The sequence below is a fragment of the Halobacteria archaeon AArc-dxtr1 genome, from assembly GCA_025517425.1.
Classification (GTDB): domain Archaea; phylum Halobacteriota; class Halobacteria; order Halobacteriales; family Natrialbaceae; genus Halostagnicola.
The window spans coordinates 1-113,159 of the sequence record JAOPJY010000004.1 but is presented as its reverse complement, the minus strand read 5'-3'; the positions used below and the strand labels follow the sequence as shown (position 1 = coordinate 113,159).

Genomic DNA, 113,159 nt, shown 5'->3' with positions numbered 1-113,159 from the left:
CGACGGCCGTTCCCTGCATCCGCCGCAGCGTCCCCGGGCTGCGAGGATTCGGGAGCGTCCGTCTCTTCGGCTCGTAGATCTTCGTCAGTCTGTGTCGATGTGTGCTTGCTACACATTCTATGGGTACTGTATTTTCATGACCAAAAAAGCCTTTCGGCAAGTGGCATTAAAATGTCGTTAACATGAGGAACAATCAGTAGGAAATGGTTAACACGACTTTGAGGGGGTATAACACAATATTTAGTCCAGGTAGGACATTGATATCAGAGCGCGAATCGCGCCCAGACGGCGGTCAGGGATCGTACTCAATCATGTAGATCGCTCCCTCGTCGCCGGTCCAGCCGCCGTAGTCGGCCAAGAAGAGTCGGCCATTGGGACCGACCTCCGTGTCCGATGGCGTTTCGAACTCGTTGTCCGGCATGAAGGTGTCGATGTCGATGCTACCGTCCTCGTTGAACGTCAGGTAGTAGATCCGCTCATCCGAGTGGTCGTACATACCGAGTAGGAACTGCTTACCCTCGAAGTACGGGTCGAGTGCACCCTCACCGTAGTCATCCGAGTACCGGTATGCGATACCTGCGTTCGCCGAACCGGACGTCGGCAGCTCTGGCCAGGTTGGTTCGCCCGGACGAGGGAGATCGACCCACGGAAGCTCCTCTTCCGCGAGCACCGGGTACTCATTCCAGGAGGAGTAGGCCTGCCAAACGAGTGCCGGCGTGGCGTCAGGTAACTTCTCCAGGCCAGTGTTGTTCCGCGAGTCGTTGCGAAGGTTGTCGGGCCAGTAGGGTTGACCTGGCTCTTCCTCCTCGTAGTCCCACCGGCGGTACGGGTAGTATCCTTTGAAGAGTGGCCATCCAGCGTTCTGGGGCTCACAGAGGAGGTGATAGGTTGCCATTCCGTCAGGACCCCGCTCGTCAGTCCAGTTTCCGGCAGGGGCGTAGTCGCCAACGAAGACGGCACCGGTGTGATCGTCGACTTCGATCCGGTAGGGGTTGCGGTACCCCATCGAGTAAATCTCGGGGCGGACCTTCCCCTCGGAGATCTCCTGTTGGTACTCGCCGAACGGGAACAGGTTGTCCGGCGGGACGGTGTAGCCGCCGTCCTCCTGGGGAATGATCCGAAGGATGCTCCCGCGGAGATCCGCCGTATTTGCGGCCGTACGTCGTGCGTCGAACGCCGGGTGAGCCATTTCACGATCGTCGGCCGGAGACCACAGCGACCAGCCAGAGGTGACGTCGTCACCGGTCGAGATGTAGAGATGACCGACGTTGTCGAACTCGAGGTCGCCGCCACGGTGACAGCAGTAGTCGAACTGCTCGGGGATGCGGATGATCTCGGTCTCGGAATCCGGATCGATCGTATCGTCGTCTGTGACCTCGAACCGTGAGACGAGCTGGTAACCGAACGAAACGTCGCCGTCGTGGTCGATCTCGTCGGTTACCTCGTAGAACTCTTCGTACGGGCTGGGGCCGATATCCTCCATGTCGTCCCAGGCCGGGTGATAGCTCACGTAGACGTAGCCGTTCTCCTCGAAGTCGGGGTCGAAGGTGATCCCCTGACCGCCCGTCTCGCGTGCGTCGTTCTCGGCCAGTGTCTCCTCGTGTGGATTGCCGACGGTGACGTCCAGTTCAAGTGCGACCTCGTGGTCGCCGGAGTCCGGATCGACCCACCCGATTTGACAGGTGTCCGAACCGTGGGTCACGAAGTGCGCACCGCGGTTGACGTACCAGACCTTCCCGTCCGGAGCGACGTCGATCGCCTGTACGTCGTCGAGCTCGAGGATTTCGGTGACCTCGTAGTTGTCCCAGTCCGTTGCGGCGTCGGGATCGGCCTCCGCGTCGATGTCACGGTGCCACTCGTCTGCGAGCTCGTCATCGTCGTCGTCGACGATGTCGTCGACGATGTCCGCACAGCCGGCCAACGCAGTAGCACCGGCTGCAGCTCCAGCACCCTGGAGTAGTCGACGGGAGGTATCGTCGTGGTCCTGTGTTTCCTCGGTTGATCCGTCGTCGGGCCGTTCAGTGTTAGCACACATACGTCGGGTACTGTGTATGTTCACCCTCCAGTAAAAAGAGTTTTGCATACATAACAATTGTTCCCACAGTTGCGGGAAGAAGCAGTCAACCAGTAAGAGCGGGGAACAGAGGCGAATCCAACGGCATTTATCACCCCGCATCCGTATCCACCGACATGAGTGTAGACGCAGTCGTGCTCGACATCGACGGCGTCCTCGTCGACGTCGAGGGCTCCTACCGGCGAGCGATCCGCGAGGCCGTCGAGCGCGTCTACGGGCGGACGATCCGAGACGGAGACAGCCAGGCGTTCAAGAACGCGGGTGGGTTCAACAACGACTGGGAACTCACGTACGCGGCGGCCCTCTACGTGCTGGCAACCGAAGCGGGATACGAGAACTCGATCGATGAGTTTACCGACGCCATCGCGGCCGACGGCGGCGGCCTCGAGTCCGCAGAGCGCGTCATCCGGGAGGCACTCGGTGCCAGAGCGACCCAGCGCGTCCGCGAGAAGTGGGACCGCCGGCGGCTTCGAGACGTCTTCCAGCAACTGTACCTCGGGGCGGAGCTATACCGAAGCTTGGAGGGTGGCGAACCCGACATCGAAACGGAGGGGTTCATCCACGACGAGCCGGTTCTGCTCGACGAAGAGACCCGAGTCCGGCTCCTCAAGGACTACGACGTCGGCATCGTCACCGGGCGGCCGCGAGCGGAAGCCGAAATCGCACTGCGACGCGTCGGCCTCGAGATACCGGCCGACCGACGCTTCACGATGGACGACTGGGAGGAGGGTAAACCCCACCCAGCGGCGCTGCGAACGCTCGCCTCGCGATTCGACGCGGAGTCGGTCGTCTTCGTCGGCGATACGCTCGACGACGTACAGACCGCGGTGAACGCAGAGGACGCCGATCCCGGACGCGACTACCACGGTATCGGCGTCCTGACTGGCGGCCTCACCGGCGAGGCGGGCCGAGAGCGGTTCGACGAGGCCGGTGCAACCGCCGTCCTCGAGTCGGTAAACGAGCTACCGGCGTGGCTGGAAGATGTGGAGTCGCTGTAGCGGGGCGGGCAAGACGAAGCGGACGGGTTCGGTCGGCTGAGGGGGCTGTTTTTTCAGTCCGGCCGTGGTAGCCGGTCGGCCATGGCCGACGAGATGTTCGCAGGTGACGACCTTCCCGGGCGACCGACCTCGCCGTGGCTCGCGACGACGGGCGACGCGGGGTTCGACCCGCTCGCGTCCGACCAGTCCGTCGACGTCGCGGTCGTCGGCGGGGGCATCGCAGGCGTATCGACGGCGATCAGCCTACGCGAACGCGGCCACACGGTCACCGTTCTCGAGCGCGACCGGATCGCAGCCGGCGTTACGGGAAAATCGACCGCGAAGCTGACGAGCCAGCACGGCGCCATCTACGACCACCTGCGCCGTGAGTTCGGCCGAAAGCAGGCGAGGTGCTACGCCACGACCCAGGAGAAGTCGATCGACGAGGTCGAGCGCCGGATCGACGAGTTGGGAATCGACTGCGGGTTCGAGCGCCAGCCGTCGTACCTCTACGGAAACGAGCCCGACGACATCGAGCGCGAGGCCGAGGCCGCCCGCGCCGCGGGGATCGAGGCGGCGTCGGTCACCTCCGTACCGCCGTTCGAGCGCGCCCAGGCCGCCGTTCGGTTCGACGATCAGGCGTGGTTTCACCCCCGCAAGTACCTGCTCGGACTGGCCGAGAAGCTCCGGGCAGACGACGGGGCACGCGTCTACGAGGGGACGCGTGTCACCGACGTCGAGCCCGGCGAGCCCTGTCGCGTCCGGACAGAGAAGGGGGTGGTGACGGCGCGCCGGGTCGTTCTCGCGACGGGATTTCCGATCCTCGATCGGGCGGGCTACTTCGCCCGGATGCACCCGAAACGGTCCTACGTCCTCGGGATCCGGCTCGACGGGAATCCACCCGAGGGGATGTACTACCGCACCGGCGAAAACTACCGGTCAGTGCGGACCCACCGGGACGACGACGGGGAACTCCTGCTCGTCGGCGGCGAGAACCACAAGACCGGGCAAGGCGGTTCGACTGCCGAGCGGTACCGCCGGCTCGAGCGGTGGGCTCGGGAGCGGTTTCCAGTCGACGAGATCGCCTACCGCTGGTCGACCCAGGACTACAAGCCGGTCGACAAGGTGCCCTTCATCGGTCGCGCCGGCGCAGGTGCCCGAAACGTCCTGGTCGCCACCGGCTTCCGTGGGTGGGGGATGACGAACGGGGTCGCCGCGGGGCGGCTGCTCGCGGCCCAGATTGACGGCGAGGAGCCGTCCGCACTCACGCTGTTCGACCCGCTCCGGTTTACGCCAAAGTCCTCCCTCAGCAAGACCGTCACCGAGAACGCCGACGCCGCGAGCCAGTTCGCGACCGACTGGCTGCGCACGCTCGTCTCGCCGGATCTCGCCGCGCTCGAGCCCGGCGAAGGGACAATCGTTCGGAAGGGCGGCACGCCGATCGCCTGCGTGCGCGACGAGGCGGGCGACGTCCACGCCGTCTCGGCCGTCTGTACCCACATGTACTGTCTCGTCGAGTGGAACGACGGGGAGGCCAGTTGGGACTGCCCCTGTCACGGCTCGCGCTTCGACGTCGACGGTGCGGTGCTCGAGGGACCGTCGAACGAGGATCTGCCGAGCCGGGATCCGAACTCGGTCATCGACCGACACGGCGGACGAGACTGACCCCCGACCGAATCGTTATATGGTTGTCGGAGCAACACGTTTCCAATGGCGGACACGGCACGCTCGAGCGTCGGCGGCGCTCTCAGCGTGCTCGCCAGCTCGGTCGGGACCGTCGTCGGGCTCGCGTGGCTGGGCGTCGCCATCGGCCTCGTTGTCAGCCGAGTAGTAGGGCTGTCTGGCACCGAGAATCCCACATTGGTACGGGTGAGCGCGATCGCGATACTCGCCGTCGCGCTCGCCGGAACCACGTGGCTCGTGGAGGGTGGCTACGAGCGAATCGGAGCCGATCCGAACGCCGGCGGTCAGTTCGCGTGGCTGGCGATCTTTTTTGTCCCGCTTGCGTTCGCACCGACGCGGGTCGCCCTCGGCTCGGTGACCGGGACGGCCGGCGTCCTCGACGCGCTGTTCGTGCTGGCCACGGGGGTGGCCGCCGGCTGGCTCGCCTTTTACGGCGGCCTCGAGCGACTCGGAATCGTGCCACAGGATTTCCTTCGAGTGATCGCCTACGCCATCGCGTTCGGCCTGGTTGTGGCGGCGGCGGCCGTCGTTCTCGACCTCGCGCTGCTGGACGACGACCGCGCCATTGGAGTGGCCGCACTCGGCGTGCAGATCGCGGCGTGCTGGTTCGGGTTCACGAAAACGGTTCCCTGAGGGTCGCGGCGTGGAGAGGATTACGCGGACCCCGAGTTAGCGTCTACTCCCGGATACTCCGCGACGACGCCGTCGACGCCCGCAGCTGCGAGTTGGTCGAACTGTGTCCACGTCTCGACGGTCCAGACGTTGACCGCGCGCCCCTCCTCGTGGGCGACGGTAAGGAGGTCGACGTCGGGCTCGCCAGCTGGGAGTCCCGCGTAGGTGGTGTCTGTGAGTCCCGTCCCGGCGATCGCGTTTCGCGGTGGGTGGATCGCCTCGCAGTCGTGCCGGCGGGCGATCTCCAGGCCAGTTTCGAGATCGTCCCAGATCAACGGGGCGGCGTCGTACCCCGGGGCGCGCTCGCGCAGCGCCGCGAGGGCACCCTCGGCGAACGACGAGAACAACAGGTCACCGCCAAACCCGTCACAGTCTGCGACGACGCGGTCGACGAAGGGCTGCCAGCGCTCGCGCGCCGTGTTCGAGTCGACCGTCTCGGCGGCGTCCCCCGGCGCCTTGAGCTCAACGTTGAGCGTGACGGTATCGGGAACTGCCGCGAGCAACTGAGAGAGCGTGGGAACCGGCTCACGACCGAGTACGGTAGCCCCGGTGACCGTCTCGAGGGACGTCTCGGTGACGAGGCCGGTCGCGTCGGTGAGGGGTCGGCCGTCGCGCGCCCCGTCGAGGCGATCGTCGTGGAACACGACGGGTGTACCGTCGGCCGCCGGTCGAACGTCGATCTCGATCGCATCGGCGCCGGCCTCGGTGGCAGCGAGTGCCGCCCCGACGGTGTTTTCCGGTGCAACGCCGGCGAAGCCCCGGTGGGCGATAATGGCGGGAGCCATAGCGGTAGTCGGGAGAGCGCGCTAATGGACGTTCGGGTCCTCGGTGACAGCGTCCCCGTGGGCCGACCACGAGTGCAGCGAGTCGGCGAGTGCGTGGGCAGCGTTCATGGGTCGAGGCCGCATCCGGAGGCGCGTGACCGAGGCCACGTTCACCGAGATCGAGTCCGACCTGGGTCGGGCGAGCGAACTCGAGCGGGAGTCAGCGATCGCGCTTCTGGAGAAGGCCCGCCGGCGCCTCGAATCGTGCGAAGACGACCCCGACGTCGACGAGGAACGCCGGCGCGAACTGGAGCGACGGGTCAAACAGCATCTGCGAACGGTCCGAAATCGAGACGCCTACGGCGACGAGGAGGAGCTGGGTGCTGCGCTGAACCCGGACGAAGACGACGCCCCGTAGGGTCCACAATCCCGTCTCACAACCGGTCGGGAACCGCCGAAATCTCCCGTTTCGAGGCGTAACGGTGGGTCGGATTTTGCGTTCTGGGGTCCGTCTTACGCACGAGATGCGGAAACCGGATTTCACACGGCGACGGGTGCTTGCAGGTGCAGCAGTGGGAAGCGCGCTGGTACCGATGCTCCGATCACAGACCGGGATCGACCGCGCCAGGGCCGAAACGGAGCAGTCGGGCCTGACGGCGACGATCGAGGAGCTCGACTCGCCCGTGAACGCGGGCGAGTACCTCCGAGTCGAGACGGCGGTCGAAAACGCTGGCTCCGAACCGATCGAGACGGACGTCGACCTCGTCGTCGGGCACGATCCCGAGCGACTGAGTCGAATCACCGCGACGATCGGCGCCGGCGAGACGCGGTCGTTTCGCCAGGGGTTTTACACGTATCCCGTTCCCCGAGACGAGGAGTTTCCCGTTCGAGTCGACGTCGAGGGCGACGCCGACGAGCGGACCGCCGCTGTCACCGCCGCCTCGGACCTGGAGACGAAGATTCCAGACGGAGACCTCACAATCAGCCCAGAGACCACCGTCCAGTTCGAGGTCGAGGCGCTCGATCCCGACGAGCGCCAGCAGACGCTCTGGTGGGTCGACGGCGAGCAGGTCGGCACCTCGATGAACCCGCTTCCTGCCATCTACTACGCAGAGCGGGGCGCCCACTACTGGCAGGAGACGTTCGAATCGCCGGGAACGGTCGACGTCGCCGCGGCGGTCATCCCCGACGATGGGGACGGCACGTACGCGGCCCGCTGGGAGGTAGACGTCGGCGACGAGGGCGCGAGGTCGCCGTCGATCGACGAGTTCCGCCCGGACGAGGAAGTGGTGGGAGTCGCCGACGACGACGAGATCACATTCGAACTCGACGTCAGCGACGATAACGGCGGACTCGACCGCGTCGTCTGGTGGCTGAGTCAGGCCGACGCCATCCTGGACGTCAGCGACGTATCAGGGGAGCAGGATACGGCGACGCTCTCGGTCGACGGGGGCGGACTCTGCCACACCTGTCGCGTCGATCCGTGGGTCCTCTGTGCGGACGGCCGCGCTGCGAGACTCGAGGAGACGTGGGAGATCGACCGCCACTGGGACGAGGGCGACGGTGACGGCGGCGAGCTGACGGTCGACATTCGCGGGACGAACGCACCGGTCGACGCCGGCGAGTACCTAGAGGTTATCGTCGACCTCGAGAACACCGGCGAGCAGCGACGCGACGACGAGCTCGAACTGGTCGTCGGGCACGATCCGGCGGTGCTCGACACGCAGGACGTAACCGTCGCGGCCGGCGAAACGGGGGCGGCGACGCTTGGGTTCGAGACGTATCCGACGAACCACGACGAGCAGTTTCCCGTCCGCGTCGTCGGCGCCGACGGTTCCGACGAAGTCACCGTCCAGGTGTTCGCCTAAGTCGGGACGCGTTCAGCTGAGTCCCGACGTGGTCGCCTGCGTCGGCGCCGAAGAGATCACGGGCGTGTGACAATCGAGTCAGCCGGCGAAATTTGGAAGAGGCGATACAGTTACCCACAGCGATCCCAGACCCCGGCGAGACCGGCCACCGTCCACCCCATTTATTTCGGTACCGTCCCGAGCCCCGGGTATGAGAATCGCACTAGTCGGCGGAACTGGAGACATCGGCGAGGGGCTCACACTGCGCTTTGGACGCGATACGGATCACGAGATTCTGATCGGTTCGCGCGACCCCGAAAAGGCCCGCGAGGCCGTCGAAACGTACGAGGCGGAGCTGGCCTCCCGGGACATTGAGGCGTCGATCAAAGGCTTCGACAACGAGATGGTTGCCGACCGCGCGGACGTCGTCGTCCTCGCCGTGCCGCCGTACTACGTCGGTGACACTGTCGAGGCCATCGCCGAGAAGCTAGACGAGGACCAGATTCTCGTCACTCCGGCAGTCGGAATGAAAGGCGACGAACACGGGATGCACTACCACCCACCGTCAGCGGGCAGCGTCACCGAACTCGTCGCCAGCCGGGCGCCGGACGAAGTACCCGTAGTTGGCGCCTTCCACAACCTCGCAGCGGGGGCGCTCGCCGACCTGGATCACGAACTCGACCTCGATACGCTCGTCGTCGGCGAGGGAGACCCGAAAGATCGGGTGATCGCACTGGCCGAAGAGATCGACGGGCTCCGAGCGCTCGACGCCGGGCCGCTCGCGAACGCAGCCGAGGTCGAGAGCGTCACCCCCCTAGTGATCAACATCGCCAAACACAACGAGGAGCTACACGACGTCGGCGTCAAGTGGATCTGAGAAACGCCGACAACAGTCAACAGGGGCGAGCTGAGTGCTGATCGAACATCGGTGAAACGCGGAAAAGGACACGCAGTCTACGCGCCGGCAGATTCCAGGGCGTCCTCTAGATCCTCGCGCTGGGTGACGCCGACGAACCGCTCGACGACGCCGTCGTCGTTCTCGACGATCAGCGTGGGAAGGGAGCGCACCTGGTACTCGTTTGCGACATCTTGGGCCTCGTCGACGTTGATCTTCTCGACCTCGAAGCGGCCGTCCCAGTCGTCCTCGAGTTCCTCGAGGATCGGATCCTGGGTTTTACAGGGGCCACACCAGTCCGCGTAGAAGTCCTTGAGCGTGACAGTCATACCGTTCACTCGATGTTCCGGCCCGGCGCGCATAAGGGTTTCCCACTGCCGCCGTTCGGCGTGATTTCGCATGACTGCGGCCCGATCATTTATCACTCTCTCGGCCGAAGCTGCCGGTGTGAACTCTGTCGGAATCGTCGGCGCCGGGGCAGCCGGCTCCGCCATCGCATTCGCACTCGCAACCGAGGCGCCGGACACCTCCGTAACCGTCATAGAAAAATCCGGCGGCGTCTGTGGACGAGCGGCGACGCGGCGGCGCGGAGCGGTGACCTACGACTACGGCGCGAACTATCTGAAAGACGCCGACGAGCGGGTCGTCGAACTGGTGACCGAGACGGGAGATGCGGCGGGACTCGAAGATATCGAGGAGCCGGTGTACACCTTCGACGAAACGGGCACGGTCTCGCCGGGAGACGACCGCGACGACCACAAGTGGAGCTACCAGCAGGGACTAACCCAGATCGCAAAACGGCTGTTCGCACGGACGGATGCGGCGGTCCATCGCCGGACGCGCGCCGAAACGCTCGTTCGCGAGGGGACAGAGTGGTCGGTGATCGATACGGACGGGGAACGCTGGGGACCGTTCGACGCGCTCGTACTGACCCCACCGGCGCCCCAGACGGCCGACCTCGTTTCGGATGCGGAGTGGGACTCGCCGAGCCGCGAGACGCTCGCGGCGGCCGTCGGCGCAGTCGAGTACCAACCGATCTGGACCGCAGTTCTTGGGTACCCGTTCACCCTCGACGTGCCCTACTACGCGCTGGTGAACACCGACAAGAACCACGAGGTGGGCTGGCTCTCCCGGGAGGAGTGCAAGCCCGGCCACGTCCCTGACGGCGAGTCGGTGTTGATCGTTCAGGCGAGCCCGGAGTGGTCTGCCGACCGCTACGACGATCCGCCAGCGGAGAACGTGGCGCAGTTGGCGTCCCACGCTGTGGAACTCGTCGGCGACGACCGGCTTCGAGAGCCAGCGTGGACCGACCACCAGGGCTGGCGGTATGCACTCCCGGACGGGGCCGCGGATTCGGCTGCGCTCGAGGCCGGCACTGATGCGGGACTGTACCTTGCGGGCGACTGGGTGGCCGGCGACGGTCGGATCCACGCGGCGCTCGCGAACGGCCTCGACGTCGGGAAGCGAGTGGCACGGTCGCTAGACGGAGAGCGTCGGTCGACGACCGAGTAGTCGGCGGTTGGTCGAAAGACTTAGTGCCCGGGCGCTGTATGTCCGACCATGGACAAAGGACAGAACACCGGCGGGCTGATGTCCAGTGCCGGACTCGTCCGGTACTTCGACTCGGAAGACTCGAACGCGATTCTCATCAACCCGAAGACCGTCATCGCGACGGGCGTGATGCTCGGCGTGCTCGTACAGCTGCTCACGTTCGTCTCGTAACTCGGCTCGCTTTTCGACGTGTTACCACCCGGATAGCGGTGGGCTTTCGCCCGAATGTGGACGGTCCTGACGCGGCCTTTTTGTCGTCGCCTCCCTAACCCCGCGTATGTCACTGGTAGCAGGCGTCGTCGCCGTTCAGGGCGACGTCTCAGAGCACGCAGCCGCCATCCGGCGAGCTGGCGAGGCCCGCGGCGAGACGGTCGAGGTTCACGAGATCCGCGAGGCGGGGATCGTCCCCGACTGCGACCTGCTGGCGATGCCCGGCGGGGAGTCGACGACCATCTCGCGGCTGATCCACGGCGAGGAAATCGCCCCGGAGATTCGTGACCACGTCGCAGCCGGTAAACCCCTGCTCGCGACCTGTGCGGGCCTGATCGTCGCCTCTCGGGACGCCGCCGACGACCGGATCGACGAACTCGGACTGATCGACGCGAGCGTCGAGCGAAACGCCTTCGGCCGCCAGCGCGACAGCTTCGAGGCCCCGCTCGACGTCACGGGGCTTGCGGAGCCGTTTCCGGCCGTCTTCATTCGGGCGCCGGCCATCGATGAGGTCGGCGACGCCGAGGTGCTCGCGACGTGGGACGACAGACCGGTGGCCGTTCGCGACGGCCCCGTCGTCGCCACCGCGTTCCACCCCGAGCTGACGACCGACGATCGGCTCCACGAGCTGGCCTTCTTCGGCCGGGAGAGAGTCGGCGCAGAACCCGCCGAGTGAGGCAAACGCCCCGAGCTATCGGATCGTCCAGACGCAGCCGGATCCGGGCCAGCGATGCAAGAGGTCGCCGTGTACACACTTTTGACGTTCCCGTCCCTTGGAAGGGTATGGACGCTTCTATCGACGCGGTTCGAGTCGCCGGAACTCCACAGGGCCCGGTTCCGGTACTCGTTCTGGACGTCGAAGGCGAGGACGATATCGTGCCCATCTTCGTCGGGTTCCCCGAGGCGACGAGCATCGCCCGTGGACTCGAAGCTGAGGACATCGGCCGACCGCTGACCCACGACCTGCTGTTGGACGTCATGGAGGAACTCGGCGGTCGGCTCGACCGGGTCGTCGTCAACGGGATCGAGTCGGCAGAGGAGGGCCAGGGCGGAACGTACATCGCCGACCTCCACGTCCAGACGCCCCGCGGCGAGCAGGTGATCGACGCCCGACCGAGTGACTCGCTCGCGCTCGCCGCCCGGACCAACGCGCCGATCAAGGTCACGTCGGCGGTCTTCGAGAGCGGCCGAGACGACAGGGAGAAGTTCGCCCAACTCGAAGACATCCGTGACGTTCCCGGTGAGATCTAAATGGAGGAGACCCTAGACGAGCTGTTCGCCGTGATCGAGGATCGCAAGGAAACGCTGCCCGAAGACTCCTACACCGCCTCCCTGTTTACCCACGAGAAAGGCGAGAACGCGGTCTTAGAGAAGTTAGGCGAGGAGACGACGGAGCTCGTGCTCGCGGCCAAAGACGACGACCGCGAGGAGATCGCCTACGAGGCCGCCGACATCGTCTACCACCTGCTCGTGTTGCTCTCGATGAAGGACATGGACGTCTCCGAGCTCGAAGCCGAACTCGAGGCGCGGCGGTAATCACGCGTCGCGAGTATCGGGCCGGGAAAGACGATGCGACTTGCACTCGCCCGTCCCGGGTTGATGTCGACCGCCAGTGTCGAATGCCGCGATGGCGCTACAAGAGATCGACCACGCCGACGACCACATACAGGAGTGTCTCGACAACTGCCTCGAAGCCGCCCAAGTCTGTGAGTGGTGCGCTGACGCCTGCGTAGGCGAGGGCGAGGAGATGGCCCGCTGTGTCCGACTCTGTCGGGACGTCGCCGACATCACGACGCTACACGCGCGCTGGATGGCGCGAAACTCCGGGTACCACCGGGAGCTGGCCGAGCTCTGTGCCGAGCTCTGTGAGGAGTGTGCCGAGGAGTGTGCAAAGCACGACCACGACCACTGCCAGGCTTGCGCGGAGATTCTGCCGACGTGTGCCGAGAGCTGCCGCGAGATGGCGTCTGGCTAACGGGGAACGACGATGGCTGTCCCCCGACACGGCCGAGCACGTATCAGAGAGTTCCCCCAAGGCGGTGAACGAACGAATCCGACGGGAGACCGCCGACCGGCTGCAGTACTACGCCGACCACCCGAGGAGATCGACGCCGAGCGCGACGCGCTCCGCGCGCTTCGAGACGCGGCATAGCCGAGCTGGGAGCGCCACCTCAGGGGTTGAGCAGGCCGCCAACGGCCCCCGCGATCGCGCTTTCGATCGCCATGATCAGTGCGAGGAGCACGGCGAACGCGAAGATACCGATGCCCGCGGCACTCGAGATCACCGCGCCGACGGGGCCGAGTGCGAGACCCGCGAGGCCGCCGCCGGCTATGTAGCCGGCGACGAAGCCGCCGACGAGTCCGGCGACGAGTTGGCCGATTCCGGGCACGACCAGCCCGACGATACCGAGGACGGTCGCGGTGAGAAACCCGACGAAGACGGCGCGCCAGTTCGTCATACGGGCGGGAGGCGATTCGGGAAAATAAGCCCTCGCCGCGCAACGAACGACCTTTTAAGACCGCACGACGTAGGTCGAGGCATGATTTTCGAAGACCTTCCGACGACGCCCACGTCGGAAGAGCTGATCGACAAGGCGTTTTCGCGGGCATCGCGAGCCGGCAGATCTAAGGGCGGACTCGACGCCCAGCAGTCGATGCTCCAGACGGCGGCGAACATCATCTCGGACAACTTAGAGAACGTCGTCACGGCGTGGCCCGACTTCGCCTACGAGGACGACGTTCACCCGTTCTACTACGAGCTCGCGGACGCAATTCTGGCGGGGAACCAGCAGCGCTCGGGGAGCTCCGAAGACGGGGACTCCACGGGCGTCGACGCGCTCCGACAGAGTCTCTCGGAGGTGATGTGGGCCAGCCGCAAAGCTCGCGAGATCCACAACGAGTACCAGCCCCGACTGCGCAAGACAGACGTCGACACCGCCCGAAAACACCGCAAGCAGGCCTTCGCCCGGCTGGCAGATATCGTCGAGCAGGTCGACGACGAGCTGCGGGAGATCAACGACGCGCGAAACGCGCTCCGGGACCTCCCTGAGATCAACCCCGAAGAGCCGACGATCGTCGTCGCGGGCTACCCGAACGTCGGCAAGTCCTCGTTCGTCAACGACGTGACCCGCGCTCGCGGCGAGACCGCGTCCTACCCGTTCACCACGAAGGGGATCGGAGTCGGCCACTTCGAACGAGATCACGTTCGCCACCAGATCGTCGACACGCCGGGGCTGTTAGACCGGAAGCCGGACGACCGAAACGAGATCGAAGCCCAGGCGGTGAGTGCCCTCGAGCACCTCGGAGACTGCCTGCTCGTCCTGGTCGACCCGACCGGCGAGTGTGGCTACCCGATCGAGGACCAGCTCGAACTCCGAGACGCGATCGCGGGGCAGTTCGAGGATGCCCCGGTGTACACGGTCGCCAACAAGGTAGACCGCGCTGACCGCTGGACCAAAGACGTCGCGGCCGACTACGAGATGAGCGTCGAGACGGGCGAGAACGTCGAGACGGTGCTCGAAGCGGCCGTCGAGGCGATCGGACACGAGCCGGAGCTCCCCTTCGAGGGGTGAGCGAATGAGGGGTCCGGGACTGTTCGCGATGTTGCAGTACGCAGCCGGGCTCTCGATGGCCGGCCCGATATTCTATCTCGGGATCGCGTACGTCAGCACCGGAGACGTCCTGTTGGGCGTGTTCTTTTTTGCACTCGGCGCGGTCGTCACCTACGCGCCGACGTACGTTTTAGCGCGCATCGGCGGTCCGCGGACCTGGATTCGACGACGGCTCCGGCGCGGAGGATCCGAGGACGAGACCGCGGCGGAGTCGACGATCGCAGTCGGCGAATCGGATGGTTCCACGGAGCAGTCGGACGACGTCACGGAAGAGCCCACTGAGGCGCACGGATCGGATACCGTAAAACGGCTCCGACGAATCAAAAAGCGGATTCGTAGGCGATAGCGCTCCGCTTACCGCACGGCGCGTTCGACGTACCGGACTTCGACCGTGATGTCCTCGTCAGTCTGGGAGACGACCCGTTCGTGAATCTCGTCGACCAGCTCCGGGGCGTCAACGCCGGGGGGACCACCGATCGTGACTACGACCCGCTCGGGGCTACGGAACGGATAGCTGTCGTCGAGTTCGACCGAGAGATCGAGCAACTGGAACTCGGCGTACTCCTCCTCTTCGAGGACCAGTTCGACCTCGTCGCGGGCGTTTTCCTCGAAGGTCCCGGCCGTGTACGAGGCAAACGTGATTCCGCCGAGAAAGACGGCGAAGACGAGAACGATGAGGACGAGCCCGACGACGCGCCGTCGAACTCGCTTTTCTGCAGTGCCAATCCGGAAGAAGTCGTCCGGTCGGTAGCCGGTGTACCACAGCGTGAGCAGTCCGGCGAGGTTCACCGAGAGGACGTTGACCAGCACGAGGACGGTCGCGCCGATAGCCGCGCTCGGCTGTCCCCACGCGATGGCGACGCCTGCGGCTGCCGCGGGCGGGATAAGCGCCGCCGCGATCATCACGCCGACGAGCGCGACCGCGATCCCGGTCGAGATCGCGACGATTCCGGCGACGCCGGCGCCGAGCGCGACCGCAAGCGAGAGCAGATCGGGCGTCAGTCGCTCTGCAATCTCGTCGACGGCCGCGATGTCGAGCCCGGGCGGAACGATGTTTCCCATCCTGACCGCGAACGCGAATATCGCGGCGGCTGCAATCGCGAGGATGACGCCGAGTAGCTGGTACTTCACGCTCTTCGTGAACAGCTCCTCGTCGTCTAGCACGGTCCCGACGCTCGCCCCCAGTGCCGGACCGATCAGAGGGGCGATCACCATCGATCCCACCACCACGGCCGGCGAGTCGAGTAAGAGTCCGGCGGTCGCGACGATCGCACTCACGATCGTCATCGTCGCGTAGATGCCAAAGGAAGGCGTCAACGACTCGGCTTCCGCACGCAGTTCCTGTCTCGAGATGCGATCGGACTCGACGTCGCCGCTCTCGTACTCCGCTTGAAGCTCTTCAAAACGACTCGAGATGACCGTCTCGGCGTCGACGACCACCGTGTACGCGTCCTCGTCGATCCCCTGATCCTGCAGGGCATCGAGGACAGGTTCGACGGCAGCCGACGGGAGGGGGAAGTAGACCACCGCGTTGTAGGTTCGGTCGCTGGTCTCGTCGCTCACGACGTAATCGATCCCCCGCTCGTCTAAGGTCTCGAGGATCGCCTGACGCGATCCGGTCGGAACCGTCAGCTGTACCAGCCGCACACCGGCGAGAGACGGTTCGGGGAAATAATAATTCCGGTGGGAGGCCCAACTCGGCGACGCGCCTCGGCGTTTCGGTCGAAACCGGCGAACTCCGACACGGACACGCCGCGGCCCTTATTACCGTCGCCGCACCAACGATACCGGTATGTTCGACACTCGCCCGGATCGCGACGCGGAGGTCGCCCTCGTCGGTCGCTCGAACGTGGGCAAGTCGACGCTCATGCGCGAACTGACGGGGCACACGTTCGAGACCGGCGGCAAGCCGGGCGTCACCCGGCAGCCAAACCACTACGACTGGGCACCGGAAGATTTCGTACTCACCGATCTCCCCGGCTTCGGCTTTATGAGTGGCGTCGAGTCCGATCGCCAGGATGATATCAAGACCGCCATCGTACGTTATCTCGAGGATCACGCCGACGAACTCCTCGTGGCCATCCTCGTCGTCGACGGAAAGAGCGTCATCGACATCATCGACCGTCACTCGGGGCCCGAGTCGATTCCCTACGACGTCGAGATGTTTCACTTCCTGCGCGAACTGGACGTCCCGACCGTCGTCGCGGTCAACAAGATGGACAAGGTCGACGACCGCGACGAGCGGTTGGACGAACTCTGTGACCGCCTCGGACTGCTCCCGCCGTGGAAACAGTGGCAAGAGACCATCGCACCAATCAGCGCGAAGCGGGGACAGCTCGACCCCCTGTACGATGCCGTCCGGTCACACCTCCACGAGCAGCAGCGAGACGATCTGTTCAAATTCTTTTAAGCAAGCAGGCCGGTCGCATCGGTGTATAAAAACCTTTCCCGAGAATTCGGAGATTGCAACGGACGGTCGACGCTGGCCCGAAAAAAAGGATCTATTTCTCCGCAGAGACTGGCCCGAGGAGACAGGCAACAGCGTGAGAAGCACTGTGGTTCGAAACAGACGAACGGCGCCGCTGTCAGGGCATTTCCACTGAGCGGATAGTCCCACCTGCCGGCAAATCGGGATTACCCACACCCGATTGCGTTCAAGTCGGAATTGTGGGAGGGAACGGTGCTGGCGGCTTATTCAGCGCAGTGACGGTATTTAGAGCACCCGGCAGAGCCGATCGGGAGCTGGTCGCTGAACGTCGACCAACGAACGCGCCGGGGCGGAAAGCGAGCACAATCGAACGAGTGGCGAGAACATACGAACCATGTCAGAACGAGATATTTCCGAGATTCGACGGCGAACGATGCTTCAGGGAGCCGCAGCCGGTACTGCTGTGGCTGCCCTGGGCGTACCGACAGCAGTGGCACAGGACGACGACGAGAACGACGTCGACGATGACGACGAGGACGTCGACGACAACGGCGCGATATTCGGTGAGGGGCCAACGGTGGCCCTCGAAACGATCGCCGACGGGCTCGATCAGCCCACCGACCTCCAGGTCCCGGAGGGCGACGACCGGCTGTTCATCGTCGATCAGACCGGCCAGATCCATATCCACGACGAGAACGACGTCGACGATGACGACGAGGAGGACGAGGACGTCGACGACAACGACGTCGAGGACGACGAGAACGACAACGACGTCGAGGACGATGAGAACGGCGCCGATGAGAACGATAACGACGCCGACGAGAACGATGAAAACGACGTTGACGACAATGACAACAACATCTTCCTCGACACCCCAGAGGATATGGTCGACCTCGACGACGACTTCGATGAGCGAGGGCTACTGGGGCTCGCGTTCCACCCCGAATTCGAGGAGAACGGACAGATCTTCGTGCGGTATAGTGCCGAAGGCGATGAGCCGGAGTACGGCGCCCCCGGCACCGAGGTTCCCGAAGAGGTCGATCACTTAGACCGGCTGTCTCGATTCGAGACGACCGACGACGACAATACGGAGGTCGACCCCGACTCCGAGGAGATTATCCTCGAGATCGCACAGCCACAGTTCAACCACAACGCCGGCCCGATCCGGTTCGGTCCCGACGACTACCTCTACGTCACCACCGGCGACGGTGGCGGCGCAGGCGACGCCGACGAGGGGCACGTCGAGGACTGGTACGACGAGATCGAGGGTGGAAACGGCCAGGACACCGAGCACAACCTCCTCGGCGGCATCCTGCGGATCGACGTCGACGACGACGGCGACGACGAGCGCAACTACGGCATCCCCGACGATAATCCGCTGGTCGACTACGAAGACGAGGGCCAGCTACCCGAGTACTGGGCCTGGGGACTGCGAAACCCGTGGCGGATGTCCTTCGAGGACGGCGAGTTGCTAACCGGCGACGTGGGACAGGCGCTGTTCGAGATCGTCAACCACGTCGAGGCCGGCGGCAACTACGCGTGGAATCCCTGGGAAGGGACTCACTGCTTCGATCCGGACACCCCCGAGGAGCCGCCCGAAGACTGCCCCGACTCGGTCGACGACGACGTCACCGAGCCCCGCGGTGGCGAGCCCCTGCTCGGTCCAGTCCTCGAGTACCCACAGGAGGCAGACATGGGCCGGTACGCAGACGAGTACGACGAAGCCGGAACGATCGGCGACGATCGCGACCGTATCGGAACCGCGATCATCGGCGGCTACATGTACGAGGGAAGCGAGGTCGAGGACCTCGAGGACACGTACATCTTCGGCGACTGGAGCTGGGACGGCGGCGAAGGCGGTCGGCTGTTCATCGCCCATCCAGACGAGGAGTGGATGGATCACGAAAATGATGATGAAGACGAAAACGACGCCGATGAAAACGACAACGACGTAGAGAACAACGACGACAACGACGTCGATAACGCCGACAACGACGAGAACGATGTCGACGACGAGGATGAGAACGACGACGAGAACGGCGTCGGCGACGAAGACTTAGAACGGTACCACCCGCCGGACGAGGTCGACCTCTGGGAGATGGAAGAGCTCACGGTCGAGAGCGACGACGAGGAGCTGGCCGACGACGGCATGATGCAGCAGTTTGTCAACGCCTTCGGCCGCGACGACGACGGCGAGGTGTACGTGCTAACGAGCGATTCCTCCACCATCGAGGGCGAGGGGTACGTCAGTCGGATCGTGCCGGCCGACGAGCACGATGACGATGACGAGGAGGACGTCGACGACAACGACGTCGACGATGATGACGAAGAGAACGGCGCCGACGACGATAACGGCGCTGACGACAACAACGACGAATAAGCGGTCGGTCCTCCCATTTTTGCGGACGAGAGAGGTGTGAGACGGGTACGTCCGAAGTCACCAGCGACCGCACCGACAGACCCTACACGACCCGGTTGACGAGATCGTCACCGGCTTCGAGACGCGTCAGGTTCTCGCGGGCGAGATCGGCCACGTCGCCGGCGTAGTCACGCGTAAACCCCGCACAGTGGGGCGTGACGATCACCTCGTCCATCTCGGCGAGGAGATCGACGAGTTCGGCTGGTGGAAACAGCTCGCTGACCGAATCGTGGACGCCGAGTCGATCGATATCGAGTCGCATGCTCGGCGCTAGGGAGCAGGTGCACCTGAACGTTCAGATCGAAATCGGGCGGCTCGGGAAAAGTCCCTCGTCACACGGGGCTCGGTGGGGGTAACAGTTCGTCACGGCCGCCCCGGTGGCGGGTACGACGGCCGGGACTTTCCGTCTGTCGCTTTCTGGGGTCGTCAGTCGATGCGCTCGGTCCACGACTCGAGAGAGCGCAGCTCGTCGGCGACGGCCGCCACGCCGTCTACGTCAAGCGCGCCGCGCTCGGTCAGGTACTCCGTCACGCAGTCTGTCGGGGTGACGTCGAACGTCGGGTTCAGGACGTCGACGGTCGCGTTCCCGTCGTAAACCGCGTTCTGTGGGCCGGATTCGAGCGAGAGTTCCTCACGAGGAGTGATCTTGTCGGTAGCCGCGACAACCGAGACCGAAACTCCCTCCCGAGCAGCAGCGATCGCGAGGGCCCGCGTGCCGGCTTTGTTCACCACCGCGCCGTCAGAGCGGATCGCGTCAGCACCGACCACCACGCGGTCGACGGATTCGGTCGCGAGGACGTGCGCTACGGCCGCGTCGGTGTGGAGAGTCACCGGCGGCCCATCGCCGGCGAGTTCCTCGGCGACCGCGACACCCTCGTCGGCCGGCCGGGACTCCGCGACGAAGACTCGTGCCGGTTCGCCCTCCCGGATCGCGGCCAGCACCGTCCCCGACCGCGAGAGGGTTGCCACGCGCCCGTCGATCCGCTCGGCCGCCGTTGCGGCCGCGTCGTCGTCGGCGGTGAGGGCGCGGTCGATTCCCACGAGCGCCGCCTGATGGACCGCCCGAGCGCCGCGGGCGGTCGGGTCGTCGGTCGAAGTGTCTTCGCCCGGCTCCTCGTCCCCCAGCGCGTCGGCCATCGCGCGGTTCACCCGGTTTCGCATGACTGCCATCGCCGGGCGCGCCTCGAGCAGCTGGCGGGCGAGCGCGGCGAGTTCCTCGCGCTCGTCGGCTGGGCTCGCCCCGGAGTCGGCGCGCTCGGCCAGCAGGAGGCCGGCGCGGTCCCGAATCACCTGAAGCGCCGCGATCGAGAGGGCGGCGGCCCCGCGCTCGTCATCGGCCGCGATCGTCCGGACCGTCGGCGCGATGCGCTCGTAGGCCGTCCAGAGGCCGGGCACCGTCTCCCGGTCGTCGGCCGGATCGAGGATCGCCGTCGGCGAACCCCACTCGGCTGCGTCGTGTTCCTCGCTCAGCGCGACCTCGCGGGTGGCGCAGTCGAACAGGTACGGGTGGACGACCCACTCGCGACCCAGCTCGTCGTCGGTCACCCGAATTGGACGCCCCGATCGGACGAGATTGGCCGCCTCCCCGAGGCCAGTTTCCTCCTCGATTTCGGCCAGCACCTGCTCGTCGGGGTCGCCCTCGGCGAAGCCCGAAACGCCGCCCCACCGTCCCCGATACGTTCCGACTGCATCGCTGCGCCGCGCCAGCAACACTTCGCCACGATTTCGCAGGAAGGCCGTGACGACGTGGGTCTCCTCCAGCGCGTGCGCATCACCGTCGTCGCTCATGGGCGATCGGACGGCCGCCCGGCGTGAATCGTTTTCGGGAGCGGCGGCGTCGCCCGTCCCGACGGGAGAGATGAGCCAGGTACCGCCGTGGCTTCGTGGCGAGTGACGAACGTTAAGACGCACGCGGCCAGAGCACACGTATCAATGGCACGCGAGGAGGCTGCAGACGGGTCCGTCCGTCCACCGGGAACCGAACAGACTCGAAGCGCCGATGTCCGCGTCGGCGTCGACGTCGGCGGGACGTTCACTGACGTTGCGCTCTCGGTCGGCGACCGGCTCGTGACCGCGAAAGTGCCGACAACCGACGACCAGCACGTCGGCGTCCGCGAGGGAATCGCCGAGGCCTGCGACCGGGCGGGAATCGAGCCCGCCGACGTCGACGACTTCGCCCACGCGACGACCGTCTCGGTCAACGCACTGTTAGAGCGCGACGGCGCGCGGACGGCGCTCGTCACGACTGCGGGCTTTCGGGACGTCCTCGAGATCGGCCGGCAGAACCGCCCCTCGCTGTACGATCTCGACGCCGAGAAACCCGCGCCGCTGGTCCCCCGGAGCCGCCGGATCGGCGTCTCGGAACGGGCGACACCCGAGGGAATCGAGGAGCCAATTGATCCCGAGGAGATCCGCGCCATCGCAGCCGACCTCCGGAAACGGGACGTCGAGGCCGTCGCGGTCTGCTTCCTCCACGCCTACGCCGAGCCCGAGAACGAGCGCGTCGCGACTGAGATTCTCCGCCAGGAGCTGTCGGTTCCCGTCTCGGTCTCCCACGAGGTGCTCGCGGAGTTCCGCGAGTTCGAGCGGACGGCGACGACCGCCGCCGACGCCTACGTCCGGCCGGCGATCGACGGCTACGTCGGCCGGCTGGTCGAGGCGGCCGCCGAGGTGGGGCTACCGGCGCCGCGAATCATGCGAGCAAACGGCGGCACCGCCGATGCCGAGACCGTCCGGACCACTCCCGTCACGACGACGCTGTCGGGGCCCGCAGCGGGCGTCGTCGGGGCCGGGGCGATCGCCGGGGGCGACACTGCCGGCGGCGAGAGCCGGGACGATACCGCGGGCCAGATCACGTTCGACATGGGCGGCACCTCGAGCGACGTGAGCCTCGTCCGAGAGGGCGGGGCCGAGCGGACGACCGAGGCCGAGATCGACGGAATACCGATCCGGACGCCGATGGTCGACGTGACGACGGTTGGGGCAGGCGGGGGCTCGATCGCCCGGGTCGACGCCGGCGGCGCGCTGCGGGTCGGCCCGCGATCGGCGGGCGCAGAGCCCGGTCCGGCCTGCTACGGCCGGGGCGGGACGGAGCCGACGGTCACCGACGCGGCGGTCGTCCTGGGCTACATCGGTCCGGAGACCGAGCTGGGAGGCTCGATGCGCCTCGACGTCGGGGCGGCCCGTGACGCCCTCGCCGAACTCGCCGACGAAGCCGGGCTCGAGGGGGCGCGCGCGGCGGCCCAGGGAGTCTACCGCGTGGCGAACGCGACGATGACGCGGGCGATTCGCTCCGTCACGGTCGAGCGCGGTCACGACCCCCGCAATCTGGCGCTGGTCGCCTTCGGCGGCGCGGGGCCGATGCACGCGGCGGCGCTCGCCGACGCGCTCTCGGTCGACCGAATCGTCCTCCCACGACCCGGCGGGGTCCTTTCGGCGTTCGGGCTGCTCGCGGCCGACGAGCGCCACGACGCCGCCCGAACGGTGGGCGTCGCCCTCGAGACGGACGGTTCGGATCGGATCGAAGGGATCTACGACGGCCTCGTCGCAGACGTCCTCGCGGACGCGTCGGACCCGGATCGCGCCCGAATCGAGCGCGCGGCCGACTGCCGGTACGCCGGCCAGAGCTTCGAGCTGACCGTTTCCGCGGACGAGGCGTTCGACCCCGCGACGGTTGCAGAGCGATTCCACGCCGCCCACGAGCGCGCCTACGGCTATCGGATGGACGAGGCCGTCGAGGTCGTCACCCTCCGGGCGACGGCGACGATTCCGGGCTCGACGCCGCCGATCGGCCACGATGGTGGCGAGGCAGCCCGCCTCGGAACGCGTGAGGCGACGTTCCCGGACGCCGGGACGGTCGAGACGGCAGTCTACGACCGCGACCGCCTCGGGCTGGGGGCGACGGTTTCCGGGCCGGCGATCCTTGAGCAGGCCGAGAGCACGGCGGTGCTGCCGCCGGGCTGGACCGGCGAGATACTCGCCGACGGCACGGTCGTCGCGAGTTCGGAGGTGGAGCAATGACTCGAGATGGTGGGAGGGGAGCAGGCGAGAATGCGAGAGACGACGACGAGATCGACCCCGTCACCCTCGAGGTGTTGCGCAATCAGCTAGAGGGAATCGCCGAGGAGATGGGGCAGACGCTGATCCGCGGGGCGTACTCGCCGAACATCAAGGAGCGCCGGGACTGCTCGACCGCGCTGTTCGACGCCGCGGGGCGACTGATCGCCCAGGCAGAGCACATCCCCGTCCACCTCGGGGCGATGCCGGCAGCGGTGGCCGCCGTCCGCGAGCGCGACCCCGAGCCAGGTGACGTCTTCGTACTCAACGATCCATTCGCCGGCGGAACCCACCTGCCGGACGTGACGATGGTCTCGCCGCTCACGGCGCGGGAAGGGACTGACGGCGATAGTGGAGGCGGTGAAGGTACCACGACAGCCGAAATCGTCGGCTACGCCGTCTCGCGGGCCCACCACGCCGACGTCGGCGGGGCGACGCCGGGCAGCATGCCGGCCGGGGCGCGGGAGATCCACGAGGAAGGGTTGCGGCTGCCGCCCGTCCGGCTGGTCGCGGGCGGCGAGCCCCGCGAGGACGTCCGGTCGCTCCTGCTGGCGAACGTTCGCAATCCGAGGGAGCGCCGGGCGGACCTGCGCGCCCAGCGGGCGGCCAACGAGCGCGCCGACGAACGGCTCGCGGAGCTGTTCGCAGAGCACGGCTCCGAGACCGTCCGCGCCGGCTTCGACGCCGTGATCGACTACTCCCGCGAGCGCGTCGCGGCCGAAATCGCGGCGCTTCCGGACGGCACCTACGAGGCGACGGACGTCCTCGAGGGCGACGGCGTCACCGACGACGAGATCGAGATCACGGTCGCGGTGACGATCGACGGCACCGAGATCGCAGTCGACTTCGCGGGCACCGCCGCCCAGGTTCCGGGCAACGTCAACGCCCCGCTGGCGGTGGCAGAGAGCGCAGTCCACTTCGTCATACGCTGTCTGACCGACCCCGAAATTCCGCCGAACCAGGGCTGTTACGATCCCGTCACGGTCTCGGCGCCCGCGGGATCGCTGCTGAACCCGGAGCCGCCTGCCGCAGTCGTCGGCGGCAACGTCGAAACCAGCCAGCGCGTCGCCGACGTCGTCTTCGCCGCCCTGGCCGCGGCCGCACCCGATCGCGTCCCGGCCCAGAGTCAGGGCACGATGAACAACCTGACCATCGGCGCCCGGGACGGCTCCTTTACGTACTACGAAACGATCGCCGGCGGCTTCGGCGCCCGCCCCGACCGCGACGGGATGGACGGCGTCCAGATCGGCATGACGAACACGTTGAACACCCCAATCGAGGCCCTCGAGACGGAGTACCCGCTGCGGGTCGAGTGCTACGCCTTCCGACCGGGAAGCGGCGGTGAGGGGCGGTACCGTGGCGGACTCGGGCTGGAGCGGGCAGTCACCCTCGAAGCGGACGCGACGGTCTCGCTGCTGACCGAGCGCCGGCAGCGGGCGCCGAGGGGCGTGGCTGGCGGCAGAGACGGCGCACCGGGGCAGAACCTGATCGACGGCGAGGTCGTCCCGGCGAAGACAACCGTCGACGCGCTGGTGGGGACGACGGTGACGGTCCGGACGCCCGGCGGGGGCGGTCACGGCGATCCGGGAGAGCGGGACCGAAAGGCGAACGAGGCCGACCGAGACGCGGGAAAGTACTCCGACCGCGACGCGGAGTGAGCCGGCGGTAGGCCGACCGAATCGCGACTCCATTCTCCGGTGACGGTGCGCTTTTTAGGGCACTCGCCTACCCTCCGGTATGGAACTGACACCAGTGGCGGACCTGCCCGAGATCCGCCCCGGTGACGATCTCGCCGCGCTGATCGCGGATCGGGCCGCCCTCGAGTCGGGCGACGTGCTCACCGTCGCGAGCACCGTCGTCTCGAAAGCCGAGGGGCGGACGGCGGATCTGGCAGACTATCCAGTTAGCGCTCGCGCCCGCGAGCTCGCGACCCGAATCGGCGAAATTGCCGGCGAGGAGAAGGACCCGCGGTTCGCCCAGGCCGTGTTGGCCGAGAGCAGCGAGCTGCTGATCGAGGCGCCGTTCATGCTGACGGAGACTCACTTCGGCCACATCTGTGTCAACGCCGGAATCGACCGCTCGAACGTCCCCGATCACGATCTGTTGTTGCTCCCCCGAAAACCGACGGAGAGCGCCCAGCGAATCCGTGCGGGACTCACAGAGCGCGGAATAGAGGACGTCGCCGTGATCGTGACAGATACCTGTGGCAGACCGTTTCGCCACGGGCAACGCGGCGTCGCGCTGGGCTGGGCGGGAATACCGGCGAGCCGCGACTGGCGGGGCGAAGTCGACCGCGACGGGCGAGCGCTCGGCGTCACCGTCGAGTCCGTCGTCGACGAGCTGGCGTCGGCCGCGAATCTCGTCGCTGGCGAGGGTGCCGACGGCATCCCCGCGGTCGTCGTCCGCGACTGGGCGTTCGGCGATCTCGACGGCAGCGACGAGCTCTTTCGCGAGGTCGACGACGACCTCATACGACAAGCGCTTCGTGGCTGGGAGTGGAAGGTGAGTGCATGAGCGACGATGATGGCGCGAGAGCCGGCGAGGAGATCCGAAGCGGAATCGAACTCACACCCGAACACCCTGTCGAGCGCGTGGCCGAACTGGCCGTGCTGGCCGAAAACGAAGGTTTCGACGCCGCGTTCGCGAGCAGCCACTACTTCAACCGCGATCCGTTCGTGGCGTGTACGCAGATGGCCGCTGCCACAGAGGAGATTCAGGTCGGGCCAGGCGTCGTCAACCCCTACGAGACCCACCCGGTGAAACTCGCCGCCCAGACGGCGACGGTCGACGAGGTCTCCGGTGGGCGAGGAATGCTCGGCGTCGGCGCCGGCGACCGGTCGGCGCTGGCGGCACTCGGAATCGAGCGCGAGCGTCCCCTGCGGCGGGTACTCGAGACGATGACCGTCTCGCGGGAGCTGTGGGACGGTGAGGCCGTCGATCACGACGGCACCTTCCAGGCGACGGACGCCTCGCTGAACTTCGAGCCCAGCGAGATTCCAGTCTACGTCGGCGCACAGGGGCCACACATGCTACGGATGAGCGCGAAGTACGCCGACGGTGTGCTGATCAACGCATCCCATCCCGCAGATCTGGAGTGGTCCGCAGCGCGCGTCGCAGAGGGACTCGACGAACGCCCCGACGACCGCGGATCGTTCACGGCACTCGCGTTCGCGAGCGTCAGCGTCGCCGCCGAGGAGGACGCGGCCCGAGAGGCCGCCCGTCCGCCGGTGGCGTTCATCGCAGGTGGGGCGGCCGAGCCGGTGTTAGCCCGCCACGACATCGACCGCGAGGCCGCAGCCGACGTCAGCGAGGCCCTAGAGCGTGGCGACCTGGGAACGGCGTTCGAGCGCGTCACGCCGGCGATGATCGACGCGTTCTGTATCGCCGGCACGACCGAGACGGTCGCCGATCAGTTCGCGGCCGCACTCGAACACGTCGACGGAATCGTCGTCGGCTCGCCACTCGGGCCGGATCTCGACGACGCAATCTCTCGCGCGAGCGAGGCGCTCGAGTTGGCACAGGAGTAGCGCGCGAACAACTGTGGAGGGCGCTCAGTCCGAGGTGACGAGGCTGGCGGCGGCGCCAAGCGAGAGGAGACCGAAGACGCCCAGGCTGAACGCGATCAGAATCGAGCCGACGGCGACCAACAGCAAGGAGAGCCCGTCGCCCATCGCGACGTCGGTGAGGTACTCGTTCATCTCGACGATGTTGTCGACAATGATGTTGAATGGCACGGCGGTCATACACGCAGATTGTGATCGCCGGTACTTGGCCGTGCCGATTCGACGGATCGTCAGCCGGTGGCCAGGAGCGGAGACGGACACGATCTGTGGTCGGTGCGGTTAAGCGCGGCCCGGACGTACGTCGGCGCGTGACCGACGACGCGACCCTCTCCGACTTCGCCTCGTCGCGCGACGACGAGGGGGAGCCGTGCGAAGACGAGGGGCCGAGCGAAGAGACGGAGAGCGCCGACGGAGTCCCGGCCGACGTCAAGGAGCCGTCTCCGACGTACGCCTGGGGTGAGTACGCGTGTACAGCGTGTGGCGAACGAACTGAACGCGTCTGGTACCGGGACAGCGAACCGCACTGTCCGGCGTGTACGGACTGGGATTGAAAACTACGAAGACGGCGTATCCGGCGTGAGCGGCCACTAATCGGGAGAATTGCCGGACCAGATACATCGTTGACAGAAGTTTTAAGCACGTATCGGGGGACTAGTCGAACGCAATGGCGAAAGGTACGGTCGCGTTCTTCAACGACACTGGCGGCTACGGATTCATCGAAACCGACGACGCAGACGACGACGTGTTCTTCCACATGGAGGACATCGGCGGCCCCGATCTGGAGGAGGGCCAAGAGCTGGAGTTCGAAATCGTCGAGGCCGAGAAGGGACCGCGCGCGACGAACGTCGAGCGCCTGTAAGTGTCCACGCTGGGGTATCGTTCTGCGAACACACCATCGAGCAGTCCCACGTCCCGAGTTCGCTGGGATGGATCGTCGTCCTGGGCATGGGCGACGAGCCGAGGTCCCGATAGTGTTTAATATGCCCATTTCGTACGAACGAACGTAATGTCGGAAGTCTGCTCGACGTGCGGGCTGCCCGAGGAACTCTGCGTCTGTGAAGACGTGGCCAAGGGACAACAGCAACTCACCATCCGCATTGACGAGCGCAGATACGGTAAGGAGGTAACGATCGTCGAAGGGTTCGATCCGAAGGACGTCGATCTCGATAGTCTTTCCTCGGACTTGAAGTCCAAGTTTGCCTGTGGCGGGACCGTTGAGGACGGTCACATCGAGTTACAGGGGAACCACACTGGGCGCATCGAGGAGTTCCTTCGGGATCGCGGCTTCAACGTCGCCTGATACCCGTCTAAGCCGAGACGGCTTCCGAACCGCGCGATCCACTCTTCACCACGTACGCCCGAGCGATCGGACTGGTGTTCTCGTCGACCGATCGCCGCGAGCAGTGTTCTCACGCTGTAAACAAACTTCACAGCGTACACTGCGGCCAGTTTCAACCTCGGCTAGAAGGGCGCATCCGCGTCTGCCGACTCCTCGGCTGGCGCGTCGTCCTCGCGTCGAAGGCCAAACTGGATGCCGTACTCCTCGAGTCCGCCAGCCATGCTCTCGACGCGGGCGTCAGCGGTTCCCTCGTAGGAGCCGACGAGCCGAGCCGCCTGCACGCTGGCTTTGCCGTGCGGGCAGACGGTCACGATGTGGTCTTCGTCTGTGAGCTCATCCACGCGGCCGGAGAGTTCGTGAAAGGGGAGGTTCTGACTGCCCGGAATTCGGCTCCGTTCGAAGCTGTGCTGGTCACGGATGTCCACAATGCAGACGTCCTCGTCGGCGGAGAGCAGTTCGTGTACCTCGGCCGGGGAGATCTCGCCGTCCATCGTCCGTGTTTGGAACGGGGGAGAGGAAAAGTACACGGATCCGGGAAGTGCCGCCGACAGACCCCGGCAGTACGGCTACAGAAGGCCGTCCTCGCTCGCGAGCAACAGCGCGCTGAGCGTCGCGTCGTTGGCCGGCGACTCGCGGGCGCGAGAGAGTGCGTCCTCGACGGGCACCGTCGTCACCTCGAGGAACTCGTTCCCATCGAGATCGCGCTCGCCAGGGACGAGTCCGTCAGCGTACACGATTGCGCGATCGTGGCGCAAGACGCCCGTCGCGACCGCATACTCCTGGAGGAGGAGGGTACTCGAAGGGGAGAATCCGGTCTCTTCTTCGAGTTCACGGGCGGCCGCCTCGGTGTAGGACTCGCCGTCTTCGACGATGCCAGCCGGAAGCTCGAGGTGGTGTTCGCGGATCGCGGGCCGGTACTGTTCGACGAACAGGAGTCGATCGCCGGACGCTGGAGTGTCGGCGTCCGATGACGGTGTGGTGTCGGCATCGACGCGCTCGACAGCAGTGGCATCGAGGCGCGCGACGACGACGACCGCCGGCGGCAGATCGGCCCAGTAGTAGCGCTTTTTGCTGCCGTCGGGCTGTTCGACCAGATCGTATCCGCCATCGTACCAGCCCGTCTCGTACTCGGTTTCGGCGTCGATCAGAGACCACTCGTCGGCGTCTGTCATCGGTTGGAATGAGAATCGAGCGCTGGAATAGGTAGCGCTTCGTGCGCGGTGTGAGGAGACTGCAGATCGATATCGGCGAGCTACAGTTCGTCTCGGTAGAGCCGTCCGAACGCCTGCCGGCGCAGCGTCGCGATCGCAGCGTCTTCTTCCTCCTGGAACGTTGCCGCGACGGCCTCACCGTCGGGGCCGGCGTGCCAGACGACGCGGTCGACGGCCTCGTGGCCGGCCTCGACGACCTCGCCGTCGTACTCTTCGCGCCACGCCTCGTACTCCTCGCGCGTTCCGACGTGGACGGAGAGTAGGCTCGCAAACAGTGCGTCTCGGGCCGTCTCGACGACGTCGCTCGAGACGCGGTCGTCGTACTCCTGGCGATCGAACTCCATCGTGCGGGCGACCTCGCGGACGACCGTCTGGGCTGCAGGGCCGACCTCGGCGTATCGCTCACGAGCCGCTTTCATCGAGGCCGGATCGAACGTCCCTGTCGTGTGCATATGCGAACGGGTGATCCTCCGGGCGTTACTCGGTTTCGGTGTCGGCGTCGGAGACAGTAGTACCGGAACCATCAGCAGACTGTCGCTGCCGGGTCAGCTCTCGAGCCTCCTCGAGTACTGCAGCAGCCTCCGGATCCAGATCGGTATCGGATTCGGGGTGTGGACGTTCGGAGCCGCGCTGGTGTGCGGCGTCGATCGAGGGAGATCGGCCGGGACCGCGTTCGAATTCGGGCGTCTCGACTTCGTCAGCGTACTCGGCGACGATCTCTCCGAGTTCAGCCGGACTGCACCCCTGCCAGTCGGGGGCGTGATCGTCGAGCCACGAGCGGTGCTCCTCGCGGCCCAGCGAGGCGGTGACGGCGAGGTGGTTCGCGAGGTGGACTGCGTCTGCCTCCTGGACATCGCAGACCGGACAGGCGTATCCCATACTGGTTGATTCGAACGCGAGCCCCAAAACGGATGCGCCCGACGGCGTCAGCCGAGGTCACGAACCATCACGAGAGCATCCTCGCCGTCGCCGTAGTAGCCGTCGAGTCGCCGGGTCGGCTCGAATCCGAACCGACGGTAGAGGGATCTGGCTCCGTCATTGGAGGGTCGAACTTCGAGTTTTACTGACGTGGCGCCGTGGGCCGCCAGAACGACGAGTGCTCGACCAAGCAACGTCGAACCGATCCCGGTTCCACGCCGGTCCGGGTGGACGGCGAGATCCTTGATGTGGCCGAGCCGACAGCCAAGCGAGGGCGTCACGTCGGCGACGACGTAGCCGGTGATCCGACCACCCTCCGTCGCGACCAGAAACCCCGGCTCCGCTAAGAAGCTCTCGAAGGCGTCATAGGGCCAGGGCTGTGAGAACGAGGCGTTCTCGATCCTGACGATCCCCAGCAGATCAGCTCGCTCGGCCCCCCGAATCGAACGGTCGGGAGCTGCCGACGGATCGACAGTCGTCATACAGACCGTATCGGGCCCGAGCGACAAAAAACGGTACGTCCGTGCGTTCGGAGCGTCACTCGGCGAGTTCGTCCTCGACGCGATTGGCGTGCTTCTGGAGGTCGTCAGCGAGCGTTCGAGCCTGCTCGGGCGTCAACTCGAGTTCCTCCATATGTGCCGGGAAGTGCTGTTCGGTCATGTTGTCGAGTTCGAGTTGGAGGCGTACGCTGTCCGGCTGTTCGCGGGGCGCAGTCGCGTTCACGACGGCGACGGACGTCGTCTCGAAATCGTGTCCCGTCACAGTCGCGTCGACGAGATCGAGCGTCGTGTAGGCGTTTACCTTCATCAGTCGGTCGGCCATAGTCGAAGACGGTGTCGAGTGCACTTAGACCCGGCGCCAGTGATACCGTAACCAGGATAGAGAAACGACTGCGAGATCAGTCGTCAGACGGGATTGGCGTGCCGTCTGCCTTCGCAGGCGCAGGACTGGCGTCTAAGTCGTCCTCTTCGGCGTAGGGGTACCAGGTCCGCTTCGTGTTGTGGAGGAACGGATCCTCGTAGCTCGTCTCCTCAGGTTCGATGAGGTCAGCGAGGTCCTCGTCGTCGCGAGCCTCGACGAACTCACGGAAACTCTCCTCGCCGTCGCGGGCCGCCTCGAAGTTCGCAAGCAGGTTCTTGATAGCGCCTGGAACCTCGTCGGCGGCGACCCGCTCGGCAACCCAGGAGGCAAACTGCGGGTTCTCGCCGAGCCCGCCGCCGAGACCGATGTCGAGGGCTTCGACGGGTTCGCCGTTCTTGCGGGTCTTCATGCCCCGCAGCGAGACGTCCGCGATCTGGGGCTGGGCACAGGAGGCGGTACAGCCCGAGAGGTGGATGTGGAAGTCCTCGACGCCGTCGGGAAGGTCGACGTTCGCTTTCAGCCAGCGCGCAAAGCGCACCTGGCGATTTTTCGTCTCGACGATCGAGAGCGAGCAGAACTCGGTGCCGGTACAGGCGATCGAGCCGCGCTGGAAGGGGTGTGGGTCCGGACTGTACGTCTCGAAGACGGGTTCGGCGAGGAGGTCATCGAGATTCTCCTCGGGCACGTCGGTGAGGATGATGTTCTGGCGCTGGGTCAGTCGGACCTCGCCGGAGGCGTACTCCTCGGCGGCGTCTGCGATCTCGTAAGCTTCGTCGACGCCGATGCGACCGACGAGGACGTTCAAGCCAACGTAGTAGTTGCCGTCGGCTTGCTCGTGAACGCCGATGTGGTCTTGCTTCCCGTCGCCGCTGCCGGAGTTGTAGCTGTACGAATCGCGCAGGTCTTCCCCAGCCGTCTCGAGTTCGAAGTCGACGTAGTCCTCCTGGAGGATCTCGCGGAGCTTCTCCGGACCCCACTCGTCGACGAGGAACTTGATTCGGGCGTTGTACCGGTTCTCGCGGTCGCCGTGGTCGCGAAAGAGTGCAGAGATACCGCCTGCGACCTCGACGGCCTGCTCCGGCGTGGCGAAGACGTCGATGTTGCGTGCAAAGCGCGGCTCGTTTCGGGAGAGGCCACCGCCGACGCGGACGTTGTAGCCCGTGACCGTCTCGCCGTCTATCTCCTTACGGGCCGGTTCGAACGCCAGGTCGTTGATGTCGCCCTGGCCACAGCCCTCGTCACACCCCGTGACAGAGACCTTCCACTTCCGTGGGAGGTTCGAGTGTGCCTCGTTTTCTTTGAACGTGTCGTTGAGTTCGTGAGCAAACTCGTGGGCGTCGACGTGTTCGTGTTTGTCCTTGCCGGCGACGGGACAGCCGACGATGTTTCGCCACGAGTCACCGCAGGCTTGAACGGCAGAAAGACCTACCTCGTCGAGATCGTCGAAGAGATCCGGGACGTCCTCGAGTCGAATCCAGTGAAACTGGACCGCCTGGCGTGTGGTGACGTCGAGCCAGCCGTTCCCGAACTCGGGGTTCTCGACCGGGCCGCGAGAGTACTCGTCGGCGATTTCGACGAGTCGGCGAAACTGTCCGGGTTCAAGAATGCCACTTGGCGGCCCGACCCGGAGCATGAAGTACGACTCCTGGCCGGCTCGCTGGTGGTACAGACCGTACCACTTGAACCGCTCGAACCACGCGTCTCGCTCGTCTTCAGGGATCGACTCCCAGCCCGCCTCGGCGAAGCGATCGATCTCGGCACGAATATCGGTCCCGTATAGTTCGTCCTTCCACTGCTCGACGTCGGTAGGCATCGTTGTCCCTAGCCATGCACTGATCACGTAAACCCCGACGTGTTTCGTCAGTTACCCCCGGAGCTACCGCGTAGCGGATATTGTTGCCTCATTGTAGTGGGACGGTTCGAGTCGACCTCCAGACAGGGAGGTAACGTTATGACTCGGGTTCGAGCGTCGACTGAATGCCAGCGGGGTCGTAAGGCTCGAACTCACCGTCGACGAGACGTCCCACTGGAAGCTGGTCGATGGAGTCGCGCGTCCCACAGTCGAGGCACTGCCCCACTGCACCGGCGAAGACGATCGCGCCGTCGACGCTAACGTCGTAAAACCCCTCGAGCAAAATGTAGGCTGGCTCGCAATCACAGAAGACGCCACGCGAGAGCGTCCAGACGTCGCTTACGCTCACCTGTCGAGCGTCGTTGACGCTGATCCACGCGCCGTCATCGAGTGTCCGCAGTGCGATGGCCATACGTGTCGATCAGTGCGAGCGGCTATTTCAGCGTTGACCTGTGCAAGGATTACCGTCGTGGTGATACTAATCAGTGCCAAAGCCTCGGAGAGAGCTGATTCAGCGACGCGTCGGAAACCGAGATAGCGGCTATCCATTCCGGTACGGGTGAGTACGGGTATTGATTGCTTGGGAAAACGAACTTATGCACATACCGTTCGAACGGGGAGATATGAGTCGACAGCCAAACGAAACGACCGACCTGCGAAGCAAATGGAGGACACATGACTGACGGAGCGAAGTGTACGATGGAGCCTCCAGACGAGGACGACGACGATCCACGGGATGACGCCCATCTCGACGACGTCGAGGTCGGCGCTGGCTGTACGGAAATCTGGGAACACCTCGCTGAACAACGCGAGGAGTGACGCGATACGGGCACTTTTGACGGCTCGGCTCGAAAGAGGGAGCGATGAGCGACGACCGGACGCGAGACGGGGACCGCAGTCAGGGCCAGAGCGGTGAGCCGATACCGACCGATCGAAAGTCCCCTGTCGGCGCGCCCGTCATCCGCGGCGACGAGTCTGTCGCCGGGACGCGAGCACGCGAGGCAGTCCAGTTCGATCCGGACGACGCCGAGAGCCTTGCCAGAGCCGCAGAGACCGTCCGGGAGTTCGCAGCCGGGACCGGGGCAGAAGACCACCTCTATATGCTCCGAGGAGCAGCGGCCTGTGCAGCTCTCGTCCGCGGCGAAGGATCGTATAAGGCAGCAGCGAAGCGAGCCGGTGGCGACGCCAACGTCTCGTTCATCCGCAAGTGGGCCCGCGTCCACGATCTGCCGCGATCGGTCCGCAGACAGGTGGCCCTCGGTGCAATCGCGCCGACGGCGGCCAAACACATCGCTCGGGTTAGCGGAGAGTATCGCCTTCTTCTGGCCTGGGCGACACTCGACGGAGACCTGACGGTGCGCCAGGTTCGCAGCGTCGCAAGCGCCGTCAACAACGGAGACCCCATCGATCGCGCGCTGGCCGACTGCGACGTCGGGTTGGGCACGATCGAGTTGACGCTTCCGGCCTCGACCTATCGCGATCTGCGACAACAGGCATCGCTGGACGGCGTCCCCCCTGGAGAGGTCGTCGCGGAGGCACTCGAAACGTACCTCGACGAGTCCTGACCGGGCCAGCAGAAAGAAACGTTTAACCGCAATAGACGGATACTACGGGATAATGGGCCGGTAGCTCAGTCCGGCAGAGCGTCTGGCTTTTAACCAGACGGTCGCGTGTTCAAATCGCGCCCGGCCCGTTTTCACGACGAACGGACATGAAGAGTGAAACGGCCGCCGCGATTTGAACTAGACGAGTCGCAGCCCGTGAGTGAGCGAAGCGAACAAACTGGAACGTCTCGGCGTAGTTCATAATCGCGCCCGGCCCGTGCAACGAACTGGTCAGCGGTGCGTGGCGCGAACGAAGAGAAGGCCACGATAGCGGGCGGTGAACCGTCGCCGCAATATGAACAAGTAGCCTGCACGGTAAGCGAGCAGGATCTCGGCACTCACGAGTACTAACCAGTGAACATCATCGCAATCGCTCCCACCGGACCTCGTGCTCGGCTTTCGCGCGGTCATCGATATCGTGCTGTTCCTGGATGAGATCGGTCGCGCAGTCGAGACAGTGGTACCATACGCTCCTCAGAGGTCGGAGTTACCTTTGACGGCTCCAAACCCCCGGCCTGACCCTCGAAAGTACCACAACACCGCCCGCAGTTTGAACAGCGAGAAGATCTCGTGAAGTTGGGTTTCCAGGCAAGTGTGTACTCGTCGTGCCAACCCACATCTGCGAGCGATCGTGTACCCTCATAGAGAGAGCCGGCGCGATCACTGTCTCATGAAATCGGATTGGTCGCGTCGCTCAGAAGTATGGGAAACAGCTTCGTCAGCCGCGGAAGTGCGCGACTGAACCTCCCAACCGCGATTGGATTGTGAGGATTTTGATGTAAGCCAAGGGCCGGATTTGAACCGGCGGTGGGCGGCTCTGCAGGCCGCTGCGTTCGGCCGGACTCTGCCACCTTGGCGCACGTGTCAGTAGCAACTGTGATTGTTTAAGCGTAGCGGTATGGCCGATCCATACACGCAAAAAACCCCCGCACAGCGTCGTCACTGTGCGAGGGTAATTGCAGCGATCCGATGTGGATCGCAGTATGAGTGGAGGCGGCGAATCGGATTTCCCAGAGGGTCTCCCACTCCAGTACTCGCCGAAACGCAGGCGGGCTTAACTTCCGTGTTCGGGATGGGTACGGGTGTAACCCCACCGCTGTGGCCGCCTTAACGCCGATTCGTGGAATCGAACCACGACGATGCCAATATCGGTGGTATGACCGTATGTAAGTGTAGTCCAGTTAGCGCCCGGACCCGTTCTCGAATCACGGATCCAATGCGATGTAGTATGATTGTGTGGCTTGACCTGTTAGTGCTCGCGGGCTCAACACCTCGTTGCCTCGGTGCGTACACCCCGAGTCTATCGAACTCGTCTTCTACGAGTGGTCTCGGTGGAATCTCTTTTCCAAGTGGGTTTCGAGCTTAGATGCGTTCAGCTCTTACCCCGTGGCGCGTAGCTGCCCGGCACGTGCTCTCTCGAACAACCGGTACACCAGTGGCACCCATTCGTAGTTCCTCTCGTACTATACGAACGTTCTCGTCAGATTCCGTAACACCCCCAATAGATAGCAGCCGACCTGTCTCACGACGGTCTAAACCCAGCTCACGACCTCCTTTAATAGGCGAACAACCTCACCCTTGCCCGAATCTGCCCGGGCAGGATGGAGGGAACCGACATCGAGGTAGCAAGCCACCCGGTCGATATGTGCTCTTGCGGGTGACGACTCTGTTATCCCTAAGGTAGCTTTTTTGTCAGCAATTGCCCGCATCAAGCAGGCTAATTGGTTCGCTAGACCACGCTTTCGCGTCAGCGTCCGTCGTTGTGCCGGACACTGTCAGGCTTCCGTATGCTCTTGCGCTCTTTCCCGAGTCTCCGACTCGGGTGAGGAAACCTTGGGGCGCGCTCGATATCTTTTCAAGCGCGTACCGCCCCAGTCAAACTGCCCGGCTACCGGTGTCCTCCTCCCGGAGTGAGAGTCGCAGTCACCATCGGGTAGTATTTCAATGATGGCTCGGTGGCCCGCTAGCGCGGGTACCTGTGTAATGCCTCCTACCTATGCTGCACAATGGCGACCACGTCTCAGCGACAGCCTGCAGTAAAGCTCTATAGGGTCTTCGCTTCCCCTTGGGGGTCTCCAGACTCCGCACTGGAACGTACAGTTCACCGGGCCCAACGTTGGGACAGTGGCGCTCTCGTTGATCCATTCATGCAAGCCGCTACTGAAGCGGCAAGGTACTACGCTACCTTAAGAGGGTCATAGTTACCCCCGCCGTTAACAGGTCCTTCGTCCCCTTGTACGGGGTGTTCAGATACCTGCACTGGGCAGGATTCAGTGACCGTACGAGTCCTTTCGGATTTGCGGTCACCTATGTTGTTACTAGACAGTCGGAGCGCCCGAGTCACTGCGACCTGCCTCTTCGCGAGGCAGGCATCCCTTATTGCGAACGTACGGGACTAACTTGCCGAATTCCCTAACGTCGGTTGCTCCCGACAGACCTTGGCTTTCGCCGCCACGAGTACCTGTGTCGGATCTCGGTACGGACAGTGTGCTCGTCTTTTCACGGGCTCCAGGTTGACCTCACTTGCGCTATCCCGACATTCATTCGCTTCGTGCCATTACGGCTTCCACGAACTTGGACGGTTCGACCGGGCGAAGGCCCGGCTGAGGCGGCCCCAAAGCGTCGACTTTTACTGCACACCGGCATAGGAATATTAACCTATTTCCCTTTTGTCAGCTTCGACTTACGGGCTGACTTAGGACCGGCTAACCCTCAGCTGATCAGCATTGCTGAGGAACCCTTACTCGTTCGGCCGTCGGGGTTCTAACCCGACTAACGCTGCTACTATGACCAGAATTTTCTTCACCGCACGGTCCACACGAAATCTATTCCGTGCTTCCACCCGAACGGAGTGCCAACCTACAGGATCGCGATGTGAATCGCGCCGCTAGGTCTCGGTGATGGACTTGAGCCCCGATCATTTTGGGCGCCTCAAACCTCGGCCGGTAAGCTGTTACGCTTTTCTTAGAGGGTAGCTGCTTCTAAGCTCACCTCCCGGCTGTCTAGGGCTTGAGACCACCTTCGATCGCACTTAGTCCATACTTGGGGACCTTAACCCAGCTCTGGGTTGTCTCCCTCACGGTACACAGGCTTACCCCGCGCACCGGACTCCCTGCGTCGACGGCGTTCGTAGGTTCGGAGTTGGACAGGGAGGCACACTCCTCTCGGAGTGCGATCTCCCAATCCGTTGCTCTACCCCACGAACTACCTCGGCAGAGGTCATGCTTCGACATGTTTCGGTTGGAACCAGCTGTTTCCGAACTCGATGGGCCTTTCACCCCTAGACGTAGATCACGAGAGGGTATTGTAGGACACCAACTCTAACAGGCCTCCACGTGCCTTTCGGCACGCTTCACCTTGTCCACGCCTAGATCGTCCGGTTTCGGGTCGTGCCCGTTTGACTCCCCGCGCTTGAACACGGTGACCCTGGTGCAAAGCACTGCGGTCATATCGGTTTCCCTACGCCTCCCCTGATGAACAGGTTAGACTCGTCAAACAGGCACACTCTCTGGTTCGTTTTTCAAAACGTACGACGGAACACCGGCTTCCCACGATTCTTACTGGAGGCTCGCGCCTCGGTCATTTCTCGTGGGACCTTTCGTGCCCCGTCGCTCTATCGCCAACTGATTTCACGCCCTATTACACCTCCCTTCTTGGGGTGCTTTTCAGCGTTCGCTCACGCTACTTGTTCGCTATCGGTCTCGAGGAGTGTTTAGTCTTCGCGGTCGATGCCCGCGAAATTCACGAGGGATATCCAACCCCCGATACTCTGGAGCTGACGCACATCGTACTGATCTACAATACGGGACTGTCACCCTGTATCGTGCTCTGTTCCAAGAGACTTCTTGTAGATGGTCCGATGATGAGAGTCAGTCCGAACACCACATTGCCCGTAAGGGCTTCGGTTTGGACTGCGTCGGGTTCACTCGCCGTTACTAACGACATCGCGTTTGCTTTCTTTTCCTGTCGATACTAAGATGTTTCAATTCTCGACGTTCCCCATTGCGCGAAGCAATTGCGGTAGGGATTCCCATTAGGAGATCTCAAGTTCTTCCCCTCCGTGCGGGTCCCTTGAGCTTATCGCAGCTTGGCACGTCCTTCATCGGCTCTCGAGCCGAGCGATCCACCAGCTGGCACAGTAGCCACGTTCATCGGATCGGCGTTGCGACAAAGTCGCAACATCGTGACCCGGGAACGGGTCCAGTGGACGCCTGGACTACACTTACACACGGTTTCATCTGCACGCCGGTAGACGGCCGGCCTGCATTAACCCTTCCCACCCACACTTGCGCGGAGTGGTGCATCGGTTTCGTTCGGATTAGATCGTAGCGCCGTCTCCCACTTAAGGGACACGGTTCACGATCGTCACCCGAGTGATGGACCCACTGGGATTCGAACCCAGGGCATCCTCCTTGCAAAGGAGGCACTCTACCACTGAGCTATGGGCCCATCCCCTCTCGGGGACCAATTCGTTAGCCTTGGTAGTTCAAAGGTGCCCGGTCGGCCGACACGGTGGTCGTTCGAACACGGACAGTGTGGCGCAAAGCGCCACGTTGTGGTGGGCCAGGACATCGTCCTGGTCCCGTTCTGTGGAGGTGATCCAGCCGCAGATTCCCCTACGGCTACCTTGTTACGACTTAAGCCCCCTTGCGAAGCCCAGATTCGACCCCCTTACAGGGGCCTCATCCGGACCTCACTCGGGTGCTTTGACGGGCGGTGTGTGCAAGGAGCAGGGACGTATTCACCGCGCCCTTCTGAGGCGCGATTACTACCGAATCCAGCTTCATGCGGGTGAGTTTCAACCCGCAATCCGAACTACGATCGAGTTTCGGAGATTAGCGTCGCCTTTCGGCGTAGCATCCCACTGTCTCGACCATTGTAGCCCGCGTGTAGCCCAGCACATTCGGGGCATACTGACCTACCGTTGCCCGTTCCTTCCTCCAGTTTGGCACTGGCAGTCCTCCTAATGTACCCAACCACCACAAGGGTGTTGCTGGCAATTAGGAGTGCGGGTCTCGCTCGTTGCCTGACTTAACAGGACGCCTCACGGTACGAGCTGACGGCGGCCATGCACCTCCTCTCAGTAGCTCCAATAAGCTCATCACACTGATCTTCACGGCTACTGTCGGTGCTGGTGAGATGTCCGGCGTTGAGTCCAATTAAACCGCAGGCTCCTCCGGTTGTAGTGCTCCCCCGCCAATTCCTTTAAGTTTCATCCTTGCGGACGTACTTCCCAGGCGGTCTGCTTCACGGCTTCCCTACGGCACAGCACTGGCTCGTAGCCAGTGCCACACCTAGCAGACATCGTTTACAGCTTGGACTACCCGGGTATCTAATCCGGTTCGTGACCCAAGCTTTCGTCCCTCACCGTCGGATCCGTCCTCTCGAGGCGCTTTCGCCACCGGTGGTCCGTCCAGGATTACGGGATTTCACTCCTACCCCAGACGTACCCCTCGAGTCTTCCGGTCCCAAGCCGAACAGTTTCCACCGGACGCCTGCGCGTTAGGCGCGCAGATTTCCCGACGGACTTGATCGGCCAGCTACGGACGCTTTAGGCCCAATAATAGCGGTCATCACTCGTGCTGCCGGTATTACCGCGGCGGCTGGCACCGGTCTTGCCCAGCACTTATTCTACTACCACCTTACGGTAGTGAAAAGCGAGGACGATATGCCCTCGCACTTGGAGTCCCCTTATCGCACTGTCGTGCAGTGTAAAGGTTTCGCGCCTGCTGCGCCCCGTAGGGCCCGGAATCTTGTCTCAGATTCCGTCTCCGGGCTCTTGCTCTCACAACCCGTACCGATTATCGGCACGGTGGGCCGTTACCCCACCGTCTACCTAATCGGCCGCAGCCACATCCTGTCGCGCCGTAGCGTTTCGAGCTCGAGCCACTTCCAGGCATCGAGCCGTATGCACTATTAGCCTCAGTTTCCCGAGGTTATCGTGCTCAACAGGGTAGTTTGGCCACGTGTTACTGAGCTATTCGCCACGAGTCTGAACTCGTACGACTAGCATGGCTAAATCGGACTCCAATAGCAATGACCTCCGGCAGGATCAACCGGAATGCTATACTACTCCTGGCCCAAGGCCAGGAGGATATTTGGCGGTGAATGTAGGTACACACTCACACATAACGTGGTCCGTGTTCGGTGACCAGATCGTGTAACCGATCAGGCGTCACCGAACTACCAAGGCTAACATCAGATCCCATCTTGACGGCGGACCGCAGGGGTGGAATCCTCATTTCCTTCGGACGTATTCGTACGTTCTCCGGGGTACTTAACCCCTTTGAACCTCGCCCGAGATGATGGAGCGGGTTGAACGCCCCATCAATCACGCGTCGTTTGCATTTGTATCCGAGCGCCCCTATACATATAAGGGCATCGGATCCAGATCGGGGCCGGAATCGATCACCGGCACCGAATTTCGCGTACCTCAACCGAACGTCCCCAAGTATATAAGGGGATCGTTTCGGGAGCGAGAGTAACTCGCCACGGTCGCGTCCGAATCCGAATGGGCTCGAACACTTAACCTCGTCGGATCACCGACGCATGTTCGAGCCGGATACGTGTCAACCTCCGTGCCGGGAAACGGCCGGAGGGAACGTGGCGGCGTGCGCCACGTCGTTCGCATTAGTTACGAGGAGAGGGTTAGTATATAAGGCCGTCGAACCAGAGACGTATCGTATCCCGCTACCATGGCACGGTTTTACACCACCCAATCAGTTCGATGACAGTATAAAAAGAGAGCTATCCGTCTGGGTGCACCGCTACAGAAGATGTGATATCGCGCGGGCGGAGGTCAACCGGTCATTCCGTCCTTGCAGACACAGTTCGGTCGAATGAGACCCGCGCGCTTTGCACTCGGGCGTGCTCGCGCAAGAATCTATTGTCCTCGATCGCCAGAGTGGTGTTCGGTAGCGCACCGATGGCGATAAACCGAGGGCGTGACTAGAACCGAGCGAATGGTGCGGAACCCGATCACTTCGGAGCGGACACCGCCGGCCGAAGAGATCTGCGCAGCACTCGACGATCCCGACTGTCGAGAGATCATCCGCCGGCTAGACGAGCCACAGACAGCGTCCGAGTTAACCGATCGCTGTGATATTCCGCAGTCGACGCTGTACCGGAAACTCGAGGTTCTCACCGGTGCAACCCTGCTAGAGGAGTCTACCGAAATCAGACGGGATGGACACCACGCCAGCAAGTACTCGGTCGCGTTCGAAGAGATTACGCTCGTCTTGGAAGACGACCGAACACTCTCGGTCAAAATCGAACGTCCCGCCCGGACGGCCGACGAACGGCTCGCAGAGCTGTGGTCGGAAGTACGAAAGGAGACGTGAGATCACAGGTGGTCCGCTGGTGAGGAGAGAGGTCGGGACCGACTCTGATCGTTCACGCAGTTCGCAGAGGGAGTCTCGTGGGCCGTCAGTCGCCCTGTTCGGTTGATTTTCTCAAGGCTGTCACGTTCTCGCTGTGACTCAGCGGTGGCAAACGGTAGAATAGGCCCAACGGAACCGTTCTACCCGTCGTATCCCGCGTCGTCCATAATCTCTGCGAACTCGTCTGTCTCCATCGCACCTTCGTAAACGATTGCGGTTGCCATCCCACCGGGGTAGCGTCCCTCGTTCGTGACGTGGTGGACTTTGTGACAGTGTGCGGGATAGATTCCCGGATCCGAGTCGGCTTCGAACGCGAGGGTGTAGCGCTCTGCCGGCCCGATGTTGACGACGTCCTCGTCGTGTTGGGCCGCTTCGGGAACGGGACTGCCGTCTTTCTCGATGACAGTGAATCGGTGGCCATGAACGTGGAACGGGTGAGACTCGTAGCCGTTGTTCGAAATGTGGAGGTGGACAGTGTCTCCCGCAGAGACGACCAACGGCGTGCCATCCTCGGGGTGGAACGTTGTCGGAGCGCTGCGGCCGTTTAGTGTGTAGGCGTTCGAGGACCGTTCAGTTGGGTTGTACTCGGCGTCGCCACCGGCCTCGCGGTCGTGGAGGCGGGTGTCCCAGTCGCGCAGCGTAAAGAAGTACTCCCGATCTGGCGGCTCGTACTCTTCGGGGTCAACGCGGAGGATGCCGTACATCCCCATGTCGAGGTGGTTGTGCGTCTGGTAATGGCAGTGATAGACGTGGGTTCCAGGAACGTCACCGTGGAGTTCGTATGTGTGCGTTTCGCCCGCGCCCACGTGCTCGCGCGTGGTAACAGGTGCACCATCGTCCTTCCAGGTCTTCCCGACTGCGTGTACGTGTACGGTGTGGGGTCTGTCGTGCTCCGAGTTGTCGTAGGTGAGTTCGAACGTCTCGCCTTCCTCCATCCGGTAGATGGGGCCGGGAACAGACGGTGCCAGATCGTCGGCCTGCCACGCCCACACTTCGGGGAGCTCCAGTGGTCCGCCCTGCGCGTCGGCCGAGACGAGTTCGTGGCGAGCCGGGACGGTCCGAAGCGTGGACGCGTACCCCTGCTCGGCCAGGTCAACGATCTGGGGCGGTTCGGTGTAGGCGTAGTCAGTGAGTGGGGCGTCGTCTCCGTTCGAAGAGGACTCCCCGTCGTCAGCGCCATCGCCATTCAAATCATCGTCGTCGGCACCGTCGCCGGAGATCGAAGAGAGACAGCCGGCGACGGTACCGAGAAGACCCGCACCCGCCGTCGCAAGGACGGTTCGACGCTCCAGTTCGGTAACCCGAGTCGAGTTCGGCATAGTACAGGTGAAGGTACACACCCCGACCAGAAGGACCGGGTTGGAATTCCCACAAGAAAAGAAGTTATCGGGCATTCAGGCGACGTATGTGCAATATATCGCCGAGAGTGACAACAGACAGCACCACGGCGGTTGCAGAGTGAACGAGGTATCAACGCGTTAACGACCCCATTCTCGGGATAGTTTTACGGGGACGAACGGAGTAGCCGGCCACCGATGAGTCCCCCCACGGAACCGAATCACGCCACCGACCGCACGAACGTCGTCTGGGAGAGTCGTCCCCACCCGGTGACGATGGGGGCCTGGCTCCCAATCGGGCTCGGGCTCGTGTTACTCGGGCTGCTCATCGTCGGCTGGAGTTCGACCGACGGGGGCGTCTTCCTGACGATCGGAATGGGTGTGGTGCTAGTGGGGCTCGTGATGACGCTGACGCGGTATCTCGTCTGGACGAACACGCGGTACGTGATCACTGACGACGAGCTGTACAAGGAGAAAGGTATCGTCTCGCGCAACGTCACGCAGTTTCGCCTCGATCGCATCCAAAACACGAGCCTGCAACAGGGTGCGATCGGTCGACTCCTCGGCTACGGCGAGCTCACCGTGTTCACTGCCGGATCGGGAGATCCGGAGCTGACCCTCGAACGGATTCCACGGCCACAGGATGCCAACAGCGTTCTGAACCAGCAACTCGAGGGTGGCCCAGTCATCTAATCGGCCAGTCGGAAGAACTATTGTGGAGCCGTCAATCTCCCATTGGCACGATGTCCAAACAGACGACAGTATCTGCGGACCGAACCCCATCGCGTGGCGCGAGTATCGCGGCGAGTGGCGGTCTCGGCGTGCTCGCCGCCGCAATCGGATATCTCGTGGCGTACGTCGCGGTCGCCGACGAGGCCCGCGAATTAGGGAGTGATATACCAGAGTGGATGGGGGTCGCCTGGTACTACTACAACGCCCACATGGTCGACCTCGAGGTCAGCGGTCAGCTGGGCGGCATCAGTGGAACGGACTCCGTCGACCTCATCGCCGAATCCGGGAGTACCAGCGCCGAACTCCTGTACGTCGTCCCGCCGCTCGTCTTGATCGGTATCGGGGCGATTGCGGCCTATCAGCTCGACGCTCGCGACCTCGGGGAGGGCGTGATCGCGGGCGCACCGATCGCCGTCGGCTACGCCGTCGTGCTGGGAATCGGTGCTGTCGTCGCCGAGGCGAGCGGCGAGAGTTCGTTCTTTGGGTTCAACATGAGTGGGTCGATGGCGCCAGAACTCGTCCCCGCAGTCTTTCTGGGGGGCGTGCTCTACCCACTCGTGTTCGCCACTGCGGGCGCGGTGCTCGTGGCCGTGATCCGGGCGCCGTAGCCCCGACGAACCGCGAAGGAAACGCCTTTCACCGACCGCTTCTCGCATCCACCTGATGGAGGTCGCCGAGGTTCTACCCGAGTTCGCCGACGCGTTCGCGTTCGAGGAGTTCAACCGGATGCAACGCGAGGCGCTGCCCGCGCTGATCGAGCGTGAGGGGAACGTCGTCGCGAGCGCGCCGACCGCGTCGGGAAAGACCGCGCTCGCCGAACTCGCGATCTGTAAGGCCTTGGCCGACGGCGGGACGGCGCTGTTTATCGCGCCGCTGCGGGCGCTGACCAACGAGAAGGAAGCCGACTGGGACCGCTTCGAGGAGTTAGGATATTCGGTGTACGTCGTGACCGGCGAGCGCGATCTGAACCCTCGGCGCGCGCGACGCGCGGACATTCTCGTGATGACGCCCGAAAAGCTGGACTCGGCGACCCGAAAGCACGACACGAGACGGTACGACTTCGTGACCGAGATCGACGTCTGCGTCATCGACGAGGTCCACCTGTTAGACGCCGACCGACGGGGATCGGTGCTGGAGGTGACGATCTCGCGGCTGCGCCGACTCTGTGAGCCGCGGGTCGTCGCGCTGTCGGCGACCATGCCCAACGTCTCCGACGTGGCGGCGTGGCTCGATGCCGACACGGAGACGACCTTCGAGTTCGGCGACGAGTACCGGCCGGTCGACCTGAACGCAGGCGTCAAGACCTACACGCACGGCGAGAACTCCTTTGCGGACAAGTATCGCCGCCTCTACCGGGCGATCGACCTCGCCGAGCCTCACCTCCGCGAGGACGGCCAGGCGCTGGTCTTCGTCGCCTCGCGCCAGGACACGGTCCAGGCGGCCAAGAAGGCAAGAGACGAGATCGCAGAGCGCGACGTGCCGATGACGGCCCGCGCAGACTTTCACGACTACGACTTCCACGACGAGAAAGAGGAGGTAGAGAACGCAACGCTTCGCAAGTCGGTCACCGACGGGGTCGCCTTCCACCACGCAGGGCTCTCGAAGGGCGACCGGGACTTCGTCGAGAAGTGGTTCAAGCAGGGCGCCATCGAGTTGCTGTTCTCGACGTCGACGCTGGCCTGGGGCGTGAACCTCCCCGCACGCTGCGTCGTGATCCGCGATACGAAACTCCATGACCCCCTCGAGGGCGAGGTCGACATGAGCCCCTTAGACGTCCTCCAGATGCTCGGCCGGGCCGGCCGACCAGGCTACGACGATGTCGGCTACGGCTGGGTGGTCTGTGACGGTACAGAGGCCGACAAGTACCGTCGCCTGCTGCGGGATGGCAAGGAGATCGAGTCGCGCCTCGCCGAGAGTCTGGCGACGCATCTCAACGCGGAGATTGCGATGGGGACGATCACCGATCTCGAGGACGTGATGGACTGGCTCGAGACGACTTTCTACTACGTGCGCGGGCAGTCCAAACCCGAGGCGTACGACTTTCCGAACCTTCGCGAGCGTGTGCGGGACTGCCTCGAGGGACTGGTCGAGCGCGGCTTCGTCGAGACCGGCGAGGATCTCTCAATCGAGGCGACCCCCCGCGGGGTGCTCGCCTCGAAGTACTACCTGCGCCTCGAGACCGCGGCTGGCTTTGCGGCCCTCTGCGATCGAGTAGAGGCGACCGACGAGGAACTCGAGACCGACGCGATCCTCCGAGCGATCGCGACCGCCGGCGAGTTCGACTCCGTCTCTGCCAGACAGGCCGAGCGAGACGCTATCAGCGCGGTGCTGGTCGGCACGGAAACTGAGGATCTCGAGGCCGGACAGCGCAAGGTGCTTGCAATCTTGCGCGGGGCCGCGGACGGCTCGCTCCCCTCGGAGCTCGGCAGCGACGCCTGGGTTATCAAGCGAAACGCGACGCGGCTGCTCTCGGCGCTTCGTGCCTTCCTCGACCGGTTCGTCGGCCCCCACGAGGCGAACCTCGCACGCCGGCTCGAGGCGCGGATCGAGAACGGCGTCGCCGAGGATGCCGTCGGGCTGACCGCCGTCGATGGCGTCGGTCCCGGACGGGCGAGTAAGCTCTCGTCGGCCGGGCTCTCGACGCCCAGAGAGCTCGTCGAGGCCGACGTCGACGGCCTCGTCGCGGCGGGGCTCTCGGAAGGCGTCGCCGAGCGCGTCCGCGAGGACGCCCAGTCACTTCCCAGCGCGGTCGTCGAGTGGGGATCGTTCCCCGAGACGGTAGCGACGGGCGAGAGCGCCGTCCACGAGGTGACGGTTCGAAACGTCGGGGAGCCGGCGCGAGCCGGCGTCCGCGTGACGGTAAACGGCGTCGAGATGACGAAGACGACCACCTACCTCCGGGACACGGAGACGGTTCCGGTCGGCGTCTTCGGTGCCGACGAAGCAGAGCTGACGTTCACCGTGAGCGTGGCGTTTCCCGAGGAGCCGCTGGTCCCCCGGGAAGAGCGCCGGACGGTTCGCGTCGAGTAAGCACTACCGGAGTGATGCGTGGGTAAATACGGGAAAATAGCTATTGTGAGCGCAACGCATAGTGGACGTATGGCGATCATCGCGGAGTTTACGGTCCCCGCCAATGCGCTCCCCTTCGAGTCGGTTCTCGAAGCCGAGTCCGACACACAAATCGAACTCGAACGGATCGTCCCAGCCAACGGCACCGCCATGCCGTTCTTCTGGGCGTTCGGCTGCCCGCCGGAAGAGATCACCACAGCAGCCGACGAAGAGCCAGAGATTGCAGAGATTCGTATCCTCGCCACCCGAGAGGAGGGTGCGCTGTTCGAGGCGAAGTGGACGCCCCAGGCAGAGATCGTCAACGCGATTAAAACGCTCCAGCCGACGATTATGGACGCGACGGCGGACGAAAACGGCTGGTGGTTCCAGATTCGTGCGGCAAACAGGGATCGACTGGCGACCTTCCAGCGGATCTTCACCGACCAGGCGATTCCGGTCGAACTGGAGCGCATCTACGAGTTCTCGGAGGAAATCGAGCGAAATCGGCCGCTGACGCCGGACCAACGGGAGACGCTCGTTACGGCCTACGAGGACGGCTACTTCGCAGAACCGCGCGAGGTGACACAGCAAGATCTGGCTACGCAGTTCGATATTTCCTCGCGAGCCGTGTCGAATCGTCTCCGTCGCGCCACGCGAAACCTCGTCGAGTCGGCGCTGATGCAAGCGAGCAAGACGGATCGATCGGAGTGAGGTTCTAAAAACGGTTCCCATATGAACTGCAGCCGTTTCCTTCGATGAGATCGTACTAGAGATATGGATACTGAAGAGTCACCCATTGAACGTCGGCACGTCGGCCGAGAGGCGGAGTCACCGGTCGTCGCCGTCGTTCAAACGGTGGCCGCCGCCGCAAACGCAGAGGCGACCGAGATGTCGCCGCTACACGAGATCGTAGACTGTGACGCGCTGAACACGCTCTGTACGCCGTCCGAACGATCTGGTGAGGAGGATTCGGTAGCAGTGATGTTCTCGTACGCCGACTACCGAGTTCGGGTGACGAATCGAGGAGAGATCGCCGTCTTTCCCGAGCAGTAACCGGAGGACCGCCACCTTCGGAGGGAAAGCTGAGGCGAACGGCTGGCTCGTAGAGCAAATATCGGACCCAATCCTCACGCAGCGTGCTCGAGTACCGATTCTCGGAGTTTCTGGGGCGTGTCGACAACCACGTCCGCCGCCGAGAGGTCGACTCCATCGTGGGCGTCGATCCGGTAGGCGACGACGGTCGTGCCGGCGTCGGCAGCCGACCGGACGCCGTGCTCGGAGTCCTCGACGGTGATGCAGTCAGCGGGTGGAACACCAATCCGGCCGGCCGCGTGTTCGAAGACGTCCGGGGCCGGTTTTCCGGGACCGTCAAACTCGTCGCCGCTAACCACCTCATCGAACTGGTGTCGGAGATCGAACCGGTCGAGGACGACGTCGATCCAGTCGTGGGGCGAGGAGGAAACCAGCGCAACGGGGACGTCAGCCGCCTGCAGTTCATCGAGCAATGCAGGAAGTCCATCGAGCAACGTGACGTGCTCGCCGTAGATTTCGCGAGCGGTCTCCTCGAAGACGTCGACGAACGTCTCCAGAGACATCTCGACGCCGTACGTTTCATCGAGATACGAGTAGATATCGCGGTAGCTTCGCCCGGAAATCTCGGCGACGTCGACATCGCGGTCCGGGACGGCGCGGGGTAAAATCTCCTCACGTTGATAAGTGACCCAGTAGTCTTCCGAGTCGACGATCACGCCGTCCATGTCGAAGAGTACGGCAGCCATCGCCGGAGGGTTTCGCGTCCAAACGGATAGCCGTTCGGCCAGCGGCAGTCGAGACAAGTGGATCCAGCCACTCCCAGAGGAGCCACCGGACGATACCCAACGGAAGAGGTCGTTCCGGCACAGGATCAAAAAAAGAGAATAAGTTATCCGTGTCAATCACGTAGAGAGATGTATGGGAACTCGAATACGTCGAATGGTAAGTCGTGCGCGGTACGCAGCGATCGGGGCGGCAGTCGGTGCCGCCGTCGGTGGGCTCGTGAGTCGAAACGCCGCTAGCACCGGCGGCGCGATCGGCGGTCTAATCGGTGCGATCGCTGGCGAAACACGGGTCGATGCCGGCACCCTCTTCGATGACGTCAAAGAACGGGCAAACGAACGTCGCGGCGAATCAGAGTGATAAACGGCGCAATCAGCGAACCGAAACGGTAGCAACATCGGTATCTGGCAAAGGATAGCTCACCGAACCGTTTTGTACCGGTAAAGAACGGATCGAACAGTTCGTCGGACGGGAAGGGCGCTGTCGGAGTTACTCGAGATCGAAGCGATCGAGCTGCATAACCTTGCTCCACGTGTCGACGAAATCACTGACGAACTTCTCTTCTGCGTCCTCGGACGCGTAGACGTCCGCGATCGCACGGAGCCGGGCGTTCGACCCGAAGATGAGGTCCGCGCGGGTTGCGGTCCACTCGACCTCTCCCGTCTCGCGGTTGCGGATATCGAAGACTTCGCCCTCTTCGGAATCCGTGGTCGCTTCCCAGCCCATGATGTCCTGGGAGCTGTCGGAAGCCTCCCACTCGTAGTCCATATCGAGCAGAGTTGCGAAGAAGTCGTTGGTCAGTGTCTCCGGTCGATCGGTGAGGACACCGAGTTCGGAGTCTTGGTAGGTCACGTTCAGCGCGCGCAGGCCGCCGACCAGCACCGTCATCTCGGGTGGCGTCAGGTCGAGTAAGTCGGCCTTGTCGACGAGTAGCTCCTCCTGGGAGCGGTCGGCTTCGTCAGAGAGGTAGTTGCGGAAGCCGTCGGCCTCCGGCTTGAGTGCCTCGAAAGATTCGACGTCAGTCTGTGCCTGCGAGGCGTCGGTACGACCGGGCTCGAACGGCACCTCGACGTCGTGGCCAGCCTCGGCCGCTGCCTGCTCGACGGCCGCGTTGCCGCCCAGCACGATCAGGTCAGCGAGCGAGACACGGACGTCGTCGGAGCGCGACCCGTTGAACTCCTCCTGGATCGCCTCGTACGTCGACAGCACTGACTCGAGCTGGTCGGGCTCGTTGACCTCCCAGCTCCTCTGGGGCTCGAGACGGATGCGGGCGCCGTTGGCGCCGCCGCGCTTGTCGCTGTCGCGGTAGGTCGACGCGGCCGCCCAGGCGGTCTTGACGAGCTGGGAGATCGAGAGGTCGGAGGCGAGGATCTCCTCTTTGAGTTCGTCGATCTCCTCCTCACCGATCAGCTCGTAGTCGGCGTCGGGGATGGGATCTTGCCACAGCATCTCCTCCTCGGGAACCTCGGGACCGAGGAAGCGCTGCGAGGGGCCCATGTCGCGGTGGATCAGCTTGTACCAGGCCTTCGCGAACGCCTGCTGGAACGCCCTGGGGTTCTCCTGGAAGCGCTCTAAGATCTCCCGGTAGTCGGGATCGCGTTTGAGTGCGACGTCCGTCGTCAGCATCATGACGTCCTCTTTCTCCGCCGGGTCCTCGGCGCCCGGAGCGGCCTCGTCGAGTTCGCCGTTCTGCGTGGTCCACTGCCAGGCACCGCCGGGCCCCTTCTCGGGCCACCAGTTGTAGTCGAGCAGGTTGTCGATGTAGCTCGTATCCCACTGGGTTGGCGTCGTGTTCCACGGACCCTCGATCCCGCTGGTGATCGTGTCGGCTCCCTTTCCGGAACCGTGCTCGCTCTCCCAGCCCAGCCCCTGCTGATCGATCGGGGCAGCTTCGGGCTCTGGGCCGACGTGTTCGTCAGGGTCGTCGGCACCGTGGACCTTCCCAAACGTGTGTCCGCCAGCGATGAGCGCGGCCGTCTCCTCGTCGTTCATTGCCATCAGGCCGAACGACTCGCGGATCCGTTCTGCCGATTTCTCTGGATCCGGCTCGCCGTCGGGACCTTCGGGATTCACGTAAATGAGGCCCATGACCGTGGCGGCGAGCGTTCCTTCGAGTGCACCCTCTTCGGTGAACCGATCGGACCCCTCCCACTCGTTTTCGGGACCCCAGTCGACGGCCTCATCTGGTTTGTAGTCGTCCTCGCGCCCGCCGGCGAAGCCGAACGTCTCGAAGCCCATCGACTCGAGAGCGACGTTTCCGGCCAGGACGATGAGGTCGGCCCACGAGAGACTGCGGCCGTACTTTTGCTTGACGGGCCAGAGAAGTCGGCGCGCCTTGTCGAGGTTCGCGTTGTCCGGCCAGCTGTTGAGGGGGGCAAAGCGCTGTCGGCCGCCGGAGGCGCCACCGCGTCCGTCGCTGGTACGGTACGTGCCGGCGCTGTGCCACGCCATCCGGATAAACAGCGGTCCGTAGTGGCCGTAGTCGGCGGGCCACCAGTCCTGGGACGTCGTCATGACGTCCTCGATGTCCGCCTTTACTTCATCGAAATCGAGGCTCTCGAACGCCTCGGCGTAGTCAAAGTCCTCGTCCATCGGATCGGACGTGGGGACGTTCTGATCCAGGAGAGAAACGTTCAACCGGTTTGGCCACCAGTCTCGGTTTGACGTAGTCATCACCGGACAGTTACTACGTTATCCTATTAAGATTTCCTAAATCGGCGATGATGTCTTTCCGCCATGAGAAACAAAATTCACAAGTCGTGAACTTTTATCAGCAAACGCGGCTCAGCGCGCGTTCAGAACGGCCGTCTGGTGCCGTTAGCAGATCTGAATTCGAGACGCCAGCGGGTTCTCCTGATTGAAGAAATATATCCACAGCAGGCCGTGTGGGCCGGCGCCGTGAGCGTTCCGAATGTCGTACGGAGGTCACCCCCAACGCTATCTGGCAACAGGCTTAAATACCGTCCCGGCACCAGTGTCCATCCATGAACGAGAAAACCGAGGAACTCCGCGATATCTTCACGAGCGTCACCGACGGCGCCGACACCGTCACCGAGTCCCAGGAGGATACGCGGGGTTCGCTCGAGAAGGACGAACAGACCGTCGAAACCCGCGTCCATGGAGTCATCGCCCGAATGCGCGACCGGTACGGCCTCGAGACGGACCTCGACGACGACGCGCTCACCACGGTCGCGACTGGCTTCTACGAGGGAGCGAGTGACGCGGAAATCGCGGCCGATCTAGAACGGGACGAGTCGGCTGTCTTCGACGCCCGGATGGCACTGCACCTGATCGACGAGCGCGATGCCGACGAGGTCGACCTCGTCGCGATCCGTGAGCGCGAGGAAGACGCCGCTGCGCTCGCAGACGAGTACGACGTCGACGAAGCGGCGATCAGACGCTACCGACGCGTCGCCACAGCCAGAGACGAGTCCCGGGCGGCCAACGATCGCTACCGCGACGAGTTCGACAGCATCCTCGCCGACGCAGACATCTCAAAGCGAATGGCTGCAGACGTCAGAAAGGACGGCCTCGACGACGCGACGGACGGGATGGAGACGGACGTCTCGTTCTGAGGGTTTTTATTCGAAGACGGGGCCAGGGAAAGCGTGTCCCGCACGCACGTTCCGTTCAGCGATCTTCGATCGGCAGCGTACTGTCCGAGAGCGTGCTACTACGACCGGCAACAGAACGACCGCGAGCCGCCGCCACGCGTCGGACGCGTCCGCGATCTGGCGTTTCGATACCCTGATCTGCTCGATTCGTCGGAGACGAGCCTCGCGACAGAACCGATCGAGGTCGGACCACAAACCTATCGAGCGCGTCTCGAATCCCTCCGCAGCGACCTCGAGAGTCAAAACCGGTGGGCAGAGATCCGGGCGCCGTCAACTCGCAACGTTCTCGCAACCGGACGCCACGCTCGTGGGATCATCCACAAAGTTCTCGAAGAGCCACTCGAACCAGTCGTCGTTTCGCCCGGTGCGCCACCGGAGTCGGGTGTCTGGGACGCACAGTCGGTCCACGCGGTGGCGACAGCAAAGGCACTCGCCTGGGAACGACAGGAGACGGTTACCGCAGCGTGGGTCGAGTATCCAGCTCACGCAGTGATCCGCCGTGTCCGGATGACGACGCGCCGTCGAGCCCGGTATCGCTCGGTACTCCGGACGGTACGCCAGATGGATGGACCGCCACCTCGGGACGCAACTCGGGAGAAGTGCGAGGCCTGCACACACAGCGACCAATGTGGCGTGCGGACGCGAACGCTGCGCTCACTGCTCGGCGGTCGATAGTACTCAGCCTCGAGGGTCGCTCGTCAGTTCTCCGCGAGCCACCGTTCGATCTCGTCGGCGAGTTCACCCCGCCGAACGATCGCCTCCGACGAGACGTCGACGACGGTGCTCTCCGTTCCCCCGGTTTCACCGCCGTCAACGATCACGGACGCGCAGTCGCGGATCTCCGGATCTAGGTCTGCGACCGTGCGCACGCTCGGGTTCCCGCTGACGTTTGCGCTGGTCGACGTGATCGGTGTCCCGGCTCGTTCGCAAAGCGCCAGCGCAAGGGGCTGATCCGGAACGCGAACGCCAACCCGATCCCGGCCCGCCGTCAGCACGTCGGGAACGGAGTCACGAGCGCGACAGAGGACGGTGACCGGGCCCGGCAGAAACGAGGCCATAAACCGTCGTTCGCGGTCGGTCGCCCGAACGTGTTCGACGGCAGCGGGAACCGAGGGAAACGCAGCCGAGATCGGTTGCGCCCGATCGCGGTCTTTGGCCGCGAAGACGCGGTCGACCGCCGTCGGGTCGAGCGCGTCGGCGGCCAACCCGTAGACCGTCTCGGTAGGGTAGACGACGAGTTCACCGTCTCGAATCGCCTGTCCGGCGCGATCGAGTTCGGCTCCAGTCACAGTCGATCACCGCACAGAGAGCGGCCGTGAAAGCGATACGTGAGCACAGCCATACGAGACCGTTCGGCCAGCGGTCGGATAATCGTATCGTCACGTTGTTGCGCTCGGATGCGCCACGAACGCGACCGACCGGCCGCCTGAGGTGGCAAAAAAGGGCAAATGGTTAATCAACTCGGTGACAACGAAGGGACGATCAATGGCGATATCTCCGCTGTTCGAGGTCATCCTCGCTACCTACGAGGTGCCGATCGTCGGCATCGACGTCGACCAGACGACAGTCACCGTCGGGGGTGTGCTCGCGGTTACCGTCCTCATCGTGCTCTCTGGCTTCTTCTCGTCGTCGGAGATCGCGATGTTCAATCTTCCCAAACATCGCCTCGAGGGGATGGTCGAGGAAGGGATCGACGGTGCCGCACTAGTAAAGACGCTCAAAGACGATCCCCACCGGCTGCTCGTGACGATCCTCGTCGGCAACAACATCGTCAACATCGCGATGTCTTCGATCGCGACGGCGGTCCTCTCGATCCACTTCGGTGGGCTCCTTGGTGTCGTACTCGCGACGTTCGGGATCACCGCCATCGTCTTACTGTTCGGGGAGAGCGTCCCCAAGTCCTACGCCGTCGAGAACACCGAGTCGTGGGCGGTTCGGATCTCGAAGCCGCTGAAGGCGACGGAGTACCTGCTGTTCCCGCTGATCGTTCTCTTCGATTATCTCACGCGACAGGTGAACAAACTCACCGGTTCGACGGGGGCGATCGAATCACCGTACGTTACCCGCGACGAGATCCAGGAGATGATCGAGTCCGGCGAGCGCGAGGGCGTCTTAGAAGAGGAAGAACACGAGATGCTGACACGCATCTTCCGGTTTAACAACACGATCGTCAAGGAGGTGATGACGCCGCGTCTGGATATGACCGCGGTGTCGAAGGATGCAGACATCGACGAGGCGATCGAAACGTGCATTCAAAGCAGTCACGCCCGGATCCCGGTCTACGAGGGGAGTCTGGACAACGTCCTCGGAATCGTCCATATCAGGGACCTTGTCCGGGACCGAAGCTACGGTGAGACCGACGCCGACGAGCTCCGTCTAGAGGATGTCATCCAGCCGACGCTGCACGTCCCCGAATCGAAGAACGTCGACGAGTTGCTCACGGAGATGCGTGAGAACCGGATGCACATGGCGATCGTCATCGACGAGTTCGGCACTACAGAGGGGCTGGTAACGATGGAGGACCTGATCGAAGAGATCGTCGGCGAGATCTTGGAAGGCGGGGAGGAGGAGCCGATCGAGACGGTCGACGATCAGACGGTGCTGGTTCGTGGTGAGGTCAACATCGAGGACGTCAACGAGGCACTCGATATCGAACTCCCGGAAGGCGAGGAGTTCGAGACGATCGCTGGCTTCATTTTCAACCGCGCCGGCCGGCTCGTCGAGGAAGGCGAAGAGATTTCCTACGACGATGTCCAGATCACCGTCGTCGATGTCGAGAACACGCGCATTATGAAAGCCCAGTTACAGACGAGCGACGACGAAGGTAGCGAGGGCGACGGGGACGAGGTGACCACCGACCACGAACCCTGAAATTCGGGAGCGACGAACGCTCTCGTTGGGCGACACGCTTATTCAAGGCGGGTTCGATTCGATCGTATGCATACGGTCGCCAGCTCGACGAGAGTGTTACACGTTGACGATGACCCCTCGACGCTCGAGCTCACGGCCGAATTCCTCAATCGGGAGCTTTCGAATCCGACAGTCGTTAGCGAGACGTCCGCCGAAGCCGCGCTCGACCGTCTTCTCGAGGGATCGTTCGACTGCGTCATCAGCGACTACGACATGCCAGAACAAACCGGACTCGAGTTCTTCGAGGCAATCTGCGATGCCGACGTCACGATTCCGTTCGTGTTGTACACCGGAAAAGGGAGCGAAGAGATTGCGAGCCAGGCGCTCAATGCAGGTGTCACGGGCTACTTTCAGAAGGGAGGGGCGGATCAGCAACGACGACTCGCAAACCGCGTCGGACAGGCGGTCGAAGAGAGTCAGACCCAGGAGGTCGCAAAGCGGTACGCAACAGTGTTGAAAGCGCTCGGCTATCCGATCTACGTGATCGACGAATCGGGACGCTTTGAGTTCGTTAACGAGCTGTTTGCGGAGCTGACTGGCTACGACAGAGAGACTATTCTCGGGAGTTCACCGAGCCTGATGAAGTCGCCAGAGGGGGTCGAGAAAGCCGAGGCTAAGCTGGGGTCGATCCTCTCGGAGGACGGCACCACCACCGAACAGTTCGACATCGAGATTCACCCGCGAGAGGGAACGCCAATCCCGTGTCGAGATCATATGGCTGCGCTTCCGTACGACGGTGAGTCCTTCGAGGGGAGCGTCGGCATTCTTCGGGACCGCACGGAAGAACGCCGGCGGGAACGAGACCTCGAGTACAAGACGCAGGCGATGGACGAAGCGCCAATCGGGATTACAATGAGTGATCCCTCGCGGGAGGACAACCCCATGGTGTACATCAACGAGGAGTTCGAGGCGCTGACGGGATACGATCGCGAGGCGTCACTCGGACGCAACTGTCGATTTCTCCAGGGAGAACAGACGGAGCCGGCTCCCGTCAACAAGTTGCGCGAGGGGATCGATGCAGGCGAGCCGGCGGGAGTGGAGCTTCGGAACTACCGCCGGAACGGCGAGCAGTTCTGGAATCGAGTGAGCATCGCCCCAATCAAGGATGCAGAGGGGATGATCGTACGCTGGGTCGGGTTCCAACAGGATGTGACGGATCGAGAGGAGCACCAGCGGGCGCTCGAACAGCAAAACAAGCGATTGGACGAGTTCGCAAGCATCGTCTCACACGACCTCAAAAATCCGCTGACACTTGCCAAGGGGCGATTGGAGCTCGCGCGAGACGAGTGTGATAACGAGCACCTCGACGCGGTCGACGATGCGCTTGCGTGGATGGAGTGTCTCATCGAGGACCTGCTTCAGTTCGCCCAGGCGGGACAAGATCTCGAGACGACAGAGGCCGTCGATCTCGCGGCGGCAGCAGACACCGCCTGGAAGACCGCCGCAGACGGCCACGAGCAGGCCACGTTAGCGATCGTCGAGACGATGGGCGGGATCGAGGCGGACGAGACCCGGCTCAGACAGCTCCTCGAAAACCTGTTTTCGAACGCGATCGAACACGCTGGTAGCGACGTGACGGTTTCAGTTGGACAGACCGAGGACGGATTCTACGTCGAAGACGACGGACCAGGGATACCAGCAGGCGATCAGACAACGGTGTTCGATGCCGGCCACAGCAGCTCGAGCGAGGGAACCGGGTTCGGACTCAGCATCGTCGAGCAAGTTGCCGACGCACACGGTTGGAGCATCTCACTGGCCGAAGGGAGACACGGAGGCGCGCGTTTTGAAATCGGCTGGGAGTCGGAGAACTAGTCGGCCAGTGCTTGTCTGGAGAAGCCGCGAAGATCGGAGATGGTGGGTCAACCGACGAGCGATTCGACCTCTCGGGCGACCGACTGCGGAACGACGATCCGCCGTGGGCCCTGAACGTACTGGCCGTCGGGCTGTGCGTAGCGCAGTCGAAGCACGGCAGCGTCGCCGACCGTCCGAATGGAGACGGCCTCGATGTGTTCGAGATCGACTGCCTGATCCGGGTCGTAGAGGTAGATGGTGCGGCTCTCGCGGTCGAACGCACCGACCGACCGAAGGAACGAGGCGAGCACGAGCGCGACCAGCGCGAGCGGGATCAGCAGGGCGGCAAGCCCCGTGAACGGGCCAGCACCGAGTTCGATGAGGTCACGCTGGGAGACGATGCGGCCGGCCATCATCAGCACCCAAATGACACCACCCATCGCCACGGCGCCGACCGCGGCGTCTCTGACTCGTTCGAGCGCCTGTGGCGAGGCGCTCTCGATCGGGAGCCGCTCTGCGAGACGATCGAGGCCCGCTTCCGTTCGGCCGACGACCGCGAGTGCAAGAATCGTGGCGATGAGCGCGAGGAGGGCGACGGCGAGAACGGTCTGGCCGCCAATCTGTCCGGCCAGATCGTAGAGCCGCCAGAAGACGATGATTCCGATCGCGGCGAAGAAGGTCCCGACGCCAAGTGACCAGAGAAGCCGAACGGTTCGGGAGGTGGTCGCGTCCCGGCGCCAGTGGACCGGTTCGGAGTCGTCCATGGTCGACCTTACTGCCGTCGGTGTAAAGAGCGTTCGATATCGGTCGGGACGGACGCGAGGGAGCAAAGCGCGTTCATCAGCCGAGCAGCCAGTCGACGGCTGCGAAGCCGGCAAAGGAGAGGACGACAGCGCCGACGAGCGAGAGGATCCACGCCAGGACGGTGTAGCCCATCTTCCGAGGACTGACGCCGCCACCGCCTGCAGCCGCGTACCCGCTGCCGATGATCGAACTGACGATAATCTCGTTAAAGGAGACCGGAATGCCGTAGAGGACGGCGACCTGGGCGATCGCGAACGAGGGGATGAGTGCGGCGATCGAGCGACGTGGCCCCAGCGAGGAGTAGTCCTGGGAGATCGCCTTGATCATCCGCGGGGCACCGGTCCAGGAGCCAAGCAAGAGTCCGAAGCCGCCGCCGAGCAGCAAGGCGAGCAACGGGAGGCCGACGTCACCCGAGAGCGGAATCAAGGGTCCGATCGCGAGACCGACCTGGCTGCCGCCAGCGGAGAACGCGACGAGCGCACCCAGCAGTAACAGAAAGTGGCGCTCGCCACGCTCGAGGCCGTTTCCGAGATCGAGCCCGATCGCGGTCGCCCAGGCAACGGCCATGAGGGCAGTCGCGAGGGCGATACCGAGGATCGGCGCGAGTGGCAGCCAGCCGGCGACGGTCTGGGCGATCGAGGCGCCGCCGTCGGTCGGGCCGAGGACGGCGAACTCGATGTTGGCGACGACGGCACCGACGAGCGCCGCCAGTCCGACGATCAGCACCTCCTCGGCGATCGGTTCGTCCCGTAGCAGTCGAGCGATCGCGTAGGCGAGGCCGCCGCCGACGAAGGGGGTCAACACCCACAGCGTAAGGATCTCGGCGTACTTCGGCCAGGCCGGATCGCCCCCCATCGCAAGGCCGACGCCGACGACCGCGCCGGTGACGGTAAAGGCCGTCGCGATCGGATACCCGGTGAAGATGCCGATCGCGACCAGCGTCGCGGCGATCGTCAGCGCGAGCGTGGCCGCCGTCGGCGAGAGAACGACACCGTCGATGAGATCGCGGCCGACGGCCTCGGAGACGTTCGCCCCCTGTAACACCGCTCCCGCGAAGCCGAAGATGCCGACGAGAAAGCCCGCCCGCATGACGGAGATCGCGTTTGCGCCGACCGCTGGCGCAAACGGGGTCGAGCCGCTGGAACCGGCGCCAATCGCCCACGCCATAAAGAGGCTGGCGACGGCGGCGACCAGAAACGTCGCGACCGTGGCGGGATCGACCATCTATCCGGTCCTTACTGCGGGGTGGTACAAGTGTGTGCCGACCCCGGAAACGGTGTGGAAGGCGAACGCGGGAATTGAACGCGTCAGTTCGTCGTCGACCGCGAGTGATCTTCGGGTTCCGGCGGCGGTTCGACGCCCTCGATCGCCTCGGCGGCGTCGGTGTCTTTTTCGGTCGAGACGTGCCAGCGGTCGATCTCGTCCTCGTAGGTCGCAAGTGAGTCCGAGACATCCTCTTTGAGCACGTCGTCGTTGACGTTTACCTCGAAGACGAACCGCTCGCCGTTGTCGCCGCCGTTTCGAGTCGACTGCTGGATGTTCGCGCTGACGAGCTCGTTGTCGAAGTAGTAGGGGGCGAGCTGGGTCATCACGTTCTGGTAGACTGTGTCCTCGACCCGTCGCAGCGCCTTCCGGCCGGCGGAGTCGGCCGCCCGAGTGACGTAGTCGATCGACTCCTTCCAGGTGTCGACGGCGGCGTCGGCATCGTCGTCTTCCAGTTTCTCGTAGGATTCCGAAAGCTTCTGCCCGGCCGTCTTGATGTCCTCGTCCGGATCCTTACCTGCCTTCTCGCCTTCGCCCTCTTCGACGCTGGCCTGGTCTGCGGTCTTCTCGCTGACGTCGACCTCGAGCGTCTCGTGGGCCTTGGGACGCCATTCCTCCCACTCGTCGAACGCGCGGGCGAATCGCGCGCCGGAGTCGTGATCGGGGTCGTGGACACCGGCCTCTCGCAGGGCGCGGGTGACGCGCTCGCCGTGCTCGACGACGGTCGCCCAGTCGCCGCGGACCTTGAATCCCGAGATGCTCTCTTCCATTCGACTGGGTCGGGGCTATGGCGCGAACGGCTATAAACTTCTTCGCTGCCAGGTGTGAGCGCGTGGCATCGAGGATCGAACGCGTGGGACGAGGACCGATAGCATGAACTATGCGGGGCCTGCGAGTAGACGTATGACGATCGACGAGCGCGACGACGCCTACGTCGTCACCCACGCACTGGCGAAAGACACCCTCTCGCGCCTGCGAGACGTCGAAACCGAGCAGGTCAGCTTCCGGAAGGGACTGGTTAAGCTCGGTCGAATCTGTGGCTACGAGATTATCGACGGCCGGATGGAGACCCAGTACGTCGAGATCGAGACCCCCCTGGAGCCGACGATGGGCGAGCGCGTCCGCGGACTCGACGACGTCGTTATCATCAACGTCCTCCGGGCAGCGACGCCGTTCGTCGAGGGACTGTTGAAGGCGTTCCCCCGCGCCCGACAGGGTGTCATCAGCGCCAGCCGCGACGAGGAGGCCGGCCGGGACGAAGACGGCTCGTTCCCGATCACGGTCGACTACGTGAAGCTTCCCGAGATCACCGAGGACGATACGGTAATCGTCGCCGATCCGATGCTCGCGACCGGCTCGACGATGTGTACCGTCTTAGACCACGTCGTCGAGAACTCGCCGGAGCCGGAGAACCTGATCGTCCTCTCGGCGGTTTCCGCACCTGAGGGACTGCTTCGAGTCGGCGAGTCGTGTCCCGAAGCTGATCTCCTGACAGTCTCGATCGACAGCCATCTCGACGACCACGGATTCATCGTCCCGGGGCTTGGAGACGCCGGAGACCGGGCGTTCCGAACGACCTGATCGGCCGGAGCTGTGCGATTGCAGCCGGGGCGGCTGTTTTAGGGCTCCGGTTGCTGTTTCGGTGACGGTCGCGAGCCAACGCTGGGGAGTGGCTGTCCCTCGGCGCTCGCCCGGAGGGAGTTGAGTCCGTCCTGTATGAACGGCACTGGATCGTCGATCGTCGCGTAATCGAATCGGGGGTTGCGGGCGAGCGAGGTGGCGACGTCCCGGAGCGCACCGGCGAACGAGGGACGTTCGACGAGTGGATACTCCTCGGTGAGGATGCTGTGGAGGTGACACAGCTCCCCGCGCAGGAGGTGGCCGCCGATGCCCACGTCGTACTCGCCAGAAAAAGAGATCGGCTGATCGGTCGCGAGCTCCCAGTAGTACCGCGGGAAGTCGACGCCGGCACGGACGGTAAACGGAAGCGAGGACCAGAACCGTGGATTGATCTCCATCAGTTTGAACGCGCCCGTCTCGGGATCGCGCAGGAATTCGACCATGGCGAGCCCGTGCCACTCCAGTTCGTCCAGCAGGGAGCGGCCTGCGGTCTCGAGGGCCGGGATATCGACCGACTCGCGGTAGGAACTGGGCCCGCCGCAGTACTTGTAGCCGCGCTGTTGGCAGTGCTGGAACGTCGCGACTGGCTCGCCGTGGTCGTAGAGGGCGAAAAAGCCGAACTCGCGGGGATCAGAGAGATACTCCTGGACGAGTGGAACGTGGCCCCAGCGATCACGATAGCCCGCCGCCGAGGGACGCTTTCCGGGCTCGTTGTACACCGTCGTCCCGATGTCCGAGAGATCGGCGTCCGGGCCGAGGAACTCCGGCGAGGCGAGGGTGTACCGTGGCTTGATGATCGTCTCGTCGGACCAGTCGTCCCACTCCGTGAGCGGAGCCGTCTTCGGGGTCTCGATACCCGCCTCTTCGGCGGCCTCGAACAGCTTCACCCGATCCTGGACGCGGCCCAGTGTCTCCATATCCGGCCACGGCGTCTCGACGATCTCCGCGAAGGCGTCCCGGTTCGCCGCGAGGACGTGAACGTCCTCCTCTCGAACCGGGATGATCGTTGTGACGTCCTCCCGTCGGGCCACCGACAGTAGCGCGTCGCCGTAGGCCGAGAGGCTGGCTCCAGGGTCAGGCACCTGGACGAACGCGTCGCAATGGCGCGACGCAGCGGCCGGCGTTGTGGGAGATTCAGAGCCGACGATAGTGCGGACGCCGCGCGGGTTGAGCGATCGTAAACAACTGACGCTGCTCGGGGCGGTGACACCAGGCACCAGCACAGCGTCGTCTCGGGAACCGTGCATAGTTCTATCCAGCCTCGTTGGCGGTTTCGTTATGGCGGCCCAAATAACCGATAGCAGACGGTTTCGAGTGGAAAGGAGTGCATACAGGAGCGTTGGATGGGCCCTGGAGTCCGGGTAGCAAAACGAGAGCCGTTCAGTCGCCACCGCCGCCACAGGTGTCGATACCGAGCAGCGCGTTCAGGGGACAGCGCTGGATGACGGCGGTCGCGAACAGGTCGAACCCGGCGAGAAACGCGAGCGTTCCCGAGAGGCGCGAGCGGGTTCGGTAGCCGTAGCCGACCAGGGTAATCGCCACGACGAACCGGAGAAACCGGTCGAGGCCGCCGACGTTGCGATCCATACACGTTGGTCGCCGGTCCAGGCGGGTAAGTGTACTCCCGTTGCGTGCCGGGAGCGGGTCAGTTCGTTATCCGCCAGAGGTCTCTCCGGGCCCAGGGTCGACGCGCCCGCTCGTGGCGCTGCGCAGTCGGTCCGCAAGCGCGTCGGAGTCGGCCCGCGGAACGCGCACGTCGAACCGGACCGTTGCGTCGTACGCCGCGTCGAAGTCGACCCCCGCGCTCTCCAAGATCCCCCGAACGGTACCGGAGTCGTCGTACTCGACGGTAAACTGGAGCCTGACGTGGGGTCGCTTTTCGACGACGCCGGCCTCGTCGATCGCCTCGGTGACGGCCCGGGAGTACGCCCGGACGAGTCCGCCGACGCCGAGATTCGTCCCGCCGTAGTAGCGCGTGATGACGACGGCGACGTTCTCGAGATCGCGTTGTTCGAGGACGTTCAGCGCGGGTTTCCCCGCCGATCCAGCGGGTTCGCCCTCGTCGCTCTGATACGCACGCAGGAACTGGCCGTCGGAATCGGCGCGAACGCGGTAGGCGGGGACGTTGTGGGTCGCGTCGTCGTACTCAGACTGCACCGCCTCGACGAACGCCTCGGCCGCAGCGACGTCGGCGACGGGGCGAACGCGGCCGACGAACTCGGAGCCGCGAACGACGAACCGGCTGGTGGCGGGCTCGGCGATCGTCCGGTAGGTGTCTGGGTCGGTCACTGTGGAAGTGTGCGCTGGCTCGACGACGACAGGGGCTGCCGGCTCACTGAAGTTCGATCCGGCGAACGAATTCGAGGTCTCGCAGTCCGGTGATCACGTCGCCGGGAAGGTCGTCGTCCGTAATCAAGTAGAGGCGGGGTTCGTCGGTGAACTCCGGGTCCTCGCTGATCGTCTGGCGAATCGAGATATCGTGGTCGGCGAGTAGGCCCGTCACCGTGGCCACGATGCCGGTCGCCTCGGCGTCGTCGACCTCGACGGCGAGGACGGTCAGATCGAGCACCGGCGCGAGGTCCATCAGACTCGGTACCTGCGAGATGTTCTGGAAGATCCGGCGCAGTTCGGAATCGCCGAGGATGACGTCGGTCGTCGAGTCGACGACGCGTCGATCGACGCCGATCTCGCGGGCGATACCCGTGTTCGGGATTTCGATCCCACCCGAGACGACCCGACCCTCGTCGTTGACCGAGAACCCGCGCTCTAACAGCAGGCGGATGACCGCCTGTTGGCTCGGTGAGCCCTCGAACTTCTCCATGATATCGTCGAACATTCGTTGCCGGCAGTACGGGGGCCGAACTATAATGTTCGGTGGTCGACCAACAGCGAGAATCGTCTGACGGACGTTTTTTACCCAGCGGTCAGTATCGGGCCGTATGCGATCGATAACCCGGTGTGACTTCTGCGAGGGGGAGGCGGCTGGCACGTTCGAGATCGTCCCGCCGGAACTGGAGCCAACCGAAGACGAGCAGCGACGCGTCATGCTCTGTGGGGCGTGTCGAAACCGCCTCGGCGGACTACTGGAACCGCTTTTCGCTCGGCTCGACGGCGCAGAGAACGCGCCACGAGCCGACAGTAGCGACGAGTCTACTGGATCAAACGAATCCGTGGATAGCGACGACCAACCGGACGGAGCCGACGACGCTGCGGACGCGCCGACAGACGCGTTCGAAGCTCCCACAACGGTCGAGCGAGACGATGCCGAAGAAGGCGTCGAAAGCGCCGAGGAGGACGAAGAAGGCAGCGAAGTCACTGTACAATCGGCAGAGACAACCGAATCCGATCGCCCACCTCGTTCCTACGGGAAGGTCGTACGCCTCCTGCGAAACCGAGAGTTTCCGATGGAGCGAGACGCAGTCGAGTCGCTGGCAGCCGGTGCCTACGACCTGCAGCCCAACGAAGTAGACGCGATCGTCGACTACGCCATCAGCGAGGAGGAGTTCAGAGAGATAGACGGACAGCTGCAGCGGGTCTGAACAGGGCTCACTCCGAGAGGGTCCCCTTGGTGCTCGGGGCATCCTCGCGGCGGTCGTCGAGTCGCGTCGCGTCGTCGAGCGCTCTGGCAAGCGCCTTGAACAGCGCCTCGATCTCGTGGTGGGCGTTCTCGCCTTCGACCGAGGCGTGAAGCGTCAGCCCGGCGTTCATCGCGAGGGACTCCGCGAAGTGGCGAGCCATGTCGCTCGTAAACTCGCCGACCCGGTCTTGGGAGAACGACCCGTCGAAGTAGAATCGAGGCCGGCCACTGACGTCGACGACCACGTCCGCAACGGCCTCGTCCAGCGGAACGCGCCGGTCGGCGTAGCGGACAATGCCGGCTCGGTCGCCGAGCGCCTCCGAGAGCGCGGTCCCGAGGGCGATCGCAACGTCTTCGACCGTGTGATGGTCGTCGACCTCGAGATCGCCGTCACAGGAGATCTCGAGGTCGAAGAGACCGTGCTTGGCGAGCGCCGTGAGCATGTGATCGAAAAATCCTACGCCAGTTTCGACCGTCGCCTCACCGCTTCCGTCGACCGCGACCAGACACTCGATCGCGGTCTCGCCGGTTTCGCGCGTGACCGTCGCCGTTCGATCGCTCATGGAGTACGCAGGAACCCGACGGTACAAGGCGATTGCGCTCGCGGTCCGCGGACCGGGATACGTCTCTTAGAGAGTGTTTTAAAACATCTAGAGCCATCTATAGGAGTTTCAGGTAGTGTCGGAAGATGACAGGGACGGTAAAAACGAGGAAAACCGTGAGAATCGTCTGTGGGTTATATGATAGTAGCGAACACAGTCAGTGACAGCCGAGGATTCCATCGATGTCGAACCGCTCCCCGCTCTCGAACGAGACGATTACGCCCTCATCCACCGACGCCGACCGGCACGAAAGCCGGTTTCACCTCCAGAAGCTAAAGCGACCAGCGCAGTTCCTCTCGTTCTGGCTGGCGATTGCCCTCCCGTTCGTCCATCTCCCGTTGCTCACCCAAGGGCTGGGCGATCTGACGACACTGGTCGCGTTTCTGGTGTTGCTCTCGGTAAACGTCGTCGCCCTCTACGTCGGTCACGGCTACAAGCAGTCGTGAGAACGGACAACCCGTGCTCGGACCGGATGCTGCGGTGTCGGTAGCTAGCGGTGCCAAAGACGTTCCGAACGGATTATCGTCCCCCCGGCCACAACTGGTGACGAATGCGCGTCCGCGTCGACTGGCGGTCGAGTTGTAGTCTGGCCGGAACGGTTCTGAAGTGGCTCGCCGTTCCGCTGGCAGCACCGCTAGTGTTGGCACTGTTCGACGGCGACGACCCCCTTCCGTTTCTGGTCGCGATTCTCGTTACGGCCGCGCTCGGATACGGACTCGAGCGACTAGATCGGGATCCGCATATGGGCCACCGGGAAGGGCTCCTGACCGTCGCACTCACCTGGCTCGGCGTCGGCGTCATCGGTGCGATTCCCTTCGTGGTCGCTGGGTCGGGGTCGATCGCCGGACCGGTCAACGCCCTCTTCGAGAGCATGAGCGGCATCACGACGACGGGTGCGACCGTCATCGACGACTTCGGGGAGCACTCGCGGTCGATCCTCCTGTGGCGACAGCTGATCCAGTGGCTCGGCGGCCTCGGCATCCTGGTCGTCGCCATCGGCCTCTTCTCGAACCTGATGGTCGGTGGGGCCCAGCTGATGGAGACAGAGTCCCAGACCAGAAACGTCCGAAAACTGCGCCCACACATCGGCGAAACCGCCCGGCTGATCTGGGGACTGTACGTCGGGCTGACCGTCGCTGCAGCGGTCGTTTTCTACGGACTCCACCTACTCGGCGTAGCGCCGAACATGGACCTCTTTAACGCCGTCTCCCACGCGCTGACGAGCGTCGCGACGGCCGGCTTCTCGCCCGAAGCCGAAAGCGCGGGCGCGTTCGCACCGATCGTTCAGTGGGCGATCATCCCCTTCATGATCCTCGGCGCGACGAACATCGTGCTCATCTACTACGTGGTTCAGGGCGACTACGAGCGACCGCTGCGAAACGAGGAATTCCGGTTTTATCTGACCGTGTTGGCGGGAGCGAGCGCCATCGTCGTCGGAATTCTGGCGGCCGACGCCTCCTTCGATCGCGGACTGGAGCCAACGATCCGCCACGGAGTCTTCAACGTCACCTCGCTGGTGACGACGACCGGCTACGCCTCGATGGACTTCGACCTCTGGAGCGCCGGCGCGAAACACGTCCTCTTTCTGTGCATGTTCGTTGGCGGGATGGCCGGCAGCACGACCTGTTCGATCAAGAGCCTGCGCTGGCTCGTGATCGGAAAAGCACTCCGGCGGAACCTGTTTACCTCGGTTCATCCACAGGCGGTCCGTCCGATCCGCCTCGGCGACAGCGTCATCGACGAGGACACCATCACGGACATCTTCGCATACGTCCTGCTCGCGCTCGTGCTCTTTTTCGCCCTGACGGTCCTGATCGTCGTCGATGCCGCCCGCCACGGCGCCTCAGTCACCGAGTTCGAGGCGCTCGGCGCCGCTGCCTCGATCTTTCTCAACATCGGCCCCGCCTTCGAGAGCGCCGGCCCAATGGACAACTACGGCGAGTTCCCCACCACGACCCGCGCCGCGATGGTCGTGATGATGTGGGTCGGCCGCATCGAGATCATCCCCGTCCTCGTCCTGTTGACGCCGGCGTTCTGGCAGTCCTAAGAACCCACCTTTTGCGCTGCGGTCTGTCGCGAAGGCGCAGTTGCGCCTTCGCGACGTCCCTCGGCAAAAGCTGGACCAAAAGCACTCCTCCTTCCGTTCGGCGTGTGAAACACGCCTCACATCAGTCGTCGGCCCGCTCGCAGCCTGACGGCTGCTCGCGGTGAAGATCGTAGCTGCGCCTGCCCTCCCCCGGGTCGCACGCCTCGCCAGATCGGCGAGGCGCGCTCCCGGCCACTGTTTCAGGCTAAGTTATTTCGTGACCGCGTCGTTCGCTTCCTCGAGCGTGAACTGGCCCTCGTAGAGCGCGCTGCCGACGACCGCGGCGGCCGCACCGGTCGCTTGGAGTTGGCGCAGATCCTCGAGCGTCGCGACGCCGCCACTGGCGATCACCGGAATATCCGTGGCCTCGACCAGCTCGCGGACGGGTTCGGTCGCGACGCCCTCGAGCTGGCCCTCGACGTCGACGTTCGTAAAGAGGATCCCCGCCGCGCCGAGGTCGGCGTAGCGTTCGGCGGCCTCGACGGGCGTGATTCCGGCACCCTCGGTCCAGCCCTCGACGACGACCTCGCCGTCTTTCGCGTCCAGGCTGACGACCACGCTGTCGGGATGGGTGTCGCTCACCTCGCGGACGATTTCGGGGTTCTCGACGGCCGCCGTCCCGAGGATCACGCGGTCGACGCCGCGTTCGAGGAGGTCGATGGCGTCATCAGCGGTGCGGATCCCCCCGCCCAGTTGCGTGGGGACGTCGACCGCCTCGACGACCGCGTCGATGGCCGCTGCGTTCGCCCGCTCGCCCTCGAACGCCCCGTCTAAGTCGACGAGGTGAAGGGTCTCGGCGCCAGCATCGATCCATCGTCGGGCCGCGTCGACGGGGTCACCGTAGGTCTTCTCAGTGCCACGTTCGCCCTGCACGAGCTGGACGACCTCGCCATCCTGAACGTCGACGGCCGGGACGACCTCGAACGCGTCGTGGTCGATTCCCGAACCCGTATCTTCGCGCGTCATACTCGAGTGAGCGTGGGGAATGCGAGTAAAGGCGGCGGTTTCGACGCCGATCGGGTCGCTCGAACGTATATTATTCAGATAATGTATCAGTATATTCCAGTACCTATTTTATGCGCACGATCGTACTGGTTACCAATGGTGGAGACGCTGCTGCTAGTTGGGGTCGTGGCCTCGGTCTTCGTGGGCTTCAACATCGGGGGCTCCTCGACTGGGATCACGTGGGGGCCATCCGTCGGAGCCGGTATCGTCAAAAAGACGACGGCAGCGGCGGTCATGACGGTCTTCGTCTTCCTCGGCGGGTGGACCGTCGGCCGGAACGTGATGGACACGCTGAGCGAAGGGATCATCACGACCGAGTTGACGCTCACGGCAGGCGTCGCAGTGCTCTTCTTTATCGGTCTTGGCATGCTGGTCGCGAACATCTTCGGCGTCCCAGTGCCGACCTCGATGACCACCGTCGGTGCAATCGCCGGACTCGGCCTCGCAACGGACACGCTCAACTACGCGACGATCGCGGAAATCATCTCTTGGTGGGTCGTCACCCCGATCATCGGTTTCTGGATCGGTGGAATCATCGGACGCTACATCTACCCAGCGGTCAACCGCCGGGTCGATATCGAGAAGTCTGAGGGACCGTTGTTGGTCCTCGATCGCAACGGCACGGTTCCACGTCCGGCGTTCGGCCCGAACACGACGCGCATGGAGTTCGGGACGACAAGTATGGTGCTCGTGATCGGCTGTTACATGGCGTTCAGCGCCGGCGCGAGCAACGTTCCGAACGCCGCAGCGCCTCTAGTTGGCGGCGCCGGCGGACTCGACGCTGACGTCGCGATCGTCGTCGCGACGCTCGCGATCGGGCTCGGTGGGTTCACTATCGCCCGACGGACGATGGACTCCGTTGGCGGCGAGTTAAGCGATATCCCCCTGCTGGCGGCGCTGTTCGTTATGGTGATCGCCTCGAGTATCACGACCACCCTCTCGTACATCGGCATCCCGATCAGCCTCGTGATGGCAACCGTGATGACGATCGTCGGAATCGGGTGGGGCCGAGCAACTCGTCCGATCACGTTCCGGGAAGCAGTTACCCGCGACAGCGACGCCGAGGACCGCGAGATCGAACTGGGTGCGATCGTGGCCGAAGAGAACGAAGACGAGCCGACTCCGGCGATCGGGGAGGCCGAATCCGAGGACGTAATCGATGCGAGCGACCTGTTCAATCCGCGGGCGGTAATCAAGTACGTCTCGATGTGGATTATCGGGCCGTCAATGTCGACAATTCTGGCCTACGGCTTCTTCGTGGCGGTTCCTGGCGTCGCCTGAGGAGAACGGAGTTCGGTCTCGGCAGCGTATGAAGGCAGATACTTACAGTCCCGGATGACGTATCTCGGGTATGCACACCCGAGTCCTTGTCCCGATGGATGACTCAGAGCACGCCGCCTCCGCCTTAGCGTACGCACTCGATGCCCATCCAGATGCCGAGGTCACCGTCCTCAACATCGTCGGTGTTCCCTCGATGATGATGGGCGACGCGGTGGGGCTCGTCCTCGAAGACGACGTCAGCGACGCCGCTGCCAAGCGGGCCGAGCCGGTCTTCGAGCGCGCACGAGGCGTCGCCCAGAAGCGAGATCGAGAGATCGAGACGATCGTCGGCGTGGGCCACCCGGCCCGACAGATCGTCAACCGCGCCGAGGGTTATGACGCGATTATCCTCGGGAGCCACGGCGCCGACTGGGACCGAACGACACACCGGTTTCTCGTCGGAAACGTCGCCGAGACGGTGACGAAACGAGCGCCGGTCCCGGTTACGGTTGTTCGCTGAACCGTCTTCGAGGGGTCCGGTTGCCACGCGTTTCGTCGCTACGCACCAGCGTTGTCAACTGCTTCGGGTACCGCCTTAGGTGTCCGAGCCCTCTTCGTCAGCCGACTTATCGACGAGTTCTTCGACCTCGTCCTCGCGGGGACGACGGTCGATCCGTTCGTCGACGGCGTCGATCTGGGCCTGCACCGCTTCGACCTGCTTTTCGACGGTCTCGCCGACCGTTTCCTCAACCGTCTCCTCGACGGTTTCGCCAACCGTCTTCTCAACCGTCTCCCCGACCGCCTTCTCGACGGTCTCCCCAACCTGTTCTTCGACAGTTTCGCCAACTGTCTTTTCGACCGTCTCTTCGACGGTCTCGCCAACCTGTTCTTCGACAGTCTTTCCGACCGTCTCCTCGACCGTCTCTCCGACCGTCTCCTCGACCGTCTCTCCGACCGTCTTCTCAACCGTCTCCCCAACAGTCTTCTCGACCGTCTCCCCAACCTGTTTTTCGACGGTCTGACCCACCGTCTCCTCGACAGCCTGGGTCATCCAGTTGGGATCAAATCGGGCCATCTTCCAGACGACGTGGATGACGTACGATGCGAAGACACCGATTCCGAACGCGAGGCCGATGTTGGTATCCAGCGTTGCGATCAGAACGATCGAGAGGGCGATCAACGCACCGTAGGCCAGATCGACGGCAGCATCGACGCGAACCGGATTCAACATCGGCGCTCATCACCCTCGTTCCGGTGGACGGGTCGATCGAAGCAATCGGTGGCGACGAGACGACGCTGAGATCGCGACTCCGAAGCGGGACGCCGGCAGAAGTCCCTCGAAGCGAATGCGAGTCGAGAGTCCATGTACTGTGCCACAGTACGCAGAGTCAGTTGAAGTCACTTGGGATCGCGAGGCACAGGCGGTGTTCACGGTGGGATCGACGGGTAGATCGCGTAGGTTTTTACCTCCGAACCACGTGATTGACGGACGTGAGCGACATTCTGCTGCTCGTCGGGATTCTGGTCGCCATCTTTGTCGGCTACAACATCGGCGGCGCGACGACGGGGCCGGCGTTTGGCCCCGCCGTCGGCGCGAACATTCTCTCGAAGGGGATCGCCGCGGCGCTAATGTCTGTCTTCTTTATCGTCGGCGCATGGACGATCGGCCGCGAGGTTGTCCACACGCTCGGTACCGAACTGGTGACCGACACAGCAGTCTTCACGCTCGAGGCCAACGTCGCCGTCCTCTTTTTTATCGGCGGCGCGCTGTTCATCGGCAATCGAGCGGGTGTTCCCGCGTCGACGTCGATGACCGCCGTCGGCGCGATCGCCGCGCTGGGACTCGCAGCCGGAGAGCTCAACTGGGCGGTGATGGGGGAGATCGCGATCTGGTGGATCGTTGCCCCGATCATCGGCTTCTGGGTCGGCGGCGTCGTCGGGCGGTACTTCTACACGCGCATCAACGAGTGGGTCGCGATCGAGGGCAACGCAGCCGAGGACGCGCTGGTCGGATTCGACACAAGCGGGGCTGTTCCGCGGCTGAGCATCGAGAGCGGTGTCTCCAGGCGCGAGTGGATCGGTTCGTGGGTCGTCATCCTCATCGGCTGCCTGATGGCGTTCAGTTCGGGGACGAGCAACATCGCAAACGCGGTCGCACCGCTGGTCGGAAGCGGCGCGTTAGCGGAGAATCCGGCGATACTCATCGGGTCGGTCGCGGTCGCTATTGGAGCCTTTACCATCGCCAGGCGGACGCTCGATACGCTCGGCAACGACATCACGAACCTGCCGCTGACCGCGGCCGTCGTCGTCGCCGTGATCAGTTCCACCATCGTCGTCGGCCTCTCCTGGATTGGCATCCCGGCGAGTTTCGTCGTTATCGCCACCATGTCGATCGTTGGGCTGGGCTGGGGGCGAGCGACTCGAACGACGCGGCTCTCTGATGCCGCTCGCGGCGAGGAGACCGCGGTCTCCGTCGGGGCACTCACCGCTGAAGAGGAGGGCGAAGAGGCACCAGAGATCGGCCAGGAGGACGTCACGGAGATTCCGAAGGCCTCAGATCTGTTCGATCCCTCGACGACCGCCCGGGTTATTCTGATGCAGAACGTCGTCCCGATTCTCTCAACTGTCGGCGCGTTTCTTACCTTTCAGTTCGTCCCGATATTCGGGCTGTGACCGCTGTAGGAGGAACCTACCGGGCTGACGTATCGAGATGAGGCGCGTGTCGACGCAGCTTCACGACGATGCGAGAAGAGTCCTCGGGAGATCCACAATCTCGGCAATTAGGCAGATATTTTTTGAGGAACCCGTTCGGATTTCGCTCGAAGACACCATTCCGTGGGAACAACGATGTAGGACTGAACAGCAAGCTATACCAGTGCGGGACACGAACCGCCGTCTGATGCCCACAGTAGAATACCTCAACTACGAAGTAGTGGACGATCAGGGATGGGAGATGGACGCCGAGGCCTTCGAGAAGGCCGCCGACGAAGATCTGGGCGACGAAGACTACGGGAGCCTCGACGTGGCCGAAGGCGAGTACATCCTGGAGGCCGCAGAGGCCCAGGGCTACGACTGGCCCTTCTCGTGTCGCGCCGGCGCCTGTGCGAACTGTGCCGCCATCGTCGTTGAGGGCGAGATCGAGATGGACATGCAGCAGATCCTCTCGGACGAAGAGGTCGAAGACAAGAACGTCCGTCTGACCTGCATCGGCTCCGCAGAGACCGACGAGGTCAGGATCGTCTACAACGCGAAACACCTCGACTATCTTCAGAACCGCGTCATCTAAACTGCAACGTAGGACGCTCGTTTACCGAGCAGACTAGTTCGGTGGGATCGCGTTCGATGCGGTCCCATGAGCCGCTACGCATAGCCACGTCTATACCGGGAACACACTGTTCACAGCTGTGGATAGCAGTGGGCATGGTGAGTAAATCCACGGATCAGAGATGCCATCTCGGGGCAACGACGAAAAGGGCAGGCTCACCCATCGAACAGTCGGTCGAGGACGTACTGCTGGACGAGGCCGGGTCGCTGCTGGTCCGCCGGTTGAACCATGATCGCCGTCGCATCGACGGCGTCGACAAGACGATCTCCGGGTCGGCCAAGGAGCAATCCACCGAGGCCACGGCTTTCGGTTCCGGTCACCACCAAGTCTGCCGTCTCAGCGAAGCGAGCTAATCCCGCAAGTCGATCGTCGGCCTCGATGATTCGTGAGGTGACAGGCACCGCCAGCAACCGAGTCAGCTCAGTGTGGTACTCTTCGACCGTGGCCCGACGGGCGTCAGTGACGTCGGCAGGCACCGCCTGCAAGAGGGTCAGCTCGGCGCCGGTTTCCTCGGCGATCGCGTCGGCGACGAGCAATTTTAGCGGGTCGTACGCGCCACGTGTAGTTACGACCGCTATCTCGTCTGCGCCGTCGAAGCCACGATCTTCGACGAGAACGACGCCACAGGGTGCGTGTCGGAGCACATAGCTCGTGATGCCGGTGGGAAATCGGTCGTGTAATTCCTCGCGACGGCGCTCGAGCACGAGCAGATCGTGGCCCTCGAAAGAGGCGTATTCGACAATAGCTTCGGGCGTCGACTCACTCGTGATTTCACGGTAGGTAATCGAGGGCTGTTCGGCCGTCTTGATGGGTTGGTCACCGCTCGTTCGAAGGGAGCCATCGTGACCGCCAGAGTGGTCGTCGGAGCTCTTGCTCCCTCGCCGATCGGGCGCTGCGTCTGAGTTCTCAGTAGCCCACGGGGCACGCGAGGCCGTCTCGATCCAGTCCGGGCGCTCACTGGTGGTGACGGTCGGGCCGCTGTCGGTAAACGCCCGGTGGGGTCGTTCGGTGAAGGAGGTCACCGTCACTGAGCCACCACCGAGCTGGGTAAGATCAGTGGCGATACGGAGGAGGTCCGTCCGGGCCGCCTCGGTAGTCGCAGGTGTCAGCGAGACGAGGACGTCCCGTCGACGGTCGGCCGCGAACTGTTCTCGGGTTCGCGTGAGCGCAGCCTCGCTGACACTCTGACGGACACCCGTTCGGGCCGCTCCCTCGCGGTCGACCCGCGGTCGAACGTAGAGGCCGTACCAGCCCAGCGAGCCCACAACGATGAGCAGCGAACCGAGGAAGGGGACGAGTCCCATCTGGCTCAACACGAGCACTCCCCCACCGATCCCGATAAACTGGAGCCACGGGTACCAGGGCGCGATGAATTCGGGGTTGTAATTCTCGATGGTCCCCTCACGAAAGCCGACGATAGCGATGTTGAGCAGGATGAACACCAGGATCTGGAACGCACTGCCGAACTGGGCGATCTGCTGGACCGGGAAAACGGAGACGAGAACGACCATCACCGCACCAGTGAGTGCGATGGCATTGACCGGCGTCGCAAATCGGTCGCTCACGTCCTCGAGGCGCGGTGGAACGAGACCGTCCCGAGCCATCGCAAAGGGGAACCGCGAGGCTGCCAGGAGGCCGGCGTTAGCCGTCGACGCGAGCGCAAGCAGGGCCGCCAGGACGATGGCGATCACCCCGAGTTGGCCGAAGATGGCGTCGGCCGCCGCCGCGATCGGCGCGGTGTCTTCTCCCCCTTCCGGTACGAAGCCGGCGCCGGGATCGAGGTCCGCGACGCCGATAGCGACCCAGACGACGGCGACGTAGAGGGCGGTGGTAAACAGCAGGGAGCCAACCATCGCCAGTGGGAGGTTTCGCCCAGGGTTCTCGACCTCTTCAGCGACGGCAGTCACTTTCGTGACGCCTGCATAGGAGACGAAGACGACCCCGATAGCCGCCAACAAGCCGTCGCTCGTGAGGTCAAAACTGCCTGCGGTCTGTCCACCATCGAACGTCGAGGTGGAAAGACCACCTCCAACGAACAACGCCATCACGAGCAACATGACGCCGACGATGAGAAACTGCATCCGGCCGGAGCCCTCGGCGCTCACGATGTTCACGGTGGTAAAGAATATGGCTAGCCCAATCGCGAAGGGGACGATCCAGTCGGCAAGTTCGGGCGCCAACACCACGAGGTAGGGAACGCCGCCGACGAGCGCGAGAGAACTCTTGAGCGAGAGCATGAGCCAAGTCCCGATACCGGCGACAGTTCCCAGCACCGGACCCATCCCACGCTCGACGTAAATGTATGCCCCGCCGTCTTCGGGCATCGCTGTCGCCATCTCGGCAGCACTGATCGCGGCTGGCAAGACGAGCAGCCCTGCCAAGAAGAAAGCGAGGACGGCTGCCGGCCCCGCCGCGTCGTAGGCGATCGCCGGTAAAATGAAAATACCGCTACCGACCATCGCCCCGATAGCGAGAGCCGTCGTCGAAAGCAATCCAAGATCACGTTTGAGTCCAGTGGGCACAGGTACACTCACCGCTCGGACGCCGTTGGGTCCGGGTTACGTACTGGTAGTGATCGACCATGTGAAACAGTGTCGCCTAACAATGAGAGGGTGGCCAACCCCGGAAACTGTTATAAAGCTGTGTATACGGGACGTTCGAGTGTATCAAAGAACGGTAGGTGTGGGTGCCGTCGACACCTGGGACCCCCCGGTGAGGCATAATACCTACCACACCTCCGACCCCATCGTCGCACATGGAAGAGTACGTTCGCTGGTTCGTCGAGCAAGAGGGGTTCTACCGACTGATGCTCGTTACAATCGTCCTGTTCGGCGCCACGATCGGTGTCACCGGGGCCGTCACCGCAAACATCGTCCTGCTCGGGCTGGGCGTCTTCTGGGTCATCGGAGGTGGAGCGCTCGTGGTCGTGCTCGCAAACCGCGATCCCGAAAACACCTAGTATATCAATCGAGGCGGGTAACCCGAAGAAAATCACCGTCTCAAGACAGTTATGCAGACACTAGCCTTACCTGTATGGACAATACTTTAATTTGTTGAAGGTAGCATCGTCAAACAGTCATGTCACCAGCAAATGGACTCGCGTTCGACATCCAACGAATTGCGCTCGAAAACGGACTCACGCAAGCAGAACTGTTCGATTACGTCTTCGACGACACGGTCCTCGCCCTGTCGTTTGTCCTCAACATCGCCCTCGCGGGATTTACGATTCTCGGCATCGCGTATCTAGGCCGGAACCTCACCGACCCACGGGCGAAGCTCATCGCGATGTCGCTGATGCTGATCTCGGTCGTCTCGATCTCGAGTTATTCGGGATTGACATCAGGGCTTACACTCAGTATCATCGAGATGCCGAGTGGCCATCCCGCAGAAGGCACGGTGACTGCTGGTGAGGATGGCGTCCTGACGATGTGGGGGCGGTACCTCACATGGACATTCTCCACGCCGTTCATCCTCATCGCCCTCGGCATGATCGCTGGCTCGAACTGGACGAAGATCCTCACGACCTGTGCATTTACTATCGCGATGTGTATCACTGGCCTCGCGGCCGCGCTCACCACCTCGAGTCTGATCATGCGCTGGTGGTGGTTCGCGATCAGTTCGATCTTCTTCCTCGTCATCGTCTACGTTATCCTCGTCGATTGGTCGGCCGAGGCCGAACGTACCGGTACCGGTGACCTATTCACAACACTGAAAATACTCACTGTCGTCGGCTGGTTCGGCTACCCAATTCTGTGGGCACTCGGCGTGGAAGGCTTCGCGCTCCTCGACGTGGCCATCACCTCGTGGGGCTACAGCGTCCTCGACATCATCACCAAGTACATCGTGACCTTCGTCGCGATGTTCTACGTGATCAAAGAGCCCGATTCGATCACCGGCGGCGCCGACTACGGCGCGAGTCTCCCCGGCTACACACCCGGCGACGACTAACGCCGTGATGACTGTACCCACCGTTTCGGCGCGCTGGCACACGCCACGACGGAACGTGTGGGTTCGAGTTGTCACGACGTTTGTTCCGTGTCACGATCGAGTGACCAGTACCGGTGATGAAGGATGCACGTGCGGCCCAACCGAAACCGTTGTATCGCCCGGGTCGAGTACACACACCACACCCACGCTCGTGTAGCCATGACTGTTCCACTCACATACCTGCAGGTACACCTCGTCTTCATCCTGCCCCCGATCCTCGTCCTCGGCTGGCTCGCCTACCACCGCGAGAGCGCCTGGTGGGGGCCAAAGCCGCTTTCAGGTCTCGCCATCATGATCGTACTCGCCGTCGTCTACACGACCCCGTGGACAAACCACCTGATCCCCGCCGGAGTCTGGTGGTATGGCGAAGGTGCGGTCATGGGACGGCTCTGGTACACGCCGATCGAGGAGTACATGTTCTTCATCCTGCAGCCGATCCTGACGGCGTTCTGGCTGTTTCAGGTGCCCAAAATCGCCGACCGGTCGCTGTGGATCCCGCGTAGTCACCGTATTGCGGGGGTCCTGGCCGGATTGGCTATCGGCGCCGTCGGCTGGTATCTGACCCAGGGGACGGCGACGTACTACCTCGGGTGGCTGTTGCTCTGGGCGGGCCCAATCCTCGCGATCCAGTGGGGCTTTGGCTGGACCTACCTCTGGCAGATTCGGCGGACCGTCGCGGTCGCCATCGCGGTTCCGACACTGTACCTCTGGGTCGTCGACTGGACGGCGATCGAACTCGGCGTCTGGGTCATCTCAGAGAGCCACACCGTCGGCATAACGCTGTTCGGACTCCCGATCGAGGAGGCCCTGTTTTTCGTCGTGACGAACGTCTTCCTCGTCCAGGGAATCATGCTGTACCTGTGGCTGCTCGATCGCGCTCACGACGTCCCGAGGCTGACGACGGTCGTCCACCGGTCGGTGAGTTCGAATGGGCCGTGAGTTCGGCCGGTACCCAACCCAGACACCACAGTCGAGCGCCACCGCGCGGCGAGAAGCGCGTCGAGTCGCGACTGGCGGCGCGATCGTAACTGTTCTGCTAGGACTCGGCCTAACGGCGATCACAGCCGTTGCATCGCTTCCGTTGTGGGTGCAGATTCTTCCGTTCGCGATGAGTCTCCTCGTCCTCGGTCTGCCACACGGAGCCGTCGATCATCTCGTACTTCCGCGAGCCAGTGGCGAGGCAGTGACGGTTCGCTCCATGCTCGGCGTGGGGCTGCTGTACCTGATCGTTGGCGGCAGCTACGCTGTCGTCTGGGTCGTCACGCCAGTGGTAGCGTTTGCGGGATTCATCCTGCTCACCGCCGTCCACTGGGGCCAGGGTGACGTCTACACGCTTCGGTCGCTGTTTGCAGCGAGTCACACAGAACACCAGTCCGTTCGAGTCCTCACCCTCGTGGTCCGTGGCGCATTTCCGATGCTCATTCCGCTCGTCGCCTTTCCTGAGCAGTACGCCCTCGTGGCGACCAGCATCGTATCACTGTTCGATCCGGGGAGCGCTGGGGCGCTGGAACCGGCGTTCACGACGACCGGGCGACTGATCGTCGGAGCCAGTTTGGGAGTGCTCACCGCGCTCACGCTCGGGCTCGGATTCGTTCGGGCAGGAAAGAGCCGGGACGGCTGGCGGATCGATGCTATCGAGACAGTTGGCCTCGCAGGCTACTTTGCACTCGTTCCGCCGATTCTCGCCATCGGACTCTATTTTTGTTTCTGGCACTCGCTGCGCCACGTTCTTCGGACGATGTTGGTCGATCCGAACGCCAGTCAAGCACTCGCAGACGGGAGCTACCGGCGGGCGTGGGGACAGTTCGCACGTGACGCAACACCGTTGACTCTCGGTGGGCTGATCGTTATTGGGTTGGTCGCGCTCGCAGTGCCCGAGTCACCGGCTGACGTCGGCGACGCGCTCGGCGTCTATCTGGTGGCTATTGCGGTGTTGACGCTCCCCCACGTCGTCGTCGTTGCGCTTCTCGACCGGATCGAGGGCGTCTGGCAGTGAGGGCCAGGACGGGCATACGTGATCGAGGAGTGTGATCGCCTTCGTCGGTAAAGGCGGCGTGTAGTGACGAACGGAAGCTGCACTCCGACGAGGCGAAAACGTAACGCCGGTGGGGCAGAAACGAGGGCAGCGTGACGCTTTCGACCGCAGTGGAGGCGGGACCGGATCTGCTCCGACTGGTCGCGGTTCCGGTCTTCGCCTGGGTGGCGCTTCGCGATATCAGAACGCGTCGGGTCTCGCGGAGCGTCTGGATTCCGCTCGGCATCCTCGGAGCCGTCTTGCTCGTCTGGGACGGCTGGCTCGGCTGGAACGCCGGCGGCGCCGCCTGGACCGAGGAGTTCCTGCTCCCGGCAGCGGTGAGTTTCGGGTTCGTCGTGCCGCTTGCGTATCTCTTCTGGTGGATCGGCGGCTTCGGCGGCGCCGACGCCCGGGCGCTGCTGACGCTCGCGTTGCTGTTTCCGACGGCGCCGCGGTACGCCGTCGGCGGGGTGGAGCTACCGCTGGCTCCGGGAGTCATCGAGGCGTTTTCGTTTACCATCCTCACGAATGCCGTGCTGGTCGGGATCGCGATTCCGATCGCACTAGCCGCGTGGAACGGCGTTCGTGGACGACTCACACCGGCGATGTTTCTGGGCTGGCCCGTCAGCTGGGAGCGACTCCCGGAAACCCACGGAACGCTCCTCGAGACGCGGGCGGGACACTCGCTCGGCGGACTCGACCTCGACGCCCTCCGGATGTATCTCCGGTGGCGCGGCCTCACGCTGGCTGAGCTTCGAGAGAGCCCGGATCGCTACCGCGATCCGGCGTCGCTCCCCGAGGAGCCGAACCTGCCCACAGACGGTGCCGTCGGTGCGACCCCCGAAACCGACGGCGGCCAGCTCGACGAGCCGGCCATGGCAGGAGTCGGACTCGACGAGGCGAACGCCACCGAAGACGCCTGGGGCGCGGCGGCGTTTCTCGACGATATCGAGGGGTCGGCATACGGGACGACCCCCGCGACGCTCCGGGAGGGACTCGAGGTACTCGTGAGCGAGAAGGAGGAAGTGTGGATCTCGCCGGGAACGCCGTTTCTGGTTCCGGTGTTTCTCGGACTGGTGGTGGCGTTGCTCTACGGAGACGTTCTCACAGGATTGCTCTTCTAGCGCCGCCAAATCGACCACTCATGGCGCTCACCGCCACCGCTGATAGAGGGGAACGAGCACCGTCCACAGGAGGGCGACAAGCGCGCCGAGGGCGATGACGGCGAGCCACGGCTGACCGGTTCCGGTCGGGAGACCGGTCGCGAGAAGGGCGATCGTTCCCGCAAAGAGCAGGAGGCAGCAGCCGGCAGTCGCGAAATTGAGGGCGGCGGCGGCCGGATTCTCCCGGGCGAGAGCGAGATCCCTGGATATCGGATTCATAGGTGGGGCTCACGTTCGATCGACAAAACGGTGGCGGCAGGTGGGGCTGACGCTGGGGATTGGCGTCAGATCCGCTCGCCGATCTCGTCTGCGATGGCGTCGAGTTCCTCGTCGGCTAACTCGGGCGTCTCGCCCGCGATGGCGTGGATCGGGCCGCCGCCGTCGCCGGCGAACCGGGGGACGATGTGGCAGTGAACGTGGGGAACCTCCTGCCCGGCGGCCTCACCGTTGTTGAACGCGACGGTGGTCGCATCGGCGTCGACTGCCTGCTCGACGGCGGGGACTAGCTGGTGGATCGTCGCGTAGAGATCCGCGGCCTCGTCCTCGGGGACGTCGTTCAGTCGTTCGTACTCGGCTTTCGGGATGACGAGGGTGTGTCCCGGTGCGAGGGGGTTTGCGTCGAGAAAGGCGAGGGTCGTCTCGTCCTCGTAGACGACGCGGGCGGGAATCTCTCCATCGACGATCTGGCTGAAGATCGTGCTCATACACCACAGTGTGTCGGCGTGGTGTAAGAAACTTACCGCAAAACGCCGTCGAACGCCGCGTCTCGGATTAGCTGTGGGAACGTCCGGCCAGCGTCGCCACGTCCTCCTCGAGTCGGTCGGCGTACTCGAGTCGCAGGTCGCAGGCGTCGGCTTTCGTGACGAACTGCCGACCGTCGATCTGTGAGGAGAGTGGATGGAACTCTGCGGTCGGGAACCCCATTCGCTCGAGATAGTCGACGACGGGATCGGAGTGCATTCCGTCGTGCATGGCCGCCTCGACGAGCTCGCACAGGGGCTCGAAGGCGGGCAGAGTGATTGCCTCGGGGGAGATACCCGCCGCTCCCGAATCGATTCGGTCCGGAGAGCTCGTCCCGGGTGCCGTATGTGGCGTCCGGGTGGAGACGAACTCGCTTCCGCCGTCAGCCGCGCTGTGAGCCGACTCTCCACCCGCGATCCGAACGTTGGTGTGGTGGACCGCCTCCATCACGTCGTCGAGCGCCGAGACGAGTCGGAGCAGCTGACTCGGAAGGGTGGCGTCGGGTGCGCGCCACTCCACGGTCGGCATCTCCGTTCGGAGCCGGACCGGCGTCCAGACGACGTCGTCTGGCGAGAAGTGGTCGGCAAATGCGTCGTCATCGACGCCTGCCTCCGCGGCTGCCGCTTCGAACTCCTCGTACCGGCGCTCGAGGCGGCGGTGCCACTGGGCGACGGTGTCGACGTAGTGCCAGAGCTGGCCGTGTTTCGGGAACTCCGCGTAGCCGCGTTTCCGATAGCAGTACGCGCGGGCGCCGTCGGCGACCCACTCGCCCTGCAGGTACGGCGACGAGTTACAGAGAGCGAGCGCCGGATCGAGCGCGATCAGCGCGTTCAACTGGTCGACGACGTTTCGCTGCTCGAAGTGGACGTGGGTTCCCGCACAGTACTTCGAGAAGTCGAAGTTCGATCCGACGACCGCTTTCTGGATCCGACCCCGCTCGCCCGGCAGCCGATCGATCGACTCGCAGTTGATCGGCGTCCCGAAGGGAACGAGTTTCTTCCCGAGCTCGTCCGCGCGAGAGAGTACGTCGTCGAGCTGGTCGACGAACGTCGTTCGCAGACCGTGGATCGTCTCGCAGGGTGGCGTCTTCAGCTCGAAGAGGGGTTCGACGAACTCCTCTTCGACCTGGTCGGAGTGATCGACGAGCGGGCCTGGGGACGTGAGTTCGCCGTCTTGGTCGATCACCCAGTACTCGACCTCGATGCTCTTTTGCATCGCGGTCGATTCAGAGTTACCCGTTTCGTCAGACCGTGACGGGTGATCGCGATTCATGCTCGAAGACACGACTGACGTTCGAGCTAAGGCGGGGAAGTGAGCGGGGCTGCAGGTGCCAGCCGGTTTTGAGTAGCAGCGTTTTTCCGTCGACGTCATCGTGGCACCGCCTGCGGGTCGTGGCCATGTCGGCGATGGCGGGACAGCCACGACTCCCAACGACGGCGTGACAGTCACGACTCGCGATACACACTCCTTTGGCGTGACGCGGTGTGTGAGTGTGCATGCCCATCCGTCCGCCGACCGAGATGGCCCTTCGCGAACTCGGCGAGCAACTGTACCTCGATCTCACCGACGAGGAGCTCACGCTCTTCGAAGAGTTAGCCGAAGACCGCGTCGACGAGTTCGAGACGGTCCGCTCGTACGATCTCGAGCCTCGTCTCGGCGGCCGCGAGGTTCGGGAACGGAGTTCGGGACGGCGAGCACCGACCGACGACGATCCGCACAACGCGTGGGTCACCCGGTGTCACGTGAGCGGCGCCGACGAGGGGGAGCTCACCGGACTGGACGTCGCGATCAAGGACAACGTCTGCGTCGCCGGCGTGGAGATGACCTGCGGTTCGCGCGTGGTCGAGGGCTACGTCCCCGACGTGGACGCGACGATCGTCACACGGCTACTCGCTGCAGGTGCCGACGTCGTCGGCAAGACGAACATGGACGATATGGCGATGACGACGACCGGACACAGCGCGTTCGGAGCGATCCTGAATCCGCGAAATCGGGATCACCTGGCCGGTGGCTCGAGCGGTGGCAGCGCGGTTGCCGTTGCGACCGGTGACGTCGACGCAGCCATCGGCACCGATCAGGGCGGGAGCGTGCGCATTCCGGCTTCGTTCTGTGGAATCGTCGGCCACAAACCGACGTACGGGCTCGTCCCCTACACAGGCTGTATCGGCCTCGAACACGCGATCGACCATCCGGGGCCGATGGGGCCCGACGTCGAGACCGTCGCGCGGCTCCTCTCGGCCGTTGCCGGCAGCAACGAACGCGACCTCCGGAGTCCCGCTGACGTGCCGACAGAACAGTACGAGGCGAGTCTAGAGGGAGACCCGACCGACCTTCGAATCGGCGTGCTCGAGGAGGGGTTCGACCGGCCGGCGGCCGACGAGGCCGTCCTCAACGTGGTCAGGGGCGCGATCGACGAGCTCGCCGACGCCGGGGCATCCGTGACAGAAATTTCGGTGCCGATCCACCGCGACGCAGCGGATATCCACTCGGTCTGTGCCGCAGAGGGGCTGCTCGACGCAGTAACGGGCGAGGGGCTGGGCCACGGGTGGAAGGCGTGGTACAACACGTCCTGGGTGGAGTCGTTCGGCAAGTTCCGGCGAGCGCAGGCCGACGACTTCCCGGCTGCGCTCAAGCTCTCCTTGCTCGTCGGCGCCTACACGAACCGGGAGTACCACTCGCGGTACTACGCCGACGGGATGAATCTCACCGTTGAACTCGCCGAGCGCTACGACGAGGCCCTCGAGACCGTGGACGTCCTCGCCATGCCGACCACACTGGGGACCGCACCCGAACGCGATCCCGAGCGAGACGAGTACGACCGGCTGGCCGAGGAGCTCGTCGTCGCCAACACGAAGGGATTCAACCGGACCGGCCATCCGGCGGTGAGCGTACCCGCCGGAACGGTCGACGGGCTCCCCGTCGGTCTCTCGCTCGTCGGGTCGCGCTTCGACGACGCGACCGTCCTCGACGCGGCGCACGCACTGGAGCGCGTTCGAGGTGACGGATAGATGGCAGTGATCATGACGGTGAGATGGTAGTGATCAACGCCAGTTGACATCGCAAATCAGTTCTCGAGTGGCGTCGCCAGGCAGTCGGCGATCGTCTCGCCGATCGCCGCGAGGTACTCCTCGGGCTCGTAACCGAGGCGACCGATCCAGACGTCCTGGTAAGACGGGTGCAAAATGGGCACGAACCAGGCGTCGAGTCGCTCGCAGCGGACGGGCTCGAGGACGGTTTCGAGGAAGCCGTCGAGCGATCGTCCTTCGGCGGCGAGAACGGACGCCGTCGCGTGCTTGCCGGTGGCGAGGACGACGGTTGGAGAGACCGTCTCGATCTCGTCGAGCAGGTGGGTTCGACAGTTCGTGCGCTCCTCGTCGGTCGGCTCTCGGTTACTGGAGGGATCGTCAGGATCCGGCGGGAAGCACTTGACGGCGTTGGTGTAGTAGGCGTCGTCGCCGTAGCCGATCGTCTCGATCATCCGGCGAATGCGCCGACCCGAGTGTCGCGAGGTGTAGGCCTTCCCGGTCCAGTTGCCCCCGCGCCAGCGGTCGGCCTCAGGGGTGCCGGCGCCGGGCGCCTCGCCGATCACGAAGACGGTGGCGTCGAGTGGGCCGGTTCCCCAGGAGATACAGTTTCGGCCCTCGGCGAGTGTAGGACAGCGCTCGCAGTCGCGGTCGAGGATGTGACGCGAGTCTGGAAACCGTGGGTCGTGGGCATCGGCTCCGGAATCGTCAGTCGGCCCGGTCACAAGCACGTTCGGCGCTCGATCAAGATAGCTCGGTCGGATCGATCGCGATGTCGTTCACCGAGGGACAACACGTTTAGGATCGTCGGGTTCGTTACGGTCGACAATGGCCCCGGAGATACTCGTTGAATCGGTCTCGCTGCTTCTGTACACGATCCTCGCTGCCCTGCTTACAGCAGGCGGACTCATTGTGGAGTACGCGAGCGTCCAGTACTTCGCCACTGGTGAGGGGGCAGTCGCCCTCTGGCTCGCCGCGATGGGCGCCATCATGCTCTACGCTGGCGTCTACGCCATGGGCTACCAGAAGGTTCTTCGAACGGTCCACTCGCGTTAGCGCGAGTCGGCCAGCGCGGTCGCCTCGTAGACGAGTTTGACCAGCAATGCGAGGGCGGCCCCATAGTAGAGAACGTAGCCGACCAGGACGGTAGCCGAGGCGAGGGCCGACGAGAGGGCTGGGAGGAGCCCCGCGCTGTCGACGCCGGCCGCGATGGGAGCCGATGTGGCGATCATCCACCGGCCGAGAAGCACCACGAGGAGGAGTTTCAATACCGCCAGGTCGAAGAGAACGCCGACTGCGTCGCGTGCCGTAAGCATCGTGCCAGGCGCTTTCTGGCCGCAGAGCAAAGAAGTGGCGTTCAACGGAAATGCCCGGAGCCCGTACGCCGAACGACCCTCGATATCGATTCCTCTTTACCGTCCGGGGCAATTACGTCGGACATGAGCAGGTTCGGCGAGGTCGACGACCAGTACGATCCCGAGGCGCTCGAACAGCGCGTCTTCGACTACTGGGACGAGGTCGACGCCTACGAGCGGACGGTCGAGCACCGGGCGGACGGCGAGTCGTACTTCTTCGTCGACGGGCCGCCGTACACTTCGGGGTCGGCGCACATGGGAACCACCTGGAACAAGTCCCTCAAAGACGTCTATATCCGCTTTCTGCGCATGCAGGGGTACGACGTTACCGATCGGCCGGGCTACGACATGCACGGGCTGCCGATCGAGACGAAAGTCGAGGAGAAACTGGGCTTCGAGAACAAGAAAGACATCGAGGCGTTCGGCGAGGAGAACTTCATCCAGGAGTGCAAAGACTACGCCGACGAGCAACTCGAGGGGCTGCAGTCTGACTTCCAGTCATTCGGCGTCTGGATGGACTGGGAAAACCCGTATCGAACCGTCAGTCCGGAGTACATGGAGGCCGCCTGGTGGGGCTTCTCGAAGGCCGCAGAGCGCGGCTTAGTCGAGAAGGGCCACCGGTCGATCAGTCAGTGTCCCCGATGTGAGACCGCGATCGCGAACAACGAGGTCGAGTACGAGGACGTCGAGGACCCCTCGATCTACGTCAAATTCGAGCTCTCGGATCGGGAGGGCTCGGTCGTCATCTGGACGACGACGCCGTGGACGATCCCGGCAAACACCTTCGTCGCGGTCGACGAGGAGGGCGAGTACGTCGGCGTTCGCGCCGAAAAGGACGGGGAGGAGGAACTCCTCTATCTCGCCGAGGCCAAACACGAGGACGTCCTGAAGGCGGGCCGGTACGACGACTACGAGGTCGAAGTAGAACTGACCGGCGAGGAGCTGGTCGGCTGGTCCTACGACCACCCCCTCGCCGAAGAAGTGCCCGACGGCGTCAGCGGCGAGGGCGTCCACGAGGTCTACGCCGCCGACTACGTCGACACCCACGGCGACGGCACCGGACTCGTCCACTCCGCGCCCGGCCACGGTGAAGAGGACTTCAACCGGGGAACCGAGCTCGGCCTTCCGGTCTTCTGTCCTGTCGGCGGCGACGGCGTCTACACCGACGAGGCCGGCAAATATGCGGACCAGTTCGTCAAGGACGCCGACCCCGAGATTACGAACGACCTCGCAGAGAACGGTGCCTTGCTGACCGAGGAGACGGTCCACCACAGCTATGGGCACTGCTGGCGCTGTGATACGGGTATCATCCAGATCGTCACCGACCAGTGGTTCATCACGATCACGGACGTCAAAGACGAGCTGCTCGACAACATCGAGGACAGTCAGTGGTACCCCGAGTGGGCCCGTGACAACCGCTTCCGGGACTTCGTCGAGGAGGCGCCCGACTGGAACGTCTCCCGGCAGCGTTACTGGGGGATTCCGCTGCCCGTCTGGACGCCCGAAGACCGAGATGACGACGAAGACATGATCGTCATCTCGACCCGCGAGGAGCTGGCCGATCGGGTCGACCAAGACGTCGATCCCGCCGCGGTGGACCTCCACAAGGACACCGTCGACGAGCTCACGATCACCGAGGGCGACACGACCTACACCCGCGTGGACGACGTGTTCGACGTCTGGCTCGACTCCTCGGTCGCGTCGTGGGGGACGCTCGACTTCCCCGAGGATGACTCGCGGTTCGACGAGCTCTGGCCCGCCGACTTCATCCTCGAAGCCCACGACCAGACGCGGGGCTGGTTCTGGTCCCAGCTCGGGATGGGGACCGCCGCGATGGGGGAGGTCCCCTACGATCAGGTGCTGATGCACGGCCACGCCTTGGACGAGGACGGCCGAAAGATGTCGAAGTCGGTCGGCAACGTCGTCGAGCCCCACGAGGCGATCGACCGCCACGGCGCCGACGCGATGCGGATGTTCCTGCTCTCGGCGAACCCGCAGGGCGAGGACATGCGCTTCTCGTGGGATGGCATGCGGACGATGGAGAGCGACCTCCGCACGCTCTGGAACGTCTTCCGCTTCCCGCTGCCGTACATGCGCTTGGACGGCTTCGATCCGGACGAGACGGATCTCGAGGCTGTAGACGACGATCTAGAGGCACTCGACGAGTGGTTGCTCGCCCGGTTGCAGTCGACGAAAGCCGAGATGACTGCGGAATTAGAGCAGTTCCGCCAGGACCGTGCACTCGACGCCCTCCTCGAGTTCGTCGTCGAGGACGTCTCGCGGTACTACGTTCAGGCGGTCCGCGAGCGTATGTGGGAAGAAGAAGACAGCGCCTCGAAGAACGCGGCGTACGCGACGATCTACCGGGTGCTGCGCGAGGTCGTCGTCCTGCTGGCTCCCTACGCCCCGTTCATCTCAGAAGAGATCTACGGCACCCTGACCGGCGAGAGCGCCCATCCGACGGTCCACATGGAAGACTGGCCCGCCGTCGACGAGTACTGGGAGGACGAGGTCCTAGAGACCGACGTCACGCTCCTCCGAGCGATCGAGGAGGCTGGCGCCAACGCCCGCCAACAGGCCGGGCGGAAGCTCCGCTGGCCCGTCCCGCGGGTCGTCGTCGCCGCCAGCGACGAGCGCGTCGTCGAGGCCGTCTCCCGCCACGAGTCGCTTCTGGCAGACCGGTTGAACGCCCGGGAGATCCAGCTGGTCTCCCCCGACGAGCGCTGGGGCGAACTCGCCTACAGCGCCGAGGCCGATATGAGCGAGCTCGGCCCCGCCTTCGGCGGCCGCGCCGGCGAAGTCATGACCGCGTTGAACGAGGCGCGAATCGAGGAGCCGGGCCTGGACGCGATCGAGGCCGCCGTCGAGGGCGTCCTCGAGGACGGCGAGGAAATCACCGAGGAGATGGTTTCATTCGTCACCGAGACGCCAGAGGGCGTCGCAGGGACCGCCTTCGGCGTCGACGGCGACGACCGCGGCGTCGCCTACGTCGATGCCTCGCTGACCGACGACATCGAGAGCGAGGGCTACGCCCGCGAGGTCATCCGCCGGGTCCAGGAGATGCGCAAGGAACTCGATTTAGACGTCGAAGCCCGCATCGAACTCGACCTCGAGATCGCCGACGACCGCGTCGCCGACCTCGTCGCCGAACGCGAGGATCTCATCCGCGAGGAGGTCCGCGCCGACGAACTCGGCACGGTCGAAGACGGCCACCGCAAGGAGTGGGAGGTTGAGGGGATCGAGATGGAGATCGCGATCGAGCCGGTGGCGGCCGCAGAAGCGTCGGACTGAGTGAACACTATTCGTCGATGGTGTCGGTATACGTCGTTTCCTGCAGATCGGAGCCCGCCGACTTCGAGTGGATGGTGAGATTCGCGGTCGTGAGTTCGGGTGCGTCGATCCTAACCACACACGTGTGGGACGTGTGTGCTTCCGGGCCGAGTTCGCTCACCTGGTGTCTGCAGCCGTAGGCAGTAACCTCCTGTGGCCCATTCCAGACAACGTCGAGAAACTCGACCTCTCGAGACTGGTTCGGGATGTCGTACTCCCAGAGGAGGACGACGGACTCCGCAAAGTCAGTCTGCTCGAAGATCGCACTCACTCCCTCGAGCGTCTCGATCTGTTCGTCGGTGAACCGGGCTTCGAGATGGTCTGCGTCCCGAATCATCGCGAACGGCTCGTCGGCTTCCTCGAGGACGTGCTGGCCGGGGTCGGCGGAGCGAGTCTGCAAGGTGTGTGAGACCGGCTCAGCATCGTCGGGAACGTGCGAACAGGCAGCCTCGCGCGTCGGCTCGAACTCGTCGGATTCGAGGGCGTCGAGACAGCCCGCGGTGGCGAGTGAGAGTCCGCCAATTCCGGAGGCAAGGAGGCTCCGCCGGTTCATACCGCAGTCGATGGTGGCCATCGACAAAGGGATGTGGGCAAGGTAAAGTCGCGCTTTGAACCAGCGCTTACAGGTGTGGTTCGAGCGCGGGCGCGACCGAGACAGCGCTGACTGGACGCTCGATGGTATCGGTCCCGTAAATCGCCACCACGCCGGCTCGAGAGAGCTTCGTGACGGCGTTTCGCGCGAGTAAGGGGTGGACGCAGGTGACGAACACCCGGCCGACATCGCGGTCGGTGAGGACGGCGATGGCCTCGCTCATCGTCGATCCCGTCGCGATGATGTCGTCGGCGACGACCACGTCTCGACCCGTCACGTCGACGTCGCTGGGGGTGATCTCGACATCGGAGGCCGAACGACGAACCTTCTCGAAATAGTCTGTCTCGCCCGCACCGTAGGCGTCGCGGACGGTCTCAGCGAGGTCGATCGCCCCCGCGTCGGGCGAGAGGAAAACCGGGTCTTCGAGGTCATCGGGCAGGGGTTCTGCCAGACGACCGGCCGCGTTTACCGCGGTGGCAGGCGGGTCGAAGAAGTCACAGACAGCCTCCTCGTGAGGAGTGACGGTGAGGACGCGGTCCGCTCCGGTCGAGACGGCGCGGGCGACCGCCCGCGCGGAGATCGGCTGGCCGGCCTCGAAGGCGGCGTCCTGGCGGGCATAGCCCATGTACGGGAGGACAGTGACGACCTCCGAGGCGCCGGCCTCGCGGACGGCGTCCTGAAGCTGAAGCAGTTCGACGTGGGCGTCGTTCGAGACGGTCGAGGCGACGATCACCGCACGCTCGGCGTCGAACCCCGGGACCGCGGCGACGGTCTCGCCGTCCGGAAACCGGTCGTAGGTGACAGGAGCGAGCGGTTCCTCGAGGGTTCGCGAGAGCGCGGCAGCAAGCGTCTGAGAGGCGGATCCGCTGACGATCATACTCGGTGTGACAGCCCCGGGGGTCAACCCGTTTTCGTTCTCGAGGCGAAAGAAGGAGTTCAGTCGTCGAAGTCGGAGTCGCCTGAGCCACAGGGGCCGCCGTTGGTATCACTCAGCAGCGTCACTTCGCCGTCACGAGTGACGAGCGCCAGCAGGTTTAGGCAAGCGGGATCGTTCCAGCGTTCGGGGGTTACCTGCGTGAACTCGTCGTCATCGAGACGGACCGTGACGCGGAACTCGCCGGGGTCAGTCGTCCAGTCGCGGTCAAGCGTTGCACCGTCGCCGCCGGCTTCGAGGTCGTGGGACGACCAGTGTTCGATCTCGTCACCGAACTCGACGAGCACGTCGACGGAGTGTTCAGTATCGTTGACGTTTTCGATGAAAACGTCCCCGAGTACAGTTCCGGAGACGGGATTGCTCTCGTCACCGTTCCCGTCATCGCCGGTTCCGTCGTCTCCGTTCGGATCCCCGTTCTCCTGATCATCGCCCTCATCGTCGCCGGTTCCGCTGTCGTCTTCCTCGCCCGAGCTCGAACAGCCTGCGACGACGGCCATCCCCGTCGCGCCGGCGATAGCCATCGCCCGGCGTCGTGTCAGGTCAGTCATACGCCGTACAAGGAACGTCTCCAAGTTAACTCTCAGTCAGACGCGCGTCAGACACCTGCCAGAGGGGCACCATATGTGCCTGGAGAACAATGCACCGGCGACCGACTCAGCGTCTGGGACACGCGATCCCCGTCACCCCGGTAACGCCGAGTCGGCGTGAGCGCCAGCCCTCCGGGGTCGCCGCCAGAAAGACGCCGTCCGTCGTCACTGCGTAAGTCGTCTCGCCGTAGGCGAAGCCGACAACAGCGTCGTCGAGATCCGTCCCAGTCTCACCATCCGAGAGGTCGGTCCACGAGCCGTCTGCGTACTCGAGAAGCACGTCATCGGCAACCGCGTGTGCACGCTCCAGGCGTCCCGGTTGGTCTGCGGGCGCCGCGTCGACGACGTCCACCGGTCCGTCGTGGACCTGCATCCAGCCGTTTCCGAGCCGGTAGAGTCCGTCAGCGGTGACCGCAAGCGGAACTGCCGCGGTTGAGACGTCCCGGACGGCAGAGAGTCCAGCGTCTTCGAGTCGGCTGTCGCGAATCCGGTACAGTCCGCCGTCGGTTGCCACGAGATCGCCATCGATAGCGCTCACCTCGTAGTCAAGGATCAATCCCAGCCCTTCCCACTCGTCGTCTACAAGCTGGGCGAGGCGCCCGTTTGGTGCCGCAGCGAGCACCGTTCCCCTGTGGATTCCGACTGCCGCTGCGGGGCCGAACTGGGTCGGCTCGAAGGCTTCGGGCCCGTCGGGGAGAGTGGCGACAAGAACGTCCTCGTCGGTCGCCGCGACGACGAGATCGCCGCCGGCCGCGACGTCACGCGCGGGGTGGCGAACGCACAGTGAGAACTCGCCGACGAGATCGCCGGCAACCGAGACGCGGACGAGACCAGTTTCGCTCGCGACGTAGGCGTCGGTCGGCGCCTCGCTCTCGCCGTAGACGCGCTTCTCCTCGATCGTGCTCATACACAGAGACAGACAGCGAGGGGTCGAAAACGTTCCGTCGTCTGGAAGGACAGGCCCCGCGTGGCTCCGGAATCACTTTGAGGGTTCCCGGTCGAGTAACTGACGATGAAGGTGTTCGGGTCGAGTGGGACGCGCGGCGTCGCGAACGAAGAGTTGACGCCGGAGTTCGTCCTCCGGGTCGCGAAGGCCGCGGGCACCGCCTGGGGAGTCGACCGCGTCGCGATCACCCGGGACACACGGTATACGGGGAAGATGCTCGCCGACGCGGCGGCAAGCGGGCTGGTGAGTACGGGAACGGACGTCGATCGGCTGGGAATCATGCCGACACCGGGCGCACAGTTCTACGCCGAGCGCGAGGGGGTGCCGACGATCGTCATCACAGCCTCGCACAACCCACCGCAGTACAACGGGGTCAAGCTCATTGGCAGCGATGGCGTCGAACTGGCGGTCACGGACCTCGAAGACATCGAGGAGACGTTACTGGCCGAGACAGCGGTCACCGTCGCCTGGGACCAGACCGGTCGCTCACGGGCAGTCGAAGGCGTCCGGCAGGCCTACGTCGAGGATCTGCTCGGCGCCGTCGATCGCGAGCGCATCGCCGACGCCGAACTGACGGTCGCACTCGATCCGGGCCACGGAGCGGGCTCGCTGACCAGCCCCGAGTTCTTCCGGCGGCTTGGCTGTCGGGTGGTCACCGTCAACGGACAGGCCGACGGTACCTTCCCGGGTCGGGACCCGGAGCCGGTTCCGGAAAATCTGACCGATCTCGGGCGGCTGGTCAGGGCGACGGACGCAGATCTCGGCATCGCCCACGACGGCGACGCCGACCGAGCGATCTTCTTCGACGAGACCGGCGAGTATATCGAGGGCGACGCCACGTTCGCCGCACTGGCCGCCGCCGAACTCGAGCCCGGCGACACAACCGTCTCGGCGGTCAACGTCTCCCAGCGGCTCGTCGACGTCGTCAACGAGGTCGGCGCGGAGATCGAGTTGACCCCGATCGGCTCGACGAACATCATCACGCGGATCGAAGAGCTCGAGACGAACGATCGTCGGGTCCCGATCGCCGGTGAAGGCAACGGCGGCATCTTCTTCCCCGAGTTCCGGCTCTCGCGAGACGGCGCGTACACCGCGGCCCGGTTTCTCGAACTCGTCGTCGAGCGCCCGGCGAGCGAGATCGTCGCCCCCTACGACGGCTACGCCAACGTCCGCCGAAACGTCGGCTACGAGTCGACCGCCGAACGCGACGCGATGTTAGACGCGGCGGCGAATCACGCGAACGCGGCCGACGCCGAACTCAACACCAGAGACGGCTACCGGCTCGACCACGGCGACGCGTGGGTGCTCGCCCGCCCCTCGGGGACCGAGCCGCTCGTGCGGATCTACGCGGAGGCGCGCGATCCCGGCCGCGCAGACGCCCTCACCGAAGAGATGTACGAGGCTCTCGCGGCGGCGAAAGCCGACGCCTGATCGGTCTGTATCGGAGACACAGATCGTCCTCGTCGAGCGCGTCAGACTGGATCGTTCTCGTCGAGCGCGTCGCCGAGTGAAGCCCGCTCCTCGCGCAGGTGCGTGAGAGTCGTCTCGACGTCGCCGTCGGCCAGCCGCTCGCGCTCTGCAGGCGTCAGGCTGTCACGAACAGCAGCCGCACGCTGGAGGCGTGCGTAGTCGTCTTCGCGAGTCAAAGAACGGATCGTACGTAGGGCGGCTACCGTCTCCTCGTCGGCGATGCGCTCGACGAATGGGCGAATTTCGCGGGTTCGACGGCGCAAGACACCCGCAGGTTCGGGGGGCCAACCGACCGTCAAGGGATCGGGGCTGATCCCGTCTAAAAAGGTCTGCTGGGTCGCGACGCGGCGTTTGAGTTCGTCGGCGTCGGCAACGTAGTGGTCGAGCTTCGACCGGGAGTAGTCGGCGTACTCGAGCAGTTCTGGAATCGTGTACTCGCCAGCGGAGTCCTCGCGGACGTACGTCGCGAGATCCGCCGGCGGGCGCTTGTAGGCGACGAAGGGGTACCAGCGGGAGCGCTCGAGCAGTGCAAAGACCTCCCGCGCGGAGGCCGCGAAGTAGTAGTCCTCGAACGCCTCGCGAATTCGCTCGTCGTAGGTTTCGATCGGTTCGCGTAAGCGAGAGACCGGTGCGTCGAAATCGACGTCTGCGAGCTCGAGGAGGCGTTCGTGGTTCTCTATTTCGTCGTCGAGTTCGCGCAGGCGCTTGCTCGCGGCGGTTCGGGCAGCTGCGAGCTCGTCGCGGGCACTCTCACGCTCGTCGATCAGATCGGCGTAGCGACCGGCGGGTTCGAGGGCCGCCTCGGCGCGCTCGAAGTCGGAGTCGGTCAGTCGGCGCTTGTCGATGGCGTCGAGAGCGGCCTCGAACGCCTCGTGCTCTGCTAAGTCGTCGGGAAGGTTCTCGACGAGCGTCGCGAACTGTCCCTCCAGCTGGACGTAGGCTTTGAAGTTCTCCCGTCCGGTGCCGGTGGCGCGGTCGACGTAGCTGTCGAGGAGGTCGGCGGCCTGTTCGTACGCGTCGGCCGCCTCCGCGACGTCACCGACCGTCTCGTCGATCCGGCGCGTCGCGCGCTCGAACTCAGCACGGGCCGCCTCGAGTCTGGCCAGCGCGCTTCCCGCCGAATCGGGTGGCTGTGCGTGCGTGCCAGCACCGTCGGGGCCGGCGCCGGTCGGCGAGCGCTCGCGGTCCTCTCGCCCGGTTGGTTCGCTCACGGTTACTCGTAGACTGCGTCGGGATCGAAGGCCTTCTCGCCGACGGTCTCACCGCCTACCGTCCGGTAGAAACAGGAGCGGTAGCCGGTGTGGCAGGCACCACCCTCCTGGTCGACCAGGTACAACAGCGCGTCGGCGTCACAGTCAACGCGTACCTCCCGGACGTTCTGGACGTGGCCGCTCGTCTTCCCCTTCTGCCACAGTTCCTCTCGACTTCGCGAGTAGTAGTGTGCCAGCCCGGTCTCGCGGGTGCGGGAGACGGCCTCGGCGGATGCGTAAGCGAGCATCAACACCTCGCCCGTCTCGGCGTCCTGTGCGACGGCGGGGACCAGGCCGTCCTCGCCGAAGTCGATCGCGACGTCCTCGGTCATGTGTGAATCGAAGAGCGTCCGGGCGATAGGTCTTTTGCACACGGACCTTTTTCCGCCTCGGGTTCGCTCGCTGCGCTCGCTCACCACTCGGCGCAAAAAGCTACGCTAAAAAGGCCGCCGTCGCGGACTTCGTCCGCTCCGGCGGGAAACTGCTCGCTTCGCTCGCAGATGCTCATCCGTGGTGAACCGACTCTACTGATAGTAACAGTAGCCCACGACGACGACCTGTCAGAAGCTACGACTCGTGGCCAAGAGGCTAATACGCGGCGACCAAAACCCACAGCAAATGCACGACTATCACGCCCACACGAACTACTCTGACGGGCAGTTTCTCTACGGAATGGTGCAGGCAGCGGAGGAGGCGGGACTCGAAGGAATCGGCTTCGCGGACCACTGTACCATCTCGGAGCGCGAGTATCCCGAGCGCGAGCGGGCGGCGCTCGGCTTCAACCTCGATCTCACCTACGAGCGCCGTCGACGGGCGATCGAAGGCTTTCGCGAGCGAACCGACCTCCGGATCTACGACGCCGTCGAAGTCGACTACCACCCGGCCGACGAGGGAACGATCGAGGACTTTCTGGACACTGCGGGCTTCGAGTACGCCATCGGGAGCGTCCACGAGCTAGACGGCCGGAACGTGCAGGCGCCCTCGCAGTTTGCAGACGAGTCACCAGCCCGTCTTGACGCGCTGATCGAAGAGTACGTCGAGACGCTGATCGCGCTCGTCGACTCGGAGCTATTCGCGGTCGCCGCCCACCTAGATCTCTTCGAGCGGACGCCGCCGTTGCGGGGGCGGGCGACCAAAGAACAGTATCACCGCATTGCAGACGCCTTCGAGCGCTCGCGGACGATCCCCGAGATCAACGCGGGCCGGGCGCTTCACGAGATGGCAGTCGTTCACCCAGACGAGAGTCTGCTCGCCGTGTTGCTCGACCGCGATATCGAGTTTACGGTCGGGTCGGACAGCCACACTCCACAGGAGGTACGCGACCGAACGCCGTTTCTCGAGGAGTTCGCCACAGAGCATCTCGAGCGGATCGTTGCGCCGCCGGGCGTTGCTGAGTGACCGAAAGTGGGCAAGGTCGAACGGAGAACCTCACCAAACTGATCAATTACACACACATTTATAACAACATAGTAATACTGAATCATGTGATGGATCCGAACAATGGTGATGGTGACGGGGGACTTGATAGCCGACGACGCCGACGATTTCTGCAGGGGGTCGGTGTAACAGGTATCGTCGGCGTGGCAGGCTGTCTCGGCGACGATGACGAGAACGGCGACGAGAACGGCGACGACGATGGAGACGACCAGCCCGAAAACGGTGACGACGATCCCGAAAACGGAAACGGCGAGGACCCGGAACCTGCCTTCTTCGAAATCGTCGATCTAGAGCCGGGCGACGAAACCGTCAATGTCGGTGCGGACGTGACGATTACGGCGACGATCGAGAACACTGGCGAGGAAGAGGTCTCGCAGTCCGTCGAAATCGTCTTCGATGGAGAGAGTGAGGTCGACCAGGAGCTCACGCTCGGAGAGGGAGAGGATGACAGCGTGTCCCTGGATGTCGACACCGACGACCTCGAAGGCGACTACGAGTACGAGGTGACGACCGACGACGACGAGGACAGCGCCACGCTAACCGTCGAGATTCCGGCGGAGCCGATCGCGACACCTTGGGCGCTGAACAACGGTAACGAGGACGGCGACTACCCTGTCGTCGATATCGACGGACTCATGTTCGACGACGAGATCCCGGACGACGTTACTGTTCTCGGAAGTCCGAGCACCGCCGTTCGAGACGAAGATGACGTCCCAGCGGTCGAGAATACCGGCTACGACGACCTCTATCGCACCGAGCAGTGGGGCGATGATATCGGCTTCGAGATTCCCGTCGACGCGGGCGTCTACAACGTGACGCTACACTGGGCGGAGACCTGGCACGGAGAGGACGGTGGCTCGGGCGAAGGCGGCGAGGGATCGCGCGTCTTCGACGTGACGATCAACGGCGAGGAGGTTCTCTCAGAGTTCGATCCCTACGCCGAAGCCGGCGGCGCACTCACCGCGGTCACGCGGACGTTCACGGTACAGGCTACCGACGAGTGGATCACGATCGAGACCGAGAGCCACGAGGATAGCACGATGTTCAACGGGATCGAGATTCGGCCGGTCGAGGCCGAGGTCCCCTACGTCCAAGAGGGTGTTTCCAACGAGCCCGCGTTCACGCTGCTGCCGGAAGGCGACGAGTTCGCGCCTGAGGGAGACGGCGTGACCCGAGAACCCGACGAACTCTCGGCCGACGTTCACCTCGGCTACGACGAGGAGAGTCTCAACCTTGCAGTCGTAGTCACCGACGAGGTACACGACGCTTCCGCAGGCGGCGACATGTGGCAAGGAGACAGCATCCAGTGGGCGATCGGCTACGACGGCGAGTACGGCCCCGAAGACGGCCTAGCCCACGTCGACGGTGAGGCAGACCTCTACCGATGGCAGGAGGGCCAGGAAGAACAAGGAATCGACGAGATCGAGGCCGAAACCGACCGTAATGACGAGGAGAACCAGACGGTCTACACCGCCGCGATTCCCTGGGAGTCGATCCTCCCCTACTCGCCCGATCTCACCGACTGGGAGTCAGTCTTTCCGGAAACGGTCGGACCGAGCGACTCGTTCCGCTTTAGCGTCCAGGTCAACGACGCCGACGGCGAGGGTCGCGAGGCCGTCCTTGGCTGGACGCTGCCCGGTATCAACGACGACAAGACCTACGAGGCCCTCGGCACGCTCACGCTCGAGAACCCCGACGCGGCGACCTCGGCACCGTTCGGTGTGAACCTGGGTGGGCATCCAGGGTCGCCCGGTTCGGAGCTGCCAACCGTCGTCGACGACCTCGAGTTCGTTCCGGGGAGCGATCCGGAAGCGATCGACTACGTGACCGTCACCTCCGGCGAGGTGCCCGAGTGGGCCGAAGACTGGTTCGAGCCGCCGGCAGGCGTCGCCGACGACTCCGACGAGTTTGAGGAGATCGGCGATACCGACGACGACGCGCTCTATCAGACGGAGTTCCACGGCCCCGATCTCGGCGTCGACATCGGCATCGAGAACGGCGTCTACGACGTGGTCATCCACAACGCCGAACTCTTCCACGAGGAGGAAGGCGAGCGTGTCTTCGACATCGAGGTCCAAGGCGAGACCGTCGAGGAGGAACTCGATCTAATCGAGGAGGTCGGACTCGGCGAGGCGTACACAACGACGGTCGAGGACGTCGTCGTGACCGACCGGACGCTCTCGATCTCGTCGACGAGCCACGAGGACTTCACGAAGTTCACCGCGATCGAGGTCCGCGAAGCCGATCTCGAGACGTTCGTCGATCCGCTCGAGGGAACCGATCTGATGGCTGAAGAGTCCGGCAATCTCGGCACCGACGTCTCGAACTCGCCGGGCTTCGAGCGTCCTGACGGGAGCTACGACTCGTCGCGAATGAACCGAACAGACACCGATCCGGGCGAGATGGTCTACGACGTCGGAAGCGAGATCCGGTTCCTGAGCGCGGAGTACCACTCGCTCGACGGCGACGATTACGACGGCGATCTCGACGTCTACGAGTCGACTGACGGCGGCGACAGCTGGGAAGAGGTCGACGCCGACTGGACCCCCTACGGCTTCGAGGCCGGCGCCTGGGTCGGCGAACTGGTCGCCGCAGAGCTCTCCGAGGGCGTCGACACGGTCCGGTTCGTCATCTCTGGTGAGACAGAGATGTGGAACCCACAGCTCGGCCACGTCGAGCTGAAGTACGTCGAGTAAGCGGGGTCACTCGGCACTCACCGGCTTCGAATCGCGTGGAAACGGCGTTCAGTCCACTGTTTGTAACCGGACCGATTTTTTGCAGATGCAGGGTTCCCGGACAACAATGAGAAGCTGGGACGACAATGAGAACGCGAGAAGAATCCCTTCAGCCCGAAGACGACTACTGTCCGTTGAGCGTGATGTACTGCACCGCGGTGATCCGGTCGTCTTCTTGGAGCTCCTCGCGGGCGGCGTCTGGGATCTGGCTGTCGACGTTGTAGACGGTCAGCGCTTCGCCGCCGTGGGTCTCACGGGCGTTGAACATGCCCGCGATGTTGACGCCGTGTTTGCCCATAACCGAGCCGATGAGGCCGATGACGCCCGGCTCGTCGGTGTTTCGTGAGACGACCATCTTCCCGTGAGGGATGGCGTCGACGCGGTAGCCGTCGACGCGGACGATCCGGGCGTCGTCGTCGGCGAAGAGCGTGCCGTCAACGGTGATCTCCTCGTCGTCGTTGCCGACGGTCACGGAGACGAGGCTCTGGAAGTCAGCAGCCTGTCGGGACTTCGATTCGGTGACGTCGACGCCGCGGTCCTCGGCAATCTGGGGGGCGTTGACCGCGTTGACGGGCCACTCTAAGGGCTCGAAGACGCCCTTCAGGGCGGAGGCGGTGACGAACTCGACGTCCTCGCCGGCGATGTCACCCTCGTAGGAGACTTCCACGCGCTCGACGCGGCCGTCGAGCAGCTGAGCGGCGATCTTGCCGGCGGTTTCGGCGATCTCGATGTAGGGTTTGACGCGGGGGAACGCGGTCTCGTCGATCGAGGGAGCGTTCAGGGCGTTCGCGACCGGCTCGCCCTCGATGGCGGCGACGACCTGCTCGGCCGTCGAGGTCGCGACGTTCTCCTGAGCGGCCTCCGTCGAGGCGCCGAGGTGGGGCGTGAGGATGACGTCCTCGACGTCAAGCAGTGGCGAGTCAGCAGACAGGGGCTCTTCGGCGAAGACGTCGAGAGCGGCACCGGCGACCGTACCGTCGGCGACCTTCTCAGCTAGGGCGTCCTCCTGGATGATACCACCGCGACCGACGTTGACCAGGTAGCCGTTCCCAATCAGGTCGAGCTCGTCGGGGCCGATCAGCCCCTCGGTTTCGGCGGTCAACGGCGTGTGGATGGTGACGAAGTCACCGCGCTCGAGACAGGTCTCGAGAGAGACGAGTTCGGCGCCGATGCGGTCAGCACGTTCCTCGGGAATGTAGGGATCGTAGGCGACGATATCCATACCGAGCGAGTCGAGCTTCTTGGCGACCTCCTGGCCGACGCGGCCGAGGCCGACGACGCCGAGCGTCTTGCCGTTGAGTTCGGTGCCGAGGTAGTCGCCTTTCGCCCACTCGCCAGCTTTGAGGCGACCGTGGGCCTGCGGGACCGAGCGTGCGGTCGCGAACGTCATCGCGACGGTGTGTTCGGCGGCCGCGCGGACGTTACCCTCGGGGGCGTTGGCGACGATGACACCCTCGTCAGTAGCAGCGTCGATGTCGATGTTGTCGACGCCGATGCCGGCGCGGCCGACGATAGCAAGTTCCTCGGCAGCCTCGAGCACGTCGCGGGTGACCTCCGTACCAGAGCGGACGATCAGCCCGTCGGCGTCGGCGACCGCCTCGAGGAGCGCCTCGCCCTCGAGTTCGTACCCCGTCTCGACCTCGTAGCCGGCGTCTTCGAGCACCGCGAGGCCGGCGTCTGCGATCGGATCCGTGACCAGGACCTTCATGAGCGAGACACTTGTCCGGAGCGGGTAAACCCTTCCGTTGTAGTCATGAGTGGGAAAACGTACCGCAGTAGGGTGCAAGCGGCGTGGCTGGAATCACCTCCACGAACCCGGTTCGGGGAGAGACGGACCAGAAGAGGGGAGGGTCAGATGGTGATCAGGACGGCTCCGGCGACGATCAACGCAGCGCCGGCGATCACGCCCCGCGTGACGCGCTCGAGATCGCGCAGGAAGACGGCGGCGAAGACGAGCGTAAAGAAAGGGGCGGTCGCCACCAGCGGATCGACGACGGCGATGCGGCCACCTTCGAGCCCCAGTGCGGCCATCAGCGAGAGCATCGCGACGGCGGTGAGCAGGCCAGCCACAGCGAAGTACCGGTAGCTCTCGCGGGGACTCGTGAGAATTCGCCGGCGTCGGGTCGCGAGGGCGAAGGCGCCGAGTGCGACGAGTCCGGCCGTCTCGTTTATTGCGACGGCCTGCAGGGCCGAGATGTCGAACTCGACCATCCCGTACCGGCGGGCGACGTTCGCGACCGCGAAGGTGGCGGCGGCAGCCAGCGGCCACAGCAGGTCGCGGGGCTCCCAGCCCGCGAGGTCACCACCACGGGAGAGCGTCAGCACGCAGAGACCGGCGACGAGGACGACGATGCCGGCGGCCGTGACCGGGCCGAGGGGTTCGCCGAGGAACGCCAGTGCGAGCAGCGTCGCGAACAGCGGCCGTGTGCTCATGATCGCGCTGTTGAGGCTCGCGCCCACCTTGTGGACGCCGACGAAGATCGCGATCCGGCCGAGTGCGGTGCCGATCACGCCGGCGAAGACGAAGACGGTGAGCGCTCCCGTCGTGATCCCGTCGAACGTGGTCCCGCCGTAGAGGACCGCGAGGGCGAGCCAGTACAGCGAGGAGTCGACGATGACCACGACGAGCGACGCCTGGACGGGGTCTCCGCCAGCGGCCATCCCGCGCTTGTCGAATATCGGCGAGAGGCCCCAGAAGATGGCGGTGAGCAACGCGAGCGCGACGGCTTCGGTGGCACCGGTCACGACGCTCCACCCGGCTCTGGTCGCGCTGTCATCGCCGGAACTGGGCGGGGGAGCCGAATCAGGGTTACGGACGGCGATTTCGATCGACAACGCGAATTCGGTTTCGGTCGACGGTTCGAATGGCGATTCCGGTCGACGGCGCAGATTCAGTTCCGGTCGACGGCGCGGACGGCAGTTCGATCAAACCTATAAGAGACGACCGACAACCGGAGAGGCGTATGGACGTGGGCCACCTCGCGCTCGAATCGGCGGTGTCGGAGCTGGTGGAATGGGTGGTCCAGGAGCCGTGGCTGCTCGTCCCGCTGTTGCTCGCGGGGTCGTACCTGCTCGCGAAACTCGTCTACTGGGCGAGTAAGCGATGGCTGGCACACAACGAAACGGGGTCGACGTCGTTTCGGCGAGCCATCTTCGAGGAGATCCACACGCCAATTTCGGTCTCGATCGGGCTACTCGGGATCTATCTCAGTCTGGCTGTCCTCGATCTCGTCGGGACAGGGTTCGTCGTGGTCGGCCTCGTCGTCACAGCGCTGACGGTGCTGTGGGCCCGGACTGCGGTTCGCATTGGCAACCGCTGGATCGAGGTCGCACAGGCTGCTGACCGAACCTACGAGTTCGCGCCGATTTTCAAGAACGCGTGGACGATCGGCGTCTCGCTCGCTGCCGGACTGGTGTTGATCTCCGTCTGGGAGATCGAACTCACGCCGTTTCTGGCGTCGGCCGGCGTGCTCGGAATCGTCATCGGCTTCGCCGCCCAGGACGCCATCTCGAACCTGATCGGGGGCGTCTCGCTGTACGTCGACAACACGTACAAAGTCGGTGACGTGATCCAGGTCGAAGACGATCAGCGCGGGACGGTGACCGACGTCGGCATCCGGAGCACGACGGTGTTGACGACCGACAATCGGCTCATCTCGGTGCCGAACGCGGTGTTGAACTCCTCGCAGGTCGTCAACGAAACGTCGCCACAGCGCCACGTTCGGATACGGGTTCCGCTGACGGCGGCCTACGGCACGGACTACCGACGGGTTGAGGAGATTGTCCTCGAGGTCTGTGCAGACGCACCCCTGATCCGCGAGTCGCCGAAACCACGGGTCCTGTTCGACGAGTTCGGCGACTCCGCGCTGGTGTTCGAAGTTCGGGCGTACATCTCTCACCCACTCACGGAGAAGCAGGCGGTCAACCAGCTAAACCGCGGCGTCTACGACCGATTCGCCGAGGCGGGGATCACGATTCCGTTCCCCCAGCGCGAAATTTCGTATCTCGCCGACGAGGAGGGTGGCGAACAACTCCCGGACGAAGACAAGCGGCCGCCAGACGAAGACGAACGTCCCCCGGGCATCGATTCGGACGTTGAGCAACGGTACCGGTTCGACGAGGGAGGCGACGACGACGAGAACGCGCGAGCTGAGACCGACGAGCAGTCGTAGCGCAGCCGTCGGTCTCTGGGTCCGCGAAGCAAAACATGAACTGGTTTATTCTCCCCGGAACAACCCCCGGGCGATGACAGTCGTCGCCTTCGACTTCGACGGGACGCTTTCTGACTCCGAGATGACCGTACTGCTCGGCGACCGCTGTGACGCCGCCGACGAGATGGCCGCGATCACAGAGCGTGCGATGAACGACGAGATCGGCTACGCCGAGAGCCTCTACGAGCGCGTCGCGTTGCTCTCCGGGCTCGACGCGAAGGAGGCCGCAGCCGCATTCGACGAGGTTCGGCTCCGAAAGGGGGCGGCCGACCTGATCGCGGAGCTGAACGACGCCGGCGTCACGACGGCGATTCTCACCGGTGGGTTCGAACGGGGCGTGGCAGCGGCCCTCGAGCGTGAGGGCGTCACCGTCGACCACATCGTCGCGAATCGGCTGGTGATGGACGACGGCGAAACCGAACTCACCGGCGACACCGAGGGACCGCTGATCGAGGGGACCAAAGACGACGCGCTCGCGGACCTCGCCGACGACGTCGGCGTCGATCTCGCAGAGACCGTCGCGATCGGCGACGGTGCCAACGACCTGCCGATGCTCGAGGTCGCTGGCCTCGCGATCGGATTCGAGCCCAAGCCGGCAGTCGAGCCCGAGTGTGACGTCGTCGCGACGTCGATGGCCGAGGTACGGGAACTACTGGTCGAAGACGACGTGCTCGAGCCAGCCGCTCCGTGAGGCGTTCGGCACAGTACCAAAAGATCGCGACTGCGAGGCTGCGTCGGTATCCGTTCGATCCCAATTAGGCTACTTTCGCGAGAACACGATCACGGGCGTCTCGCCACTCAGTGAGGAGTGCGCCTGCAACCGCGAACACGGCCGGGAACAGCAGGCCGGCGTAGAGTGCTGCACTCGTGGTCGAAGCACCGAACGAGACCGTATCTCCTTCCTCGTAATCGGCAGCGTCGAGGCCCGCGACGCTGTCGACGAGTCCGGCCGCAAGCACGTCCTCGTACGTGTGAGTCATCACGACGGCGATAACGATGGCGAAGACAAGATACGCCGGGACGGTCGTCAGACCGGCCTTTACTGCCTCGACGGAATCGTCGGGGTCGCTGTACTTCGCGATCGCGTAGCCGGCTGCGACTATCGCGCCGACCGAGACGGTGAACAGGACCAGCGTACCCAACGAAATAGGTGGCGCAGCGAACGCTGCGGCGTGGTTGGGCGCATCACCAACCGTCGCGGTCTCGCCGTCGGCCCCGAACCCAACACCGAACGTCGAGAGATAACTCCAGCCGGCAGCCTCCCAGGAAGCGACCAGGCTGACGGGATTGCCGTCGGAATCGGGTGTAGGTGACGCCTGTGCCGTCGCAACAATCGTCAAGAGCAGATGTGCTAAATACGTTGCAACCGCTGCAACTGCCCCGAAGGCGGCCCCCTGCTTAACTGGCAACGAGCGCTGTTGTTCTACTTGTCTCTCGTCGTACCGTTGAACCTGTGATTCCCCCTGTTGTCCGCGCTGAGTGCTTTCAGGCATCACTGATACGTCAAAGAGGTGTGTTTTATTCTTTTCGGTAAAGTATTTCATACATATGTTTTACATTAGAACTGAGGTGTTGAAGCATACTGTACTGTTTGAGAGGGGTGACGAACAGTCACTCCGAGAACAGACTCGTGTGCACCGGCGCGAACGAACTCGATTCGATCTCGTCCTCGACGGTATCGGTGATCGACCGGCCCTCGAGACCGTCGGCGAGCAGCGCCGACAGCGGCGGCCCGACCTTCTCCGGTTCGACGAGGAAGGCGTCGTGGCCGTGGTCGGAGTCGATCACGTGGTGGGCGACGTCGACGCCGGCCTCGCGGCAGGCTTCCGCGAGGTGCTCTGACTGCTCGACGGTGAAGTGCCAGTCGCCGGTAAAGGAGATGGCGAGTAGTTCGCCCTCGAAGGCCGCGAGCGCGTCGGCGTCTGACTCGTAGCCCGCCGAGAGGTCGAAGTCGTCCATCGCACGGGTCATGTAGAGGTAGCTGTTGGCGTCGAAGCGGTCGGTGAACTTCTCGGCCTGATAGTCGAGGTAGGACTCGACCTCCCGATACGGGAAGAAAGCGGCCGCGTCGTCCGGCGGCGACGACCGACCGGCTTCCCGGCCGGCCGACCGGCGGCCGAACTTGCGGGTCATCGACGCCTTCGAGAGGTACATAATGTGGCCGATCTGGCGGGCGCGGGCGAGGCCGGCTTCGGGCCCGGAACCACCATCGGACTCGTCCGACGAGCCGTAGTAGTGGCCGCCGTTCCAGTTCGGATCGGACGTGATCGCCCGCCGGGCGACGGTGTCAAGAGCGAGACACTGAGCGTCGAGGCGGGCGGCCGCGGCGACAGCGGCAGCGCGGTCGACGTCGTCGGGATACCGCCGGAGCCAATCTAAGACGTTCATGCCGCCGACGCTACCGCCGACGACGGCGTGGAGACGGCCGACGCCGAGTTCGTCGAGGAGGAGCCGCTGCGAGCGCGTCCAGTCGCCGACGGTGACCGGCGGGAAGTCGGTCCCGTAGGGCTCGCCTGTTTCGGGGTTCGTGCTCGACGGACCAGTCGTGCCGTAACACGAGCCCGGCGCGTTCGCACAGACGACGAAGTACTCGGTGGTGTCGATCGCCTTCCCGGGCCCGACGAGGTCACCCCACCAGGCGCGGGCCTGGCCCGCAGTCTCGCCGCCAGCGTCGGGGCGGCGAGCCGCGTGGGCGCTCCCGGTGAGCGCGTGACAGAGCAAGACGGCGTTGTCGCCCGTGAACTCGCCGTAGGTCTCGTAAGCGACCTCGAGAGTTGGGATCGACTCGCCACAGAGGAACTGAAAGTGGCCGAGGTCGACGGTGTTTCGGGTCGTCACAGCGCCCACCTCCGTACCATCGGGGGCACAAAGCGCGCGCTCGGCCCACACCCCGGCGCTGACGTTCCGTCCCAATTCATGTATGACATGCATATTCTCGAGTGGACTAATAACCCACAGTTACGGCAAGATTCGCTCTCTTCGACCGCTCCCCGGCAGGCGTCGGGAGCAGGCATTCGGGGCGGCGTTTATTGTCGTCGACCCCGAATTTTCGCCGATGGAGTCCCGACTGCCGGGATCGACCGAGTCTCGCTCGGTGAAAGACGGAGCAGCGTCCGGCCGGTTCGCCGACGGCACCCACACCACCGATCGCGCCCGCGAGATTCCGTGGAAGCGACGGGAGATCGAGCGTCGGTGGTGATCGACGCTGTCTACCGATCCCGTAGACCGCAGCCGGTGTGTCCTCTGTGGCCGACCGATCCCGACCGACCCCGTCGACGGCGGCTACTGTAGCAGTGGGTGTCGGGACGTCGACGATGCACTCGCCGACCCTGCTACCGGGGACGCGAGCGATGCGAGAAGCCCCAAGACCGTGCACGCCTCCGGGGGCGGTCGCAACGAACAGTCAACCGACAAGCCGGAAACCACGTACCTTCGAATCGACGGGATGCACTCCCCGACGTGCGAGGCGTTCCTGGAGGCGGTCGCCGCGGCGATCTCGGGCGTCGCCGATGCCGAGGCGAGTTACGTCTCGGAGACGATCCGGATCGAACACGATCCCGACCAAGTCTCGCCGAGGGAGCTGCGCGACGCGCTGAGCACGCTGGGGTACACGGCGTACCTCCGGAAGCGGGCGAGCAGAGACTCCTCGGGCGGCGGGGGAGCCACGAACCGGGCGCGCGAGGTGTCGGGGGTGCGAAAGCGACGGACCGACGAGACCCTCGGGATGCGCTACGCCGCCGGGGTGCTCTTTGGCACGTTCCTGCTCGTCCCGTACGTCACGTTGGTGTACCCTTCCCAGCTTGCCGCCCTCGTCGATATCGCTGCCCTGGATCCGTTCGAGGCCGCGTTCGGGACGGAGGGGGAGAGCGGACTGTTCTTCCTTCGTGTCTACTTCGTCGTGACCGCCGTGGTGTTGTTTTTCACCGGTATGCCGGTGCTGCGGGGCGCCTACGTTGGGCTGAAGATGCGCCGTCCGAACGTGGACCTGCTCGTCTCGATCACGGTGGTCACTGCCTTCGCCTACAGCACGATCGCCGTGCTGGCCGGCCGGACGGACGTCTACTTCGACCTGACGGTAGTCGTCGCCGCCACCGTGACCGGCGCGATGTTCTACGAGGCGGCTGTCAAGCGGCGGGCTCTGGGTCGACTCACGGACCTCACCGTCTCACAGGTCGACAGCGCGCGCGTCTACGAGCCGGACGGGACGACGGCCGAGGTCCCGGTCGAGGCGGTGTCACCGGGCGATCGGGTGCTCGTCCGCCGTGGCGAGCGGATCCCGGTCGATGGCCGGCTCGACGAGGGACGGTGTACGGTCGAGGAGGCGGTCGTCACGGGCGAGTCCCTCCCGGTCGAGAAGCGAGCGGGCGACGAACTCGTCGGCGGCGCGATCGTCGTCGGCGGCGCCGCCGTCGTCCGTACCGGAGAAGAGGCGACGAGCAGTCTCGACCGACTCCGAGACGCCGTCTGGCGACTTCAGAGCGCCGACCACGGCGTCAGGCGCCGCGCTGATGCGGTCGCCGCGCGGCTCGTTCCGGTCGTCGTCGGCGCCGCGCTTCTCGCCGGCGCGGCGGCGCTCGCCCTCGGTGCCGGACCGATCGGCACCGTTGCGGTGCTCGGGACGGCACTTCTCGTGGGCTGCCCGTGGGCGATCGGGCTGGCGACACCGCTGTCGGTCGCGACGAGTCTCGAAAGCGCGCTCAAGCACGGCGTCGTCGTCTTCGACGAGACCGTCTTCAGGCGCCTGCGTGCGGTCGACGTCGTGGTATTCGACAAGACCGGAACCCTAACTACGGGGACGATGGAGGTGCTCGAAGCCGACGCGCCCGCGGCCCTGCTGCGAGAGGCTGGGGCACTCGAGCGCCGGGCGGCCCACCCCGCTGCGAAGGCCATCGCGGCCGCGTTCGCTGCCGACGACGAGGAGTTCCGAACGGACGGCGGCGAACCCCGCGAGTATGCCGGCTCGGTGAGCGAGTTTCGGAGTTTCGCAACGGGCGTCGAGGGTATCGTCGACGGCTCGACGGTCCTGGTCGGCGCGGCGTCACTCTTCGACGAGCGGGGGTGGACGGTACCTGCGGATGTCCGAGGGCAGGCGGCCGCGGCCCGCAAGGCCGGACAACTGCCCGTCGTCGTCGGTCGCGACGGGACTGCGGCGGGCGTGATCGTCGTTGGCGACGAGCCGCGAGCGGGCTGGGCGGAGAGCCTGGAGCGGCTGGGCGAGCGGGGGATCGACGTCGTGGTGCTGACCGGCGACGACGAGGCGGCCACCGAGCGCTTCGCCCGCCACCCGGTGGTGAGCCACGCGTTCACTTCGGTCCCGCCCGCCGGGAAGACGGCCGCGATCGAGCGACTCAGCGCGAACCGACGGGTCGCGATGGTCGGCGACGGGACCAACGACGCCCCGGCGCTGGCCGCGGCGGATCTCGGCATCTCGCTCGGAAGCGCAACCGCGCTCGCGGCCGACGCGGCAGATCTCGTGATCGCCGATGACGACCTCGCCGCGGTGGAGACGGCGTTCGACCTCGCGGACGCCGCCCGTCGGCGACTCGTCCGGAACACCCGGCTGGCCCTCGCGTTCAACGCGATTGCGATCCCGGTCGCGGTGGTCGGGCTGTTCACCCCGCTGACGGCGGCGCTCGCGGTGCTCGTCGTCGGCGGGCTCCTCGCGGCAAACAGCTCGCAGGACCTCCTCGAACCGTGGTGGTGAGTCGGTCGCCGAGGACGGCGACGGCGAGTGCGTCGGCAAGTGCAACTACGACGCCGCCTCGATCGCCTGCTCGAGATCCGCGAGGATGTCGGCAGGATCCTCGATGCCGACCGAGAGCCGGATCAGATCAGCCGTGACGCCGGCTTCCTCCTGTTCCTCGGGGGTAAGCTGGCCGTGGGTGGTACTCGCGGGGTGGATGACGAGCGTCTTCGCGTCGCCGATGTTGGCGAGAAACTGGGCGACCTCGACGGACTCACAGAAGCGCTTGCCGGCCTCGTAGCCACCTTCCAGACCGAACGCGATCATGCCGCCGTAGTCTGCGAGATAGCGGGAGGCGGTTTCGTGGGTCGGGTGCTCTTCGAGTCCCGGGTGCGTAACCCAGGCAACGTCCTCATGATTCGCGAGGTAGTCAGCGACGATGGCGGCGTTCTCGCAGTGTTTCTCCATCCGCAGGGGCAGCGTTTCGAGCCCCTGGAGGGTCTGCCAGGCGTCGAACGGTGACTGCTGGTTGCCGAGACTACGGACGGACCGGTATCGGACGGCCGCGGCCAGTGGCGCGTCGGCGAAGTCACGCGAGAAGTCGACGTCGTGGTAGGCGTGGTTCTGGCCGGCGATTTCGTCGTAGCCGTGTTCACCCCATGGGAACTCCCCGCCATCTAAGACGACCCCGCCGACGGTCGTCCCGGAGCCGTGGAGCCACTTCGTCGTCGACTCCCAGACGACGTCGGCGCCGTGTTCTAGCGGGCGACACAGCGCGGGCGTCGCGAACGTGTTGTCCACGACGAGGGGAACGCCGTTCTCGTGGGCAATCTCCGCGAGGCGGTCGAAGTCGGGCGTGACCAGCGAGGGGTTTCCGATCGTCTCGACGTGGACGAAGGCGGTGTCCTCGTCGATCGCCTCCTCGTAGGCGTCGTACTCGAGTGTCGGGACGAACCGGGCCTCGATGTCGCGTCGGGAGGCGGTCTTCGAGAAGTAGGCAGTAGAGCCGCCGTAGGTATCCGTCGAGACGACGACGTTGTCGCCGGCTTCGGCCAGGACGAGGACGATGGAGTCGAGCGCGCCCATCCCGGCGGCGGTCGCGACGGCGCCCGAGGCGCCCGCGAGCGAGGCGAGTCGGTCCTCGAGGGTCCGGACCGTCGGATTCGAGATCCGTGAGTAGATGTGCCCCTCGCGCTCCAGAGCGTAGAGGTCGGCTGCGGTATCGGCATCGTCGAAGGCGTAGGAGGTTGTCTGGTAGATCGCAGGAGCCATCGCACCCGTCTCGGGGTCGGGTGACTGTCCGGCGTGTACGCTGCGCGTGCCGAATCGACACCGCGACTCGGCCGCGTCGGTCCCGTCGCTCGCGTCGTCGTTCATGTTTAGTACGCATACTCCTACGAGGTCTTATGCGTGGCAGTAACGGCAAATTCCGCACGTCATGTCACGACAACCCAAACACCGACTCGAACGCCCCGAACACAATCTTCTCGGCGGTATCGAGCCCGCAAGTGGACTATTGGTTCAGAATCGACGACGACCGGACCATCGATCCAGAATCGACGACGGTGAAATTGGAATCCCTAAAGGGTCGGGGACCGTACCGACGGCGCGTGAACACGAACGCGCGAGACCGAATCATCCTCGCGGCGGTGGTCTTCTCCGTGCTGTTCTCGCAGTTGCTACTCTATCCGGGCGTCGCGACGCTGGTCGACGTGCTCGGGGCGGACGTTGAGGCGGGCGCGTCGCTGGCGGCGACCGCACTCGATGCGAGCATGTGGTTCCTGGTCGCCGAGTTCGCCGGCTACGTCGCCGTCGTCGGCCTCTGGGGACTCGCCAGCGACGCGGTGGGTCGGCGGACGCCGTTCATCGTCGGCGGTGCGCTGGCGGGTGCGGCGGGCTATCTCGCGCTGGCGGCAGTTCCCGCGATCGGGACGATTCCCTTCGAAGGTGTGCTCGTGCTACGGTTCTTCCAGGGGGCAATGACGATCGGCGCATTTTCCCTGACGATTACGATGCTGATGGATCTAGAGGGAGGACACGGTCGGAATATGGGTGCAGCAGGGATCGCGATCGGGCTCGGGGCAGCCCTCGGCGCACCGATGGGCGGCCAGCTGACCGAGGTCGACCCCATCGCACCCCTGATTGTCGCCGCGGGGCTGCTCGTTGCCATCGGCGCGCTGGTGGCGCTGGTACCCGACCGAGCACCCGAGAGTCGCGGGACCGCCCGGGCGGTGTTGCGCGGCGTCAGACGGCGCCCTGCCCTCTCGATCCCCTACGCCTTTGGCTTCGTCGACCGGCTCACTGCGGGCTTTTTTGCTCTCGTCGGGACGTTATATTTCCAGGACACGTTCGGCCTCGATCCGGCCACGACGGGGCTGTTGCTGGCGTGCTTTTTCGCCCCCTTTGCCCTCCTCCAGTACCCCATGGGTGCGCTCTCGGATCGAGTCGGTCGGACGGTCCCGATCGTCATCGGCTCAGTCTGCTACGGCGGCGGCATCCTCGCTGTCGGCGCCGCGCCGACCGTCGCGCTGGCTGCAGCCGCGATGGTCGCTGTCGGCGTACTGGGAGCGCTGGTCTCGCCTGCGACGATGGCACTGGTGACCGACCTGGCGGCCGACAGCGAGCGTGGGGTGGCGATGGGTGGGTTCAACCTCGCGGGAAGCCTGGGATTTCTCGGGGGCTTCCTGATCGGTGGAACCGTCGCGAGCACCTACGGCTACGGCCTCGCCTTCCTCGTCGTCGGTGGCCTCGAAATCGCGATCGCGATCGTGGCAGTGCCGGCGTTCCTGCAACTGTCGATCGGCGATCACTCGACGACGAGTGAGCGAGCGAGCGACGGATCTCGGTGAGGGCGCTATTGTCCACGGTATTTGTTTCGAAGTAGCAAGCCATTTTGAAAAGATCCGAAGGAAGAGTGGTATGTGAACACGTAACTCTGCCACGAGAGAGGGAATTGGTTTTTATGTATGCAGTACGAAGCGTAACGTGATGGCACGAGAGAGTACGTTCTCACGACGAACCGTTATGAAGGTTACGGGCGCGACGGCGGCGACCGCCCTCGTTGCGGGCTGTGGTGACGACAACGGCGACGACGACGGTAACGGCGACGACGACAACGGCGACGAGGCCGAAGCGATCGAGCCCGGAGAGCAGATCCTGCTCGAAGGGATCACCAGCGGCTGGGAGGGCCTCGAGCCCGAATCGATCGCTGGCGAGACGAACCCAACGCTGGTCTTAGAGGAGGGTGAAACCTACGAGATCGGCTGGACGCAGGGAGACGGCAGCGGCCACAACGTCATCATCTGGGACGAGAACGAAGACCTCGTCGACGACTACTACCTGTACGGCGACGAAGAAGAGGTCATTACGGACCCCGACGACGACGGTGACTTCCTCGAGTTCGAGGCCAGCAGCGACATGGCCTACTACCGTTGCTACCCGCACGGCCAGATGCAGGGCGACATCCAACTCGAATAACGGATTCAAAGCGGTTTTTGGACTGTCTTCTTTGAGACAAACACCAGATCGGAGTTGCAACACCGCTGGAATCAGCGGGCCGACCACCGGGCCGATACGGGCATCAAAAGTACCATACCGTCTCGCCACCCAGTGACCGGTATCAGGTGGTTTCCGTGACCGAAAAACGCGAATACAGAGACGACTACCCCGAGCAGACGCTGTACATTCCGGGTCCGACGGAGGTACGCGAGGACGTCATCGCGGAGATGAGCCAGCCGATGTTCGGCCACCGGATGGACCGGATGACTGACCTCTACACGACCATCGTCGAGGATACGAAGGAGTTCCTCGGTACCGACAACGACGTGATCATCCTCACGGGGTCGGGAACGGAGTTCTGGGAGGCATCGACGCTCAACCTCGTCGACGAGAACATCCTCGTGCCGACCTGTGGCAGCTTCAGCGAGCGCCACGCCAACGTCGCCGAACGCCTCGGCAAAACCGTCGACCGCCTCGAGTACGAGTGGGGCCAGGCGATCAAGCCCGAAGACATCCGCGCAGAACTCGAGGAAAGCGACACCGACTACGACGTGGTCGCGACCGTGATGAACGAAAGCTCCACCGGCGTCCGGAATCCGATCGAAGAGATCGGTGACGTCGTCGCCGAGTATCCGGACACCTACTTCGTCGTCGACGCGGTCTCCGCGCTGGGCGGAGATTACGTCGACATCGACGAGCACAACATCGACGTCATCTTCACGTCGACCCAGAAGGCATTCGCCATGCCGCCCGGCCTCGCCGTCTGCGTCGTCAGCGATGAGGCCTACGACCGCGAACTGGAGACCGACTCCGCGTCGTGGTACGGCGGCTTCCAGCGCTGTCTCGACTACTACGACCGGAAGGGCCAGACCCACTCCACGCCTGCGATCCCGATCATGCTCGCCTACCGCAAGCAGATGAAACACATGTTAGAAGAGAGCCACGAGGCCCGCGACGAGCGCCACCGGGAGATGATGGCATACGTCCACGAGTGGGCCGACGAGCACTTCGCGATGTTCCCCGAGGAAGGCTACGAGTCCCAGACGGTCGCCTGCATCGAGAACACGCAGGGAATCGACGTCGCCGAGACGATCGACGCCGTCAGCGAGGAGTACGACATGGTCTTCTCGAACGGCTACGGCTCGCAACTCGGCGAGGAGACGTTCCGTATCGGCCACATGGGCGAACACGACGTCGAGTCGATCAAAGAGTTGACCGACGCGATCGAAGACGTCGCCGGGTTGTAAGTTCGGTCGGAAAACTCGCCGCGCTTCGCGCGACCAAACGAGTGCCGACCCCGAATAGCAGGGCCGATTCAGGTGTTAGAGAACCGGCTGTACGGCTGCATCCAAACCACGGGCCACCGGCCAGTGCAGCAACCTCTTTTACCGGGGGCATCGGCTGGCGCCTTTGGCGCCAGCCTCAACCCCCGGCAAAACCCGTTGATGCCAAAAAGCCGGTCTCGCTCCGCTCGACCGGTGAATCGCGCTCACTACCGGG

General features: G+C 64.2%; 110 protein-coding genes, 3 tRNA genes, 3 rRNA genes and 1 pseudogene (1 of these 117 running past the window's edge). 64 read left to right on the top strand and 53 right to left on the bottom strand.

Annotated features, from left to right (window positions below):
- Together OB905_13875 and OB905_13870 are read right to left on the bottom strand one after the other, a co-directional pair.
- Positions 1-116 carry the 5' portion of a PQQ-dependent sugar dehydrogenase gene (locus tag OB905_13875; GenBank protein ID MCU4927053.1) on the bottom strand. It extends 1,639 nt beyond the left edge of the window, so only the first 116 of its 1,755 coding nucleotides appear in the window; the start codon lies at positions 114-116; its stop codon lies beyond the left edge, outside the window.
- 176 nt (positions 117-292) lie between these two features.
- Complete coding sequence (locus tag OB905_13870) at positions 293-2,035, bottom strand: PQQ-dependent sugar dehydrogenase (GenBank protein ID MCU4927052.1); 1,743 nt, start codon at positions 2,033-2,035, stop codon at positions 293-295.
- Positions 2,036-2,190: 155 nt separating this feature from the next.
- Between OB905_13870 and OB905_13865 the strand changes: the two genes are divergently transcribed.
- The 3 genes from OB905_13865 (at position 2,191) to OB905_13855 (ending at position 5,367) form a co-directional block, all read left to right on the top strand.
- The gene (locus OB905_13865; protein ID MCU4927051.1) at positions 2,191-3,072 is read left to right on the top strand and encodes a TIGR01548 family HAD-type hydrolase; all 882 of its coding nucleotides are present in this window, start codon (positions 2,191-2,193) and stop codon (positions 3,070-3,072) included.
- An 81-nt stretch (positions 3,073-3,153) separates the two neighbouring features.
- The gene (locus tag OB905_13860) at positions 3,154-4,716 is read left to right on the top strand and encodes an FAD-dependent oxidoreductase (protein ID MCU4927050.1); all 1,563 of its coding nucleotides are present in this window, start codon (positions 3,154-3,156) and stop codon (positions 4,714-4,716) included.
- A gap of 45 nt (positions 4,717-4,761) precedes the next feature.
- On the top strand, positions 4,762-5,367 hold the full coding sequence (locus tag OB905_13855; GenBank protein MCU4927049.1) for a hypothetical protein: 606 nt from the start codon (positions 4,762-4,764) through the stop codon (positions 5,365-5,367).
- A 20-nt stretch (positions 5,368-5,387) separates the two neighbouring features.
- Here the strand turns inward: OB905_13855 and OB905_13850 are convergent, their stop codons facing one another.
- Positions 5,388-6,191, bottom strand: coding sequence for a glycerophosphodiester phosphodiesterase (locus OB905_13850; GenBank protein ID MCU4927048.1), 804 nt, complete (start codon positions 6,189-6,191; stop codon positions 5,388-5,390).
- Between the two features lie 133 nt (positions 6,192-6,324).
- Here OB905_13850 and OB905_13845 point away from each other — a divergent pair, with 133 nt between their 5' ends.
- The 3 genes from OB905_13845 to npdG all read left to right on the top strand — a co-directional run bounded on the left by OB905_13845 (position 6,325) and on the right by npdG (position 8,894).
- Positions 6,325-6,588 carry a hypothetical protein gene (locus OB905_13845; protein ID MCU4927047.1) on the top strand — a complete coding sequence of 88 codons (264 nt, stop codon included), beginning with the start codon at positions 6,325-6,327 and terminating at the stop codon, positions 6,586-6,588.
- A gap of 106 nt (positions 6,589-6,694) precedes the next feature.
- Complete coding sequence (locus OB905_13840; GenBank protein ID MCU4927046.1) at positions 6,695-8,038, top strand: hypothetical protein; 1,344 nt, start codon at positions 6,695-6,697, stop codon at positions 8,036-8,038.
- Positions 8,039-8,228: 190 nt separating this feature from the next.
- On the top strand, positions 8,229-8,894 hold the full coding sequence (npdG, locus tag OB905_13835; protein MCU4927045.1) for an NADPH-dependent F420 reductase: 666 nt from the start codon (positions 8,229-8,231) through the stop codon (positions 8,892-8,894).
- Between the two features lie 77 nt (positions 8,895-8,971).
- Here npdG and OB905_13830 read toward each other — a convergent pair whose 3' ends face one another.
- Positions 8,972-9,241 (bottom strand): thioredoxin domain-containing protein, encoded by a 270-nt coding sequence (locus tag OB905_13830; protein MCU4927044.1) that lies wholly within the window; start codon positions 9,239-9,241, stop codon positions 8,972-8,974.
- Between the two features lie 118 nt (positions 9,242-9,359).
- On the opposite strand from OB905_13830, the gene OB905_13825 reads away from it, so the two are divergent.
- From OB905_13825 to OB905_13795, 7 genes are all read left to right on the top strand, one after another.
- Positions 9,360-10,424 (top strand): FAD-dependent oxidoreductase, encoded by a 1,065-nt coding sequence (locus OB905_13825; GenBank protein ID MCU4927043.1) that lies wholly within the window; start codon positions 9,360-9,362, stop codon positions 10,422-10,424.
- Between the two features lie 48 nt (positions 10,425-10,472).
- Complete coding sequence (locus OB905_13820; GenBank protein ID MCU4927042.1) at positions 10,473-10,634, top strand: preprotein translocase subunit Sec61beta; 162 nt, start codon at positions 10,473-10,475, stop codon at positions 10,632-10,634.
- A gap of 106 nt (positions 10,635-10,740) precedes the next feature.
- Positions 10,741-11,349, top strand: a complete 609-nt coding sequence (pdxT, locus tag OB905_13815) for a pyridoxal 5'-phosphate synthase glutaminase subunit PdxT (protein ID MCU4927041.1) — start codon at positions 10,741-10,743, stop codon at positions 11,347-11,349.
- A gap of 107 nt (positions 11,350-11,456) precedes the next feature.
- Positions 11,457-11,924: a bifunctional nuclease family protein gene (locus tag OB905_13810; protein MCU4927040.1), complete on the top strand. Its 468-nt coding sequence runs from the start codon at positions 11,457-11,459 to the stop codon at positions 11,922-11,924.
- Positions 11,925-12,209, top strand: coding sequence for a phosphoribosyl-ATP diphosphatase (gene hisE, locus OB905_13805; protein ID MCU4927039.1), 285 nt, complete (start codon positions 11,925-11,927; stop codon positions 12,207-12,209).
- A 91-nt stretch (positions 12,210-12,300) separates the two neighbouring features.
- Positions 12,301-12,648, top strand: coding sequence for a four-helix bundle copper-binding protein (locus OB905_13800; GenBank protein MCU4927038.1), 348 nt, complete (start codon positions 12,301-12,303; stop codon positions 12,646-12,648).
- A gap of 12 nt (positions 12,649-12,660) precedes the next feature.
- Positions 12,661-12,825 carry a hypothetical protein gene (locus tag OB905_13795; protein MCU4927037.1) on the top strand — a complete coding sequence of 55 codons (165 nt, stop codon included), beginning with the start codon at positions 12,661-12,663 and terminating at the stop codon, positions 12,823-12,825.
- Positions 12,826-12,844: 19 nt separating this feature from the next.
- Here OB905_13795 and OB905_13790 read toward each other — a convergent pair whose 3' ends face one another.
- Complete coding sequence (locus OB905_13790; GenBank protein MCU4927036.1) at positions 12,845-13,132, bottom strand: hypothetical protein; 288 nt, start codon at positions 13,130-13,132, stop codon at positions 12,845-12,847.
- A gap of 81 nt (positions 13,133-13,213) precedes the next feature.
- On the opposite strand from OB905_13790, the gene OB905_13785 reads away from it, so the two are divergent.
- A complete protein-coding gene (locus OB905_13785) occupies positions 13,214-14,245 on the top strand; it encodes a 50S ribosome-binding GTPase (protein MCU4927035.1) in 1,032 nt (343 codons plus the stop codon).
- Between the two features lie 4 nt (positions 14,246-14,249).
- Entirely contained in the window at positions 14,250-14,630 is a 381-nt protein-coding gene (locus OB905_13780) for a hypothetical protein (GenBank protein ID MCU4927034.1), read from the top strand.
- A gap of 8 nt (positions 14,631-14,638) precedes the next feature.
- Here OB905_13780 and OB905_13775 read toward each other — a convergent pair whose 3' ends face one another.
- Complete coding sequence (locus OB905_13775; GenBank protein ID MCU4927033.1) at positions 14,639-15,931, bottom strand: TIGR00341 family protein; 1,293 nt, start codon at positions 15,929-15,931, stop codon at positions 14,639-14,641.
- A 145-nt stretch (positions 15,932-16,076) separates the two neighbouring features.
- On the opposite strand from OB905_13775, the gene engB reads away from it, so the two are divergent.
- Positions 16,077-16,694, top strand: coding sequence for a GTP-binding protein EngB (gene engB / locus OB905_13770; protein ID MCU4927032.1), 618 nt, complete (start codon positions 16,077-16,079; stop codon positions 16,692-16,694).
- A 412-nt stretch (positions 16,695-17,106) separates the two neighbouring features.
- Positions 17,107-19,092, top strand: coding sequence for a PQQ-dependent sugar dehydrogenase (locus OB905_13765; GenBank protein MCU4927031.1), 1,986 nt, complete (start codon positions 17,107-17,109; stop codon positions 19,090-19,092).
- 82 nt (positions 19,093-19,174) lie between these two features.
- Here the strand turns inward: OB905_13765 and OB905_13760 are convergent.
- Both OB905_13760 and OB905_13755 read right to left on the bottom strand, forming a co-directional pair.
- Positions 19,175-19,315: pseudogene (locus OB905_13760) on the bottom strand (D-2-hydroxyacid dehydrogenase).
- A gap of 242 nt (positions 19,316-19,557) precedes the next feature.
- Positions 19,558-20,919, bottom strand: a complete 1,362-nt coding sequence (locus OB905_13755) for an NUDIX domain-containing protein (GenBank protein ID MCU4927030.1) — start codon at positions 20,917-20,919, stop codon at positions 19,558-19,560.
- Between the two features lie 144 nt (positions 20,920-21,063).
- Between OB905_13755 and OB905_13750 the strand changes: the two genes are divergently transcribed.
- The 4 genes from OB905_13750 (at position 21,064) to OB905_13735 (ending at position 26,714) form a co-directional block, all read left to right on the top strand.
- On the top strand, positions 21,064-23,151 hold the full coding sequence (locus OB905_13750; protein ID MCU4927029.1) for a hydantoinase/oxoprolinase family protein: 2,088 nt from the start codon (positions 21,064-21,066) through the stop codon (positions 23,149-23,151).
- Positions 23,148-24,845, top strand: coding sequence for a hydantoinase B/oxoprolinase family protein (locus tag OB905_13745; protein MCU4927028.1), 1,698 nt, complete (start codon positions 23,148-23,150; stop codon positions 24,843-24,845). The genes OB905_13750 and OB905_13745 overlap by 4 nt, the downstream gene beginning before the upstream one ends.
- Before the next feature lie 79 nt (positions 24,846-24,924).
- Positions 24,925-25,701: a coenzyme F420-0:L-glutamate ligase gene (locus OB905_13740; protein ID MCU4927027.1), complete on the top strand. Its 777-nt coding sequence runs from the start codon at positions 24,925-24,927 to the stop codon at positions 25,699-25,701.
- Positions 25,698-26,714, top strand: a complete 1,017-nt coding sequence (locus tag OB905_13735; GenBank protein MCU4927026.1) for a 5,10-methylenetetrahydromethanopterin reductase — start codon at positions 25,698-25,700, stop codon at positions 26,712-26,714. The genes OB905_13740 and OB905_13735 overlap by 4 nt, the downstream gene beginning before the upstream one ends.
- A gap of 24 nt (positions 26,715-26,738) precedes the next feature.
- Here OB905_13735 and OB905_13730 read toward each other — a convergent pair whose 3' ends face one another.
- Complete coding sequence (locus tag OB905_13730) at positions 26,739-26,930, bottom strand: hypothetical protein (protein ID MCU4927025.1); 192 nt, start codon at positions 26,928-26,930, stop codon at positions 26,739-26,741.
- A 128-nt stretch (positions 26,931-27,058) separates the two neighbouring features.
- Here OB905_13730 and OB905_13725 point away from each other — a divergent pair, with 128 nt between their 5' ends.
- From OB905_13725 to yciH, 3 genes are all read left to right on the top strand, one after another.
- Entirely contained in the window at positions 27,059-27,301 is a 243-nt protein-coding gene (locus tag OB905_13725) for a hypothetical protein (protein MCU4927024.1), read from the top strand.
- Between the two features lie 113 nt (positions 27,302-27,414).
- On the top strand, positions 27,415-27,609 hold the full coding sequence (locus OB905_13720) for a cold shock domain-containing protein (GenBank protein ID MCU4927023.1): 195 nt from the start codon (positions 27,415-27,417) through the stop codon (positions 27,607-27,609).
- Positions 27,610-27,756: 147 nt separating this feature from the next.
- On the top strand, positions 27,757-28,050 hold the full coding sequence (yciH, locus tag OB905_13715; protein MCU4927022.1) for a stress response translation initiation inhibitor YciH: 294 nt from the start codon (positions 27,757-27,759) through the stop codon (positions 28,048-28,050).
- Positions 28,051-28,211: 161 nt separating this feature from the next.
- Here yciH and OB905_13710 read toward each other — a convergent pair whose 3' ends face one another.
- From OB905_13710 to OB905_13675, 8 genes are all read right to left on the bottom strand, one after another.
- Entirely contained in the window at positions 28,212-28,580 is a 369-nt protein-coding gene (locus OB905_13710) for a rhodanese-like domain-containing protein (GenBank protein MCU4927021.1), read from the bottom strand.
- 75 nt (positions 28,581-28,655) lie between these two features.
- A complete protein-coding gene (locus OB905_13705) occupies positions 28,656-29,261 on the bottom strand; it encodes an NUDIX hydrolase (GenBank protein ID MCU4927020.1) in 606 nt (201 codons plus the stop codon).
- 80 nt (positions 29,262-29,341) lie between these two features.
- A complete protein-coding gene (locus OB905_13700; GenBank protein MCU4927019.1) occupies positions 29,342-29,752 on the bottom strand; it encodes a DUF5809 family protein in 411 nt (136 codons plus the stop codon).
- Between the two features lie 25 nt (positions 29,753-29,777).
- Positions 29,778-30,179 (bottom strand): DUF5810 domain-containing protein, encoded by a 402-nt coding sequence (locus OB905_13695; protein MCU4927018.1) that lies wholly within the window; start codon positions 30,177-30,179, stop codon positions 29,778-29,780.
- A gap of 47 nt (positions 30,180-30,226) precedes the next feature.
- Complete coding sequence (gene rimI / locus OB905_13690) at positions 30,227-30,700, bottom strand: ribosomal protein S18-alanine N-acetyltransferase (protein ID MCU4927017.1); 474 nt, start codon at positions 30,698-30,700, stop codon at positions 30,227-30,229.
- A gap of 55 nt (positions 30,701-30,755) precedes the next feature.
- Positions 30,756-31,040 (bottom strand): DUF6360 family protein, encoded by a 285-nt coding sequence (locus OB905_13685; protein ID MCU4927016.1) that lies wholly within the window; start codon positions 31,038-31,040, stop codon positions 30,756-30,758.
- Between the two features lie 76 nt (positions 31,041-31,116).
- A complete protein-coding gene (locus OB905_13680) occupies positions 31,117-32,892 on the bottom strand; it encodes a ferredoxin--nitrite reductase (GenBank protein ID MCU4927015.1) in 1,776 nt (591 codons plus the stop codon).
- Positions 32,893-33,028: 136 nt separating this feature from the next.
- Positions 33,029-33,343: a hypothetical protein gene (locus OB905_13675; GenBank protein MCU4927014.1), complete on the bottom strand. Its 315-nt coding sequence runs from the start codon at positions 33,341-33,343 to the stop codon at positions 33,029-33,031.
- Between the two features lie 263 nt (positions 33,344-33,606).
- Between OB905_13675 and OB905_13670 the strand changes: the two genes are divergently transcribed.
- The 3 genes from OB905_13670 to OB905_13660 all read left to right on the top strand — a co-directional run bounded on the left by OB905_13670 (position 33,607) and on the right by OB905_13660 (position 34,624).
- The gene (locus OB905_13670; GenBank protein ID MCU4927013.1) at positions 33,607-33,750 is read left to right on the top strand and encodes a hypothetical protein; all 144 of its coding nucleotides are present in this window, start codon (positions 33,607-33,609) and stop codon (positions 33,748-33,750) included.
- A 44-nt stretch (positions 33,751-33,794) separates the two neighbouring features.
- Complete coding sequence (locus OB905_13665) at positions 33,795-34,496, top strand: hypothetical protein (protein ID MCU4927012.1); 702 nt, start codon at positions 33,795-33,797, stop codon at positions 34,494-34,496.
- A gap of 54 nt (positions 34,497-34,550) precedes the next feature.
- Positions 34,551-34,624: transfer RNA gene (locus OB905_13660), tRNA-Lys, on the top strand.
- Between the two features lie 692 nt (positions 34,625-35,316).
- On the opposite strand, the gene OB905_13655 is transcribed toward OB905_13660, so the two are convergent.
- The 5 genes from OB905_13655 to OB905_13635 form a co-directional block, all read right to left on the bottom strand.
- Positions 35,317-35,392: transfer RNA gene (locus OB905_13655), tRNA-Cys, on the bottom strand.
- 131 nt (positions 35,393-35,523) lie between these two features.
- Positions 35,524-35,645: ribosomal RNA gene (rrf, locus tag OB905_13650) — 5S ribosomal RNA — on the bottom strand.
- Positions 35,646-35,766: 121 nt separating this feature from the next.
- Positions 35,767-38,686 (bottom strand): 23S ribosomal RNA (locus OB905_13645).
- Positions 38,687-38,912: 226 nt separating this feature from the next.
- Positions 38,913-38,984 (bottom strand) — tRNA-Ala (locus OB905_13640).
- Positions 38,985-39,125: 141 nt separating this feature from the next.
- Positions 39,126-40,598: ribosomal RNA gene (locus OB905_13635) — 16S ribosomal RNA — on the bottom strand.
- The 16S, 23S and 5S rRNA genes sit together here with 2 tRNA genes alongside, the layout of an rRNA operon.
- 899 nt (positions 40,599-41,497) lie before the next feature.
- Here OB905_13635 and OB905_13630 point away from each other — a divergent pair.
- A complete protein-coding gene (locus OB905_13630; protein MCU4927011.1) occupies positions 41,498-41,875 on the top strand; it encodes a helix-turn-helix domain-containing protein in 378 nt (125 codons plus the stop codon).
- Positions 41,876-42,054: 179 nt separating this feature from the next.
- Here the strand turns inward: OB905_13630 and OB905_13625 are convergent, their stop codons facing one another.
- On the bottom strand, positions 42,055-43,233 hold the full coding sequence (locus OB905_13625; GenBank protein MCU4927010.1) for a multicopper oxidase domain-containing protein: 1,179 nt from the start codon (positions 43,231-43,233) through the stop codon (positions 42,055-42,057).
- Positions 43,234-43,449: 216 nt separating this feature from the next.
- Between OB905_13625 and OB905_13620 the strand changes: the two genes are divergently transcribed.
- The 5 genes from OB905_13620 (at position 43,450) to OB905_13600 (ending at position 48,084) form a co-directional block, all read left to right on the top strand.
- The gene (locus OB905_13620) at positions 43,450-43,944 is read left to right on the top strand and encodes a PH domain-containing protein (protein MCU4927009.1); all 495 of its coding nucleotides are present in this window, start codon (positions 43,450-43,452) and stop codon (positions 43,942-43,944) included.
- A gap of 50 nt (positions 43,945-43,994) precedes the next feature.
- Positions 43,995-44,591, top strand: coding sequence for a hypothetical protein (locus OB905_13615; protein MCU4927008.1), 597 nt, complete (start codon positions 43,995-43,997; stop codon positions 44,589-44,591).
- A 55-nt stretch (positions 44,592-44,646) separates the two neighbouring features.
- Complete coding sequence (locus OB905_13610) at positions 44,647-47,013, top strand: DEAD/DEAH box helicase (GenBank protein ID MCU4927007.1); 2,367 nt, start codon at positions 44,647-44,649, stop codon at positions 47,011-47,013.
- A 69-nt stretch (positions 47,014-47,082) separates the two neighbouring features.
- Positions 47,083-47,742, top strand: coding sequence for a helix-turn-helix domain-containing protein (locus OB905_13605; protein MCU4927006.1), 660 nt, complete (start codon positions 47,083-47,085; stop codon positions 47,740-47,742).
- A 63-nt stretch (positions 47,743-47,805) separates the two neighbouring features.
- Positions 47,806-48,084, top strand: coding sequence for a hypothetical protein (locus OB905_13600; protein ID MCU4927005.1), 279 nt, complete (start codon positions 47,806-47,808; stop codon positions 48,082-48,084).
- A gap of 74 nt (positions 48,085-48,158) precedes the next feature.
- Here the strand turns inward: OB905_13600 and OB905_13595 are convergent, their stop codons facing one another.
- Positions 48,159-48,809 carry an HAD family phosphatase gene (locus OB905_13595; GenBank protein MCU4927004.1) on the bottom strand — a complete coding sequence of 217 codons (651 nt, stop codon included), beginning with the start codon at positions 48,807-48,809 and terminating at the stop codon, positions 48,159-48,161.
- 172 nt (positions 48,810-48,981) lie between these two features.
- Between OB905_13595 and OB905_13590 the strand changes: the two genes are divergently transcribed.
- The gene (locus OB905_13590) at positions 48,982-49,206 is read left to right on the top strand and encodes a glycine zipper 2TM domain-containing protein (protein ID MCU4927003.1); all 225 of its coding nucleotides are present in this window, start codon (positions 48,982-48,984) and stop codon (positions 49,204-49,206) included.
- A gap of 129 nt (positions 49,207-49,335) precedes the next feature.
- On the opposite strand, the gene katG is transcribed toward OB905_13590, so the two are convergent.
- Positions 49,336-51,519, bottom strand: coding sequence for a catalase/peroxidase HPI (gene katG / locus OB905_13585; GenBank protein ID MCU4927002.1), 2,184 nt, complete (start codon positions 51,517-51,519; stop codon positions 49,336-49,338).
- A gap of 311 nt (positions 51,520-51,830) precedes the next feature.
- Here katG and OB905_13580 point away from each other — a divergent pair, with 311 nt between their 5' ends.
- Both OB905_13580 and OB905_13575 read left to right on the top strand, forming a co-directional pair.
- Entirely contained in the window at positions 51,831-52,421 is a 591-nt protein-coding gene (locus OB905_13580) for a conditioned medium-induced protein 4 (GenBank protein ID MCU4927001.1), read from the top strand.
- Between the two features lie 33 nt (positions 52,422-52,454).
- A complete protein-coding gene (locus tag OB905_13575; protein MCU4927000.1) occupies positions 52,455-53,135 on the top strand; it encodes a hypothetical protein in 681 nt (226 codons plus the stop codon).
- 23 nt (positions 53,136-53,158) lie between these two features.
- Here OB905_13575 and OB905_13570 read toward each other — a convergent pair whose 3' ends face one another.
- On the bottom strand, positions 53,159-53,749 hold the full coding sequence (locus tag OB905_13570) for an L-threonylcarbamoyladenylate synthase (GenBank protein ID MCU4926999.1): 591 nt from the start codon (positions 53,747-53,749) through the stop codon (positions 53,159-53,161).
- Positions 53,750-53,945: 196 nt separating this feature from the next.
- Here OB905_13570 and OB905_13565 point away from each other — a divergent pair, with 196 nt between their 5' ends.
- Positions 53,946-55,331, top strand: a complete 1,386-nt coding sequence (locus OB905_13565; protein ID MCU4926998.1) for a hemolysin family protein — start codon at positions 53,946-53,948, stop codon at positions 55,329-55,331.
- A 66-nt stretch (positions 55,332-55,397) separates the two neighbouring features.
- The gene (locus OB905_13560) at positions 55,398-57,182 is read left to right on the top strand and encodes a PAS domain-containing protein (GenBank protein MCU4926997.1); all 1,785 of its coding nucleotides are present in this window, start codon (positions 55,398-55,400) and stop codon (positions 57,180-57,182) included.
- A 47-nt stretch (positions 57,183-57,229) separates the two neighbouring features.
- Here the strand turns inward: OB905_13560 and OB905_13555 are convergent, their stop codons facing one another.
- The 3 genes from OB905_13555 to OB905_13545 form a co-directional block, all read right to left on the bottom strand.
- Positions 57,230-57,925 (bottom strand): hypothetical protein, encoded by a 696-nt coding sequence (locus tag OB905_13555; protein MCU4926996.1) that lies wholly within the window; start codon positions 57,923-57,925, stop codon positions 57,230-57,232.
- Between the two features lie 76 nt (positions 57,926-58,001).
- Positions 58,002-59,189: an anion permease gene (locus tag OB905_13550; protein ID MCU4926995.1), complete on the bottom strand. Its 1,188-nt coding sequence runs from the start codon at positions 59,187-59,189 to the stop codon at positions 58,002-58,004.
- An 83-nt stretch (positions 59,190-59,272) separates the two neighbouring features.
- On the bottom strand, positions 59,273-59,998 hold the full coding sequence (locus OB905_13545) for a DUF5828 family protein (GenBank protein ID MCU4926994.1): 726 nt from the start codon (positions 59,996-59,998) through the stop codon (positions 59,273-59,275).
- A gap of 133 nt (positions 59,999-60,131) precedes the next feature.
- On the opposite strand from OB905_13545, the gene upp reads away from it, so the two are divergent.
- On the top strand, positions 60,132-60,809 hold the full coding sequence (gene upp / locus OB905_13540; GenBank protein MCU4926993.1) for a uracil phosphoribosyltransferase: 678 nt from the start codon (positions 60,132-60,134) through the stop codon (positions 60,807-60,809).
- 38 nt (positions 60,810-60,847) lie between these two features.
- Here upp and OB905_13535 read toward each other — a convergent pair whose 3' ends face one another.
- From OB905_13535 to OB905_13520, 4 genes are all read right to left on the bottom strand, one after another.
- Positions 60,848-62,095 (bottom strand): carboxylate--amine ligase, encoded by a 1,248-nt coding sequence (locus OB905_13535; GenBank protein MCU4926992.1) that lies wholly within the window; start codon positions 62,093-62,095, stop codon positions 60,848-60,850.
- A 133-nt stretch (positions 62,096-62,228) separates the two neighbouring features.
- Positions 62,229-62,435, bottom strand: coding sequence for a DUF2892 domain-containing protein (locus OB905_13530; protein MCU4926991.1), 207 nt, complete (start codon positions 62,433-62,435; stop codon positions 62,229-62,231).
- A gap of 66 nt (positions 62,436-62,501) precedes the next feature.
- Positions 62,502-63,137, bottom strand: coding sequence for an IMPACT family protein (locus tag OB905_13525; GenBank protein ID MCU4926990.1), 636 nt, complete (start codon positions 63,135-63,137; stop codon positions 62,502-62,504).
- A gap of 43 nt (positions 63,138-63,180) precedes the next feature.
- On the bottom strand, positions 63,181-63,684 hold the full coding sequence (locus tag OB905_13520; protein MCU4926989.1) for an amino acid-binding protein: 504 nt from the start codon (positions 63,682-63,684) through the stop codon (positions 63,181-63,183).
- A 103-nt stretch (positions 63,685-63,787) separates the two neighbouring features.
- Here OB905_13520 and OB905_13515 point away from each other — a divergent pair, with 103 nt between their 5' ends.
- A complete protein-coding gene (locus tag OB905_13515) occupies positions 63,788-64,387 on the top strand; it encodes a hypothetical protein (protein ID MCU4926988.1) in 600 nt (199 codons plus the stop codon).
- 7 nt (positions 64,388-64,394) lie between these two features.
- Here the strand turns inward: OB905_13515 and hisB are convergent, their stop codons facing one another.
- Positions 64,395-64,988 carry an imidazoleglycerol-phosphate dehydratase HisB gene (gene hisB / locus OB905_13510; protein ID MCU4926987.1) on the bottom strand — a complete coding sequence of 198 codons (594 nt, stop codon included), beginning with the start codon at positions 64,986-64,988 and terminating at the stop codon, positions 64,395-64,397.
- Between the two features lie 221 nt (positions 64,989-65,209).
- Between hisB and OB905_13505 the strand changes: the two genes are divergently transcribed.
- A complete protein-coding gene (locus OB905_13505) occupies positions 65,210-65,473 on the top strand; it encodes a hypothetical protein (protein MCU4926986.1) in 264 nt (87 codons plus the stop codon).
- 104 nt (positions 65,474-65,577) lie between these two features.
- Positions 65,578-67,074, top strand: a complete 1,497-nt coding sequence (locus OB905_13500; GenBank protein MCU4926985.1) for a TrkH family potassium uptake protein — start codon at positions 65,578-65,580, stop codon at positions 67,072-67,074.
- A 249-nt stretch (positions 67,075-67,323) separates the two neighbouring features.
- Here OB905_13500 and hisA read toward each other — a convergent pair whose 3' ends face one another.
- Positions 67,324-68,079 carry a 1-(5-phosphoribosyl)-5-[(5-phosphoribosylamino)methylideneamino]imidazole-4-carboxamide isomerase gene (gene hisA / locus OB905_13495; GenBank protein ID MCU4926984.1) on the bottom strand — a complete coding sequence of 252 codons (756 nt, stop codon included), beginning with the start codon at positions 68,077-68,079 and terminating at the stop codon, positions 67,324-67,326.
- A gap of 135 nt (positions 68,080-68,214) precedes the next feature.
- Between hisA and OB905_13490 the strand changes: the two genes are divergently transcribed.
- On the top strand, positions 68,215-69,399 hold the full coding sequence (locus OB905_13490) for an anion permease (GenBank protein ID MCU4926983.1): 1,185 nt from the start codon (positions 68,215-68,217) through the stop codon (positions 69,397-69,399).
- Between the two features lie 70 nt (positions 69,400-69,469).
- Complete coding sequence (locus OB905_13485) at positions 69,470-69,898, top strand: universal stress protein (GenBank protein MCU4926982.1); 429 nt, start codon at positions 69,470-69,472, stop codon at positions 69,896-69,898.
- 75 nt (positions 69,899-69,973) lie between these two features.
- Here OB905_13485 and OB905_13480 read toward each other — a convergent pair whose 3' ends face one another.
- Positions 69,974-70,609: a hypothetical protein gene (locus OB905_13480; GenBank protein ID MCU4926981.1), complete on the bottom strand. Its 636-nt coding sequence runs from the start codon at positions 70,607-70,609 to the stop codon at positions 69,974-69,976.
- A 260-nt stretch (positions 70,610-70,869) separates the two neighbouring features.
- On the opposite strand from OB905_13480, the gene OB905_13475 reads away from it, so the two are divergent.
- Both OB905_13475 and OB905_13470 read left to right on the top strand, forming a co-directional pair.
- Positions 70,870-72,051 (top strand): anion permease, encoded by a 1,182-nt coding sequence (locus OB905_13475; protein MCU4926980.1) that lies wholly within the window; start codon positions 70,870-70,872, stop codon positions 72,049-72,051.
- Positions 72,052-72,277: 226 nt separating this feature from the next.
- Positions 72,278-72,664 carry a 2Fe-2S iron-sulfur cluster-binding protein gene (locus OB905_13470; protein ID MCU4926979.1) on the top strand — a complete coding sequence of 129 codons (387 nt, stop codon included), beginning with the start codon at positions 72,278-72,280 and terminating at the stop codon, positions 72,662-72,664.
- A gap of 194 nt (positions 72,665-72,858) precedes the next feature.
- On the opposite strand, the gene OB905_13465 is transcribed toward OB905_13470, so the two are convergent.
- Positions 72,859-75,225, bottom strand: a complete 2,367-nt coding sequence (locus OB905_13465) for an amino acid permease (protein MCU4926978.1) — start codon at positions 75,223-75,225, stop codon at positions 72,859-72,861.
- Positions 75,226-75,458: 233 nt separating this feature from the next.
- Between OB905_13465 and OB905_13460 the strand changes: the two genes are divergently transcribed.
- The 5 genes from OB905_13460 to OB905_13440 all read left to right on the top strand — a co-directional run bounded on the left by OB905_13460 (position 75,459) and on the right by OB905_13440 (position 79,828).
- Positions 75,459-75,662, top strand: a complete 204-nt coding sequence (locus OB905_13460) for a hypothetical protein (protein ID MCU4926977.1) — start codon at positions 75,459-75,461, stop codon at positions 75,660-75,662.
- Positions 75,663-75,781: 119 nt separating this feature from the next.
- Entirely contained in the window at positions 75,782-76,651 is an 870-nt protein-coding gene (locus OB905_13455; GenBank protein MCU4926976.1) for a bacteriorhodopsin, read from the top strand.
- A gap of 198 nt (positions 76,652-76,849) precedes the next feature.
- Positions 76,850-77,629, top strand: coding sequence for a lycopene cyclase domain-containing protein (locus OB905_13450; GenBank protein ID MCU4926975.1), 780 nt, complete (start codon positions 76,850-76,852; stop codon positions 77,627-77,629).
- Positions 77,619-78,686: a Brp/Blh family beta-carotene 15,15'-dioxygenase gene (locus OB905_13445; protein ID MCU4926974.1), complete on the top strand. Its 1,068-nt coding sequence runs from the start codon at positions 77,619-77,621 to the stop codon at positions 78,684-78,686. Before OB905_13450 ends, OB905_13445 begins: the two co-directional genes overlap by 11 nt.
- Positions 78,687-78,817: 131 nt before the next feature.
- Positions 78,818-79,828: a peptidase A24 gene (locus tag OB905_13440; GenBank protein MCU4926973.1), complete on the top strand. Its 1,011-nt coding sequence runs from the start codon at positions 78,818-78,820 to the stop codon at positions 79,826-79,828.
- A gap of 27 nt (positions 79,829-79,855) precedes the next feature.
- On the opposite strand, the gene OB905_13435 is transcribed toward OB905_13440, so the two are convergent.
- The 3 genes from OB905_13435 to OB905_13425 all read right to left on the bottom strand — a co-directional run bounded on the left by OB905_13435 (position 79,856) and on the right by OB905_13425 (position 81,823).
- Complete coding sequence (locus OB905_13435; protein ID MCU4926972.1) at positions 79,856-80,086, bottom strand: hypothetical protein; 231 nt, start codon at positions 80,084-80,086, stop codon at positions 79,856-79,858.
- A 65-nt stretch (positions 80,087-80,151) separates the two neighbouring features.
- Entirely contained in the window at positions 80,152-80,571 is a 420-nt protein-coding gene (locus tag OB905_13430) for an HIT family protein (protein ID MCU4926971.1), read from the bottom strand.
- A gap of 67 nt (positions 80,572-80,638) precedes the next feature.
- Complete coding sequence (locus OB905_13425) at positions 80,639-81,823, bottom strand: glutamate-cysteine ligase family protein (GenBank protein ID MCU4926970.1); 1,185 nt, start codon at positions 81,821-81,823, stop codon at positions 80,639-80,641.
- Between the two features lie 281 nt (positions 81,824-82,104).
- Between OB905_13425 and OB905_13420 the strand changes: the two genes are divergently transcribed.
- Entirely contained in the window at positions 82,105-83,616 is a 1,512-nt protein-coding gene (locus OB905_13420) for an amidase (protein MCU4926969.1), read from the top strand.
- A gap of 56 nt (positions 83,617-83,672) precedes the next feature.
- On the opposite strand, the gene OB905_13415 is transcribed toward OB905_13420, so the two are convergent.
- Entirely contained in the window at positions 83,673-84,356 is a 684-nt protein-coding gene (locus tag OB905_13415; GenBank protein ID MCU4926968.1) for a uracil-DNA glycosylase, read from the bottom strand.
- Between the two features lie 103 nt (positions 84,357-84,459).
- On the opposite strand from OB905_13415, the gene OB905_13410 reads away from it, so the two are divergent.
- Positions 84,460-84,687, top strand: a complete 228-nt coding sequence (locus OB905_13410; protein MCU4926967.1) for a hypothetical protein — start codon at positions 84,460-84,462, stop codon at positions 84,685-84,687.
- Here the strand turns inward: OB905_13410 and OB905_13405 are convergent.
- Positions 84,684-84,947 (bottom strand): hypothetical protein, encoded by a 264-nt coding sequence (locus OB905_13405; GenBank protein ID MCU4926966.1) that lies wholly within the window; start codon positions 84,945-84,947, stop codon positions 84,684-84,686. The genes OB905_13410 and OB905_13405 overlap by 4 nt on opposite strands.
- Before the next feature lie 123 nt (positions 84,948-85,070).
- On the opposite strand from OB905_13405, the gene ileS reads away from it, so the two are divergent.
- Positions 85,071-88,277, top strand: coding sequence for an isoleucine--tRNA ligase (ileS, locus tag OB905_13400; protein MCU4926965.1), 3,207 nt, complete (start codon positions 85,071-85,073; stop codon positions 88,275-88,277).
- A 7-nt stretch (positions 88,278-88,284) separates the two neighbouring features.
- Here the strand turns inward: ileS and OB905_13395 are convergent, their stop codons facing one another.
- The 4 genes from OB905_13395 to OB905_13380 form a co-directional block, all read right to left on the bottom strand.
- Positions 88,285-88,869, bottom strand: a complete 585-nt coding sequence (locus OB905_13395) for a hypothetical protein (GenBank protein MCU4926964.1) — start codon at positions 88,867-88,869, stop codon at positions 88,285-88,287.
- A 67-nt stretch (positions 88,870-88,936) separates the two neighbouring features.
- Positions 88,937-89,785: a ribose-phosphate diphosphokinase gene (gene prs / locus OB905_13390; GenBank protein MCU4926963.1), complete on the bottom strand. Its 849-nt coding sequence runs from the start codon at positions 89,783-89,785 to the stop codon at positions 88,937-88,939.
- Positions 89,786-89,844: 59 nt separating this feature from the next.
- Positions 89,845-90,390, bottom strand: a complete 546-nt coding sequence (locus OB905_13385) for a hypothetical protein (protein MCU4926962.1) — start codon at positions 90,388-90,390, stop codon at positions 89,845-89,847.
- Positions 90,391-90,496: 106 nt separating this feature from the next.
- Positions 90,497-91,336: a hypothetical protein gene (locus OB905_13380; GenBank protein ID MCU4926961.1), complete on the bottom strand. Its 840-nt coding sequence runs from the start codon at positions 91,334-91,336 to the stop codon at positions 90,497-90,499.
- Positions 91,337-91,441: 105 nt separating this feature from the next.
- On the opposite strand from OB905_13380, the gene glmM reads away from it, so the two are divergent.
- Complete coding sequence (gene glmM / locus OB905_13375) at positions 91,442-92,806, top strand: phosphoglucosamine mutase (protein ID MCU4926960.1); 1,365 nt, start codon at positions 91,442-91,444, stop codon at positions 92,804-92,806.
- Positions 92,807-92,847: 41 nt separating this feature from the next.
- On the opposite strand, the gene OB905_13370 is transcribed toward glmM, so the two are convergent.
- Together OB905_13370 and hisI are read right to left on the bottom strand one after the other, a co-directional pair.
- Entirely contained in the window at positions 92,848-93,951 is a 1,104-nt protein-coding gene (locus OB905_13370) for a hypothetical protein (GenBank protein ID MCU4926959.1), read from the bottom strand.
- A gap of 107 nt (positions 93,952-94,058) precedes the next feature.
- On the bottom strand, positions 94,059-94,427 hold the full coding sequence (gene hisI, locus OB905_13365; GenBank protein ID MCU4926958.1) for a phosphoribosyl-AMP cyclohydrolase: 369 nt from the start codon (positions 94,425-94,427) through the stop codon (positions 94,059-94,061).
- Positions 94,428-94,713: 286 nt separating this feature from the next.
- Here hisI and OB905_13360 point away from each other — a divergent pair, with 286 nt between their 5' ends.
- Positions 94,714-95,493 carry a PHP domain-containing protein gene (locus tag OB905_13360; protein ID MCU4926957.1) on the top strand — a complete coding sequence of 260 codons (780 nt, stop codon included), beginning with the start codon at positions 94,714-94,716 and terminating at the stop codon, positions 95,491-95,493.
- Positions 95,494-95,582: 89 nt separating this feature from the next.
- Positions 95,583-98,228, top strand: coding sequence for a malectin domain-containing carbohydrate-binding protein (locus OB905_13355; GenBank protein ID MCU4926956.1), 2,646 nt, complete (start codon positions 95,583-95,585; stop codon positions 98,226-98,228).
- A 163-nt stretch (positions 98,229-98,391) separates the two neighbouring features.
- Here the strand turns inward: OB905_13355 and serA are convergent, their stop codons facing one another.
- On the bottom strand, positions 98,392-99,975 hold the full coding sequence (serA, locus tag OB905_13350; protein MCU4926955.1) for a phosphoglycerate dehydrogenase: 1,584 nt from the start codon (positions 99,973-99,975) through the stop codon (positions 98,392-98,394).
- Positions 99,976-100,118: 143 nt separating this feature from the next.
- Positions 100,119-101,012 carry a DMT family transporter gene (locus tag OB905_13345; GenBank protein ID MCU4926954.1) on the bottom strand — a complete coding sequence of 298 codons (894 nt, stop codon included), beginning with the start codon at positions 101,010-101,012 and terminating at the stop codon, positions 100,119-100,121.
- Positions 101,013-101,230: 218 nt separating this feature from the next.
- On the opposite strand from OB905_13345, the gene OB905_13340 reads away from it, so the two are divergent.
- Both OB905_13340 and serB read left to right on the top strand, forming a co-directional pair.
- Entirely contained in the window at positions 101,231-102,439 is a 1,209-nt protein-coding gene (locus tag OB905_13340; protein MCU4926953.1) for a mechanosensitive ion channel, read from the top strand.
- Positions 102,440-102,512: 73 nt separating this feature from the next.
- The gene (serB, locus tag OB905_13335; GenBank protein ID MCU4926952.1) at positions 102,513-103,169 is read left to right on the top strand and encodes a phosphoserine phosphatase SerB; all 657 of its coding nucleotides are present in this window, start codon (positions 102,513-102,515) and stop codon (positions 103,167-103,169) included.
- 64 nt (positions 103,170-103,233) lie between these two features.
- Here the strand turns inward: serB and OB905_13330 are convergent, their stop codons facing one another.
- Complete coding sequence (locus OB905_13330) at positions 103,234-103,971, bottom strand: hypothetical protein (GenBank protein ID MCU4926951.1); 738 nt, start codon at positions 103,969-103,971, stop codon at positions 103,234-103,236.
- 118 nt (positions 103,972-104,089) lie between these two features.
- A complete protein-coding gene (metX, locus tag OB905_13325) occupies positions 104,090-105,325 on the bottom strand; it encodes a homoserine O-acetyltransferase (protein ID MCU4926950.1) in 1,236 nt (411 codons plus the stop codon).
- Positions 105,326-105,533: 208 nt separating this feature from the next.
- On the opposite strand from metX, the gene OB905_13320 reads away from it, so the two are divergent.
- Positions 105,534-105,677: a hypothetical protein gene (locus tag OB905_13320; GenBank protein MCU4926949.1), complete on the top strand. Its 144-nt coding sequence runs from the start codon at positions 105,534-105,536 to the stop codon at positions 105,675-105,677.
- A gap of 171 nt (positions 105,678-105,848) precedes the next feature.
- Positions 105,849-108,182, top strand: a complete 2,334-nt coding sequence (locus OB905_13315; GenBank protein ID MCU4926948.1) for a heavy metal translocating P-type ATPase — start codon at positions 105,849-105,851, stop codon at positions 108,180-108,182.
- Between the two features lie 45 nt (positions 108,183-108,227).
- Here OB905_13315 and OB905_13310 read toward each other — a convergent pair whose 3' ends face one another.
- On the bottom strand, positions 108,228-109,538 hold the full coding sequence (locus tag OB905_13310) for an O-acetylhomoserine aminocarboxypropyltransferase/cysteine synthase (protein MCU4926947.1): 1,311 nt from the start codon (positions 109,536-109,538) through the stop codon (positions 108,228-108,230).
- A gap of 233 nt (positions 109,539-109,771) precedes the next feature.
- Between OB905_13310 and OB905_13305 the strand changes: the two genes are divergently transcribed.
- The 3 genes from OB905_13305 to OB905_13295 all read left to right on the top strand — a co-directional run bounded on the left by OB905_13305 (position 109,772) and on the right by OB905_13295 (position 112,906).
- Positions 109,772-111,010 (top strand): MFS transporter, encoded by a 1,239-nt coding sequence (locus OB905_13305; GenBank protein MCU4926946.1) that lies wholly within the window; start codon positions 109,772-109,774, stop codon positions 111,008-111,010.
- A gap of 175 nt (positions 111,011-111,185) precedes the next feature.
- Positions 111,186-111,638: a hypothetical protein gene (locus tag OB905_13300; GenBank protein MCU4926945.1), complete on the top strand. Its 453-nt coding sequence runs from the start codon at positions 111,186-111,188 to the stop codon at positions 111,636-111,638.
- Between the two features lie 155 nt (positions 111,639-111,793).
- Entirely contained in the window at positions 111,794-112,906 is a 1,113-nt protein-coding gene (locus OB905_13295) for an alanine--glyoxylate aminotransferase family protein (protein MCU4926944.1), read from the top strand.
- Positions 112,907-113,159: the final 253 nt, after the last annotated feature.

What these genes read in the sequence shown, in the direction of transcription:
- OB905_13625 (MCU4927010.1), bottom strand. Translation starts at nt 43,233, where the DNA reads ATGCCGAACTCGACTCGGGTTACCGAACTGGAGCGTCGAACCGTCCTT.
- OB905_13410 (MCU4926967.1), top strand. Translation starts at nt 84,460, where the DNA reads ATGGCCCCGGAGATACTCGTTGAATCGGTCTCGCTGCTTCTGTACACG.
- OB905_13780 (MCU4927034.1), top strand. Translation starts at nt 14,250, where the DNA reads ATGAGGGGTCCGGGACTGTTCGCGATGTTGCAGTACGCAGCCGGGCTC.
- OB905_13445 (MCU4926974.1), top strand. Translation starts at nt 77,619, where the DNA reads ATGGGCCGTGAGTTCGGCCGGTACCCAACCCAGACACCACAGTCGAGC.
- yciH (MCU4927022.1), top strand. Translation starts at nt 27,757, where the DNA reads ATGTCGGAAGTCTGCTCGACGTGCGGGCTGCCCGAGGAACTCTGCGTC.
- OB905_13695 (MCU4927018.1), bottom strand. Translation starts at nt 30,179, where the DNA reads ATGGGATACGCCTGTCCGGTCTGCGATGTCCAGGAGGCAGACGCAGTC.
- OB905_13555 (MCU4926996.1), bottom strand. Translation starts at nt 57,925, where the DNA reads ATGGACGACTCCGAACCGGTCCACTGGCGCCGGGACGCGACCACCTCC.
- katG (MCU4927002.1), bottom strand. Translation starts at nt 51,519, where the DNA reads ATGACTACGTCAAACCGAGACTGGTGGCCAAACCGGTTGAACGTTTCT.
- OB905_13730 (MCU4927025.1), bottom strand. Translation starts at nt 26,930, where the DNA reads ATGACCGCCGTGCCATTCAACATCATTGTCGACAACATCGTCGAGATG.
- OB905_13360 (MCU4926957.1), top strand. Translation starts at nt 94,714, where the DNA reads ATGCACGACTATCACGCCCACACGAACTACTCTGACGGGCAGTTTCTC.
- ileS (MCU4926965.1), top strand. Translation starts at nt 85,071, where the DNA reads ATGAGCAGGTTCGGCGAGGTCGACGACCAGTACGATCCCGAGGCGCTC.
- OB905_13800 (MCU4927038.1), top strand. Translation starts at nt 12,301, where the DNA reads ATGGCGCTACAAGAGATCGACCACGCCGACGACCACATACAGGAGTGT.
- OB905_13710 (MCU4927021.1), bottom strand. Translation starts at nt 28,580, where the DNA reads ATGGACGGCGAGATCTCCCCGGCCGAGGTACACGAACTGCTCTCCGCC.
- OB905_13855 (MCU4927049.1), top strand. Translation starts at nt 4,762, where the DNA reads ATGGCGGACACGGCACGCTCGAGCGTCGGCGGCGCTCTCAGCGTGCTC.
- OB905_13590 (MCU4927003.1), top strand. Translation starts at nt 48,982, where the DNA reads ATGGGAACTCGAATACGTCGAATGGTAAGTCGTGCGCGGTACGCAGCG.
- hisB (MCU4926987.1), bottom strand. Translation starts at nt 64,988, where the DNA reads ATGAGCGATCGAACGGCGACGGTCACGCGCGAAACCGGCGAGACCGCG.
- OB905_13830 (MCU4927044.1), bottom strand. Translation starts at nt 9,241, where the DNA reads ATGACTGTCACGCTCAAGGACTTCTACGCGGACTGGTGTGGCCCCTGT.
- OB905_13380 (MCU4926961.1), bottom strand. Translation starts at nt 91,336, where the DNA reads ATGAGCACGATCGAGGAGAAGCGCGTCTACGGCGAGAGCGAGGCGCCG.
- OB905_13405 (MCU4926966.1), bottom strand. Translation starts at nt 84,947, where the DNA reads ATGCTTACGGCACGCGACGCAGTCGGCGTTCTCTTCGACCTGGCGGTA.
- hisE (MCU4927039.1), top strand. Translation starts at nt 11,925, where the DNA reads ATGGAGGAGACCCTAGACGAGCTGTTCGCCGTGATCGAGGATCGCAAG.
- OB905_13480 (MCU4926981.1), bottom strand. Translation starts at nt 70,609, where the DNA reads ATGTTGAATCCGGTTCGCGTCGATGCTGCCGTCGATCTGGCCTACGGT.
- OB905_13385 (MCU4926962.1), bottom strand. Translation starts at nt 90,390, where the DNA reads ATGACTGACCTGACACGACGCCGGGCGATGGCTATCGCCGGCGCGACG.
- OB905_13600 (MCU4927005.1), top strand. Translation starts at nt 47,806, where the DNA reads ATGGATACTGAAGAGTCACCCATTGAACGTCGGCACGTCGGCCGAGAG.
- hisI (MCU4926958.1), bottom strand. Translation starts at nt 94,427, where the DNA reads ATGACCGAGGACGTCGCGATCGACTTCGGCGAGGACGGCCTGGTCCCC.
- OB905_13685 (MCU4927016.1), bottom strand. Translation starts at nt 31,040, where the DNA reads ATGGCCGACCGACTGATGAAGGTAAACGCCTACACGACGCTCGATCTC.
- OB905_13755 (MCU4927030.1), bottom strand. Translation starts at nt 20,919, where the DNA reads ATGAGCGACGACGGTGATGCGCACGCGCTGGAGGAGACCCACGTCGTC.
- OB905_13795 (MCU4927037.1), top strand. Translation starts at nt 12,661, where the DNA reads ATGGCTGTCCCCCGACACGGCCGAGCACGTATCAGAGAGTTCCCCCAA.
- glmM (MCU4926960.1), top strand. Translation starts at nt 91,442, where the DNA reads ATGAAGGTGTTCGGGTCGAGTGGGACGCGCGGCGTCGCGAACGAAGAG.
- OB905_13820 (MCU4927042.1), top strand. Translation starts at nt 10,473, where the DNA reads ATGGACAAAGGACAGAACACCGGCGGGCTGATGTCCAGTGCCGGACTC.
- OB905_13700 (MCU4927019.1), bottom strand. Translation starts at nt 29,752, where the DNA reads ATGCACACGACAGGGACGTTCGATCCGGCCTCGATGAAAGCGGCTCGT.
- OB905_13420 (MCU4926969.1), top strand. Translation starts at nt 82,105, where the DNA reads ATGCCCATCCGTCCGCCGACCGAGATGGCCCTTCGCGAACTCGGCGAG.
- OB905_13810 (MCU4927040.1), top strand. Translation starts at nt 11,457, where the DNA reads ATGGACGCTTCTATCGACGCGGTTCGAGTCGCCGGAACTCCACAGGGC.
- serA (MCU4926955.1), bottom strand. Translation starts at nt 99,975, where the DNA reads ATGAAGGTCCTGGTCACGGATCCGATCGCAGACGCCGGCCTCGCGGTG.
- OB905_13535 (MCU4926992.1), bottom strand. Translation starts at nt 62,095, where the DNA reads ATGCACGGTTCCCGAGACGACGCTGTGCTGGTGCCTGGTGTCACCGCC.
- OB905_13610 (MCU4927007.1), top strand. Translation starts at nt 44,647, where the DNA reads ATGGAGGTCGCCGAGGTTCTACCCGAGTTCGCCGACGCGTTCGCGTTC.
- OB905_13485 (MCU4926982.1), top strand. Translation starts at nt 69,470, where the DNA reads ATGCACACCCGAGTCCTTGTCCCGATGGATGACTCAGAGCACGCCGCC.
- OB905_13300 (MCU4926945.1), top strand. Translation starts at nt 111,186, where the DNA reads ATGAAGGTTACGGGCGCGACGGCGGCGACCGCCCTCGTTGCGGGCTGT.
- OB905_13435 (MCU4926972.1), bottom strand. Translation starts at nt 80,086, where the DNA reads ATGAATCCGATATCCAGGGATCTCGCTCTCGCCCGGGAGAATCCGGCC.
- OB905_13430 (MCU4926971.1), bottom strand. Translation starts at nt 80,571, where the DNA reads ATGAGCACGATCTTCAGCCAGATCGTCGATGGAGAGATTCCCGCCCGC.
- OB905_13620 (MCU4927009.1), top strand. Translation starts at nt 43,450, where the DNA reads ATGAGTCCCCCCACGGAACCGAATCACGCCACCGACCGCACGAACGTC.
- OB905_13450 (MCU4926975.1), top strand. Translation starts at nt 76,850, where the DNA reads ATGACTGTTCCACTCACATACCTGCAGGTACACCTCGTCTTCATCCTG.
- OB905_13745 (MCU4927028.1), top strand. Translation starts at nt 23,148, where the DNA reads ATGACTCGAGATGGTGGGAGGGGAGCAGGCGAGAATGCGAGAGACGAC.
- OB905_13735 (MCU4927026.1), top strand. Translation starts at nt 25,698, where the DNA reads ATGAGCGACGATGATGGCGCGAGAGCCGGCGAGGAGATCCGAAGCGGA.
- engB (MCU4927032.1), top strand. Translation starts at nt 16,077, where the DNA reads ATGTTCGACACTCGCCCGGATCGCGACGCGGAGGTCGCCCTCGTCGGT.
- OB905_13785 (MCU4927035.1), top strand. Translation starts at nt 13,214, where the DNA reads ATGATTTTCGAAGACCTTCCGACGACGCCCACGTCGGAAGAGCTGATC.
- OB905_13670 (MCU4927013.1), top strand. Translation starts at nt 33,607, where the DNA reads ATGACTGACGGAGCGAAGTGTACGATGGAGCCTCCAGACGAGGACGAC.
- OB905_13470 (MCU4926979.1), top strand. Translation starts at nt 72,278, where the DNA reads ATGCCCACAGTAGAATACCTCAACTACGAAGTAGTGGACGATCAGGGA.
- OB905_13630 (MCU4927011.1), top strand. Translation starts at nt 41,498, where the DNA reads ATGGTGCGGAACCCGATCACTTCGGAGCGGACACCGCCGGCCGAAGAG.
- OB905_13720 (MCU4927023.1), top strand. Translation starts at nt 27,415, where the DNA reads ATGGCGAAAGGTACGGTCGCGTTCTTCAACGACACTGGCGGCTACGGA.
- OB905_13340 (MCU4926953.1), top strand. Translation starts at nt 101,231, where the DNA reads ATGGACGTGGGCCACCTCGCGCTCGAATCGGCGGTGTCGGAGCTGGTG.
- OB905_13790 (MCU4927036.1), bottom strand. Translation starts at nt 13,132, where the DNA reads ATGACGAACTGGCGCGCCGTCTTCGTCGGGTTTCTCACCGCGACCGTC.
- OB905_13605 (MCU4927006.1), top strand. Translation starts at nt 47,083, where the DNA reads ATGGCGATCATCGCGGAGTTTACGGTCCCCGCCAATGCGCTCCCCTTC.
- OB905_13615 (MCU4927008.1), top strand. Translation starts at nt 43,995, where the DNA reads ATGTCCAAACAGACGACAGTATCTGCGGACCGAACCCCATCGCGTGGC.
- OB905_13455 (MCU4926976.1), top strand. Translation starts at nt 75,782, where the DNA reads ATGTCACCAGCAAATGGACTCGCGTTCGACATCCAACGAATTGCGCTC.
- OB905_13675 (MCU4927014.1), bottom strand. Translation starts at nt 33,343, where the DNA reads ATGGCCATCGCACTGCGGACACTCGATGACGGCGCGTGGATCAGCGTC.
- OB905_13750 (MCU4927029.1), top strand. Translation starts at nt 21,064, where the DNA reads ATGGCACGCGAGGAGGCTGCAGACGGGTCCGTCCGTCCACCGGGAACC.
- OB905_13850 (MCU4927048.1), bottom strand. Translation starts at nt 6,191, where the DNA reads ATGGCTCCCGCCATTATCGCCCACCGGGGCTTCGCCGGCGTTGCACCG.
- OB905_13425 (MCU4926970.1), bottom strand. Translation starts at nt 81,823, where the DNA reads ATGCAAAAGAGCATCGAGGTCGAGTACTGGGTGATCGACCAAGACGGC.
- OB905_13580 (MCU4927001.1), top strand. Translation starts at nt 51,831, where the DNA reads ATGAACGAGAAAACCGAGGAACTCCGCGATATCTTCACGAGCGTCACC.
- serB (MCU4926952.1), top strand. Translation starts at nt 102,513, where the DNA reads ATGACAGTCGTCGCCTTCGACTTCGACGGGACGCTTTCTGACTCCGAG.
- OB905_13320 (MCU4926949.1), top strand. Translation starts at nt 105,534, where the DNA reads ATGGAGTCCCGACTGCCGGGATCGACCGAGTCTCGCTCGGTGAAAGAC.
- OB905_13515 (MCU4926988.1), top strand. Translation starts at nt 63,788, where the DNA reads ATGCGATCGATAACCCGGTGTGACTTCTGCGAGGGGGAGGCGGCTGGC.
- OB905_13765 (MCU4927031.1), top strand. Translation starts at nt 17,107, where the DNA reads ATGTCAGAACGAGATATTTCCGAGATTCGACGGCGAACGATGCTTCAG.
- OB905_13870 (MCU4927052.1), bottom strand. Translation starts at nt 2,035, where the DNA reads ATGTGTGCTAACACTGAACGGCCCGACGACGGATCAACCGAGGAAACA.
- OB905_13530 (MCU4926991.1), bottom strand. Translation starts at nt 62,435, where the DNA reads ATGGATCGCAACGTCGGCGGCCTCGACCGGTTTCTCCGGTTCGTCGTG.
- OB905_13500 (MCU4926985.1), top strand. Translation starts at nt 65,578, where the DNA reads ATGCGCGTCCGCGTCGACTGGCGGTCGAGTTGTAGTCTGGCCGGAACG.
- upp (MCU4926993.1), top strand. Translation starts at nt 60,132, where the DNA reads ATGACGATCGACGAGCGCGACGACGCCTACGTCGTCACCCACGCACTG.
- OB905_13355 (MCU4926956.1), top strand. Translation starts at nt 95,583, where the DNA reads ATGGATCCGAACAATGGTGATGGTGACGGGGGACTTGATAGCCGACGA.
- OB905_13560 (MCU4926997.1), top strand. Translation starts at nt 55,398, where the DNA reads ATGCATACGGTCGCCAGCTCGACGAGAGTGTTACACGTTGACGATGAC.
- OB905_13565 (MCU4926998.1), top strand. Translation starts at nt 53,946, where the DNA reads ATGGCGATATCTCCGCTGTTCGAGGTCATCCTCGCTACCTACGAGGTG.
- OB905_13665 (MCU4927012.1), top strand. Translation starts at nt 33,795, where the DNA reads ATGAGCGACGACCGGACGCGAGACGGGGACCGCAGTCAGGGCCAGAGC.
- OB905_13865 (MCU4927051.1), top strand. Translation starts at nt 2,191, where the DNA reads ATGAGTGTAGACGCAGTCGTGCTCGACATCGACGGCGTCCTCGTCGAC.
- OB905_13550 (MCU4926995.1), bottom strand. Translation starts at nt 59,189, where the DNA reads ATGGTCGATCCCGCCACGGTCGCGACGTTTCTGGTCGCCGCCGTCGCC.
- npdG (MCU4927045.1), top strand. Translation starts at nt 8,229, where the DNA reads ATGAGAATCGCACTAGTCGGCGGAACTGGAGACATCGGCGAGGGGCTC.
- OB905_13680 (MCU4927015.1), bottom strand. Translation starts at nt 32,892, where the DNA reads ATGCCTACCGACGTCGAGCAGTGGAAGGACGAACTATACGGGACCGAT.
- prs (MCU4926963.1), bottom strand. Translation starts at nt 89,785, where the DNA reads ATGATCGTCAGCGGATCCGCCTCTCAGACGCTTGCTGCCGCGCTCTCG.
- OB905_13595 (MCU4927004.1), bottom strand. Translation starts at nt 48,809, where the DNA reads ATGGCTGCCGTACTCTTCGACATGGACGGCGTGATCGTCGACTCGGAA.
- OB905_13840 (MCU4927046.1), top strand. Translation starts at nt 6,695, where the DNA reads ATGCGGAAACCGGATTTCACACGGCGACGGGTGCTTGCAGGTGCAGCA.
- OB905_13505 (MCU4926986.1), top strand. Translation starts at nt 65,210, where the DNA reads ATGTCGAACCGCTCCCCGCTCTCGAACGAGACGATTACGCCCTCATCC.
- OB905_13395 (MCU4926964.1), bottom strand. Translation starts at nt 88,869, where the DNA reads ATGAACCGGCGGAGCCTCCTTGCCTCCGGAATTGGCGGACTCTCACTC.
- OB905_13740 (MCU4927027.1), top strand. Translation starts at nt 24,925, where the DNA reads ATGGAACTGACACCAGTGGCGGACCTGCCCGAGATCCGCCCCGGTGAC.
- OB905_13310 (MCU4926947.1), bottom strand. Translation starts at nt 109,538, where the DNA reads ATGAACGACGACGCGAGCGACGGGACCGACGCGGCCGAGTCGCGGTGT.
- OB905_13705 (MCU4927020.1), bottom strand. Translation starts at nt 29,261, where the DNA reads ATGACAGACGCCGACGAGTGGTCTCTGATCGACGCCGAAACCGAGTAC.
- OB905_13545 (MCU4926994.1), bottom strand. Translation starts at nt 59,998, where the DNA reads ATGGAAGAGAGCATCTCGGGATTCAAGGTCCGCGGCGACTGGGCGACC.
- pdxT (MCU4927041.1), top strand. Translation starts at nt 10,741, where the DNA reads ATGTCACTGGTAGCAGGCGTCGTCGCCGTTCAGGGCGACGTCTCAGAG.
- hisA (MCU4926984.1), bottom strand. Translation starts at nt 68,079, where the DNA reads ATGACGCGCGAAGATACGGGTTCGGGAATCGACCACGACGCGTTCGAG.
- rimI (MCU4927017.1), bottom strand. Translation starts at nt 30,700, where the DNA reads ATGACGACTGTCGATCCGTCGGCAGCTCCCGACCGTTCGATTCGGGGG.
- OB905_13460 (MCU4926977.1), top strand. Translation starts at nt 75,459, where the DNA reads ATGGAAGAGTACGTTCGCTGGTTCGTCGAGCAAGAGGGGTTCTACCGA.
- OB905_13860 (MCU4927050.1), top strand. Translation starts at nt 3,154, where the DNA reads ATGGCCGACGAGATGTTCGCAGGTGACGACCTTCCCGGGCGACCGACC.
- OB905_13330 (MCU4926951.1), bottom strand. Translation starts at nt 103,971, where the DNA reads ATGCCTGAAAGCACTCAGCGCGGACAACAGGGGGAATCACAGGTTCAA.
- OB905_13490 (MCU4926983.1), top strand. Translation starts at nt 68,215, where the DNA reads ATGGTGGAGACGCTGCTGCTAGTTGGGGTCGTGGCCTCGGTCTTCGTG.
- OB905_13520 (MCU4926989.1), bottom strand. Translation starts at nt 63,684, where the DNA reads ATGTTCGACGATATCATGGAGAAGTTCGAGGGCTCACCGAGCCAACAG.